This is a genomic window from Zunongwangia mangrovi, from assembly GCF_900112105.1.
Lineage (GTDB): Bacteria > Bacteroidota > Bacteroidia > Flavobacteriales > Flavobacteriaceae > Zunongwangia > Zunongwangia mangrovi.
In genome coordinates this window covers 346,030-461,372 of sequence record NZ_FOKV01000002.1, presented here as the reverse complement: position 1 = coordinate 461,372, position 115,343 = coordinate 346,030, and the positions used below count along the sequence as shown (strand labels likewise).

General features: G+C 35.8%; 101 protein-coding genes and 1 riboswitch (2 of these 102 only partly in view). Of the genes, 47 read left to right on the top strand and 54 right to left on the bottom strand.

Translation table 11 applies throughout. The annotated features are described in order from the left end of the window. The 4 genes from BM201_RS08240 to BM201_RS08225 all read left to right on the top strand — a co-directional run. Positions 1-465, top strand: the 3' end of a protein-coding gene (locus BM201_RS08240) for a SusC/RagA family TonB-linked outer membrane protein (RefSeq protein ID WP_092541479.1). Its footprint begins 2,562 nt before the window's first position; only the last 465 of its 3,027 coding nucleotides appear in the window; the start codon falls outside the window, past its left edge; its stop codon occupies positions 463-465. Positions 466-482: 17 nt separating this feature from the next. Beyond that, on the top strand, positions 483-2,291 hold the full coding sequence (locus BM201_RS08235) for a RagB/SusD family nutrient uptake outer membrane protein (protein WP_092541477.1): 1,809 nt from the start codon (positions 483-485) through the stop codon (positions 2,289-2,291). 168 nt (positions 2,292-2,459) lie between these two features. After that, positions 2,460-3,575: an alkaline phosphatase gene (locus BM201_RS08230; protein ID WP_092541558.1), complete on the top strand. Its 1,116-nt coding sequence runs from the start codon at positions 2,460-2,462 to the stop codon at positions 3,573-3,575. Further along, the gene (locus tag BM201_RS08225) at positions 3,565-5,334 is read left to right on the top strand and encodes an alkaline phosphatase (RefSeq protein ID WP_092541475.1); all 1,770 of its coding nucleotides are present in this window, start codon (positions 3,565-3,567) and stop codon (positions 5,332-5,334) included. The genes BM201_RS08230 and BM201_RS08225 overlap by 11 nt, the downstream gene beginning before the upstream one ends. A gap of 343 nt (positions 5,335-5,677) precedes the next feature. On the opposite strand, the gene BM201_RS08220 is transcribed toward BM201_RS08225, so the two are convergent. Both BM201_RS08220 and BM201_RS08215 read right to left on the bottom strand, forming a co-directional pair. Then, complete coding sequence (locus tag BM201_RS08220) at positions 5,678-7,438, bottom strand: metallophosphoesterase family protein (RefSeq protein WP_092541473.1); 1,761 nt, start codon at positions 7,436-7,438, stop codon at positions 5,678-5,680. Positions 7,439-7,512: 74 nt separating this feature from the next. Beyond that, the gene (locus BM201_RS08215; RefSeq protein WP_092541471.1) at positions 7,513-8,589 is read right to left on the bottom strand and encodes a glycosyltransferase; all 1,077 of its coding nucleotides are present in this window, start codon (positions 8,587-8,589) and stop codon (positions 7,513-7,515) included. Positions 8,590-8,896: 307 nt separating this feature from the next. On the opposite strand from BM201_RS08215, the gene BM201_RS08210 reads away from it, so the two are divergent. Together BM201_RS08210 and BM201_RS08205 are read left to right on the top strand one after the other, a co-directional pair. Continuing rightward, positions 8,897-9,919: a helix-turn-helix transcriptional regulator gene (locus BM201_RS08210; protein ID WP_092541469.1), complete on the top strand. Its 1,023-nt coding sequence runs from the start codon at positions 8,897-8,899 to the stop codon at positions 9,917-9,919. A gap of 67 nt (positions 9,920-9,986) precedes the next feature. After that, positions 9,987-10,838 (top strand): universal stress protein, encoded by an 852-nt coding sequence (locus BM201_RS08205; protein ID WP_092541467.1) that lies wholly within the window; start codon positions 9,987-9,989, stop codon positions 10,836-10,838. Here BM201_RS08205 and tenA read toward each other — a convergent pair whose 3' ends face one another. The 4 genes from tenA to thiM are packed head-to-tail and all read right to left on the bottom strand — an operon-like array spanning position 10,839 to position 13,734. Then, a complete protein-coding gene (tenA, locus tag BM201_RS08200) occupies positions 10,839-11,486 on the bottom strand; it encodes a thiaminase II (protein WP_092541465.1) in 648 nt (215 codons plus the stop codon). After that, a complete protein-coding gene (gene thiD / locus BM201_RS08195; protein ID WP_092541464.1) occupies positions 11,473-12,306 on the bottom strand; it encodes a bifunctional hydroxymethylpyrimidine kinase/phosphomethylpyrimidine kinase in 834 nt (277 codons plus the stop codon). The genes tenA and thiD overlap by 14 nt, the downstream gene beginning before the upstream one ends. Continuing rightward, positions 12,293-12,940: a thiamine phosphate synthase gene (thiE, locus tag BM201_RS08190; RefSeq protein ID WP_092541462.1), complete on the bottom strand. Its 648-nt coding sequence runs from the start codon at positions 12,938-12,940 to the stop codon at positions 12,293-12,295. Before thiE ends, thiD begins: the two co-directional genes overlap by 14 nt. Continuing rightward, entirely contained in the window at positions 12,940-13,734 is a 795-nt protein-coding gene (gene thiM, locus BM201_RS08185; protein ID WP_092541460.1) for a hydroxyethylthiazole kinase, read from the bottom strand. The genes thiE and thiM overlap by 1 nt, the downstream gene beginning before the upstream one ends. 63 nt (positions 13,735-13,797) lie before the next feature. Further along, positions 13,798-13,892: riboswitch (TPP riboswitch) on the bottom strand. Between the two features lie 205 nt (positions 13,893-14,097). Between thiM and BM201_RS08180 the strand changes: the two genes are divergently transcribed. Next, on the top strand, positions 14,098-14,982 hold the full coding sequence (locus BM201_RS08180; RefSeq protein ID WP_092541458.1) for a sugar phosphate isomerase/epimerase family protein: 885 nt from the start codon (positions 14,098-14,100) through the stop codon (positions 14,980-14,982). Positions 14,983-15,091: 109 nt separating this feature from the next. On the opposite strand, the gene BM201_RS08175 is transcribed toward BM201_RS08180, so the two are convergent. Beyond that, positions 15,092-15,739 carry a DUF2652 domain-containing protein gene (locus BM201_RS08175; protein WP_092541456.1) on the bottom strand — a complete coding sequence of 216 codons (648 nt, stop codon included), beginning with the start codon at positions 15,737-15,739 and terminating at the stop codon, positions 15,092-15,094. A 206-nt stretch (positions 15,740-15,945) separates the two neighbouring features. Between BM201_RS08175 and BM201_RS08170 the strand changes: the two genes are divergently transcribed. The 11 genes from BM201_RS08170 to BM201_RS08120 all read left to right on the top strand — a co-directional run bounded on the left by BM201_RS08170 (position 15,946) and on the right by BM201_RS08120 (position 27,537). After that, complete coding sequence (locus tag BM201_RS08170) at positions 15,946-16,296, top strand: winged helix-turn-helix transcriptional regulator (RefSeq protein ID WP_084841523.1); 351 nt, start codon at positions 15,946-15,948, stop codon at positions 16,294-16,296. Positions 16,297-16,786: 490 nt separating this feature from the next. After that, positions 16,787-18,508: an arylsulfatase gene (locus BM201_RS08165; RefSeq protein ID WP_245758604.1), complete on the top strand. Its 1,722-nt coding sequence runs from the start codon at positions 16,787-16,789 to the stop codon at positions 18,506-18,508. A 279-nt stretch (positions 18,509-18,787) separates the two neighbouring features. Next, positions 18,788-20,692, top strand: coding sequence for a glycoside hydrolase domain-containing protein (locus BM201_RS08160; RefSeq protein ID WP_245758603.1), 1,905 nt, complete (start codon positions 18,788-18,790; stop codon positions 20,690-20,692). A gap of 198 nt (positions 20,693-20,890) precedes the next feature. Then, entirely contained in the window at positions 20,891-21,535 is a 645-nt protein-coding gene (locus tag BM201_RS08155; protein WP_092541454.1) for an HD domain-containing protein, read from the top strand. A 71-nt stretch (positions 21,536-21,606) separates the two neighbouring features. Then, the gene (locus tag BM201_RS08150) at positions 21,607-22,239 is read left to right on the top strand and encodes a Crp/Fnr family transcriptional regulator (protein WP_092541452.1); all 633 of its coding nucleotides are present in this window, start codon (positions 21,607-21,609) and stop codon (positions 22,237-22,239) included. A 100-nt stretch (positions 22,240-22,339) separates the two neighbouring features. Then, on the top strand, positions 22,340-22,564 hold the full coding sequence (locus BM201_RS08145; protein WP_092541450.1) for a hypothetical protein: 225 nt from the start codon (positions 22,340-22,342) through the stop codon (positions 22,562-22,564). Further along, positions 22,565-22,882 (top strand): type II toxin-antitoxin system RelE/ParE family toxin, encoded by a 318-nt coding sequence (locus tag BM201_RS08140; protein WP_092541448.1) that lies wholly within the window; start codon positions 22,565-22,567, stop codon positions 22,880-22,882. Positions 22,883-23,029: 147 nt separating this feature from the next. Continuing rightward, entirely contained in the window at positions 23,030-23,845 is an 816-nt protein-coding gene (locus BM201_RS08135) for a sulfite exporter TauE/SafE family protein (protein WP_092541446.1), read from the top strand. A 210-nt stretch (positions 23,846-24,055) separates the two neighbouring features. After that, positions 24,056-25,357, top strand: a complete 1,302-nt coding sequence (locus BM201_RS08130; protein WP_092541444.1) for a cytochrome ubiquinol oxidase subunit I — start codon at positions 24,056-24,058, stop codon at positions 25,355-25,357. A 2-nt stretch (positions 25,358-25,359) separates the two neighbouring features. Continuing rightward, positions 25,360-26,400: a cytochrome d ubiquinol oxidase subunit II gene (locus BM201_RS08125; protein WP_092541441.1), complete on the top strand. Its 1,041-nt coding sequence runs from the start codon at positions 25,360-25,362 to the stop codon at positions 26,398-26,400. Positions 26,401-26,481: 81 nt separating this feature from the next. Further along, on the top strand, positions 26,482-27,537 hold the full coding sequence (locus BM201_RS08120) for a glycoside hydrolase family 43 protein (protein ID WP_092541439.1): 1,056 nt from the start codon (positions 26,482-26,484) through the stop codon (positions 27,535-27,537). 49 nt (positions 27,538-27,586) lie between these two features. Here BM201_RS08120 and BM201_RS08115 read toward each other — a convergent pair whose 3' ends face one another. Together BM201_RS08115 and BM201_RS08110 are read right to left on the bottom strand one after the other, a co-directional pair. Further along, positions 27,587-27,781: a helix-turn-helix transcriptional regulator gene (locus tag BM201_RS08115; RefSeq protein WP_084841532.1), complete on the bottom strand. Its 195-nt coding sequence runs from the start codon at positions 27,779-27,781 to the stop codon at positions 27,587-27,589. Beyond that, positions 27,778-28,191: a hypothetical protein gene (locus BM201_RS08110; RefSeq protein WP_092541437.1), complete on the bottom strand. Its 414-nt coding sequence runs from the start codon at positions 28,189-28,191 to the stop codon at positions 27,778-27,780. The genes BM201_RS08115 and BM201_RS08110 overlap by 4 nt, the downstream gene beginning before the upstream one ends. Before the next feature lie 174 nt (positions 28,192-28,365). Here BM201_RS08110 and BM201_RS08105 point away from each other — a divergent pair, with 174 nt between their 5' ends. From BM201_RS08105 to BM201_RS08095, 3 genes are read left to right on the top strand one after another with little or no spacing between them, the layout of a single operon-like run. Next, positions 28,366-29,397 (top strand): MBL fold metallo-hydrolase, encoded by a 1,032-nt coding sequence (locus BM201_RS08105; RefSeq protein ID WP_092541435.1) that lies wholly within the window; start codon positions 28,366-28,368, stop codon positions 29,395-29,397. A 39-nt stretch (positions 29,398-29,436) separates the two neighbouring features. Next, positions 29,437-32,844: a VIT domain-containing protein gene (locus BM201_RS08100; protein WP_092541433.1), complete on the top strand. Its 3,408-nt coding sequence runs from the start codon at positions 29,437-29,439 to the stop codon at positions 32,842-32,844. A 3-nt stretch (positions 32,845-32,847) separates the two neighbouring features. After that, complete coding sequence (locus tag BM201_RS08095; RefSeq protein ID WP_139219165.1) at positions 32,848-33,453, top strand: hypothetical protein; 606 nt, start codon at positions 32,848-32,850, stop codon at positions 33,451-33,453. Positions 33,454-33,456: 3 nt separating this feature from the next. Here the strand turns inward: BM201_RS08095 and BM201_RS08090 are convergent, their stop codons facing one another. Together BM201_RS08090 and BM201_RS08085 are read right to left on the bottom strand one after the other, a co-directional pair. Further along, complete coding sequence (locus BM201_RS08090) at positions 33,457-35,019, bottom strand: M1 family metallopeptidase (protein ID WP_092541429.1); 1,563 nt, start codon at positions 35,017-35,019, stop codon at positions 33,457-33,459. Between the two features lie 252 nt (positions 35,020-35,271). Beyond that, positions 35,272-36,264: an aldo/keto reductase gene (locus tag BM201_RS08085; protein ID WP_092541427.1), complete on the bottom strand. Its 993-nt coding sequence runs from the start codon at positions 36,262-36,264 to the stop codon at positions 35,272-35,274. A 222-nt stretch (positions 36,265-36,486) separates the two neighbouring features. On the opposite strand from BM201_RS08085, the gene BM201_RS08080 reads away from it, so the two are divergent. From BM201_RS08080 to BM201_RS08045, 8 genes are all read left to right on the top strand, one after another. After that, positions 36,487-37,371, top strand: coding sequence for a sterol desaturase family protein (locus BM201_RS08080; RefSeq protein ID WP_092541425.1), 885 nt, complete (start codon positions 36,487-36,489; stop codon positions 37,369-37,371). A 15-nt stretch (positions 37,372-37,386) separates the two neighbouring features. Then, positions 37,387-38,724 carry an MBL fold metallo-hydrolase gene (locus tag BM201_RS08075; RefSeq protein ID WP_092541423.1) on the top strand — a complete coding sequence of 446 codons (1,338 nt, stop codon included), beginning with the start codon at positions 37,387-37,389 and terminating at the stop codon, positions 38,722-38,724. 201 nt (positions 38,725-38,925) lie between these two features. Beyond that, entirely contained in the window at positions 38,926-39,411 is a 486-nt protein-coding gene (locus BM201_RS08070; RefSeq protein ID WP_092541421.1) for an acyl-CoA carboxylase biotin carboxyl carrier protein subunit, read from the top strand. A 27-nt stretch (positions 39,412-39,438) separates the two neighbouring features. Continuing rightward, positions 39,439-40,893, top strand: coding sequence for an acetyl-CoA carboxylase biotin carboxylase subunit (accC, locus tag BM201_RS08065; protein ID WP_092541419.1), 1,455 nt, complete (start codon positions 39,439-39,441; stop codon positions 40,891-40,893). 231 nt (positions 40,894-41,124) lie between these two features. Next, positions 41,125-42,669: an acyl-CoA carboxylase subunit beta gene (locus BM201_RS08060; RefSeq protein WP_092541417.1), complete on the top strand. Its 1,545-nt coding sequence runs from the start codon at positions 41,125-41,127 to the stop codon at positions 42,667-42,669. Between the two features lie 451 nt (positions 42,670-43,120). Continuing rightward, on the top strand, positions 43,121-44,023 hold the full coding sequence (locus tag BM201_RS08055) for an NAD(P)-dependent oxidoreductase (RefSeq protein ID WP_092541415.1): 903 nt from the start codon (positions 43,121-43,123) through the stop codon (positions 44,021-44,023). Between the two features lie 59 nt (positions 44,024-44,082). Further along, positions 44,083-44,643, top strand: coding sequence for a YeeE/YedE family protein (locus tag BM201_RS08050; RefSeq protein WP_092541413.1), 561 nt, complete (start codon positions 44,083-44,085; stop codon positions 44,641-44,643). Between the two features lie 3 nt (positions 44,644-44,646). After that, positions 44,647-45,060 carry a YeeE/YedE family protein gene (locus BM201_RS08045; protein WP_092541411.1) on the top strand — a complete coding sequence of 138 codons (414 nt, stop codon included), beginning with the start codon at positions 44,647-44,649 and terminating at the stop codon, positions 45,058-45,060. Between the two features lie 134 nt (positions 45,061-45,194). On the opposite strand, the gene BM201_RS08040 is transcribed toward BM201_RS08045, so the two are convergent. After that, positions 45,195-45,824 (bottom strand): trimeric intracellular cation channel family protein, encoded by a 630-nt coding sequence (locus tag BM201_RS08040; protein ID WP_175487002.1) that lies wholly within the window; start codon positions 45,822-45,824, stop codon positions 45,195-45,197. 184 nt (positions 45,825-46,008) lie between these two features. On the opposite strand from BM201_RS08040, the gene trxB reads away from it, so the two are divergent. After that, positions 46,009-46,989: a thioredoxin-disulfide reductase gene (gene trxB, locus BM201_RS08035; RefSeq protein ID WP_092541409.1), complete on the top strand. Its 981-nt coding sequence runs from the start codon at positions 46,009-46,011 to the stop codon at positions 46,987-46,989. An 86-nt stretch (positions 46,990-47,075) separates the two neighbouring features. Here the strand turns inward: trxB and BM201_RS08030 are convergent, their stop codons facing one another. From BM201_RS08030 to BM201_RS07995, 8 genes are all read right to left on the bottom strand, one after another. Further along, complete coding sequence (locus BM201_RS08030; protein WP_092541407.1) at positions 47,076-47,894, bottom strand: GIN domain-containing protein; 819 nt, start codon at positions 47,892-47,894, stop codon at positions 47,076-47,078. 95 nt (positions 47,895-47,989) lie between these two features. Next, entirely contained in the window at positions 47,990-48,430 is a 441-nt protein-coding gene (locus BM201_RS08025) for a hypothetical protein (RefSeq protein ID WP_139219163.1), read from the bottom strand. A 43-nt stretch (positions 48,431-48,473) separates the two neighbouring features. Continuing rightward, the gene (locus BM201_RS08020) at positions 48,474-49,751 is read right to left on the bottom strand and encodes a metallophosphoesterase (RefSeq protein WP_092541403.1); all 1,278 of its coding nucleotides are present in this window, start codon (positions 49,749-49,751) and stop codon (positions 48,474-48,476) included. A gap of 540 nt (positions 49,752-50,291) precedes the next feature. Continuing rightward, on the bottom strand, positions 50,292-52,028 hold the full coding sequence (locus tag BM201_RS08015) for a PspC domain-containing protein (RefSeq protein ID WP_092541401.1): 1,737 nt from the start codon (positions 52,026-52,028) through the stop codon (positions 50,292-50,294). Further along, the gene (locus BM201_RS08010; protein WP_013071826.1) at positions 52,021-52,365 is read right to left on the bottom strand and encodes a PadR family transcriptional regulator; all 345 of its coding nucleotides are present in this window, start codon (positions 52,363-52,365) and stop codon (positions 52,021-52,023) included. Before BM201_RS08010 ends, BM201_RS08015 begins: the two co-directional genes overlap by 8 nt. 70 nt (positions 52,366-52,435) lie before the next feature. Continuing rightward, a complete protein-coding gene (locus tag BM201_RS08005) occupies positions 52,436-53,308 on the bottom strand; it encodes a DUF5694 domain-containing protein (protein ID WP_092541399.1) in 873 nt (290 codons plus the stop codon). A 113-nt stretch (positions 53,309-53,421) separates the two neighbouring features. After that, complete coding sequence (locus BM201_RS08000) at positions 53,422-53,817, bottom strand: hypothetical protein (RefSeq protein WP_092541397.1); 396 nt, start codon at positions 53,815-53,817, stop codon at positions 53,422-53,424. A 10-nt stretch (positions 53,818-53,827) separates the two neighbouring features. Beyond that, positions 53,828-54,319, bottom strand: coding sequence for a DUF4870 domain-containing protein (locus tag BM201_RS07995; protein WP_092541395.1), 492 nt, complete (start codon positions 54,317-54,319; stop codon positions 53,828-53,830). A gap of 283 nt (positions 54,320-54,602) precedes the next feature. On the opposite strand from BM201_RS07995, the gene BM201_RS07990 reads away from it, so the two are divergent. The 3 genes from BM201_RS07990 to BM201_RS07980 all read left to right on the top strand — a co-directional run bounded on the left by BM201_RS07990 (position 54,603) and on the right by BM201_RS07980 (position 56,266). Continuing rightward, the gene (locus tag BM201_RS07990; protein WP_092541393.1) at positions 54,603-55,064 is read left to right on the top strand and encodes a DUF4442 domain-containing protein; all 462 of its coding nucleotides are present in this window, start codon (positions 54,603-54,605) and stop codon (positions 55,062-55,064) included. A gap of 69 nt (positions 55,065-55,133) precedes the next feature. After that, positions 55,134-55,934 (top strand): TIGR00266 family protein, encoded by an 801-nt coding sequence (locus BM201_RS07985; protein WP_092541391.1) that lies wholly within the window; start codon positions 55,134-55,136, stop codon positions 55,932-55,934. A gap of 134 nt (positions 55,935-56,068) precedes the next feature. Further along, positions 56,069-56,266, top strand: a complete 198-nt coding sequence (locus BM201_RS07980) for a hypothetical protein (protein WP_092541389.1) — start codon at positions 56,069-56,071, stop codon at positions 56,264-56,266. Positions 56,267-56,327: 61 nt separating this feature from the next. Here BM201_RS07980 and BM201_RS07975 read toward each other — a convergent pair whose 3' ends face one another. The 8 genes from BM201_RS07975 to BM201_RS07940 all read right to left on the bottom strand — a co-directional run bounded on the left by BM201_RS07975 (position 56,328) and on the right by BM201_RS07940 (position 64,598). Further along, complete coding sequence (locus BM201_RS07975) at positions 56,328-57,290, bottom strand: LysR substrate-binding domain-containing protein (RefSeq protein WP_092541387.1); 963 nt, start codon at positions 57,288-57,290, stop codon at positions 56,328-56,330. Between the two features lie 216 nt (positions 57,291-57,506). After that, positions 57,507-57,935, bottom strand: coding sequence for a DUF2141 domain-containing protein (locus BM201_RS07970; protein WP_092541385.1), 429 nt, complete (start codon positions 57,933-57,935; stop codon positions 57,507-57,509). Positions 57,936-58,259: 324 nt separating this feature from the next. Further along, positions 58,260-59,588, bottom strand: a complete 1,329-nt coding sequence (locus BM201_RS07965) for a DUF58 domain-containing protein (protein ID WP_175487008.1) — start codon at positions 59,586-59,588, stop codon at positions 58,260-58,262. Positions 59,589-59,590: 2 nt separating this feature from the next. Beyond that, complete coding sequence (locus tag BM201_RS07960) at positions 59,591-60,604, bottom strand: AAA family ATPase (RefSeq protein WP_092541383.1); 1,014 nt, start codon at positions 60,602-60,604, stop codon at positions 59,591-59,593. A gap of 135 nt (positions 60,605-60,739) precedes the next feature. Continuing rightward, positions 60,740-61,972: a DUF4350 domain-containing protein gene (locus tag BM201_RS07955; protein WP_092541381.1), complete on the bottom strand. Its 1,233-nt coding sequence runs from the start codon at positions 61,970-61,972 to the stop codon at positions 60,740-60,742. Further along, positions 61,965-62,783 carry a DUF4129 domain-containing protein gene (locus BM201_RS07950; RefSeq protein WP_092541379.1) on the bottom strand — a complete coding sequence of 273 codons (819 nt, stop codon included), beginning with the start codon at positions 62,781-62,783 and terminating at the stop codon, positions 61,965-61,967. The genes BM201_RS07955 and BM201_RS07950 overlap by 8 nt, the downstream gene beginning before the upstream one ends. After that, a complete protein-coding gene (locus tag BM201_RS07945; protein ID WP_092541377.1) occupies positions 62,780-63,643 on the bottom strand; it encodes a YciC family protein in 864 nt (287 codons plus the stop codon). Before BM201_RS07945 ends, BM201_RS07950 begins: the two co-directional genes overlap by 4 nt. Next, positions 63,633-64,598, bottom strand: coding sequence for a stage II sporulation protein M (locus BM201_RS07940; RefSeq protein WP_092541375.1), 966 nt, complete (start codon positions 64,596-64,598; stop codon positions 63,633-63,635). Before BM201_RS07940 ends, BM201_RS07945 begins: the two co-directional genes overlap by 11 nt. Before the next feature lie 38 nt (positions 64,599-64,636). Here BM201_RS07940 and BM201_RS07935 point away from each other — a divergent pair, with 38 nt between their 5' ends. Beyond that, positions 64,637-65,350, top strand: coding sequence for an RDD family protein (locus BM201_RS07935; protein ID WP_092541373.1), 714 nt, complete (start codon positions 64,637-64,639; stop codon positions 65,348-65,350). Between the two features lie 391 nt (positions 65,351-65,741). On the opposite strand, the gene BM201_RS07930 is transcribed toward BM201_RS07935, so the two are convergent. Beyond that, positions 65,742-66,500: a peptidylprolyl isomerase gene (locus tag BM201_RS07930; RefSeq protein ID WP_092541371.1), complete on the bottom strand. Its 759-nt coding sequence runs from the start codon at positions 66,498-66,500 to the stop codon at positions 65,742-65,744. Here BM201_RS07930 and BM201_RS07925 point away from each other — a divergent pair. Then, complete coding sequence (locus tag BM201_RS07925; RefSeq protein ID WP_092541369.1) at positions 66,499-67,137, top strand: NUDIX hydrolase; 639 nt, start codon at positions 66,499-66,501, stop codon at positions 67,135-67,137. The two genes, BM201_RS07930 and BM201_RS07925, sit on opposite strands and share 2 nt — an antisense overlap. A 169-nt stretch (positions 67,138-67,306) precedes the next feature. Beyond that, entirely contained in the window at positions 67,307-68,119 is an 813-nt protein-coding gene (locus BM201_RS07920) for a lysophospholipid acyltransferase family protein (RefSeq protein ID WP_092541367.1), read from the top strand. 35 nt (positions 68,120-68,154) lie between these two features. Here BM201_RS07920 and BM201_RS07915 read toward each other — a convergent pair whose 3' ends face one another. Both BM201_RS07915 and BM201_RS07910 read right to left on the bottom strand, forming a co-directional pair. After that, positions 68,155-68,796, bottom strand: coding sequence for a hypothetical protein (locus tag BM201_RS07915; RefSeq protein WP_092541365.1), 642 nt, complete (start codon positions 68,794-68,796; stop codon positions 68,155-68,157). Positions 68,797-68,798: 2 nt separating this feature from the next. Continuing rightward, positions 68,799-69,293, bottom strand: a complete 495-nt coding sequence (locus BM201_RS07910; protein ID WP_092541550.1) for an RNA polymerase sigma factor — start codon at positions 69,291-69,293, stop codon at positions 68,799-68,801. Positions 69,294-69,419: 126 nt separating this feature from the next. Between BM201_RS07910 and BM201_RS07905 the strand changes: the two genes are divergently transcribed. The 6 genes from BM201_RS07905 to BM201_RS07880 all read left to right on the top strand — a co-directional run bounded on the left by BM201_RS07905 (position 69,420) and on the right by BM201_RS07880 (position 76,316). Then, positions 69,420-70,727, top strand: coding sequence for an NAD(P)/FAD-dependent oxidoreductase (locus tag BM201_RS07905; protein ID WP_092541363.1), 1,308 nt, complete (start codon positions 69,420-69,422; stop codon positions 70,725-70,727). 154 nt (positions 70,728-70,881) lie between these two features. After that, the gene (locus BM201_RS07900) at positions 70,882-73,044 is read left to right on the top strand and encodes a TonB-dependent receptor (protein WP_092541361.1); all 2,163 of its coding nucleotides are present in this window, start codon (positions 70,882-70,884) and stop codon (positions 73,042-73,044) included. Between the two features lie 189 nt (positions 73,045-73,233). Further along, positions 73,234-73,854, top strand: coding sequence for a hypothetical protein (locus BM201_RS07895; protein ID WP_092541359.1), 621 nt, complete (start codon positions 73,234-73,236; stop codon positions 73,852-73,854). 54 nt (positions 73,855-73,908) lie between these two features. Beyond that, positions 73,909-75,246: a 2TM domain-containing protein gene (locus BM201_RS07890; RefSeq protein WP_092541357.1), complete on the top strand. Its 1,338-nt coding sequence runs from the start codon at positions 73,909-73,911 to the stop codon at positions 75,244-75,246. Positions 75,247-75,256: 10 nt separating this feature from the next. Next, positions 75,257-75,553: a 2TM domain-containing protein gene (locus BM201_RS07885; protein WP_092541355.1), complete on the top strand. Its 297-nt coding sequence runs from the start codon at positions 75,257-75,259 to the stop codon at positions 75,551-75,553. Positions 75,554-75,563: 10 nt separating this feature from the next. After that, positions 75,564-76,316 (top strand): LytR/AlgR family response regulator transcription factor, encoded by a 753-nt coding sequence (locus BM201_RS07880; RefSeq protein ID WP_092541353.1) that lies wholly within the window; start codon positions 75,564-75,566, stop codon positions 76,314-76,316. Between the two features lie 291 nt (positions 76,317-76,607). Here the strand turns inward: BM201_RS07880 and BM201_RS07875 are convergent, their stop codons facing one another. The 8 genes from BM201_RS07875 to BM201_RS07840 form a co-directional block, all read right to left on the bottom strand. Then, positions 76,608-77,414 (bottom strand): anti-sigma factor, encoded by an 807-nt coding sequence (locus BM201_RS07875; protein WP_092541351.1) that lies wholly within the window; start codon positions 77,412-77,414, stop codon positions 76,608-76,610. Next, positions 77,414-77,944, bottom strand: coding sequence for an RNA polymerase sigma factor (locus BM201_RS07870; RefSeq protein WP_092541349.1), 531 nt, complete (start codon positions 77,942-77,944; stop codon positions 77,414-77,416). The genes BM201_RS07875 and BM201_RS07870 overlap by 1 nt, the downstream gene beginning before the upstream one ends. Before the next feature lie 100 nt (positions 77,945-78,044). After that, positions 78,045-78,653 carry a superoxide dismutase family protein gene (locus BM201_RS07865; protein WP_092541347.1) on the bottom strand — a complete coding sequence of 203 codons (609 nt, stop codon included), beginning with the start codon at positions 78,651-78,653 and terminating at the stop codon, positions 78,045-78,047. Between the two features lie 268 nt (positions 78,654-78,921). After that, positions 78,922-79,680, bottom strand: coding sequence for a 3-keto-disaccharide hydrolase (locus tag BM201_RS07860; protein ID WP_092541345.1), 759 nt, complete (start codon positions 79,678-79,680; stop codon positions 78,922-78,924). A gap of 66 nt (positions 79,681-79,746) precedes the next feature. Further along, positions 79,747-80,802 carry a sugar phosphate isomerase/epimerase family protein gene (locus BM201_RS07855; RefSeq protein WP_092541343.1) on the bottom strand — a complete coding sequence of 352 codons (1,056 nt, stop codon included), beginning with the start codon at positions 80,800-80,802 and terminating at the stop codon, positions 79,747-79,749. A gap of 18 nt (positions 80,803-80,820) precedes the next feature. Further along, positions 80,821-81,960, bottom strand: coding sequence for a Gfo/Idh/MocA family protein (locus BM201_RS07850; RefSeq protein WP_092541341.1), 1,140 nt, complete (start codon positions 81,958-81,960; stop codon positions 80,821-80,823). Positions 81,961-81,976: 16 nt separating this feature from the next. Beyond that, the gene (locus BM201_RS07845; protein WP_092541339.1) at positions 81,977-83,203 is read right to left on the bottom strand and encodes a nucleoside permease; all 1,227 of its coding nucleotides are present in this window, start codon (positions 83,201-83,203) and stop codon (positions 81,977-81,979) included. Positions 83,204-83,218: 15 nt separating this feature from the next. Further along, positions 83,219-84,220 (bottom strand): sugar phosphate isomerase/epimerase family protein, encoded by a 1,002-nt coding sequence (locus BM201_RS07840; RefSeq protein ID WP_092541337.1) that lies wholly within the window; start codon positions 84,218-84,220, stop codon positions 83,219-83,221. 148 nt (positions 84,221-84,368) lie between these two features. On the opposite strand from BM201_RS07840, the gene BM201_RS07835 reads away from it, so the two are divergent. Continuing rightward, positions 84,369-86,075, top strand: coding sequence for a GMC oxidoreductase (locus tag BM201_RS07835; protein WP_092541335.1), 1,707 nt, complete (start codon positions 84,369-84,371; stop codon positions 86,073-86,075). 9 nt (positions 86,076-86,084) lie between these two features. Further along, entirely contained in the window at positions 86,085-86,738 is a 654-nt protein-coding gene (locus BM201_RS07830) for a gluconate 2-dehydrogenase subunit 3 family protein (protein ID WP_092541333.1), read from the top strand. A gap of 267 nt (positions 86,739-87,005) precedes the next feature. On the opposite strand, the gene BM201_RS07825 is transcribed toward BM201_RS07830, so the two are convergent. From BM201_RS07825 to BM201_RS07795, 7 genes are all read right to left on the bottom strand, one after another. After that, positions 87,006-87,899: a GyrI-like domain-containing protein gene (locus tag BM201_RS07825; RefSeq protein ID WP_092541331.1), complete on the bottom strand. Its 894-nt coding sequence runs from the start codon at positions 87,897-87,899 to the stop codon at positions 87,006-87,008. Between the two features lie 3 nt (positions 87,900-87,902). Continuing rightward, on the bottom strand, positions 87,903-89,243 hold the full coding sequence (locus tag BM201_RS07820) for a vanadium-dependent haloperoxidase (RefSeq protein ID WP_092541329.1): 1,341 nt from the start codon (positions 89,241-89,243) through the stop codon (positions 87,903-87,905). Positions 89,244-89,245: 2 nt separating this feature from the next. Continuing rightward, complete coding sequence (locus BM201_RS07815) at positions 89,246-92,515, bottom strand: VCBS repeat-containing protein (RefSeq protein ID WP_092541327.1); 3,270 nt, start codon at positions 92,513-92,515, stop codon at positions 89,246-89,248. Further along, positions 92,515-95,859 carry a VCBS repeat-containing protein gene (locus BM201_RS07810; RefSeq protein ID WP_092541325.1) on the bottom strand — a complete coding sequence of 1,115 codons (3,345 nt, stop codon included), beginning with the start codon at positions 95,857-95,859 and terminating at the stop codon, positions 92,515-92,517. The genes BM201_RS07815 and BM201_RS07810 overlap by 1 nt, the downstream gene beginning before the upstream one ends. Before the next feature lie 110 nt (positions 95,860-95,969). After that, entirely contained in the window at positions 95,970-97,511 is a 1,542-nt protein-coding gene (locus BM201_RS07805; RefSeq protein ID WP_092541323.1) for a RagB/SusD family nutrient uptake outer membrane protein, read from the bottom strand. Between the two features lie 9 nt (positions 97,512-97,520). Continuing rightward, a complete protein-coding gene (locus BM201_RS07800; RefSeq protein WP_092541321.1) occupies positions 97,521-100,604 on the bottom strand; it encodes a SusC/RagA family TonB-linked outer membrane protein in 3,084 nt (1,027 codons plus the stop codon). A gap of 287 nt (positions 100,605-100,891) precedes the next feature. Continuing rightward, positions 100,892-101,767 carry a diacylglycerol/lipid kinase family protein gene (locus BM201_RS07795; protein ID WP_092541319.1) on the bottom strand — a complete coding sequence of 292 codons (876 nt, stop codon included), beginning with the start codon at positions 101,765-101,767 and terminating at the stop codon, positions 100,892-100,894. 68 nt (positions 101,768-101,835) lie between these two features. Here BM201_RS07795 and BM201_RS07790 point away from each other — a divergent pair, with 68 nt between their 5' ends. Both BM201_RS07790 and BM201_RS07785 read left to right on the top strand, forming a co-directional pair. Beyond that, a complete protein-coding gene (locus BM201_RS07790) occupies positions 101,836-102,804 on the top strand; it encodes an App1 family protein (protein ID WP_092541316.1) in 969 nt (322 codons plus the stop codon). A 162-nt stretch (positions 102,805-102,966) separates the two neighbouring features. Then, on the top strand, positions 102,967-105,093 hold the full coding sequence (locus BM201_RS07785; RefSeq protein ID WP_245758602.1) for a Tex family protein: 2,127 nt from the start codon (positions 102,967-102,969) through the stop codon (positions 105,091-105,093). Between the two features lie 43 nt (positions 105,094-105,136). Here the strand turns inward: BM201_RS07785 and BM201_RS07780 are convergent, their stop codons facing one another. From BM201_RS07780 to BM201_RS07755, 6 genes are all read right to left on the bottom strand, one after another. Continuing rightward, a complete protein-coding gene (locus BM201_RS07780; RefSeq protein WP_092541312.1) occupies positions 105,137-106,015 on the bottom strand; it encodes a PRC-barrel domain-containing protein in 879 nt (292 codons plus the stop codon). A 28-nt stretch (positions 106,016-106,043) separates the two neighbouring features. Then, on the bottom strand, positions 106,044-106,247 hold the full coding sequence (locus BM201_RS07775) for a hypothetical protein (RefSeq protein WP_092541310.1): 204 nt from the start codon (positions 106,245-106,247) through the stop codon (positions 106,044-106,046). A gap of 175 nt (positions 106,248-106,422) precedes the next feature. Continuing rightward, positions 106,423-107,742 carry a M28 family metallopeptidase gene (locus tag BM201_RS07770; RefSeq protein ID WP_394333734.1) on the bottom strand — a complete coding sequence of 440 codons (1,320 nt, stop codon included), beginning with the start codon at positions 107,740-107,742 and terminating at the stop codon, positions 106,423-106,425. Positions 107,743-107,899: 157 nt separating this feature from the next. Beyond that, positions 107,900-108,454: a fasciclin domain-containing protein gene (locus BM201_RS07765; protein ID WP_092541306.1), complete on the bottom strand. Its 555-nt coding sequence runs from the start codon at positions 108,452-108,454 to the stop codon at positions 107,900-107,902. A 215-nt stretch (positions 108,455-108,669) separates the two neighbouring features. Further along, positions 108,670-108,960: a YtxH domain-containing protein gene (locus tag BM201_RS07760; RefSeq protein ID WP_092541304.1), complete on the bottom strand. Its 291-nt coding sequence runs from the start codon at positions 108,958-108,960 to the stop codon at positions 108,670-108,672. A gap of 193 nt (positions 108,961-109,153) precedes the next feature. Next, on the bottom strand, positions 109,154-111,361 hold the full coding sequence (locus tag BM201_RS07755; RefSeq protein ID WP_092541302.1) for a bifunctional alpha,alpha-trehalose-phosphate synthase (UDP-forming)/trehalose-phosphatase: 2,208 nt from the start codon (positions 111,359-111,361) through the stop codon (positions 109,154-109,156). Positions 111,362-111,456: 95 nt separating this feature from the next. Here BM201_RS07755 and BM201_RS07750 point away from each other — a divergent pair, with 95 nt between their 5' ends. Further along, on the top strand, positions 111,457-113,256 hold the full coding sequence (locus tag BM201_RS07750; protein WP_092541299.1) for a glycoside hydrolase family 15 protein: 1,800 nt from the start codon (positions 111,457-111,459) through the stop codon (positions 113,254-113,256). Between the two features lie 102 nt (positions 113,257-113,358). Here the strand turns inward: BM201_RS07750 and BM201_RS07745 are convergent, their stop codons facing one another. Next, the gene (locus tag BM201_RS07745) at positions 113,359-114,462 is read right to left on the bottom strand and encodes a mechanosensitive ion channel family protein (RefSeq protein ID WP_092541297.1); all 1,104 of its coding nucleotides are present in this window, start codon (positions 114,460-114,462) and stop codon (positions 113,359-113,361) included. Positions 114,463-114,561: 99 nt separating this feature from the next. Beyond that, positions 114,562-115,343, bottom strand: partial view of a mechanosensitive ion channel family protein gene (locus tag BM201_RS07740; protein WP_245758601.1) — the end only. The gene runs 940 nt beyond the window's last position; 782 of the gene's 1,722 nt are visible here — the last part of the coding sequence; its start codon lies beyond the right edge, outside the window — the gene reads right to left on this strand; its stop codon occupies positions 114,562-114,564.

Below are 115,343 nucleotides of genomic sequence, written 5' to 3'. Positions count from 1 at the left end.
TATGCGTTCTATACTAAATTCAATTATAAGAACTTTTACCTGGGACTTAATTTTAACGGGGTAAGTGGCAATAAGATCTACAACCATACAAGAATGAGTTTATTTAATATGACTCAGATCTCCAATTCATTAAACACCACAGATCAGGCGATCGAATTTCCTAACGAAGATCCAAGTAACAGTAACACCGTATCTACAAGATATCTTGAAGACGGAAGCTTTTTACGTTTAAACAATGCAACCTTAGCTTACGAGCTTGCACCTAATGCCATTGGTTTAGGAGATTGGTTAAATAGCTTAAGATTATCGGTTACAGGACAAAATTTATTTGTAATCACAGATTACACTGGTTTTGATCCCGAGTTAAATACCGGGAGCTCTAGCGATTCAAAATCTTATGGTATAGATCGCTTCACTTATCCAAGAGCGAGAACAATTGTTTTTGGTTTAAATGTATCATTCTAATTTTAATAGTAGTAAAGATGAAACATAGAATTCTAACTGTATTTGCCGGGCTAAGTGCATTGGTATTTACAAATTGTACAGATTTAGAAGAAGAAATATTAGACGAATCACTAACCGGATCTGATGGTCTTGTAGAGCCAGTTTCAGGTTCTATGGCTGCGGCTTATGGGATTCTTCCACAAACTTTTAGACACACAAGATATTTTGGTCTACAGGAAATTCCTTCAGACGAAGCAATTCTTCCTCCAAGAACTGGTTTAGGGGGCACGCAATGGGCAGATAACGACACGTACACCACTGCTCATAGACATTTAATGTCTTCAAACAATAGCTTGGTAACAGGAGCGTGGAGCTACCTAACCACTGCGTTATTTAGAACCATCGCTGCGATTGATGTTATCGCTCCACTTGCTGAAAATGGTGATGCTGAAGCGATTCAGGCTTTAGCTGAAATGAGAGCTTTAAGAGCTTACGAAAATATGTTGTTTTTAGATAGTTGGGGGCTGGCTTTTGGTAAAGAAACCACTTCACAAACTTCTGAAATTTTAAGAGGAGAAGAAGCTATTGCTTATATCGAAACCGAATTTTTAGCTGCGCTAGAAAATATTAATAACGATCGTGGACCTGGTAGAATGACTGAAGATGCGATCTATGGATTTTTAGCAAAACTTTATTTAAATGCAGCGGTATATAGAGATCCTTATGGAACTCCTAATTTTACTGATGCCGATATGCAAAGAGTGGTAGAGTATACCGATAATATTATTAATGATGGCGGTTACTCTTTATCTTCAGAATACTTTGATCTTTTTAGTGACGAAAATCACGATAATGCAGAGTTAATCTTTGCTTTGGATTTACGCGGAGTTTTAAACAACGACCACAACCGTTGGGCTTATTGGTCGATGTCTGGTTCACTATTCCCAAGACCGGGTGATTTCTATTTAAGTATGGATGGTACAGATGGTCCTGCAATGAATCCAGATTTTTACCAAACCTGGGTTGATGCTTATGGCGATACAGATCCTGCCGATGCAGATGCTAGATTTTATCAGAAAAATGCTCAGGTTCCGGCAGCGCTTGAAGATATCTCAAATCTTACTCCGTATGTAAATGATACGCTAGGTTTACAAAGTGATCGTGATCACTATTATATCGCAGATTCAGATTTTGAAATAGACCGCGGAATCATTCGTGGAACCATGTGGGCGCCTAGAAAAGAGAATTATAGATCTGGTAGCTTTATGACAGGTACAGATGCGAATGGAAATTCTGGGTACAGAATTTATCCTTTAGCTGAAGCTCGTGAAAATGGTTCAGATCCAGAAGATATCGTTTACTACGTAGATCATACTTTAGATATTAGTTTAGATGGAAGTGCTGGTTATGCAAGTGGTTACAGATTTGCAAAATGGCAGTTCAGTAAAACATCAGACGATGGTAACAATTACAGTAGTGTAGATCTTGTTTTACTTCGTTTGGCAGATGTTTATTTGATGAGAGCTGAAGCTAAGTTAAGAATGGGAGATAATGAAGGTGCGTTACAAGATGTAAATACCGTAAGAACTTCTCGTGATGCAAGACCAGATCAAACTCCGGCTGCTTTGGCATCTATCGATCTTGAAACTTTATACAGAGAATTAGGATTTGAATTTTACTGGGAAATGCATCGCCGTCAGGATCAAATTAGATTTGGAACTTACGAAAATTCATGGACCTCGAAGTCTGATAGTGATCCAAATCACAGACTTTTCCCAATTCCGCAAGAAGCGATCGATGGAGCGTCGAATGTAGAAGGTTACCTGGTACAGAATCCTGGATATTAATTTGAATTTAATTGTGTTGTAAGCGGTAGAGGATCTTCAGATCTTCTGCCGCTATTTTTATAAAATAGGATGACAAATTTTCCATAGAAATATTTTAAAAAGGCAACGCAAAGCATTCCGAAGATGAAAATACCTCAAAATCAAATAATTAATTCTGAATTTATTCTAATGAAAAATATAAAAAAGATCATCGCTTTTTCAGCAATTTCGATCGCGATGAGCTGCGGAAAAACTTCCGAAGAAAAAGAAAACAATACCACTGAAGTTACCGAGAACCAACCATTAAATATCATCTTTATGGTTGGCGACGGGATGGGAATTCCGCAGGTATCAAGTGCATTTTATTTTGGCGAAAACACCCCTAATTTTAAACAATTTGAAAGTATTGGTCTTAGCCGAACTAGCAGCACCAGCCATTTAATTACAGATTCTGCTGCTGGCGCAACGGCCTTTGCAACGGGCGAAAAAACTTATAAAAGAGCGATTGGTGTTTCTAAAGATTCGGTAGCGCTTCCAACAATTTTAGAGCAGTTAAAAGAGCAAGATTACCAAACCGGGCTAATTAGTTTAACTTCGATCACACATGCTACTCCGGCTGCTTATTATGCTCATGTAGAAGATCGTGATATGCACGAAGATATTGCCAAACAACTGGTAGAAGCTGAGGTTGATTTTTTTGCAGGTGGTGGTAAAAAATACTTCCAAAACAGGGAAGATGGTCTTAATCTATACGATAGTTTGACGGCTAAGAATTATAAGTTAGATACTTTAGAATTAAGTAAACCAGATTATTCACGCCGTAATGCGTATTTACTTTCTGAAGAAGGTTTACCATCTAAAACCGAAGGCCGTGGCGATTTTCTTGGTGATGCTGCTAAAACAGCATTCGATTATTTTGAAGCCAATGAAAAGCCATTTTTTGTAATGATCGAAGGATCATATATCGATTGGGGAGGCCATGCAAAAGACGATCAGATGATGATTCAGGAGGTTTTAGATTTCGATAAAACGATTGGTGTGGTACTCGATTTTGTGAAATCACATCCAAATACACTTTTGGTGATTACTGCAGATCATGAAACTGGAGGTGTGAGCATTGGTAAATCTTATGACGAGAACGGAAAAGAAATTCCGCAGCAGGTTCAGGTTTATTTTAATACAGATCAGCATAGTACAGAGCTGGTTCCTGTTTTTGCAAAAGGAAAAGGCGAAGAACTGTTTAGAGGAATTTACGAGAATAACGAAATTTATCATAAATTAATGCAGGCCATCAATGAAAACTAATTGTTATAAGCCAATATTCGTTGTTTTAGCGATACTTTTTTTCTGCGGAAATCTAAGCGCGCAAAGCAATTATAAATTACATTCTCATAATGATTATGCACAGGAATTTCCGTTTTGGAAAGCTTATATTCATGGTGCATCATCGATCGAAGCCGATATTTTTCTGAAAAATGACGAATTATTCGTCACACATGCTGAAGAAGAGATAAAAACTGATCTAACACTTGAAAATCTATATTTAAAACCACTTTCTGAATTGGCGAAAGCTGGAAAACTTAGAGAAATTCAGGTATTGATTGATCTAAAATCTGAAGCGAAACCAAGCCTAAAAAAACTGGTTGAAACTTTAAAATCTTATCCAGAATTAACCAATAACAGTAAAATTACATTCGTAATTTCTGGAAACAGACCAAAACCGGCAGATTATGCAAGTTTTCCAGATTTTATCGAATTTGATCATCAGGATGTATCAAATTTAGCCGAAGCAGATTTAAGCAAAATCGCACTTATTAGTCAGAATTTTAGGGATTATTCGGTTTGGAATGGATTGGGAAGAATTACAGCGCCTGAACTCGAAAAGGTGGAAGCTGTAATTAAAAAAGCGCACGATGCCGGGAAGTCTTTTAGATTTTGGGGAGCGCCAGATACCAAAACAACCTGGAGCCGTTTCGCCGCGATGGGTGTAGATTTTATTAATACCGATAAACCAGCTGAAGCAGCCACTTATTTAGAAACTTTAGATGCTAGAAAATTTGAGCTAAACTCTCCAATTTCGGTTTATAAACCAAAGTTTGATTTCGATAAAAATACGCGTCCAAAAAACATCATTTTAATGATTGGTGATGGAAATGGTTTAAGCCAGATTTCTTCTGCAGCTTTTGCCAATAGAGGAGAATTGACGATTACACAATTAAGAAATCTCGGACTGGTTAAAACCTCGAGTTTCGATGATTTGGTAACTGATTCTGCCGCCGGAGCAACGGCGATGGCAACGGGAGAAAAAACCAATAATCGTGCAATTGGAACCGATAAAAATGGACAAGATTTAAAGAATCTGACGGAAATTTTTGCTGAAAAAGCTTATTTAAACGGAATTATTACAACCGATTTTGTGACCGGTGCAACGCCATCTTCCTTTTTTTCGCATGTGGTAGAACGCGACGATAGTGAAGCGATTTTAGAGGATTTGAATAAAAGTAAAGTCGATTTTTTCCTATCGGCGGGAGCTTCAGATTATGCGAAAATTGAAAAGGAATTTGTTCAAAAAGATATTTCAGAATTTAATGATTTTGAAAAACGGACAGCCGTTTTCCTTTCTGAAAACGGATTAGCAGATGCATCGGTGCGTGGAGATCAATTTCCAGAGCATGTAAAAAAAGTACTTCAGAATTTAGAAAATCAGGATAAACCATATTTTTTAATGATCGAAGCAGCGAAAATCGATAAAAACGGGCATACTAATAACGCAAGCGGAATTGTTGAAGAAATGCTGGATTTTGATAAAACCATCGCTGAAGTTTTAAAAGTAGCCGATCAAAATAAAAATACGCTGGTAGTTATCACCGCAGATCACGAAACTTCAGGGTTTGCGATTATGAAGGGCGATCTTGAAAAAGGACAAATAGAAGGCGGATTTTTAACGCACGATCATACCGGGACAATGATTCCGTTATTTTCCTACGGTCCAGGATCTGAATTATTCAACGGGGTTTACGAAAATACAGCCGTTTTTCATCGAATTTTAAAAGCAGTAGAGTAGGTGTTAGATTTTAGATCGCTTTGCTTTTAGAAGTTAGACTAGAAATGTTGAATTTTGAATGCTGAATTTTGAATTAACAAAGAATGTCAGTTCGAGTGATTTTGATGTAGCGTTAGCGGAATTAAAATTGTATCGAGAACTTTTGGACTGTAAATTGAGACTGTTCACTGCTTACTGAAAAAGACTTCTCGATACAACAAATTTCTCCGTTCCACTCCAAAATTTGCTACTCGAAGTGACAAAAACTGGTAATTGAGAAATGCCAATCCAAATAGATTTCTCGACTACATTTCATTTCGCTCGAAATGACAATTTAGAAAAGAAAACTGATAATTGTTTACTGTTAATTATTAATTGAAATAATCTCCCCGGTTTCAAGGTTGATCTTAAAATGATTGGCAGGTAAACCATTTAAAAACTTATCGAAAATGCTCAAAAACTGACTTAGTTTTTGAGCATTTTTATTTTCACTTTTTGAAAGCTGATTTGTTTTCGAGGCTTCGATAATTAGTCTATATTCTTCTAATCGTTTAGAAGGAATATCTGCAAAAGCAAGTTTATCGGCATTTCTGATCTTGTAGAAATCCAGGATCATATCTTTACCTCTCCATTCTGAAAATTCTGTTTCATTTTGTCGATTTTCAGCCACAGTTTTACATAGATCTTCGGCGCTAAGATTCGATAAAAAATCGTAGAAATCTGCGTTCCAGTCATTCGGGATAAATCGGAGATTTACCAGGTTTTCAAGATGATATTCGGTAAAGTCGTGATAATTTTTACTGTTTAGAATATCGATATTCCAGGTTTCTAGATTCGATTTTGTAAGATAATCGTGCTCCATTTTATAAAGCGGAAATAATTCATCGAATCTTGGTACTTCATCGATCGCAATTGTTTTAACTTCTGCAGAATTTTTATTCAATTTTAGAATTTTATAACCGGGAATGTAAGCGGCCAAAGATGGCGTTTGGATATTTACGAGGAAATTTCCGTTTCCGTAGTCACGTTTTCCGGTATCATTAATATGCATGTGGCCGGCAAAATGTAGTTTCACTCCGGCTTCTGCCAAAGTTTTGGCGATGCGTTCTTCTGGAACACGTTCTAATTGCCATTTATTTTTTCCGAGGAAATCTTCTAATTCGGGAGAGGCATCTTCATTGAAATCTACTGCCGGATAATGACTAAAAGCGACCAGTTGTTTATTTTGATTTTGTGCATTTTGCGCCACTTTTTTTATCCAATCGAACAAGTGAGTTTTATGATCTATCGTTTGATTGTAACCAATACTTGCACTGCTAAACCCACCATTATTTCTTGGTAAATAAGAATTTCCATCGATCGCTAAAAGCCATAAGCCTTCAATGGGTTCAACTAAATAGGAAGCATCGGGAATTTTTATACTATCATTTACAGCGTACAGTCGGTTAGATAATTCGGCTTCTTTTTCAGATTTTTTAAAAGTGTAATCGGAATAATTATAAGTTGAAAATGGCGATTCCCAGTATATATTTTTCTGCTTCGGAAAGAACCCAAAATCGGCTAAATTATTCAGTATAAAATCATAGCCTGCTTTTTCTAATTTTGGTTCGGTTAAAACTTCATTTTGTTTTTCAGAAGATAAAAAAGAGACATCACTAAAAATAGCCTGCTCTTTACCGTATTCGCCTAAAAAATCACGTTTACCACCAGGCGTATTAAAAGGAGCAACGGGATCATGATTTCCGGTGGTGATAAAGAATGAGATTCCGTATTTCTGCTCGTATTTTTTTAGAATGTTAGTCAGTCCTTCGATATTTAATGGTTGGCCATCATCGGTATAATCGCCGGGAAAAGCGACCAGTTTAATTCCGCGTTCAGCTATATCATCCAGCACCGCTTTCAGCACAAAATAGTTTTCATTAAATAATCGGGTAGAATGCAACTGGGCATTCATGCTTCTTATCTTAGCTTTTTTGTCTTGGCCGGGAACTGGTAAGCCTTCAAAGTTTTCATATTCGGCATAAATATCCAATAAATGAATATCTGCAACAAAGGCAATTTTAGTATTTTCCTGAGCATTTAAAAGACTGCACATCAAAATCAATAGTAGCGAAATTCGCTTCATTTTCGTTGAATTTTAATGCGAGTATACAACCAAAAATTGAGCTGAATATTACCTACAGGTTAATTTGAACTTGATTAATAAACTTCAGCATTTTCCTCGATCAGGCTTTCGTAAAATTGGATATATTCTTCAATCATATTATCGATATTGCAGTTTTCTTCAGCATATTTTCTACAGGCCTTTCGATCGAATTTATCGATATTCTTAAGAGCCTCGGCCATTGCGTTGGTGTCTATGGGTTCGCAAATTTGCCCAACTTCTTCGGTTATTATTTCTGAAGCTACACCTTTATCCCAGCTTAAAACCGGAGTTCCTGAAGCCAGACTTTCTGAAATGGCCAATGCAGATGGCTCGTCCCAAACACTGGTAAATAATAATGCAGATGCATTTCTTAATAATCGATTAATTTGCGAGCGATCTTGTTCGCCAACATAAGATACTAATGGATTTTTAAGTAACGGCGCGACAAAACGCTCAAAATACTCACTATTTTTACCACGACCGGCTAAAATGATAGGTTTGTTGGCTTTGATCGCAACTTCGATAGCTAAATGCGGAGCTTTCTCTTTGCAGATAGAGCCAAACCACATGCAATATTCGTTATTGGTTTCAAAGTTTGGTTTCCAGTCGTTGAGATCGATCGCATTTCTAATTACTTTAGGGAAATTTAAAAACTTAGAATATTGATCACGTAAAGACTCGCTTACGACTATAAATTCCTGGTGAGATTCCTCCTTGATATAATCCAGGGCAAATTTTATTTCAGGAAAAGCCATAGTGTGTAGTGTGGTTACAAACCGAGTTTTAAGTCTATTTCCTAAAATGATTGGTAGGTAATTTAAAGAATGATTGTGTACTATATCGTATTCGTTACGCTCCAAATCCTGAAAAATTTCAGCATAAATAATAGCATTTTTGATCTCTATGGGATTGTAATTCTCTGAACGTATGCAGGAAAAGGGGCTGCCCTCTGCGAAATGATCGTCTAAAGCATGAAGGTTTTGGCATTCAGATCCAGATTTTGCGTACACATCTACCTGAATTCCTTTTTCAGATAACTTTTGTACGATCTTATGGGTAACCATGGCAAGACCGCCACCGTATGGTTTTTTTAGTGCATGGCGATGATCGGCGATAATTGCGATTTTCATAATTGGTAGGTTTAGGTTAAGTCGTAAAACTATCGATTTATCGATAGTTTTTGGTCAATGATCATGAAAAATGATCAACCTGTCGAAAGCTCAAAAATTTGATTTCTTAAGTTAATTAATTTTCGCGAAACTTTTCACTCTAATTTGATAAATTTAAAAGTGAAAATGTGCTGTATCGATAAGACTATGATCTCAATTAAATTTTTTAATAAAAGTTTAACCAATTTTTTTCTCTGAATGCATTAATTTTTTAGAGTAATTCGAAAAATTTAGTGTTTTTAGTATGTTTTAAAAATCAAGCATAGCAATGAATACGTATCATTTAAGGTTGAATGATGTCGAAGATTTCGTGCCGCAGCTTGCTGAGAAGCTGGGGATAGGATTTAAGAGTAATTTAGGAGAGTTTACAGTAAATATTCCTTTAGATCTGGGAAGTGGTAAAGTAAGCTGTATAAATTTTCCGAATGGAATAGGTTTATATGGTTTTAATCTAAAATTTGATGAAGATACCTGTCTTCGAATTTATCATCCAAGCGTAAACCCAATACGTTTTATCTATTGTGTAGAAGGAACCTTAAACGCTTACTTTAAGGATGAAAAAGGCTGTGAACTTAAAAATCACCAGCATTTAATTGCGGCAACTTTAGCTAATGGCACCCAATGTTTTCAGTTTAATGCTGGGGAAAGAGTTAAGATTTGTTATCTGGAAATTGATCGTAAGAAATTTCAGAACTATCTTTCTTTCGACCTCAATGAGATCGAGGAAAATTATTTTAGACTCTTTGGGGATATTAATGCTGAAAATGAAATCTTCCAAACCGGTAGTTATGGTTTAAGAACTATGGACACGATTCGAGAGATCGAAGATTGTGGCGTAGAAGGTTTTCCTCGTATAAACTATTTGGGCGGTAAGGCTTTAGAGGTGCTTTCTCATATGTTACTTCAGTTTAGAGAAGGTCCAGAAATGCATGAACCACGTCTTAAAAAGCGTGATCTACGAGCAATAGAAAGAGCGGTTACCCACATCAACGAGAATATTTCTAACACAGGAACAGTTCAGCAACTTGCCAAAATAGGAGGTATTAATGTGAATAAACTTCAGGATGGTTTTCAGGAAGTTTATGGAAAAACCGTAAATAATTATATTCGCGACGTACGTTTAACGCGGGCAATGAACATGCTTTTAAGCGGCGAAAAAGGGGTAGGAGAAGTAGTTTACGAACTAGGCTTATCTAGCAGAAGTTATTTTTCGAAGATATTTAAGCGGCGCTACGGTGTACTACCTAAGGATGTATTGAACAATAAAAATTTAACCGAAGCTTCAGAATAAATAAAGCTTTTTAACTAATATCTTATTGAAATTCTTCTTTGTAAATTGGTCATAAAATTCTGAATCTATGGAAAAGCAGATTTTGGTGCCTACCAATTTTTCAAAACACGCATGGAATGCTTTAGTATTTGGTTTAAAACTTTACAAAAGCATTCCGTGTAATTTTATTTTGCTGAATGTTTACGATGATGGTCGTGGAATTAGCGATCGTATTCCAGGTATTAAAATTGAAGAAGATGTTGACGCAAAAGAAACGTCCAAGAATGGCCTGGAAAGAATGCTGCAAGGATTAAGTTTTAGAAAAGAGAACCAGAATCACGAATTTGAGACTTTGTCTTTAGAAGGAGATTTTGAAGATATGGTACAGGAGATCGTAAATACTAGGTCTATAGATCTTGTTCTTTTAGGTGCTGAAGGTGCTAACGTAAATATTCACAGCTCCTATAAGTCGAAATTATCAAAAATAGCCGATTCTTTACAAAATTGTGCCATGCTTTTTATCCCTGCAGATTTTGAACTTACCGAGCAATCGGTAAACGAAATTGTATTTCCTACAACACTTAGATTCTCATTTCAGGAAAAAGAACTGGTGCCATTAAAAGATCTGGCTTCAAATTCTGTTTCGCCAATTCGTATTCTCTACATCGATAGTGATAGCAAAGGATTAAGCGAGGAGCAGCAAAACCTTCAACAAGACTTAAAAGAACACTTTTCAGCAATAAAAAATACCTTCCACAGGCTTACTAAAACAACGGCCTCTACCGGGATTCATTTATTTATTGAGAGCAGGCAAAGCACCATGCTAGCCTTGTATAAAAGAAAGCAGGGATTTTTCTCTAAACTGTTTTTACAGTCTAAAAGTGATGATATTGAATTCGATCCAGCTGTCCCTGTTCTATTATTAAAAGAGCTTGATTAACTACCAGGTTCGCAAAGTATATCCCGCATCCCAAAAGTGATATTCTAAATGTGAGGCGCTAATAAATGCTTCAGTCATTTTTGTGCGGACTTGCGGTGTTGTTTTAGCCGCATGCTCGTCACAAATTGCAATAGCTTTTTCTACTGCTTCACCAAATTCTTCGCCGGCGTAAGTATCTATCCATGCCTGATAAGGATTTTCTCCAGATTGCTGATTCTCGTAAATATAATCTCCAACTTCTTTATAGATCCAAAAACATGGCAGCACTGCAGCCATAGCCACTTCAAGATTCTCTAAAGCAGCCGTACTTTTTAGAAAATTGATGTAATGGTGGCAGGCCGGTTGAATGATCGCTTTTTCTGAAACCCCAAATTCTTTAAAATAAGATTCGTGCAAAGCATTTTCTACAATAATTGCATTTTCTGCGAATTGAAGAAAGGCCAATGTATTTTCGGTATCATAAGCTCTGGCGGCGATTAACGCAAGGGCTCTTCCAAAATTTTCAAGATAAGCCGAATCCTGACTCATATAAAACTGAAATTTCTCTAATGGCAAACTACCATCCATCAATTCAGTAATAAAAGGCATTTTTATGATTCGGTCGTAAATTGGGCTTATCGTTTGCCAGGTTTCTTTACTCCAGCTCATTTTTTATTAATTTTTGTGGGTTAAAAAAGTGATTTAAAGGACCATTTCCTTCTCCTGTTTTTACGTCTTTTCCGTAGTTAATGGCGTTATGCGCAAAATCCTGTCCCAATTTTACGGCTTCCAGCAGGTTTTTTCCTCTTGCCAAAAAAGAAGCAATAGCAGAGGATAAGGTACAACCAGAGCCATGTGTATTATTAGTGCTGAATTTCTCAAATTCATAAGAATGAACCTGCCCATCTTCAGCAAAATAAAGTGAGGTGATTTTATCGGTTTTTAGGTGTCCGCCTTTCATCAAAACAGATTTGCAGCCAAGATTCATTATTTTTTCGCCTGCTTTTTTCATATCGTCCAAACTTTCTACTTTCATTTTTGCAAGAACAGCGGCCTCATCCATATTTGGTGTGATCACATCTGCTAACGGAAATAACTTTTCGACAATCGTTTTTATAGTTTCGTCTTCGATTAATTTATGTCCGCTGGTGGCCACCATCACGGGATCAAAAACCAATGGTGTTTTTGGATATTTCTGTAGTCCGCTAACGATCGTTTCTACCAATTCTGGTGTATGAACCATTCCAATTTTCACCGCATCAGGAAAAATGTCCTCAAAAATGCTATCAATTTGTTCTGAAACTGCTTGGTAGGGAATAGGAAAAATATTTTTTACACCGGTAGTATTTTGTACGGGAAGTGCCGTTAAGACTGAAGTTGCGTAACAACCCAAAGCCGAAAAAGTTTTAATATCGGCCTGTATTCCTGCGCCACCACTGCCATCAAATCCTGCGATGGTTAGTGCTGAAGGATATTTATAAGTTTTCATGTTGATTTTGGTGAATTTGAGATTTGATTTTTTTCGCTGCTTTTTTAGGATCTTCTGAAGCACAAATCGCTGAAACTACCGCAATACAATCGGCTCCCGCTTTTATGACTTCCGCAGCATTACCGGCATCCATTCGCCCAATCGCCACAAGTGGTTTTGGGGTTAAAGCACGTATTTTTTTGATGCCTTCGATTCCCCATTCGGTTACCGTATCGGTTTTGGTTGCAGTGCTGTAAACTGGGCTAATTCCCAAATGATTGGCAACCTTAGTTTGTTCGTTTTCCAGCTGTTCGAGGTATTCTATAGAATAGCCGATAGCTTTATTTCTATCCCATTTTTGCTGAATCTCAGTCGGAGGTATATCACTATTTCCCACATGAATTCCGAAGGAATCTACCGCTTTAGCCACGTCAAGATTATCATTGATGATAAGCGGAATTCGATATTTATCGGTTATCTTTTTAAGCGCTTCTGCTTTTTTTATAAAGGCTGAAGTATCTAAATTTTTCTCTCGAAGTTGAATAATATCTACGCCACCTTCAATAGCCATTTCAGCGACTTGAATTAATGGGAAATGCATACAACTTTCTTCAGCGATCACCAGATACAACTGGTAAGGAAAATCGGGATGCATTATTCGCTAATTTTAAAATGAGAAAGAAATTCCTCTTCGCTAATATTGTATAATTTATCGAGTAAATTTAATTGAAGACTACCCGGCCCGGCAGAATTCTTTGCGGCAATCTCGCCACAAACACCCATTAGCACCATTGCTGCGGCAGTAGCTTCAAATTTGTTTTCTATGATAGCAGCAAAAGCAGCCGTAATAGCAGAAGCAGAGCATCCAAGACCGGTAACTTTTGCCATTAGCGCATCACCATTTTTTAGGGAAAGCTTTTGGTCTTTATCGATAATTATATCGGTCTCTCCAGAAATACAAACTGTTGCGTTAAATTCTTTATTTAAAGATTTAGCCGCTTCGATAGCTTCGGTACTTTCAGCAGTGCTATCTACGCCTTTAGTTGGAAGATTGGAAGCTTTTGCCAAAGCCATAATTTCTGAAGCATTTGCTCTTATGATTGTTGGTTTCAGCTGTAAAAGTTCAGCAATAATTTCATTACGATAAGGTGTTGCTCCGGCACCAACAGGATCTAAAATCCAGGGTTTACCAAGTTCATTTGCCTTTTTTGCGGCTTTCATCATGCTAATGCTCCAGTATTCATCTAAGGTTCCAATATTAATTACTAGTGCCTGGCAGATTTTAACCATGTCTTCAACTTCAGATTGTGCATGAGACATTATAGGTGAAGCGCCCGCCGCCAGTAAGGCATTTGCGGTATTATTCATCACCACATAATTGGTGATATTGTGAATTAATGGCACCGATTTTTTTACTTTCTGGATATGTTGCCAAAGGATATTTTTCATAATTAGGTCAGTTTTTGGCTTTAGGGGAAACTGCTTAGAAAAATAAAGGCAAGTGCACGAATTTAAACTATGCAAACTTTTTCCTACGACGGTTTAAACCGCATCAGGTTCAAAGGGACTCTCTCAATTCTTCTTTCAGAATACCCCTAAAGCGAGATAAATGTAATGTAAATTTTAAGGCTGCTAAAATTTTTTGCCGATGTTAAATAATTAAGTCGGCATTTTTTTTACGAATGATTCTCTTTGAAACATTAATTATTGTATATTTAGCAAAATTATATCTAAATATTAAGAATATTGGAGTGTTAGTTGTGTATTGTTTGCATACTGTTAAAATAATCTCCAAATAGAATTACAAAAGAAATGACAGGTTTAAAGAATTTAAGTAAAGCAGGAGCATTTTTTCTAATGCTTACATCATTTTCAATGTTTGGCCAACGCCAGTACGGAGCGGCAACTTTATACACCGTTAGAGACGAGATGGCTGCGGCGCCAGAAGAGACGATAGACGAAGTTTCAGAAATTGGTTATTTATACATTGAAGCAGCGGGTTATAGCGATGGTAAATTCTACGGAATGGAGCCAAAGAAATTTAAAAAACTACTGGCTAAATATCATACAAAACCATTAAGTACACACCAGGGTGGCGTAACTATGGAAAATGTAGATCAAATGATCGCCGATGTAAAAAAAGCCGGTTTTAAATATTTTGTGATCCCTGTGCCGCCTATGGGCCGTTTTACTTTTGATGCCGAAACCCAAACGATGGGAATGGACAATGATCTGGATTTTTTAGTTGAAACTTTTAACACTATAGGAGAAAAATGTAAAAAAGCAGGCTTAGAGCTTTTATATCATAATCACGATTTCGAATTTAAAGAAAATGAAAATGGGATCGTACCTATCGAATATTTTCTGGAAAATACAGATCCAGAGTTTGTGAATTTTCAAATGGATCTATTTTGGGTAACCAAGGCGGGAGCAGACCCTGTTGCATACTTCGATAAATATCCTGGCCGTTTTAAATTATGGCATGTTAAGGACATGGACGAAGAAGGAAAATTTGCTCCTGTTGGCGAAGGAAAAATAGACTTTGGAAGAATCCTAAAAGAAAGAAAAGCTTCTGGAATGAAATATTATATCGTAGAGCAAGATATGACTTTTGAATTAGAACCTCTTGAAGCGATTAAGATCAGCCACGATAATCTTAAAGATTTTGGCTTCGATAAAGTGAAATACAAGAAATAAACCTTAGAAAGCAAAGGTTTCAAAATCCTCCATATGTAATAAAAAAACCCTCTAAAGTTTCGACTAAAGAGGGTTTTTCGATATATAACTAATCTAAAGAATTAAAATCTTAAGCAATGCATTTTTTACATAGATCATTTTCAAAATCGAAGAATGTATAGCATATCTTTTTAATGTCGTCATAAACTTCACAAATCGTATTTTCAACAAATTTGTTGAGTTTTTTTAATTCTGAATTTTCTTCAGAATCTAGTAACGCATCTGAAAGTAGCACGTAAGTATTACTATTAACCGAATTCTTTAAAAGCTGATGTGCTTCAATTACCGTTTGTCCATAAAGCTTTTCGAACTTACCAATATTGTATTGCGCTAAAGGGCCGTAATGTGCGATAAGCTTTAATGAGAGATCAATATTTAACTGAAACTCTTCTTCCAGAAATTTTACTTCCTGATTAAATACTTCTTTCATCAAACAAAATTGATGCAAAATATCGTTAGCTGAAATTCTTTTTCCGTATTTAAAGAACAACACAGCATCACCTTCAATTTCAGAAATCTGAAGGTCTAGTACATTACTTTTAATAATGGCGTTAAGTAATTTAGAAGTGATTAATTTACCAGTTTCTACATCTGTAGTTTCAACAAAGCGGCTAAAACCACTAATATCTGGCATAATGATCGTTCCTTCAACTACTTTAGATTCGTATACATTTTTATTAATAAGATAGGGGAGTTGTCTGGTAATAGTTCTATTCATAGCAATTTTTTATTTGATTAGTATACCAGATCATCGTAGAAACTGCGATGAATCCAAGTAGTGCAATTTTTTATTGTTAGTCTTTATTAAAAGCCTTTGCTTACACGCTTTTTGAAAATTCTTTTTCAAATTTATGTATATTTGATATACAAAAGTTAGTAATAAACTAAATGTAAGTGATATACATTTTGTTAGTATAATTTAAAATGGGAGAATTATTAGATAAAAAGGTTTGCGAAAGCAAATTGGGTGCTATCGATGATGCACTTTATGCCATTGGCGGTAAATGGAAACTTAAGATCATCATTGCACTTAAAGAAGGAAATAAACGTTTTAATGAACTGCAAAGAGCCTTGGATATTTCGGCCAGAATGTTATCTAGAGAATTAAAAGATCTTGAACTTAATGGCTTTGTAGATCGCAAAGTATATACCGATACTCCTGTAGTTATAGAGTACGAACTTACCGATTATAGCAATTCTTTATCTGAAATTTTAGAAGCCTTAAGTTCGTGGGGAATTAAACACCGTGAAAAATTAATCGAGGAACGATCTTAAAAATGAAGTCTACTAAAATCGAAAATCGATAAAAATAACTTCAACTTTAGAAAATAAAGCATACAGCTAAGCGTTATTATTTGGACGAATCTTTTAAGAGAGATTTTCGTTATTTCGATAAAACTGCATTAATCTAACCTAATGTAGCTTGGAAAGCCTTTCTTAATTGAAAGGCTTTTTTAATACCTTATTTAAAATTTTATTGGCACCGCCAAAGGGTATAATACCTAGAGGCTTGCCTCGAAATTAAAAATTTGTTTCCAACGAATGCCTTGAGGGCTTGCCCCAAGGTAGTTTACTCCTCAGTACTAATGTATAGTTAGAATTGGCTCTCCTGTATACCTTACCAACTAGTCTCGTATATTATGCATGTTTTGCTAAGGTTTAAAGATCCAATTTTATAGATAACTCGTTTTCAAAGCATTTCTTTTATTGTTTTTAAGATTTTTTTTCTACTTTTAACAAATCCGAAATTATATTAAATCAAAACATGAGTTATTCGACCTATTTTTTGCCTAAAAAGCTAAATCGATTTATGTCTATTGGGCTTTGCGGGGCACTTGCTTTAAATCTAAGTTGTAAAAATGCTGCTGAAACTAACGAAGATCAGGAAGATGAACGTCCAAATATCGTGGTGATCATGGCCGATGATCTTGGGTTTTCAGATCTTGGAAGTTATGGTGGCGAAATTAATACACCCAGTTTAGATCGTTTAGCTGAAAACGGACTCCGTTTCAACTCCTTCTATAATACTTCTCGTTGTTGCCCAAGTAGAGCAGCTTTATTAACGGGGCAATATCCACATCAGGCAGGGATTGGTAGAATGACAATGGATATGGGAAAACCTGGTTATCGTGGAACCTTAGATTCTAACACAGTAACGATTGCTGAAGCTCTAAAACTTGCGGGATATCAAACGGCAATGACGGGGAAATGGCATGTTTCAGAAACAAATACATTAAATAACGAAGCTCAGTTAAAATGGTTGAGTCATCAGGAAGAGCATGATGCATTCTCAGATACACTAACTTATCCAACCTCAAGAGGTTTTGATAAATACTACGGAAATATTTGGGGCGTGGTAGATTACTTTGATCCATTCAGTTTAGTAAATGGAACAGAGCAGGTAAAAGAAGTTCCTAAAGATTTCTATTACACCGATGCTATTGGTGATACTGCAGTGGCTTATGTAGACGATTTTGTACAAAAAAAGGATCCATTTTTTCTTTATGTAGCCCATTGTGCGCCGCACTGGCCACTTATGGCTCCAGAAGAGGAGATTGCAAAATATAAAGATACTTTCACCAAAGGTTGGCGCCAAACCCGTGAAGATCGTTATAAAAGACTGGTAGAGAAAGGTATTTTACAGGGCGATATCGCAAAACTTTCAGAATTTATGTTTAAGGACCTTAACTGGGAAGAAAATGTAAATGAAAAATGGGATAGTCAGGCAATGGCCGTTCATGCGGCAATGGTAGATCGTATGGATCAAAATATTGGGAAGCTTATCGATAAGTTAGAAGAAACAGGAGAATTAGATAATACGGTAATCTTTTTTATGTCTGATAACGGAGCAAGCTCTGAGCGCCCATCACAATACGGTCCAGGTTTCGATCGTGCCGGCCAGACAAGAGATGGCAGAGAAGTTGCTTTTCCGGTAGATAAAAGTGAAGAAGCCTTGCCAGGATCGCAGGTGGTACATTCGGGTATTGGTCCGCAATGGGCAAATACGGCAAACACGCCGTTTAGATATTGGAAAGCCAGGGTTTACGAAGGTGGAATCACCTCTCCTTTCATTGTTCACTGGCCAAAAGGAATTAAAGAAAAAGGAATTGTAAAAACTCAGGCAGCTCATATTATCGATATTATGCCTACGATTTTAGATCTCGCGAAGGTGGATTATCCTGAAAAATTTGAAGGTAGAAATATTACTGCTACTGAAGGTAAATCTATGCTTCCTGTAATTACAGGAGCCTCTGAAGAAAATGTAAACGACGTTCTTTTCTGGGAACATTTTGGATCCAGAGCCTTAAGAAAAGGAGACTGGAAAGCCGTAAAACTTGACGGAAATTCTAACTGGGAATTATACAATCTTGCTGAAGATCGCACCGAACTTAATGATCTTGCTGCAACAAACCCTGAAATGTTAGAAGAATTAAAAGCAGAATGGGATAAACTCGCCAAAAAGACCGATGTTTTCCCTATGCCTTAAAATAAGGATTTGTATAGTTTGATTGATTATAGTTAATTTTTAGGAAACCTTGCTTTGCGAGGTTTCCTTTAATTTTATCACCAATTTCGAAAATCTAAATAACCCTAAGCATGAAAAGATTTATTGCTGCAATTACTGTAGCATTATGTGTGGCATGCCAGCCAAAATCTGAAAAAAAAGAATCAAAATCGGCTAATATTACCAATAAGGTAAACGTTTTTTTTAGGATCTTCTGGAGATCACGGGCAAATGTCTCCGTCAGCTTCAACTCCTTTTAATATGATGAGCATCGGGCCGCAAACTAATCCGCATAACCATACAGGATACGAGCATTATGCTAAAGAATTCGATGGTTTTACGCATACACATTTAGAAGGTGTAGGATGTACCGGTAGTGGCGGTAACATTTTGATCAAGCCAATTTTAGATGAAAATAATGAAACCGAGTTACTTAAAGCTTCAGAGCAAGCAAGACCGGGATTTTACGAAGTCAGTTTCGAAAATGGGATCGATGCTGTAATGAGCGTAACACATAATTTTGGGATTCATCAATATAATTTTAATGGTGAAAAAGGAGGTTTGTATATCGATCTTTCATTCGCACTTTCTAATAGATTTGTTTCCGAAGAACACGAAATTCAGAATAACAAAATAAACGGAGTTATAGATACTAAAACTACCTGCCACGCCGGCACCTATCGTTTTTATTATGAAATTCAGCTTAAAAATATTGCTGAAATTTCTGAAACTTCAGATCATACTTTAATCGCAACAGCAAAAGATAATTCTAGAGAAGTACAGGTTTTAATAGGATTTTCTTCGGTTTCTAAAGAATATGCGTCGCAAAAAATTGAAGACACTTCTTACGAAAATCTAAAAAAGAAAGCTAATGCCGAATGGGAAAAAGCCTTAAGCCGAATTACTGTTGAAGGGGAAGAGGATCGCGAGGATCTTTTCTATTCATTATTATATCGTGGTTTGCAATCGCCATATATCGTTTCTGAAGAAGATGGTACTTATCCTCCCATAGATGGAACGCTTCAAAAAACTGAAGGAACCATTTACAGTGGTTGGGCGATTTGGGATAATTATCGCGAGCAGTTACCAATGTTGTCTATGGCTTATCCAGATCGTTATGGCGATATTGTAAAATCTATAGAGAATTTATATGCCTTCGGAAAGAAAAACTGGGCAACAGCGCATGAACCTGCACCAACAGTAAGAACAGAACATGCAATGGTGGTTTTACTGGATGCTTATAACAAAGGTTACGAAGTAGATATTAAAAGAATTAAAGACTCTTTAGTTAAAGATGCTGAACGTTTAGATTATGGCGCACCAGATAAAGCTTTAGAATCTTCTTACGATAATTGGGCAATGGCGCAATTAATGAAGATCGATGGCGATACCGCCTTGCACAACAAATACCTAAAAAAGGCACTGAATTATAAGGAATATTGGAATAAAGATTTTAAAGATATTACGCGTAATGATGTAGATCGTATGCAGGCTAGAGGTTTGTACCAGGGAACGATCTGGCAATATCGCTGGTTTGTGCCTTTCGATTTAAACGGACTTAAACAATTAGCGGGTGGCGAAGGTCAGTTCCTGAAAGAATTAGATATGTTTTTCAGTAGTCATAATTACAACCATGCGAACCAGCCAGATTTGCAGGTTCCGGGGATGTATAATGCCACCAAAAACCCTTGGAAATCTCAGGAATTATATCGCAAAATAATGCTGGATACCATGGTGCAGGCTTATTTTAATGATAATAGCAAAGGAATAGATCCTTATGTTGGCAGGATTTATCAAAACAAACCAAAAGGATATATAAGAACTATGGATGATGATGCGGGTACAATGTCATCCTGGTTTGTAATGCGAAGTTTAGGGTTTTCTCCGGCTAATATTGGAAATCCTGTTTATTATTTAACGGCACCAATATTTAAGGAAATGTCCATAAACTATTCCGAAGGAAAAACCTTTAAAATTAGCGTAGCGAATTACGATAAAGATCATTTTTATGTTGAAAGCGCTACATTAAATGGTGAAGGTTTAAACCGAAATTGGTTAACACAGCAGGAAATTTTAGAAGGAGGAGAATTGGTAATTAAAACTTCTGCAACTTCTAATAAAGAATGGGGAGTTAACGAAAGCTGGGTTTCTTCAATTAAAGATTAAAATTATTTAAGAAAAATGTAAAGGCTGATAGTATTATCAGCCTTTTTTTATGATTTTTCCTTAAAGTATTGTTCAAATTTGCAGTTAGAGTTTTGTGTTTTCCCGATTTTATTTAATTTAAACCCAAAAATTGACTTTTGTGGTCTTTGCTACAATATAATGGCAAAATACTTGTTATAAATAAGCCCAAAAAGTACGATGATGTTGGTAGAAATGCTGAATTATAGATATCAAGAACATACATCTGTGATAAGATTGGCTATGGATCATTGCCATAACCTGCTTAATAACAGTAGGTGTGGTAAACTACCATATCATAATATCCAGCATACTTTTGAGGTTTATCAATACGTACAAAAAATAGCAGATTACGAGAATCTAACTACAGAAGAGAAAGAAATCGTTGTTTTAGCTTCACTTTTTCACGATACCGGGAATAGCAATACTTATAAAGGGCACGAAAAAATTAGTGCAGATAATGCCTATGCTTTTTTATATAATATTGGTTATCCTGAAGAAAACATTAAAAAAGTATGCAACTGTATAAGAGCCACACAAATGCCGCAGGCGCCAAAAACCAAGATCGAGGAGATTCTTTGCGATGCAGATCTAGCCCATTTAGGAACTAATGCCTTTAGATCTAAAAATAAGTTATTACGATCTGAATGGTTTAAGTGCTTCAATAAAAATTATACCGATAAAGAGTGGTTAGAAAATAATATCTGCTTTCTAGAATCCCATTCTTATTTTACCAGTTATGGTAAAGACATTTTACTTCCGAAGAAACAAAAAAACTTGCAATTACTTAAACAGGCTTATAACAGGTTGTTAGCAAAACAATAGCCTTTATTTCATCGAAAATCGAAATTAAGTCGGTTGCTTTTTTTAATTTAGAAGCTTAATCTTTTATCCCAATGCTCGAGAAATTAAAAGAAGCTTATCATTTTGTTTTTGAAGATGAATTGCTAAATGAGATCGATAGATCTGGACAGCTTAAAGAATTTCAAGCTGGAGAAATGATCATCGATTTTGGCGATTATCTTAAATCGATGCCTTTACTCTTAGATGGCGCGATTAAGGTGTTAAGGGAAGATAGCGATGGGGACGAATTGCTACTTTATTTTTTGGAACGTGGCGACACCTGCGCCATGACCTTAAGTTGCTGCCTGGGTACCACGAAAAGTGAAATTAGAGCAGTTGCAGAAAGGGATACCACGCTAATTATGATTCCTATTGAAAAAATGGAAGAGTGGACGGCCCAATATAAAACCTGGAGAAACTTTGTTTTTGAAAGTTATCATACGCGTTTAACTGAAATGCTAGATACCATAGATACCATTGCATTTTTAAATATGGACGAGCGTATTATGAAGTATCTTCAGGACAAAGCCAAGGTCAATCAGGATGAGGTGGTAAGCAGCACACACCAACAAATTGCTTACGATCTACATACTTCTAGAGTGGTGGTTTCCAGGATTCTTAAAAAATTAGAGATCGAGGGTAAAATAAAACTTAACCGTAACCAGATCGAAGTTTTAGATCTTTAAATAGAACTTTTATTTCCTAGGATTTGGTTTCAATATCAAGCACAACAAGAAAGATTTACTGAGTATTAATTTTCACTATCTTTGATTAAAGAGAAATTATATGGATCTGCAAACTAGAAAACTAGAATTTATTCAGGAGTTTCTGAAAATTCAGAAAGAGGAAACTTTGGATCTTCTAGAAAAGGTTTTAAGAAAAGAACGATTTGATGATCAAGTAGATGCTATGCCTGCTGAGGAACTGAGTCAAAGAATTGAGAAATCTGAATTGGATTTTGAAAAAGGCCATTATAAGTCAACTTCTGATTTACTTTCAAAATACGAATAAATGTTTTCTAGAGTAATTTGGTCTTCTTTTGCAGAAAATCAACTTGATGAAATATTTGAGTATTATAAAGCTAATGCAGGCAAAAACGTAGCGACTAAACTAGTTCGTAAAATTATCCTTGAATCTGAGAAATTAAAAAATTCGCCATTTATTGGTCAGAAGGAAAGCCGACTTGCAAACAAAAAAATTGTTTACAGATATTTAGTTTATAAAAGCTATAAGATAATTTATTCTGTTAGTGAGAAAGAGGATTTGATTAAAATAGCAGATATTTTTGATACCCGGCAGTATCCATCAAAAATTAAACGTAAGAAATAATCCACAACTGCATAAACTGCTAATTGTGAGATATTAAATAATATTTACAAGAAGCAAATAATTATACCCCCCAAAAAATAACCTTTGTAACACAAGTTACTGTGGTCTTTATCTAAGCCCAATATTTTTGCCCCAGAAATTAAAAGAATGGAGATAACGCAGATTTTAGGTTTTATAGGAGCATTAATTATTGGCCTGGTGTTGGGTTTAACCGGTGGAGGTGGATCTATTTTAACCGTTCCTGTATTTGTTTATATTCTGCATATTAATCCGGTAACCGCAACGGCATATTCTCTTTTCGTAGTTGGATCGAGTTCGGCTGTAGGCGCGATCGATAATTTTAATAAAGGCCGAATCGATTTTAAAAGTTCACTAATCTTTGCGCTTCCGGCAGTGATCGCTATTTTCTCTACCCGTAAATATTTGTTACCTGCAATTCCGCATCATATCACAAATGTTGGGAGTTTCGAGCTCACCAAAGATCTTATGATCATGAGTTTCTTTGCTGTGCTAATGCTTATTGCTTCAGCATCGATGATCTTAAAAAAGAAAAAAGAATGCATCGATTGTGATAATAAACCTACCGAAACTAAAAACGGACTAATGATCTTTTTAGGAGCTTTAACCGGACTGGTAACTGGTTTGGTGGGTGCTGGTGGCGGATTTATTATTGTTCCCATATTAGTTTTTCTGGCAGGTTTAAATATGAAAGAAGCGGTAGGAACTTCACTTTTCATTATAGCTATCAATTCAATTATTGGGTTTTTGGGTGATCTGGGTCACATGGAAATCGATTGGGTTTTTCTTATTCTGTTTACCATTATCTCTGTAGTTGGAATTTTCTTCGGAATTTACCTTAGCCGATTTATCAATTCGCATAAGCTTAAAAAGGCTTTTGGCTGGATGGTTTTGGTAATGGGAATCTATATTTTATGGATGGAATTATCTGGAAGCGGAATTTGATATCTTCATCCTAAGATTGGTTATTTTGGCGAAGGATTCTTAAAATTTTCAGATTAGAAGATACAATATCATAATTAACAAAAGTTCGGTTTAAAATTCTGGATTTTACTGGGTTTAAAAGACCGAGATTCCTTAAATTTAAAGGTAATTATAAAGTTTTTCCTCAAAAAGATAATGCGCTTAAAAACAGCGTATTTCAAAACCAAATAAATGGAAAATTTAGATTACGCCCGCCTTCAAATGGCCTTTACACTAGGCTTTCATATTATTTTTGCATGTATTGGTATGGTAATGCCATTTTTTATGGTCGTTTCCCATCACAAATGGTTAAAAACCAGAAATCCTGTTTATTTAAAACTTACAAAAGCCTGGCTTAAAGGAGTTGCAATTTTCTTTGTTACAGGAGCAGTTTCAGGAACTGCACTTTCGTTTGAATTAGGTATGCTATGGCCAGAGTTTATGAAACATGCCGGCCCAATTATAGGAATGCCATTTTCGTTAGAAGGAGCAGCCTTTTTTGTAGAGGCAATTGCCTTAGGATTTTATCTTTATGGTTGGAATAAACTTCCAGAGAAATTTCACTGGTTTACCGGGGTGATTATTGGTATTTCCGGAGTGCTTTCCGGGATTCTGGTGGTCGCAGCTAACGGTTGGATGAATGCTCCAAGCGGTTTCGAATATATAAATGGAGAATTTACCAATGTAGATCCTGTACAGGCATTTTTAAATCCCGCCTGGTTTTCACAAGCATTACACATGACGCTTGCTGCCTTTGTGGCTACAAGTTTTGGAGTAGCCGGCATTCATGCCTTTCAGATCTTAAGAGGAAAATCTGTAGAAGTGCATAAAAGTGCTTTTAAGATTGCAATTTCTTTTGGTGCTATTGCCGCACTTTTACAACCCATAAGTGGAGATATTTCGGCTAAAGATGTTGCTGAACGCCAACCGGCCAAATTAGCTGCAATGGAAGCCCACTTTGAAACCGAAGAAGGTGCGCCGCTATTTTTAGGCGGAATAGTTGATGAAGAAAATAAAGAAGTGAATTATAAATTTGAGATTCCAAATGCACTTTCTTTCCTGGCTTTTGGCGATTTTGAAGCTGAAGTAAAAGGCTTAAATGAATTTCCTGAAGATGAAATTCCTCCCGTAGCCATCGTGCATTATGCCTTTCAGGTAATGGTGGGGATAGGGACTTTACTCGCTTTGGCCGGATTGCTGTTTTTTGTAAGCCTTAAAAAGAAATCCTGGATGAATAATAAAAAATACTGGTGGTTTTTTATGCTTTTGGCTCCGCTTGGATTTTTAGCGCTAGAAGCAGGCTGGGTGGTAACCGAAGTTGGTCGACAGCCCTGGATCATTTATCAAATCATGCGTACCAGTGATGCCGTGACGCCAATGCCGGGAATGAAGTTTAGTTTCTTTATGTATGTCGCGGTTTATATTTTATTGGCGATTACTGTTACCTGGCTAATGCAACGACAAATAAAAGCCCTAAATACTCAAAAAGATTAAGTATGTTATACGTAGTTTTATTTTTCTTACTGTTTTCGTTATTACTGTATGTTCTTTTGGGCGGAGCCGATTTTGGTGCCGGGATCGTTGAACTTTTCTCTTCCAGAGAAAATAAAAAAGTCAATAGAGATACTATTTACCGGGTAATGGGACCAATTTGGGAAGCCAATCATATTTGGTTAATTATTCTTATCGTTATTTTATGGATTGCATTTCCAGTCTATTTTAATATCATAATTATTTATTTACACGTGCCGCTAACTTTGGTGCTGTTAGGCATAACCATGCGTGGCGTTTCCTTTGTTTTTAGACATTATGATGCTTTTCAGGATAAATCGCAATTAATTTATAATGGTTTATTTCGATTTTCGAGTTTTGTAACACCAATTTTCCTGGGAATGTGTTTTGCTGCCCTTGTTGGTGGAGAATTAATAGTTACTGAAAATTATACCAATTACGGCTTTTACGATCTTTTTATGCAGCCATGGTTTAATGGTTTCAGTATTTTGATGGGATTATTCTATGCTTCACTTTGTGCATTTCTAGCTTCAACTTTATTAATAGGGGAGAGTGAAGGTGATATTAGAAATATGTATATCCGAAAATCGAAGATTTCAACAGGAATTTTAGTGCTTCTTGGATTTGTATTAATTGCTTACGGATTTTTTAATGAGATCGCTTTTATCAGGGATTTTGTAACCAATCCAATTTCAATTGTATGTATCATCCTTTCAGGAATTCTATTATTCCCATTGTGGAAATTTATACGTGCCGGCCGCCGAATATTAAGCAGATATTTTGCCGGTCTTCAGGTGGTTTTAGTGCTTTTTGCAGCTCTGGTAGCGCATTTCCCTCATGTGATTATTACTTCAGAAGAAGAAATTAGCCTTTTAGAAAATATATCTCCAGATAGCGTGATTATGGTTTTAGGGATATCTTTATTGATTGGAGGCGGAGTAATATTGCCGGGATTATTTCATTTAATGAAGTCTTTTAAAATGATAAAGATATTTGATAGGGACGAGCAGCAATTTCAGAAATAATTTTTAAGTGTAAATTTCGCACTTATCTTTTATTTTTTGTCAAAATGTTAGATATTAGACAATAAATTTATAATCTCTCAAATGACGACAAAATTGCAACGCTTAAATCATCTATTTCTTTTAGCGATAACGATTTCTATTTTTAGCTGTGACACTGCTGAAAAAAAAGATCAGGAAACCACGAATTCCGAAGAGACTTCTAAAGAAATCACTTATCACAATCCAATTGTAGCGCAGCGAGCAGATCCATGGGTTCATAAAGCTGAAGATGGCACCTATTATTTTATTGCGACAGCGCCAGAGTATGATCGCGTAGAAATGCGCCAGGCAAAGACAATTAATGGTCTTGGTACGGCCGAACCAAAAGTGATTTGGAACAAGCACGAAAACGGAGTGATGAGTCACCATATCTGGGCGCCAGAATTACACAAGATCGACGGAAAATGGTATGTTTATTTTGCAGCAGGACAAGCTGAAGATGTTTGGAAAATAAGAATGTTCGTGCTTTCTAACGATGCTGAAGATCCAATGACGGGTGAATGGAAAGAGGAAGGACAAATGGAAACCAGTAGAGATTCTTTTTCTTTAGATGCTACAACTTTTGAGCATGATGGAGAACTTTATTACGCGTGGGCACAATCGGTTAGAGAGGAGGGCGGAACTTCGATTTTGCTTTCTCAAATGGAATCTCCCACAAAACTTAAAGGAGAAGAAATTGAAATTACCAATCCAGAATATGATTGGGAGCGCATTGGTTATTTTGTAAATGAAGGCCCGGCGGTGATCAAAAGAAATGGTAAGATATTTATGACGTATTCGGCTAGTGCAACAGATGCTAATTATGCAATCGGGTTATTATGGGCAGAAGAAGATGCCGATCTTATGAATCCGGATTCTTGGCATAAATCTGAAAAGCCAGTATTCTCTACAAATGCCGAGCTTAGAAGGTTTGGACCGGGACATAGTTCTTTTACGGTAGCAGAGGATGGAGAAACCGATGTTTTAATTTATCACGCTCGAGTTTACGAAAAGATAAGAGGTAATTCTCTTTACGACTTTAACCGTCATACCAGAGCGAAAACCTTTAGCTGGGATGATAAAGGTTTCCCAGATTTTGGACAGGATGTTGAAGATTAGATTTTATCTAAGTTCATATAAATTGAAAAAGCGCCGATTGGCGCTTTTTTTATTCTTCATCCTGAAAAATATCTTCAATTTTCAGATTAAATAATCGGGCAATTTTAAATGCCAGCGGTAAACTGGGATCAAATTTTCCTTTTTCAATGGCATTTATGGTTTGCCTGGAAACTTCAACACGATTGGCCAATTCTGCCTGTGTGATGTTTTGCTCGGCTCGTAATACTTTTATTCTATTTTTCATTTGTAACGAGAATTTCCAATTAGCATTGCGATTAGATACGTGATTCCCATTACGAAAACCAAATGCGAGATTTCAGCATTAAAAGAGATCAGGTTAGTGATATCCAACATCGAGTAACTAATTCCAACGATCAATGTAATTCCTAAAGTTATAGCCATAGCATCCATACTTATTTTACGTTGTAGGGGATCCTGGCTGTTAAGATGTTTTCGATTAATCCATATCATGCCAACCCCTACAAGAGTGTTTATAATGATCATCACAATGGTGATAATTTTGTTTTCGTTCCAGATAAATTTTGGGCCAAAAGCAACAAATGCTAAGGTGAAAACCCATAAAAATGTCCAAACCGCCAAGGCTTTTGTGTTCTTTTTTAGTTCACTGTGCCAGTTATTTTGTTTTGCTTTCATAAGTAAAATGTATTTAACTAAAAGTAAAGTTTGTTTTACAAATATAGATCAGTTTTTTAAAATGTCAAGTTTTATTTACATTTTTATTTTTTCTGAAATAATTAATAAGTGAATTCAGTCTTAATAAATACCTTTACACAACAACATCAGATTCATTATTATACCCCATAAATTATGATCAAGCAATTTGGAAAAGCCCCATCTGGTAAACGATTAGAAAGAATACAGGAATGTGAAAATTTTAAAGATGGAAGCTTCCATAACATAGAAGAAACCTCGGTAAACCCCAATAATGTATCGATGTTTAAAATGATGAAGGATATGCGAAATCGTCCAAAATCTGTAAATCCGTCAAAAAAAATTCCGTCTGTAAAGACCAATCTTAGTGAAATAAATGCTGAAGAACCTGCTTTTGTGTGGTTTGGACATTCTTCTTATTTGCTGAAAATAAAAGACTATACCATATTGGTAGATCCTGTGTTTAGCGGAAATGCTTCGCCGGTTTCTTTCTTCGGAAAAGCTTACGATGGCGCTAATGAATATGGAGTAGAGGATATGCCTAAAATTGATATTTTACTGCTTACACACGATCATTACGATCACTTAGATTATCCCACAATAGAAAAATTAAGGCCCAAAGTTAAACGAGTAGTTTGCTCTTTAGGTATTGGCGCGCATTTAGAATATTGGGGCTATCAAAGTATGATCATAACCGAATTAAACTGGTGGGAATCTGTAAAGATCATCGATAATCTACAAATTACCGCAACGCCTTCAAGACATTTTTCCGGACGCTTGTTTAAGCGTGGTAATACGTTGTGGTCGTCTTTTGTTTTTGAAGCTTTTGGATACAAATTATATTTAGGTGGCGATTCGGGTTATAGTCCGCAGTTTAAAGATATAGGTGATAAATTTGGCCAATTTGACCTTGCAATTTTAGAATGTGGCCAATACGGTGAAAACTGGCCGCAAATTCATAATTTCCCAGAAGAGATTGTGAAGGCTGCAAACGATCTACAAGCCAAAAAAGTGATTCCTGTTCACTGGGCAAAATTTACACTTGCCATGCATCCTTGGAACGAGCCTATTAAACGTTTTACAAAGGCCGCTGATGCGGATAAATTAAGCTATGTGAGTCCTAAAATTGGAGAGCTATATCAACTAAATCAGGAATTTAAGCAGGAAAATTGGTGGGATTTTGAATAATTTCGATTAAATTCATAGGGTAGTTCATACTTCTTACCTATGAAAAAATCGATAGTATTTTGTTTCCTGATGTTTCAGGCAAGCCTGACATTGTTTTCTCAGAACTCACCAGAAATTAAGGTGGGCAATAAAAAACTGGATCTTGCCAAGTTAGATGTAGATGTGAAAATTGCCGGAAACCTGGCCACCACAACATTCGAATTATTTTTCTACAATCCAAACGATGAAAGGCTGGAAGGCGAATTAAGTTTTCCGTTGGGCGAAGGCCGTGAAGTAAGCCGGTTCGCCTTAGATATTAACGGAAAGCTAAGGGAAGCGGTAATTGTTGAAAAAGAAAAAGCTCGCGTTGCTTTCGAAAGTACGGTAAGACGACGTATCGATCCTGCATTGCTCGAGAAAACGCAGGGAAATAATTACAAAGCTCGAATTTTTCCTATCGAAGCAAAATCTTATAAACGTGTAGTTTTGGCTTATGACGAAGAATTGATTCTGAATAAAGGTGAGTTATTTTATCAATTACCGTTAGAATATGATGTAAAACTTGAGAATTTCAACTTGAAAATTAGCGTTGCAGGAATCGATGATGCTTCAGCTTTAAAATCAAACTTGAAATTCGAGAATTCCGATGGAAAATTAATTTCAGAAATTAAGAAAGAGAACTTTAAGTTAGATCAGGATTTTATTTTCAGAATTGATAAAAATGATGCAAAACCAACATTTGTAGCTCAGGATGACTTTTTTTATTGGTATAATTCGGTTGAAGCCAAGGAGCGCATCAGGCCAGAACCATCAAAAATCAGCATCTTTTGGGATGTTTCGTATTCAGAAAAAGACAGACAAATTCAAAAGGAAATCGATCTTCTAGAGTGCTATTTTGAGGATTTAAAAAATGTTGAAGTCGAATTGATCACATTCGACTATAAAGAGCGAAAAAAATCATCTTTTAAAGTCCAAAATGGAGATTCTAAAGCACTTTTTGAATTTTTAAAATCTCAGGTTTATGATGGAGGAACGGCTTATAATCAATTAAATTTTAATTCTGAAGATAGTGAGGTAATTTTATTATTTAGCGATGGCTTAGACAATTTTGGAGGTTTTAAGGAGGAATTTAATCGTCCTATTTTCGCTATAAACAGCAAAACTTCAGCAGATCACAAAGAGCTTCAACAAGTTTCTCTGCAATCTGGTGGGAATTATATCAATCTTAAAAATTTAGGCTTAGAAGGAGCAATTTCAAAACTGAAAAATCAGCCTTTGTTATTTTTAGGAGCAACTTCAGAAGATAATTCCCTTGAAATTTATCCAAAAGAGAAAAAGATACTCAATAAGGCTTTTACACTTACCGGGAAAGGTTTTGAAAATACAACAATCACTTTAAAATTTGGATTTGGCAACGAAGTGGTGAATACGATCGAGATTAATCCGGTAAATGCGATCGATGTTAAAGATTGGGGAATCGATAAGAAATGGGCAAATCAAAAAATTGACTTCCTAAATGCCCAAAGTGGGGATGTAGAAGCTAAAATTATTGAAGTAAGCGAAGATCATCAGGTACTTTCAGACTACACGTCCCTGTTGGTTTTAGACCGACTTTCAGATTATATCCAGTATGAGATTACCCCGCCAGAAGAGATGTTAGAGGAGTATCAGGATGCCATGAGACGTAAAAAATCCAGTTTAGCAAATCACAAAAATAACCTCGAAGCGAAACGCTTATTGATTATCGATGGATATAATGATATTGAAAAATGGTACGGGAAAACGCCCAAAGTCGATATTTCAAAAGATACTATTTCTCAAAGAACCAACAATCCTGTTACGAGCGTAGTAGATTCTGGAGAGGAAGCTTCAGAGGGTGAACCGACTTCAAATACAACATCAAATTCAACATCAAATTCAGGAGAAGATATTCCCGGCAATGAAAATTTAAATCATTTGGTAAAAGGAAATGTGAAGGCGGCAGGAGACGATCTTGTTTTACCGGGTGTGAATGTTATTATCGAAGGAAGTTCAAACGGAGCTCAAACCGATTTTGATGGGAATTATCAGATTTACGTAAACGAAGGTGAAAAATTGATCTTCAGCTATATTGGCTTTAAAACCAAGGAAATTTTGGTTACTGGTGATAAAATTGATGTAGCATTAGAAGAAGATACTGCAGCTCTAGACGAAGTGGTGGTGATGGGTTATGAAAGCGAATCGTCTAATGCGAGGACGAGTGCAGTAACTGCTTTACAGGGAAGAGCAGCCGGAATACAGATAGAGGAAGATAATGAAAACAGTGTAAATATAAGAGGTGCTGCTAGTTTATCTAATGAAAACCCAATTTATATTGTAAATGGAAATTTAGTTAGTGAAATGCCCAATTTGGATGCTGATGATATAGACGAGTTTTACAATATAAATGCAGAAAATGCCACTAAACTCTATGGTGCTCAAGCAGCGGGCGGTGTGGTTGTAATTAAAACCAAAGAGCTTTCAGAAAAAGAAAAAAAGAAAATAGCGGAGCTGGAATTGAAAATTGAAGACGAACTGGAATTAAAAGGATGGGATCCAAATTCAGCATATATCAGGCAACTTAAAAGAACAGATTCTGCGGAAGAAGCGTATCAATTATACCTGGAATTAAGAGAAGATTATAATAATATGCCTTCTTTCTATATGGATGTTGCCGATTATTTTCTGAAACAAAATGAAGCTGAAAAAGCCTTCAGAATTATTTCTAATATTGCTGAAATTGAGCTTGATAATTATGAGCTGAGTCGGGCGTTGGCTTATAAATTAGAAGCCGAAGGAAAAACTGAAATGGCCGAGTATATTTACGCGAAAGTTTTAGAATTACGTCCTGAAGATATCCAATCTTATCGTGATCTGGCTTTAATTAAGATCGAAAATGGGCATTTTCAGGAAGCTTTAAAATTGCTTTACAAAATTGTAAGTGGAGAATTAGTAGAAAAAGATGAAGCACGCAGATTTTCTGGAATCGAGGATATTTCTTTTGTAGAAATGAATAACCTAATTGCACTTCATAAAAATGAACTGGATTTATCGAATATTGATAAAAGATTCATCAGCCCTATGAATATGGATCTTCGCGTGGTGGTCGACTGGAATCACAACGACACCGATATCGATCTTTGGGTGATCGATCCTAAAGACGAAAAATGCTGGTATCAAAATAAGAGAACAAAAATAGGCGGAATACTGTCTGATGATATGACCGAAGGTTTTGGGCCTGAATCTTTTAAATTGAAAGAAGCAATAAGCGGTAATTACGAGATGTTTATTGATTATTATAGCGATAATGTTCAGAAAATATCTGGACCAACATTTTTAAAAGTCACAGTTTTCAAAAATTACGGAACTAAAGACCAGCAAAAAACATTAAAAGTTTATAGATTAGAAAATAATGACGACGAGCTAAAAGTTGGCGAAATAAAATTCTAAGATTTGCTAAAAACAAGACATTTTATAGGATTATTGGTTTTAGGCATAGGATTTTTAATCAAAATGCTATTTACGCACCTGGTAGAATATTATGCGTTGGTTAAAGGTATTAGCCTCTTCTTTATTTTTGTTGGCTTAGCTGTCTTGTTGGTGGGAGTAATAATTAGATCTGAAGAAGTAGATAAAGGTTCCTTTAAAAAAGACCCAATCACTTATATTTTGGTGAGTTTGATGCAAATAATCCTTGTGATTGGAATTACTGGTTTTGCCATTGTTTTAGAACATTTTGCTGAAGGAGCAAATCATCAACTAGCCAAAGTAATTATTCAAAATTCATATAATGAAACCATTGCCGTCGTTAGTGAAGAACGGCGTGTCACTAAAGTGTTTACCACTAATGGCTACGAAGATTTTGCGATCTTTAATTACCAAAATAATTTTGGAACTTTAGAACAACAAGGCAAAAAAGTTGACGGCTATTCGCGTGAAAAATTACTCCGAAAATCGATTAATTACGACGGAAAAAGAATGATCCCAAGACTCGACGGACAGCAATTTAAAATCAGATATTCTACTCGCTTCCCATCAATGTTTATAGTTGTTAAATAGGATTTATAAAGCTTCCTCGAACAACAAATTAGTATTTGGATCTAAATCTATTGAAATTGGTTTTTCTGAAACTTCAACTTCAAAAGATTCTTTCTTTTTCGAGATATCAAATTCGATAATTTTAGACTCTTGTGTAGCAAAATTTAGTTGAAGCGCTAATGGAAATTCAAATTGATTTTTCTGAAGTTGACGAATTGTAAGCTTTAATTTTCCGTTGTTGAAAGATTGATCGATCTTTATTTTTGGTTGTCCATATTGAGTGGTCCACTGCTTAAAAAATTGATCTAAATCTTCTCCATAAGCAGCTTCGAATTCGGCTTGTAGATCTGCTGAAGTTGCATTGCTAAATTTATATTTCTGGTAATAGTGCTGAATTGCCTTCCAGAAATCTTCGTTACCCACTTTTCTGCGAAGCATGTGCAATACCCATGCTCCTTTTTGATAAGAATTTGGATTTAAAAGTTCCATTAAATCGGTGCGAGAACTATCGATTACCGCTGTTTTTGTAGTCTGACTAAAACCAATCACCTGGCGGCGCTCTTCCTGCAATTTCTCGTCTAATTTTGATTTTCCGTATTTATGCTCGGCATAAAGATCGGTGAAATACGTAGCAAAACCTTCGCTTAACCAAAGATGCGACCAGTCAGTTTCAGATGCTGAATCTCCAAACCATTGATGTGCAATTTCGTGCGCCAAAAGAAATTCTGATGAACGTTTTCCATCAACCGAATTTTCAAAATAGAAAATATTTCCGGCATTTTCCATTCCGCCATAACGCGTGGTCGATTGTACGTTTGCTAATTTTGTAAAAGGAAAAGGCGCTATTTTTTCAGTAAAATAATTTAGGATTCTTTCTGCCTGCGCATAATCGAAAAAGCCAGCCTCTTTATTTTCTGGATATACCCAGGTTGAAAGCGGAATTTCTGCAATTTCACCTAAATGTTGTACGGCAAATTCTGCCACACCAATCACCATTACTTTTGTAGGTAATTCTAGCGGAGAAGCGTAGACATAAAGTGAATTATCATCATCGATATTGGTCACTTCCTGAAGTGTTCCTGTGGCCACCACCTGGTATTTTGAAGGGGCAGTTACATGAAAAGAAACTTTTGCTTTATCTGAAGGATGATCGATTAGTGGTAACCAAAGATGTGCTCTATTTGGCCAATTATCACCAAAAAATGTACGGTCTCCGTATTTATTTTCGCTAATTATGAGTCCGTCTTCCGGAATTCCATGATAATAGATCGTAACCTCACCTTCAGCAGTAGTGCTAATATTTAATTTTTCTTCGGAATGTTTAAAATCTAAGCTTTTTCCATTTTGAAGAATACTGTCCACCTGCATGCCTTTGCCATTTTCTTCCGCAGCAAAATCTAATTCAAGAACATCAGATTCTTCAACATATTTAAAATCGATAAGTGTTTTTCCTTCAATATTATCGGTTTCATCATTCAGTTTTAGATGAAATTCATATTCCAGGATATCTACTTTTGGATTTTGCGCTAGTAATAAAGCAGGAGCGAGAGTATTCAGAATAGAGAGAAGAAAAAAATTGCGTTTCATTTTATCGATTTTGAGCTTTAAAATTACTGTTTTCAATTCAGCTAGAAAATAAAAAAGCCGCTTCTATGTAAAAAGCAGCTTTTTTAATTATCAACTATTCGTCATTCCGGACTTGATCCGGAATCTCATAAAGATTGTAAAATAAAAATTATAGAGTGAGAACCTGAATCAAGCCTGCCAGCCGGCGAAGCAGGTTCAGGGTGACTATAATTCCATCTTGACTTTTAGCTCACATTTAATTCATTTAAAAAATTAGAATTGCGGAGTTTCGCAGCGCTCATCGATTAATCCTTCGTTTTTTAGTTCGACCCAAAAGTCTTTTGGGATCTTCACATCAAAAGCTTTTACATTTTCGACGTTTTGATAAGGTTTGCTGGCACCGGCTAAAACAGTATCGACTACTTTTGGCGCGTAAGAAAACTGTATGGCTGCTTTTGCAAGATCTACATCATATTTATCGGCAATTTTGATCATCTTTTTATAGCGAGAATCTACATCTTCGGGCATTTCACCTGCATAATTATATCGCTTTTGGCCGCTTAGCAAACCAGCATTAAAAGGCGCAGCAACAATTAATCCAACACCACTTTCTTCAACCTTTGGGAAAAGACGATCTAAAGAATCTTTATGATCGATCATCGAGTATTGAATTGCAGAAACAAATAAATCTGGATCGGCATAATCAATCGTTCTTATAATTGGTTCTACGGTATTCACACCAAGTCCCCAACCTTTAATTAAACCTTCTTCACGCATTTTGGTAAGCTCTGGCATCGCGCCTTTTTTAGCGATTTCAAAATGTTCTTCCCAATCACCAAGATCGGCATTATTGTCTGGCGAAAGATCGTGGATAAAAGCATAATCGATACTTTCTACGCCCAATCGCTGCAAACTGTCTTCTACAGATCTTCTAACACCGTCGGCAGTATAATCATAACGATAATCGAAAGGAGAAGGATCTACCCATTGCGTTTCAGGAATATTGTTTGTCGGAGTAAAAAGTCGACCAACTTTGGTTGAGAGGATATAATCTTCGCGTTTTTTATTTTTTAGGAAATGGCCCATTCTTCGCTCACTTAAACCTAAACCGTACCATGGCGAAGTATCATATTGTCTTATACCGCTTTCCCAGGCAGATTCTAGCACCTGGCCAGATTGTTTATCATCTATTTTTTCAAAACCGGTACCAATAGCCACACCGCCAAAAGCCAGTTTTTCTAATTTTAAATTTTTCTTCGTGCTCATATTTTCTTTTTCTGATTTTAGCCTGAAAATAATAAAGTATTTAATTACTCATGCTTAGTTTAACGCCTTATAACATTTATATTTATACTTAAAGGTTTGCGATTGTTAAAGGATATTCAAGATTCTTTAATCATTTAGTAAGACTTTGAATGGGAAGACTGTAACAAAAGTTACTGGCCTTGCTTTAGCTTTTGGTTACTTTTGCTGCGGAATAATTTAAAAATGGACAAATATTTAATAATAATTCAGGATTCATTTATCGGGTATTTTAATTACCTGGTGCAGGAGATTACCAATCCTTCCTGGACCAATTATTTTTACTGGCTTATAGCGATTTCGTTATTTGTCTGGATTTTAGAAATTGTATTACCCTGGCGTAAAGATCAGCCGATCTTTAGAAAAGGTTTTTGGCTGGATGGTTTTTATATTTTATTCAATTTTTTCCTGTTTTCGTTGATTGGTTACAATGCCTTATCGAATATTGGTGTAGCGCTTTTCAATGATTTCTTGGGACTTTTTGGGATCGAAAATATAGTAGCCATAAATATCCAAAATCTGCCAGTTTGGGGGCAATTGCTAATCATGTTCGTTATAGCCGATTTTATTCAGTGGAATGTTCATCGGCAGCTACATAAACGTCCCTGGTTATGGCAATTTCATAAAGTGCATCATAGCGTAAAAGAAATGGGATTTGCGGCGCAGTTTAGGTTTCATTTTATGGAAACTATTGTTTACAAAACCGCACAGTATATCCCATTGGCGATGATAGGTTTTGGGATTCAGGAGTTTTTTATCGTTCATATGTTTAGTGTATTAATTGGGCATTTAAACCACGCAAACGTGGGCTGGAATTATGGATTTTTAGGTTATATTTTCAATAATCCAAAAATGCATATCTGGCATCACTCCAAAGCATTACCCGATTCGCATCCCTACGGAATGAATTTCGGCTTAAGTTTAAGTATTTGGGATTATATTTTTAGAACAGCATATATTCCGAAGAGCGGAAAAAGTATAGAACTTGGTTTTGAAGGAGACGAAGATTTTCCTAGAAGCTTTAAAGAACAAATGACTTTTCCGTTTAAAATTAAAAGAGAAACAAACTAATAAAAGAAAAGAGAAATGATCATAGAACAGTTTAATGACGAGGCTTTAGCCCATTATTCGTATGCAATTGTAAGTGAAGGTGAAATGGCGCTGGTAGATCCATCTAGAAATCCTATGCCGTATTATAAGTTTGCTGAAGAAAATAATGCAAAGATCGTAGCGGTTTTCGAAACACATCCTCATGCCGATTTTATAAGCAGTCATTTACAAATTCATGAAGAAACTGCTGCAACTATTTTTGTGAGCAAATTGGTAGGCGCAGATTATGATCATAAAAGTTTTGATGAAGGTGATACTTTCGAATTAGGAAAGGTAACTTTTAGCGCTTTAAACACCCCGGGGCACAGTCCAGATAGTATCACGGTAGTAGCAAAAGAAGAAAACGAAACAGCTCTTTTTACCGGTGATACTTTATTTATTGGAAATGTTGGTCGGCCAGATTTACGTGAAAAAGCCGGGAACATGAAAGCCAAGCGTATCGATCTTGCCAAGCAAATGTATAACACCATGCAAACCAAATTTAACGATCTGCCAGATGATTCTTTGGTGTATCCGGCGCATGGAGCAGGTTCGTTATGTGGTAAAAATATGAGCAGCGATTCTTCCAGTACTTTAGGAAATGAACGTATGGGAAATTGGGCTTTTAAAGAGCAAACCGAGGATGAGTTTGTAGATGAGATTTTAAAAGATCAGCCGTTTATACCATCTTATTTTGGGTTTGATGTAGATATCAACAAAGCTGGAGCTTTAAACGTTCAGAAAGCAAAATATAATGTTCCGGTTTTTCTAAATGTAGATGAAGTTGAAGAAGGTCTAACGATCGTAGATACAAGAGGCGGAGACGATTTTAAAAAGTCACATTTGCCGGGAAGCATTAATATTATGGCGACATCGCCTAAGCAAAAGTTCGAAACCTGGTTAGGAGCGATCATTCAGCCAGAAGAAGCTTTTTATTTAGTGGCGCCTTCAGTAGAAGATATTGATGCTTTGTTGGAGCGTGTTGCAAAAATTGGTTACGAAAAACATCTAAAAGCGATCATTACTGTTGCTGAAGATCTTGAAGGTTCTACCGAATTTTTAGAGGTAGATCATTTTAAAGAAAATCCTTCAGCATATACAATTGTGGATATTAGAAATACTTCTGAAGTTGAAGAAGGGAAGTTTTTTGAAAGTGCGATTGCCATTCCACTAAATGAATTAAGAGATCGTACAGACGAAATCCCAACAGATAAACCAGTCGTTGTGCATTGTGCCGGCGGCTATCGATCTGCAGCCGGAAGTAGCATTGTAGATAAGCAGTTAAACGGAATTAAAGTTTTTGATTTAAGTGATGCCGTGAACGATTTTAAATAGATATTTAAAGATTTTCTTTTATAAAATTTTGAGTCAATCCCAATTTCCAAGTGAAGTTGGGATTTTTCTTTATGCTGAAATTCGATGTTTCGGAGCATAATTTTTAGAATATTAATAAATTATTAATCCTTCAGTAAAAGCCTTATTAATTTTCTATATTTACAAAGCTTGTTGCTTAAAATGAGCAAAAATTGATCAAATATGGAGAAAAAGTTTAAGGTTAAAGTGAATGATACATCAGAATTTGAGTTCACTGAAGACCAAATCTTAGATTTAGATATTCAAGCCATTGGAAATGCCGATTTTCATATACTTCACGAGCATAAATCCTTTAAAGCTTCCGTAGAAAAGAGTGATTTTCTAAAAAGGCAATATTCGATAAAAATCAACTCCAATATTTACAATATTAATATCGCAAACGATTTAGATCTTTTGATTGAAAAGATGGGACTTTCCCTAGGCTCTGCGCAATTGATCAACGATATTAAAGCACCAATGCCAGGATTAATTCTGGAAGTGAATGTCGAAGAAGGCACAGCGGTAAAAGAAGGCGATTATTTACTGGTTTTAGAAGCCATGAAAATGGAGAATACGATTACCGCACCACGAGACGGAGTGGTAAAAAGTATCCAGATCAAAAAAGGCGAAACCGTAGAGAAAAACCAGTTGCTTATTGAAATGGAATAATCCTTATTCCGCTAAAATTTGTAAAAAATGAAGAAAATATTAGTAGCTAACCGTGGTGAAATTGCCCTGCGAGTACTAAAAACTATTCAGAAAATGGGCATTAAAACCGTTGCTATTTTTTCTGAAGCCGATAGAAATGCACCGAACGTAAAATTTGCTGATGAAGCGGTTTGCGTTGGGCCGGCACCGTCTAATCAATCCTATTTGTTAGGAGATAAGATCATTGAAATTTGTATAGAATTAAATGTCGACGGAATTCATCCCGGATACGGATTTCTAAGCGAAAATGCTGGTTTTGCTGAAGCTGTTGAGAAAGCTGGAATAACGTTTATTGGTCCGCGTAGTAAAGCCATCCGCATCATGGGAAGTAAGCTCGCTGCCAAAGATGCGGTGAAGAAATATGATATTCCTATGGTTCCCGGGATTGACGAAGCGATTACAGATACCGCAGAAGCTAAAAAGATCGCTACAGAGATTGGTTATCCTATTTTAATAAAAGCTTCTGCCGGTGGTGGAGGAAAAGGAATGCGAGTGGTAGAGCAGGAAAAAGATCTGGAAGACCAGATGAAACGTGCCATTAGTGAAGCCGAATCTGCCTTTGGAGATGGATCAGTTTTTATTGAAAAATATGTGGCTTCTCCGCGTCATATCGAGATTCAGGTTTTAGCCGATGCGCACGGAAATACACTTCATTTATTTGAGCGTGAATGCTCGGTACAACGTCGTCACCAAAAAGTGATCGAGGAAGCGCCATCGATAGTTTTAGACGAAAAATTAAGGGACGAAATGGGAAAAGCAGCCGTTCGGGTTGCTGAAGCCTGCGATTATGTAGGCGCCGGTACGGTGGAGTTCTTATTCGATGAAAATCGAAACTTTTATTTTTTAGAAATGAATACAAGACTTCAGGTAGAGCATCCCGTAACCGAATATATCACGGGAATCGATCTTGTTGAAGAACAAATTAAAATTGCAAAGGGAGAGGAGCTCAGTATTAAACAGGATGATTTAAAAATTACCGGTCATGCACTGGAGTTGCGGGTTTATGCTGAAGATCCTATGGATAATTTTCTGCCAAGCGTTGGGAAATTGGAGAAATATAAAATTCCTTCAGGAGAGAAAATTCGGGTAGACAATGGATTTGAAGAAGGGATGGACGTGCCGATCTATTACGATCCTATGCTGGCAAAGTTAATTACCTACGGAAAGAATAGAGAAGAAGCGATACAGTTAATGATCAAAGCGATCGATGATTACCATGTAGAAGGTGTTTCTACAACGCTGACTTTCGGGAAGTTCGTTTTTGAACATGAAGCCTTTACTTCAGGAAATTTTGATACCCATTTTGTGAAGAAATATTATTCCCCAGAAAAGCTGCAAAATGAAATTGAAGAAGAATCGAAGTTGGCCGCTTTGGTTGCCTTGAAGCAATATTTAAAAGATAAGAAAAAACTAAGATTACCGATTACTGAAGCAAGAGAGTAAGATCAGTGGGCAGTAACAGTTTTCAGTAAAGGTTGATTTGAATTTGTGCTGATTAGTCGATTTGAAAATTCTAAGAATTCGAAATTGAGTAGCAGAGTATTGTCATTTCCACCCAGCCTCGCTGGCAGGTGAGACAAATTGAAACGGAGAAATCTTAAACCAAGATCAATTTAAATTTAAAAGCGAAAGCAGGTCAGAAAGCTAAAAGCTGACGGCTAAAAATTAAAACCAATGAGTAAGAAAAATATAGAGCAATTAAATCAAAAAATAGAACAGGCGCATCTTGGCGGTGGTGAAAAGCGTATTGCAAAGCAGCACGAAAAGAAAAAGCTTACCGCAAGAGAACGAATTGATTATTTATTGGACGAAGGATCTTTTGAAGAAATAGGGATTTTGGTAACGCATCGTACTACCGATTTTGGAATGCAGGATCAGAAATTTTATGGCGATGGCGTTGTTACAGGTTATGGAACGATAAACGGAAGATTGGTCTATGTTTTTGCTCAGGATTTTACGGTTTTTGGTGGCGCACTTTCAGAAACGCATGCCGAAAAGATTTGTAAAGTAATGGATCTCGCGGTAAAAACCGGCGCCCCGATGATCGGTTTAAATGATTCTGGCGGAGCACGGATTCAGGAAGGTGTAAAATCGCTTGGTGGTTATGCCGATATTTTTCATCGCAATGTCAAAGCTTCAGGAGTGATTCCGCAGATTTCAGCAATTATGGGGCCTTGTGCTGGTGGAGCGGTTTATTCTCCTGCAATGACCGATTTTACGATCATGGTAGAAGATACCAGTTATATGTTCGTGACAGGTCCAAATGTGGTTAAAACGGTAACAAATGAAACAGTAACTTCAGAAGAATTGGGCGGTGCGAGCACGCATTCTACAAAATCTGGCGTAACTCATTTAACAGCCAACAACGATATTAGCTGTTTAGAGGATATAAAAAAGCTGATTAGCTATATGCCTCAAAACAATAAACAGAAAACCGAAAAATTAGCTTTCGAGCCACAGGATGAGATTCGTGAAAAATTGGACACAATTATTCCAGATACTTCCAATAAACCTTACGATATGCATTCGGTTATTGAGGGAATTATCGATGCCGATTCTTTCTTTGAAATTCATAAGAATTATGCCGACAATATCATCGTTGGTTTTGCACGATTGGGCGGGAGAAGTATTGGTATTGTTGCCAATCAGCCAATGAGTTTAGCCGGAGTTTTAGATGTAGATAGTTCTAAAAAAGCGGCTCGATTTACACGTTTTTGCGATTGTTTTAATATTCCGCTATTGGTTTTAGTCGATGTACCTGGATTCTTGCCGGGAACAGATCAGGAATGGAACGGGATCATTCTTCACGGTGCGAAGTTATTGTATGCGCTGAGTGAAGCTACGGTGCCAAAGGTGACGGTGATTACCCGAAAAGCTTATGGTGGTGCGTACGATGTTATGAATAGTAAGCATATTGGAGCTGATATGAATTTTGCCTGGCCAAGTGCGGAAATTGCTGTTATGGGAGCCAAAGGAGCAAGTGAAATTATATTTAGAAAAGAAATTAAAGAAGCTGATGATCCTGAACAAAAACTAGCTGAGAAAGAAGCGGAGTATGCCGAAAAGTTTGCCAATCCTTTTGAAGCCGCACAACGCGGATTTATTGATGAGGTAATTATGCCGAAAGACACTCGTAGAAAATTACTGAAAGCTTTTAGTATGCTCGAAAATAAAAGTGTGCTAAGACCAGACCGAAAACATGGGAATATTCCTTTGTAGACTTTAGACCGCTACTTTTTAGATTTTAGAGATTAGAGCGCTGCGCTTTTAGAATATAGATTTTTTTATTTTGAATGCTGTATGCTGTATGCTGTATGCTGAATGCTGAATTCTAAATGTGGAATGTGCAAAGGTTATGTGTCATCTCGACCTTGTGGAGAGATCTCTTTTCAAATTATGTTGAATCTTCAATTCGAGTGATTTTATAGCGGTAGCGTTGAAATAGTATCGATAAATGCTTTTAAAAAGAACAGTCATCCTGAACTTGATTCAGGATCTCACACTAATAAGCTTGGATATTCAATAAGATATGAGATTCCGGATCAAGTCCGGAATGACGAAAGCTTAATTAACAAAAATCGCGTATAATTAATTCCATACTATTCCCCAAAAGCTGAGTGCTAATGGCTAAAATTCTTCGATTTTTTCTTATGTTTCCCAAAAATTAAAGATGAAATTCAACAAAATCGCCTGTGTCGATTATACAAAAATGAATGATGAAGCTATTGCGCAGCTTCAGGAATATTCCGAAGAAAAAATAATTCATCCTGATGATTTCCCGGAAACCAAAGAGGAAATTTTAAATAGAATTGGTGATGCTGAGGTGATCTTTGTTTCCTGGAAAACGCAGATCACAGAAGAAATTATTCAAGAATGTCCTAATCTTAAGTATATCGGGATGTGCTGTAGTTTGTTTGATGATGCTTCAGCCAATGTAGCGGTAAATTATGCACGCGAAAAGGGAATTACAGTCACCGGAATTTTTGATTATGGCGATCCCGGAGTGGCAGAATTTGTGATTTCAGAATTGATCATGCTTATCCACGGTTATGCTGAAAAACAGTGGAAGGAAATTCCGCATGAACTTACCGATCTTAAAATTGGGATCATTGGTTTGGGTGTTACCGGGCAGCTTTTAGCCGATTGTTTATTGCCTTTTGGAGCCGATCTTTATTACTTCAGCAGAAGCAGAAAACTTCAATACGAGCAAAAAGGACTGGACTATTTAGAGCTTGATGAACTTTTGGAAACGGTAGATGTGATCTCGATTCATCTTCCCAAAAACCTGGAAATTCTTCAGCCAGAACATTTTGAGAAATTCGGTAACGGGAAAATTTTTATCAATACTTCGCTGGGAATGCCATTCGATTTAAAAGCTTTTCGAAATTGGATAAAATCGACCTCAAATTTTGCGATTTTCGATGGGGACGCCAAAAAAGATGTTCCGCAGGATATTCATGAAAGAAAGAATGTGGTGATTGGGAAGAAAAGTGCCGGCTGGACGCTTAAAACTCAGGAAAGATTATCAGAAAAAGTAGTAAAAAACTTTAAAGAATACCTTCAGGAAAATTAATGTAACCATTGTTACAGGCCGTTTTCTTAATTTCTGGTTTATTTGCACAAAAGAAGACTATGAATTGGATATTAGAACCCTGGCCGTGGTATGTTTCCGGGCCATTGATCGCATTTACCATGTTTTTACTCATTTTTATGGGGCGTCAGTTTGGAATGTCTTCCAACCTGCGAACCATGTGTAGCATGTGTGGTGCAGATAAAAAAGCAGATTTTTTTAATTTCGATTGGAGAGCACAGCAATGGAATTTACTGGTATTGCTAGGTGCCGTAATTGGTGGTTTTATCGCACAATTTTATTTGAGCGAAGATCCAACTACCGTTGCAATTTCTTCAGAAACGATTCAGGATCTAAACAATCTTGGGTTTGAAAGTGCAGGGAAAGCCTATTTGCCAACCGAATTATTTTCGACAAATGTTTTTTCTGAACCGCTTACGCTTTTAGTGCTTTTAATAGGCGGGATTTTAATTGGATTTGGAGCAAGATACGCCGGTGGATGTACTTCTGGGCATGCAATTTCAGGATTAAGTAACCTACAATTACCATCATTAATTGCCGTAATTGGCTTTTTTATTGGTGGATTGTTAATGATTCATTTTTTATACCCATTAATATTTTAAACAATGAGACAAATAGGATTTTTAGTGATAGGAATATTTTTTGGGATCGTAATGTTTAAGTCTGAAGCTGCTTCGTGGTTTAGAATCTACGAGATGTTTAAATTCCAATCGTTCCATATGTACGGGATCATTGGTTCAGCTTTATTTTTAGGAGTGATTGGGGTTCAGGTTATCAAAAAAAAGAATTTAAAGTCCTTTTTTGGGCAACCTATAAATTTTGTTCCGAAGGATAAAAGCTTTAGCCGCTACATGTTTGGAGGAATCATTTTTGGATTAGGTTGGGCATTAGCAGGAGCTTGCCCGGGACCAATCTATGTTTTAGCAGGCGCAGGTTATTGGCCAATATTAGTGGTTTTTGCCGGTGCCATGTTGGGAACTTTTATATATGGATTACTTCGTAAGAAACTACCACATTAGAAAATTCTATTAATGTGATTTTTAGCAGCAATTAGTTCCCTACAGCTAATTGCTGTTTTTTTTGGCTGAAATTTGATGTTTTAATGATAAATTTTAGTTGAAGATTTAATTGATTCTTCAACCAAACGTACAATTTACTTTTGCTCTTTTTCAGGATAAAAGTCAGGGAGTGTGATGTGATATTTTACTGCAAGTAATCTTAAGATTATTACAGTTAGAGACGTTACTAAATAAGTAATATCAGTATTGATATTTTGATCGTGCATGATTACGAAAATGAGTCCGCCTACCAGACAAGCCGTTGCATAAATCTCTTCTTTTCTAAAAATTACAGGAATTTCATTACATAAAATATCCCGAATCACACCACCAAATGCACCGGTCATTCCACCTAAAGCGATAGAAATTATAGGATCCAGTTCATTTCTTATTCCAATTTCTACACCGGTGATCGTAAATACACCAAGGCCTATCGTATCGAATAAGAATAATGATTTCCGAAGATGATTTAAATAATTTCTGAATAAAATAGCCAATATCGTCACTACGCTTATAAGATAAATATAAATCGTGTTTTCCATCCAGGTGACAGGAGTATTACCAATTAAAACATCGCGTAATGTGCCACCACCAATAGCAGTTACAAAGGCAATGATAAAAATACCGAAGAGATCTAACCTGCGGTTCATGGCAGATAATGCACCAGAAATCGCAAAAGCTGCGGTACCAAGAATATCCAGTATATTAAACAGGCTAAACTCCATAATTGGCAAAGGTAATTTTATTGTTTTAAATTTGTAGAAACGCAGTAAGTAATTATTAGTCAGTTAAACAGACTAATATGCTGCAACTATCGATATATAGTAAATCTATATGTGATTTACTGTAAGTTTTTAATTGAAGTTACTACTTTTACAATCTAAATTAAGAATAAGATTTAAAGAACATATGAGCGAGACAATCGAAAGAATTAAGTGTTTGATCATTGGATCTGGTCCTGCCGGATATACTGCAGCAATTTATGCTTCCAGAGCAGATCTAAAACCAATTATGTATACCGGAATGGAGCCTGGTGGGCAGTTAACTACAACTACTGAAGTTGATAACTTTCCTGGTTATCCTGAAGGTATCGATGGCCCGGCTATGATGATGGATCTACAAAAGCAAGCTGAACGTTTTGGTACAGAAGTTCGTATGGGAATGGTTACTGAAGTTGAGTTTAGTAAAGAAGCTGGAGGAATTCACAAAGCTTGTATCGATAATTCTAAATGGGTAGAAGCCGAAACAGTAATTATTTCTACAGGTGCCACTGCAAAATATTTAGGATTGCCTAGTGAACAGAAATTAAGAGGAGGCGGAGTTTCAGCCTGTGCGGTTTGTGATGGATTTTTCTATAAAAATCAGGATGTAGCTATCGTTGGCGGTGGAGATACTGCTGCTGAAGAAGCAACTTATTTAGCGAACATTTGTAAGAAAGTTACCATGTTGGTTAGAAAAGACGAGATGAGAGCTTCTAAAGCTATGCAGCACCGTGTAAATAATACTAAGAATCTTGAAGTTCGTTACAATACTGAAGTGGATGAGGTTATTGGTGATCAGGTTGTAGATGGATTACGCATGGTAAATAATAAGACTGGTGAGAAAGAAGAAATTGCAATTACCGGATTATTTATCGCTATTGGACATAAACCAAATACAGATATTTTTAAAGGCCATTTAGATATGGACGAAACAGGATATCTAATCACTCAGGGAAAATCTACAAAAACGAATATTCCTGGAGTTTTTGCATCGGGAGATGTTCAGGATAAAGAATATCGCCAGGCAATTACCGCTGCAGGTACAGGTTGTATGGCCGCGATGGACGCTGAGCGTTATTTAGCTGAAATCGAAACTACCGAAGAAGAGGAAAAAGAAGTTACTGCCTAAGTATAATCTAAGCAGTAATTTACTCATAACTATTAGAAAGGCTGGATTGCAAAATCCGGCCTTTCTATTTTGTATTAAAACTAATTTTAAAACTCAGCTTTCTTTAAAACTGCTTCTCCTGTAAATTTTTCGATCTTGATCTTTGGAGTGTTAAAAATTGTAGTTTCACTGCGATCTTCGGCAATGATGTTTAAATTTTCTACTACAGAAATTTCATTTTTAGAACGTCCTTCAGCAATAAGTTTTGCATTGGTTGCAGTTAGGTTTTTACCTTCAAAAGTACTGGAATGTTCTGTTCTAAGTTCAAAATCTTCAACAGTTCCTTCAAGTTCAGCATCAGCACGTTCATAGTTATCTAACTTAAGAATAGGGGAGTTGACTAAAGCCTTTATTTTACTGCTTCCATTAAACTGAAAATAAACATCTTTAGCTTCCAGATTTAACTCTATTTGGGCATCTTCGCCGTTTTTAAGCTTAAAGTTAGTTGTGTTTAAGGTTAAAAATAGCTTCGACTTATCCGTAGTTTCAATTTCGATATCAGATAAATTAAGTCCTTTAGAAGCATCTAATTCGGCATTTTCTTCTAGTTTTATTTTGGTTATGGTTTCTGGGAATTCCACTTTTATTTCCTGTCGTTTAGAGCGTTTAATTTCTTTTGCAGGTTTGATAAAAAGTACGCCATCAACCACATCTGTTCGTATAATATCGTGAAGATTCTCGTCGGCCTCAACTTCAGCAAAGGCGGAATTTCCGCGGGTAAGACTAACTTCAAAATCTCCTGTAATGTGGATTTCGGTAAAATTATCAAGATTTCTTTTTTTGTTCACTACATTTCGATTTCCTACCACCTGCGCCTGTGAAGCAAGCGTCACTAAAAATAGTAGGAGACAAAGACCTTTTTTCATATTTCTATTTTTGATTCAGTTAGCTATATCAAAAAGAACGCCATAAACTGAATGTTTTCAATCTAAAATACGAAATATAGGCAGTAACTTAAAGATTATTGTGTATGGATAATATAACCCTGCTTGGTAAGCTCTTTATTTAAATATTCTTTGCAATAATCTCTAATTAAAAAAGCCTGTGACTCATTTAGTTCACTTTTATAAGAAATTTCTATTTGAACTTTTACGAATTGCGCTTTGGATGATGTAGTGGTCACATTATTTACATTTTTTGTAATGCTAGTTTCTACCTTCATGGTATTTAAACGAAGGTCAAAAGAATCAGGGTAAATAGAATCAAAAGTTAATGAGATATCATTTTTAAGAGCTTGTCGATCGATATCGAAAATAAAACATTGTATTTTCTTATAATTTGAATCTAAATTTTCAGCATTGAAATTTATGATTAGTTCTTCTGAAACATGCTGAGTCATGTTGTCACAGCCTATTAAGCTTATTGAAAGGAATAGTAGAAATACTTTTGTTAATTTTTTCATTTCAGGCTTAAAATTAGATTAGAGATAGCGGCATTTTCATAATTTAAGACAACAATCTTTTCTTTTCTCCTAAACTATTTATGATAAAGATTTTATTGTTTTCAATTAAGATACCCTTAGTTTTAGGGCTATTTTTCGTTAAACCATGTTTTACATCAATCTTAATAAGCTTGGTATTATAATCTGTACTAACATCATTTACTACAGAGTGACCTATTATAAGTTTCTTTGCATCATAAAAATTTAAAATTGAATCTAATTCCGTTTGAGATGTCTCAATTAAAGAATCTCCGTTGAGCATGAATGCTAGTTTGTAAGAAGTTTTTGTGGCTAAGCTCCTGTCCCAATAAGGACTATTTTGAGAATTTATTATCAATTTTTCCTTAGAACCAGAAAGTGTCTTTGCTACAGTCTTTCCATAATATTTTCTAGCAATTTTATTGATCTCATCGATTTTTAAATCTTCTTGAATATATCTTTTAGTTAGCCCGGCATGAACAAACAAGTACGGGCCAATTTTTTCGATAACATTTTTTGTTCTAAGCCATTTCCCTAATTCTGATTTTTCAGAATACATAAATTTTGCTGCCTTTTCCCAATTTGTTTTCTGGCTAACTTGTTTAGCGACTTCAATGTATTGATGCTGAGAATAGGAGATATCACCCTCCAAATTCATTATCTCATGATTGCCATTAATAAAATGTACTTTTCCATGCTTCTCTTCCGCTTTTTTCTCTAAAGTATAAATAAGCCACAAACACTGTGTAACGTTTTTTCCGCGATCAAAAAAATCACCATTTAATACTAAATGTCCATCGCCAAAGATCCAGTTATAATTCTTATCCATTACCTTATTATTAATAAGGAAGCTGTAAAGGGCATTGAAGTTTCCCTCGATATCAGAAATCGCAATTAATCTAGATGGGAGGTCATAATTAGCCACCTCATTTTCGTAAGAATTTTTAAGGATAATTTCAAATTTATCCTCATCTTGATTCCTCACGTGAACTTTTATTGGTTTTCTTCTATCAAACGTATTTTTTTTAAGTTCATTTTTTTGATTGACCTCGTACTTAATATTATCGAAAATATAAGGTCCATCAACTCCCTTCAATTTAGTTTTGTAGGGTTCGTTTATAAAAAGACCGAATGCTTGATCTGAAAATAACGCATCTAGTCCAGACCATCCAAAGCTCTGAACTCCAGTTCTTGTATCTAAATTAGTATGTCCAAATATTAGCGTTGTTAAGAATAAGTATCCGAATATACAAATGGCGCCCCATTTTAAGGTTTTGATAATTATGTGGCGTTTTTGTTTCATATAGAAATTGAGGTTTTTTTAATGGAAGGAATAGGTTAAAGTAGAGTTTTTCAAAAATTAAGGAGACACGAGTGCATTTTATTTGAATGGATACATTCTCTGGACCTTGAATAGGGGAAGAAAATATTCTAACACGAAGCCTTTAAGCCTAAAAAGAGCGATGCCAAAATTCGATAAATCTACTTAAGATGATACGCTATGACAGTTTGCTTTCCAACAGCAACCCATTTTTTAAAGTTCTGGCTATTAATTATTCACTCTACATGTCAGGCTACGAAAGAGATAAGCTTTATTAAGTAATATTTAGTTTCTAAATCTTATTCAAAAATTCGTTTTCAGCATAGCTGCACTCGATCTTATGAGAAATTTCAAGCATTTTTTCCTTTTGTCGTGCAATCTCCAAGTGAGGAGAAAGCACGAGCATAAGAAAACTGATGATTACATTTAAAAGACTAATCATAATTGGTTGGTTTTTGATTGATGGTTAAGTTTTAGCTGTGTGCTATTTATACACTTTTATTTGTGTTAGAAACTGGCGCATCAAAAATCGTCTGATGCGTCAGTAGGTTCATCTATAGCTGTGGTATCTTCCTCAAATCTCTTTTTTTGTTCCTCTAAATATTTTTCTTCTTCTGCAGAGGTATTAAAAGTATCATCGTCTGAATCAAAAACATCTTCATCTTCATCTTCAATTTCTTCGATGGGACAATCTAAACATACCGCATGATCGTCTTCAACTCTTAGCAAATAACCTTCCTGGTCGTTTTGTAAGATATCATTAGATCTATAACCATTTCTATGAAAATAATTTACATTATCGTCTGCAATAAAGTGACTACCTTCAGGAAGCCATAGGGTAACATAAAGTTCCTGATCTCTGGCTTTTAATTGTTCCTTTACTAAAAAGTAGCTGTCCAAATAAAGTGTATTGCCTTTTAGATCAAAGCCATATTCGATGTTTTCAGCTCTTCTTTTTGCATCTAATACACTTTTACCATCTGCCTCTTTATTGACTTCTATTTTCGCAATTGAGTCTTTTGTGGAACGAATGATTACTCTGATATTTTCAGAATACAATACGCCATTCTCGTTCTCGTCATATTTTAATTGAACGTTATGATTTCTATACCCCACGTACGATTTATACTGATTGTTATTTCTCATTTCGATCGTTAGCGTATCTTGTTTAGTAGTAGGAATAGAAAATGTTTCAACCACATTTTCACTAATCGCTCTACTTGTAGCTTCTTTTACAGAAATAACCGCTAGACCAATTGCTGAAATGATCCAAATACCCAGTAATACTAGTTTTGCAGTATTTCCTATCGATTTTAAATTCTTAACCAGAATCTTTAATCCAAGGACGAACAAGAAGAATAAAAGGATTCCAAAAACAAAGAAACTGAAGATCACTCCCAACCATAAAGAGGTTTCAGAAATATGCATCATTAAATAATCGTTCCAGGGAGCGTCGATGATTCCAAAAGTTCCAAAAGTGAACAAGCTAATGAACAATGCGATCAAACCACCACCGGCAACAAGTAGAATTATGATTCCTACAAAACCAACGATAATTCTTAAAAATACATTGATAATACTTGCGAAGGCTGATGCTGCACTTCCTGCACCTGCTTTTGCGCGATTACCGTATTTTTGGTAATCTACATTTTTTACTTTTTCTGAAACATTATCAAATCCTTCTCTAATTTTTTTTTCGATGTTTGATATCGTTACTTCTTCCCCGCGCATAGAAAGTTTCTCTGCAGTGGTTTTAGCTTCAGGAGTAAAAATCCAAAAGGCAACATAGATCAAAAGAAAAATACCGCTAGAGGCCAGTGTAAGAACAACCCAAAGTAGGCGTATCCAAATGGCATCTATTTCTAAGTAATGACCTAAACCACTGCTTACACCGCCAACATAAGAGTTTTCAGTATCACGGTAAAGACGCTTATTAGAAGATTTTTTGGTCTTTTTAGAAGTTGTGGTTTCGGGCTCGTCCTCAAAGATATCTTCATCTACCATATAATCTTCAGGTTGCCCCATAATGGCGATTACTTCATCGACATCTTTCATACTTATTACCTGACTCTTATCGGCTCTTTTTTCAGCAAAAAGTTCAGCAATACGGGCTTCAATATCCAGGATAATCTCGTCACGTCCCTGTTTATCGGTAAACGAACGTTTTATGGCATCCAGATAATGCTGTAATTTTTTAAAGGCATCCTCGTCGATATGAAAGAACATGCCCGCAAGATTTATGTTTATCGTCTTATTCATGATTTTTCTTTTTTTGAGTAGTTACAATGTTTACTGCGGTTTGCAGCTCATCCCAGGTCGAGGAAAGTTCGGTTAAGAACAATCTGCCAGTTTCTGTTAATCCATAATATTTTCTTGGTGGCCCACTGGTAGACTCTTCCCATCTGTAAGAGAGCAGTCCTGCGTTTTTAAGTCGGGTTAACAAAGGATATATCGTTCCTTCTACTACCAGTAATTTGGCATCTTTAAGGGTGTCTAAGATTTCAGCTACGTAAGCATCTTCATCTTTTAAAACCGAAAGTATACAATACTCCAGTACACCTTTACGCATTTGTGCTTTGGTGTTCTCTATCTTCATAGCGTTTGGTTTTGAATGTTGTTAAAATGTTCATTTTTTGATTGATGATTATGTTTGATAAATTGAATGACTAATCTAAATATGCAAGAGCGTCTACAATCTCATAATTTGGGTTGTCTTCTAAAAGATCTTTTAAAATCCCAATATGAGCCTGTCCCATCATTACATAAATTCTCTTGCTTCCTGTTTTTAATTGTGTGTTTAAAATGTTTGAATAAATCTTAATGTTTCTATCGAAAAACAGACTAATATACTCGGCGCCTGCATATCTTTTTTCTTCGGAATTTAATTCTCTGTAATTAATACTATCCTTATTAAAATCGCCATTTTGCACATAAGCCGGATAGTTGAAAACTGCTCTATACGAAAGGTTAAGCATTTCTGGCTCGTTGATCTTTTTTGTGAAATCGTATAATGAAAGTGAATTTTCCATCACCTGTTTCCCTAAAGGTCTTGAGGTTTGCTGAAGCTTTTTTAATTGCTCTTGGAAATACTCAAAATGATTACCTTCTTTCAGTAAATTTTGGGATGTAGAAGACTTGAAGTCGATTCCGTAAACATGATCTAAATTCAGTTTATTAGCTAGCCTAAAACCTATCTGGTAAGTCTCACCTGCACCATATTCAAACTTCTTAAGATCTAGTTTATCGTTTTGGTATAACTCGTAAAGGCTATCTGCCCATTGTTGTTCCTGCGGAGTTAATTCAACCATAATGGCATCGGGTTGAAACTGTGCAATTTTAGCCGTTATTTTTTCAAGCTCCTGTTGTTTTTTTGGATTAAACATACTTGCAGCCTCAGTGCCATTTTGCATTTGGCTTAAGTGCGCAAAACCTACAAGCAAGATCTCTACTTTTTCATTTTGCTGCGCTAAACCAAAACTGGTATATAAAGCACACAAAATGGCGATGATGATTTGTGATATTTTGATTGATGGATTCATATTCGATAAATTGATGATTATTTTATTGGCACCGCCAAAGGATAAAATACTCCGAGGCTTGCCTTGAAATTAAAAATTTGTTTCCAATGAATGCCTTGAGGGCTTGCCCCAAGTTATTTTACTTTTTGATAAACGTCGTCATTTAAAGTGATAAAATACTCGTCGTCCAGGCTTTCATAATAAATAGGGATTTCTATTTTTTTATCACTATTGTAATATTCTATAGATGGTACTTTCTTGTTTTTTACCGTAGAGAAAATAAATAAATCTATAGATGAAGTGCTTGTAATGAAAGTCCCTAATTTGCCTTGGATAGTTTGATCTTTAGAACTAAGAACTACATTCTTATCTTCGAAATCGATTCTTTTGATGTCGTTTTTACCCTCGTATAATTCCCAGCTTCCGTCAAGATCATAATTTTTGGAATCGGAGATTTCATTTTCAATTTTTACACAAGAATTGTTGAGTAAAACGACTAATATTAGACTGATGTTGATTAATTTTTTCATGATGGATGTTTTAAGAAGCTTCGTTTAGAGTAGTGTCTTCTTTGATAAAGTTGATGCATAATGGATATTTGTATTCTTTTGCTTCGCTTGCATCCTTAGCTGCACTAATTACAGCGTAAAGTTCAAAGACAATTAGGCCAAGTAGAAATATTCCTCCTGTAAATAGAACGATAACAAAGGGCAAAATAGCTTCTTCGTTAACGCGGTCTATCCTGAAGTTGTAAGCGTTATATTCAAAAAATTCAAAAGGGATTCTAGCACCCATAATAATTATCGTGGCAATAAGAATACAGGCAATGATGATGTAATAAAGTAATAAACTTAACTGAAAGTTTACCGCATTTCGACCGTGATGGTTAACAAATTTTTTCTCTTTACTTACCAGCCAGATGATCACCGGGAAAATAAAATTGCCAAAAGGGATAAATAATTTTGAAAAAACCGAAAGGTGGATGATCGTGGCCAGGGTTTGATCTTGTTGTTTGATTGCTGATGATTCCATTGCGTTTTCTTTTTTAATAAACCGGACTTAAAATGATGGTTTTGATGTTTTTAAGTCCGGTTTGTAATGTCCTGATAAAGACGTTTTTTTGATTGATAAAATATGATAATTCTTATCTAATTAAATGTAGAAATTCTTATACCAGTTAATTTCTTATACAAATATATGGTTAAAAGAAGGTATTTTGCAAAGCATAGTACTTAAATTTAACATTTAATTAAGATTTGAAGTATTTATACTAATTGAAATAAATTAAATATCTTTAAAAGAAATATTGAAGATTATGCCAATAACGCCTAAGAAACTCAATCAATTTTTAATGCTGAAATTACCAAGCGCATGGCTTTGTGGTGTTAGGGTTAAAGCGATTTCAGATACTAATTGCAGTGTAGGAGTAAAACATAAATGGATTAATCAAAATCCTTTTAAAAGTATGTATTTCGCAGTGCAGGCAATGGCAGCCGAGTTAAGTACAGGAGCTTTGGTTATTTCAAAAATAAGAGCGCAAAAACAATCAATATCAATGTTAGTGGCTCAAAATAGATCGGTTTTTACCAAAAAGGCTACAGGAAAGATCATCTTTAAATGTGAAGACGGAGCTTTGATTGATAATGCAATTTCAGAAACTTTAAAAACAGGAGAAGGCCAGACCTTTTGGATGAAATCTATAGGCATCAATGAAGAGGGAATACCGGTTTCTACATTCGAATTTGAATGGACGGTAAAAGTAAAGACAAGAAAATAAACTTTTAAACCGCCTGTAACATTTCAATAATTTTCTCTTCTAATAGATAAAACCACTAAAACTTAAATTATGAATGCTCACGAAATAGATTACGAAATATTTGGCGAAGAAATGCAGTATGTAGAGTTGGAGTTAGATCCACAGGAAGCTGCGATTGCAGAAGCTGGTAACTTTATGATGATGGATAATGGTATTAAAATGGATACCATTTTTGGAGACGGGAGTAAAGAAAACGAAGGCTTTTTAGGAAAAGTGCTGGGTGCCGGGAAGCGATTACTTACAGGAGAAAGTTTATTTATGACGATCTTTTCGAATATGGGGCAGGGAAAAAAGAAAATAAGTTTTGCCTCACCATATCCGGGAAAGATCATTCCTATCGATCTTACACAATTTGGAGGTAAATTTATTTGCCAGAAAGATGCATTTCTATGTGCAGCGAAAGGTGTTTCTATAGGAATAGAATTTAGCCGAAAGCTAGGTCGTGGTTTCTTTGGAGGTGAAGGATTTATTATGCAAAAAGTAGAAGGTGACGGGATGGCTTTTGTGCATGCCGGCGGAACAATGGCCAGAAAAGAATTAGCTATTGGCGAAACTTTAAAAGTCGACACAGGATGCATTATTGGTTTCACACAAACTGTTAATTATGATATCGAGTTTGTAGGCGGAATTCGTAATACTTTCTTTGGAGGTGAAGGACTTTTCTTTGCCACTTTAACTGGCCCGGGCGTTGTTTACGTACAATCTTTACCATTTAGCAGATTAGCAAACAGAGTTTTACAGGCTGCTCCGCAAGCTGGAGGAAAAGATAAAGGTGAAGGAAGTATTTTAGGAGGAATTGGTGATATTTTAAGCGGCGATAACCGATTTTAAAATGTTAAAGATTTGTTTATATGTGGTTTAAGTGTGAAAATTTTCTATATTTAAGACGTTAAAATCGCAGCTTATAGAGAAATTTTTACATTTTTTTAAATTAACCTAACTAATAATTAAATCAGTATCAAATTATGGCGAGAGCGATGTTTGAATACACCAAAACGATCCTTGATAAGGTGAGTTTTGATGCAACATTATTCTGTAAGGAAGTAAAAAAAGCGATTTCTAGATTATTGCCTCACGAAATAGAGGAACTTAAAATTTGGATTGAAGCACTTACGAAACAGAATCCGGAACTAAATCAATGCTTAATTTATTTAAATTCTTGACATGATAAAAAATTAAAAAAGCGGCTAAAAGCCGCTTTTTCTTTTTTATAAGATCAGATTTTTAATACTGAAGTTCTTTTTTATTCTTCTGCTGCGCAGGACTAATAATTTCTACATTTTGGAAGGTAATCGCTCCTTTCACTACAGAGGCGATAACTTTACGCATCGCATCGATAATCTGCATTTTCAATTCGCTACGATTATAGATCAAACTTACTTCTCTCGCTGGCACAGGATCCTTAAACATTTTTAAGTTGTTCTTATCTTTTTCAGCAATATCTAAAGTATGCAGGTAAGGTAAAAGCGTCATTCCTAAACCTTCATTAGCAAGCTTGATCAAGGTTTCAAAACTACCGCTTTGTAGTCTAAAATGTTCGTCTTCGCTAGATTTTACCGTTTTACATAAGTTGATGATACCGTCTTTAAAACAATGGCCATCTTGCAAAAGTAAAATGTCATCGATATCCAGGTCATTTACATCAATTTTATACTCGTTGTGTAAACGGTGACTTGGCGGAATATATCCTACAAAAGGCTCGTAATATAATGCATTTTCCTTAATGCCTTCTATATTTAGCGGAGTTGCCGCGATTGCTGCGTCTAAATGTCCCTCTTTTAGTTTTTCAATAATAGCCTCGGTATGCAATTCTTCGATCTGAAGTTTTACTTTTGGATATTTTTTGATGAAATTATTGATGAACATCGGTAATAGCGTAGGCATAACCGTAGGAATAATCCCTAAACGAAAGGCACCGCCAATAAATCCTTTTTGTTGATCTACGATATCCTGAATTCGATCACTCTCGTTTACAATATTTCTAGCCTGAGTAACAATTTTCTTCCCAGTTTCAGTAAGTTCGATAGGCTTTTTACTGCGGTCGAAAATAAGCACATCCAGCTCTTCTTCAAGCTTTTGTATTTGCATACTTAAAGTAGGCTGAGTAACAAATACTTTTTGAGCTGCTCTTGTAAAGTTTTTATGTTCTGCTACTGCCAGAACATAATGTAGTTGGGTAATGGTCATAATCTATAGCGATATTTAATCGATAATCATAATTAAATGCTCTAAGCCTCGCCCTGAGGCCGTTTTCTCAAAAAAATGAAATAGTTTTTCATCTTTTCTGAAGTACAAATATATTAGTTTTTTCTATTGAAAACGAATAAAACCTAAAGATTATCTATACTAGAAAGCCGCAATTAATCAAGACTAATTGCGGCTTTAAAACTTATAATGTAACGCTTAAAATCGAATGCTAATTTTTTCTTCATCACCGTCAAAATTAAATTTACCATCGTTCCATACCGGTGGGCCAAAAGGATTAAGCTTGTTATTTGAAACCCCATAATCTTCCTGAGGCATTCCGTTAGTTTCAAAATCCATTTTGTCGTTATCATTTTTGTCATGAAAGCAGATCACAGCATATTCACCTGCTGGAATATCTGTAAAAGTTACAACAGATTTTCCATCTTCTATTTTAGCAGTTTTAGAGAAATTTGGTTTTTTCATAAAACTGTCTTTGGTATAAATACCGTAAACGATTTTTCCGTTATCGCTGGTCACGTTTAGTATTTCTACGGAAATAGTTCCGGTAGAATCTTTTGCGGTTTCTTGTGCTTTTGCAGCAAGTCCTGAAATAAATAATGCGAAAATAATGGCTAAAGTTCTCATATTGATTGGTTTTATTTAGTTGAACACTATAAAAGTAGGGAATAGGTTCAATTGATTAGAAATCAACTTACTGAACTGTAATTTTTTACTACTGAATTGTATTTTGGAGTTAACTAGATAACTGTTTACGGTTCACAGCGAAGCGTTCTTGGTTTAGGGTTTTTAAGAATTAATTAACACTTGTATTAGTATACTTTAAAGTCTTTTCTGTCAAGAGAATTCAAAAAGAATAGAAGGATCTATATTTTCAGAAAAATTTTCTAAAATACCAACATACCAAAAATCTAACTATCTAGAATACTAACAATCCAATATTTTAAACTTCTAAATCAAGCCTCTTGCTTTAATTTCAAGATACTTATTAATGGCATTGATGCTTAGATCTTTTGGTTTGGTAAGTACGGTTTGGATGCCGTGTCTTTGTAATTCTTTAGCCATTTTTACTTTATTCTGGCTAAACTCTTCGGCGATTCCCTGGTGAGCACTTTCACTAAGATTCTCAGGAGTAGAATGGAGTAGTTTGGTAATTTCAGTATTTTCAAAAAAGATCACCACTAAAACATGTCGTTTATTGATGGCTTTTAGATAAGGTAATTGTCTTTCTAAAGCCGATGGATGCTCAAAATTGGTATAAAGCATCAATAAGCTGCGATGTGTAATAAATCTATTGATCCCGGCATATAAACTACCAAAATCAGATTCTTTAAAATCTGTGCTAATATTATACAAACTCTCCATGATGCGTTGAAGCTGACTCATCCTTGAAGAATCTTTCAGGATTTTTTCAATTTTCGCAGAAAAACTAATCATCCCTGTTTTGTCCTTTTTCCGCAGAGCGATATTCGAAAAAGCAAGACTACTGTTTATCGCGTAATCCAGTAAACTAAGACCTTCAAAAGGCATTTTCATTACGCGACCTGTATCAATAATCGAATAAACCGGCTGTGCTTTTTCATCCTGAAATTGATTCACCATCAAACTTCGATGTTTTGCCGTAGCTTTCCAGTTAATGGTTCTTACATCGTCGCCAGTTACGTATTCTTTTATCTGCTCGAACTCCATGGTATGACCAAGTCGGCGTATTTTTTTGAGTCCGGCTTGCGAAATTCGGTTATCGATTGCCAGGAAATCCAGTTTTTTCATCTGGATGAACGACGGATAAACCTTCACCATTTGTTCAGCATTAAAAACCTTCCTGATTTTGGCCAATTTCAGGATGCTTTGTGCGTAAATATTTAATCTTCCGAAGATATATTCACCACGTTCTAATGGCGTCACTTCATACTCAAATTCGAAGTTTTCAGCAGGTTTTATTTCAGCAGTATATAAAAAATCTCTTTTCTGAAACTGAATGGGAAGCTCGTCAATAACTTCAGCAAAAACCTTAAATGAATAGTCATTTTTAATCTGAATTTTTACCGAATTAGCATCTGAATTACTGAATTTCTCTGGTAAAATTCTTTGAGCATTTAAACCTTTACTTTGATAAAGCGCGATAATATCTATAATTAAAGCAATGCTTAAAATCACCAATATCACCCAAATAATAGGGTAAATGGCCGTGATCCAGAACGAAAAAAGGAACAGCACTGTGATTGCAGCGATACTATAAAAGAAGCGCTTAGTTAAGTATAAAGATTTAAGGAATTTGATCACTATCGTGGGATTTCTACAGATTGGCTAATCATTTGAATAACATCACGAGTTTTCATGCCTTCCATTTCGCGATCTGGAGAAAGAATGATACGATGCCCTAACACAGGATTCAGTGACCTTTTAATATCTTCTGGAATCACAAAATCACGACCATCAATAGCCGCAAAAGCCTTTGCCGCATTCATAATTGCGATCGAAGCTCTTGGAGAAGCTCCCAAATAAAGATGCGCGTGCTGGCGAGTTTTACTCACCAGTTCAGCGATATAATGCAACAATTTTTCTTCAATCTTAATATCGAAAATGTGCGTTTTAAGCTCATTTAATTTTTCAGGAGAAAGTGTTGGGATGATGTTCGTTTCGGGTTTTGCTCCTTTTCGTTCGTTGTGACCTTTTAAGATATCAATTTCTTCCTCTAATTTTGGATAATCTACCTCGATCTTAAATAGAAAACGGTCTAATTGTGCTTCGGGTAAGGCGTAAGTTCCTTCTTGTTCTACCGGGTTTTGAGTTGCCAATACCATAAAAGGATCTTGTAACTGGTGACGAGTCCCGTCGATGGTTACCTGGCGTTCCTCCATCACCTCAAAAAGGGCAGCCTGGGTTTTTGCCGGTGCGCGGTTAATCTCGTCAATTAGAACGATATTCGAGAAAACAGGACCGGGTTTAAATTCAAAATCTGAAGTTTTCATGTTTAGAACTGATGTTCCCAAGACATCACTAGGCATAAGATCTGGTGTAAACTGAATTCGGCTAAAATCGGTTTGCAGGCATTTGGCAAAAAGCTTTGCCGTTACTGTTTTTGCCACACCGGGAACACCTTCGATTAGCACGTGACCGTTAGAAAGTAAGCCCACGATCAATAATTCTACAAATTCGGTTTGCCCAACGATGATTTTCGAAAGCTGAGATTTTAGATCGTCAACTGAAGTTTTTAATTCTTCTAGCGGAATACGGGTATCAAAATTAAGCTCGCTATTTTCTTCGTTTTCGGGTTGTATGTTTGGTTCTTCCATGGTTCTAGTTTTACTCGATTATCGAGATTAATTGCTATGAAGTTTTTTCTCATTAAAGATCTAATATCAATAATAACTTCATTAGCTTTAATTTAATTCAATCAATATTTTAAGCCGATTTTATCGAAAATCGAACTAAATTTTTTCTTTTGGCGCATTGGCATATTTAAATTTATGGATGCCTTTGCTAATATTCTCAAAATCTTGGGCGGTCGCTTTTTTATTGCTCACGGCTTCGATATTTTTAAATAATTCTTTTACAAATTCTATAGAATTCCCTGATTTATCAGCCAATATTGTATAAAAATGATCTTGTTTTTTATCAGGATCGAGCTTTAAGTCTGTACGGATATATTCTTTAAAATGCTGAATTCGCTTTTGGGTTAATTCATCGATCTTTTTTTGTTCTAAGTAAAGATCTGCAATGGTTTGCGTGTATTCGTACGACTGATTTTTAAGTGGTTTTACTACCGGAATTGCTCGTTGTTTACGCTTCCCTTCAAAAATAATAAATAACAGCGAGGCTAATATCATTAAATAATAGGCCCATTTTAGCGCTTTATTTTGCATGATCACATACAACAGATTCGTTGGTTGCGCTTTGCCGGTTTTGTAATAATTATCCCAGTAAATTGGAGCATCCTGATCGATATAAGCTAAAATATTTTCAGCATATTTAAAATTGTTGTTTTTCAGCATAAAATAATTGCCAAAAGCTTCAGGTGTGCTGTGCATAAAGATCTTCCCATCACCAAATTCAGTTTCAATAAAATTAATCTGTGGTTCACTTAAGGTATCGTCGTCGTATCTTACCGTACCTAAAATAGTGGTTTTTAGCGTATCGATCTTGCTAAAATAAATAGAGCTGAATTCATGCGGAACTTCAAAAGGACCATCTTGCTTAAAATTTGGATTCACCAAATCTAATTCGGTCTTTGGGATAAAACTTATCTGGTTTTCAATCTTTTTGTTGTAGGGTTTGGTATCCAGATTTAATGTGTCTAAAACATTGTCGCCAAACACATCTGAAGCTATAAATGCGGTATTTCCTTTCTCGACCCAGGCAAGCAGTTTATTAAGCTCATCTTCGTCGAAACTCACATAATTATTTAGGAAAAAATAAGATCCATCAGTGATGCTTAAACTATCGCTAAGAAATTCGAATGGCGGAATATTAACCTCCTCAAAATGTTCTAAATTAGTTTCTTTCCAGTTCTCATAGAAAATATAGCTGCCAAGCGGAATCTTATCGAGTTTCGAATAGCTGGGATACCAGTTAATTGGTGTAGGTTCGATCGCCTCGAGGTAGGTTAAAAAAGCTACCAAAAGGATAAAAACACCAAGCGCAATTTTATAAAACCTACTCATTTTTGGTGTTTTTGATCGTTGAATTTAATTCTGAAAAGCCCTTTTCTGCCAATAAAAAGTCTTCTTTTGAAACCTGAAAATCACCATACCAGATAAAATTGTAGATGCGGGTTACTTTTTTGAATATATTATTTAGCGAGGTATTTTGAATTTCTGAAATATAATCGTTGTTGGTCTTTTGAGCTTCAAAATCAATAATTTTTTTGAGATCGAGTTCTTTTAAAGCCTGAAGATAATAGTATCGCACTGCCATGCGATATTCGCCATTTTCGATCGCATTTTTTATTAAAGCCGGGATATCTGCATTTTGGATAATTTCTTCTTCATCATCTAAATGCATTTTTGATGTTTGTGGTTCCTGAAGAATGTTTTTTCCGGGATTCATTCGGGTAAATAGCCAGATCACTAAACAAATGATCCCTATCAAAAGCAGATAAGGCAATATTTTCAGAATAAATCCAAAGAAACTACCAGCATCGTAATCGCCAAATAACCAGTTTAAAAATTGCTGGTATTTTTGATTGATCCACTCTTTAAATTGTTGCCACCAGGTTTTTTCCTGCTTTTCTTCTAAATAATTAAAATCTTCGTCTTTTTTAAGCTCTTCAATTTTTGTTTCACTAAACTGAACAGGATTAAGATCGCTGGTATTGTCGAATTGCACTTCAGCTTCAGCTTGAGAAGTATTTTTAGATTCTACTTCAGCATTAGGATCAAGCTTAGTATCAGCTTCAGTTTGGACAATAGTATCCTGCTGCGCAAGCGCAAAATTAAAATTCAGAATTAAAAGAAAGGAAATTAAGATTCTCATTCGTGGTCTTCACCTAACTTATCGATACTGTCGTAAGTACCGGTAAAGTTTTTTTCTTCGTTTAAATTAAAATATATAAGGCTTATTAAAATTGGAGTGATAATATAAAGCAGGTATTGTGCGATCGAAGCCAAAATTGTTAGTACGATTAAAACCGGATCTTTGGTTTGCATATTTTGAGCCATCGTTTCTATACCAGCGTCTAGTCCAGAGAACATAGACATCATCATATAAATGATCATTGGCATTTGGAAAACAACATTAATAATGTACATAATGATTCCAAAAACGATAAGAATCCCAAAAGTAAGCCACCAGTTATCTTTTATTAATTCGAAAGCACTGGAAATTGTATCACCAACACCTTTTTGATCAAAAACCAATATTGGTAATGCTAAAGTTAATACAACCCCAAGATAGATACCGGGAATAAATAAAAACAAAAATCCTACAACGGTCAATAGACCAACAATAAAGTTTAATAGAAGTCCGTTTCCAAGGTCATTTTTTAAACCATTTTTTACGTCTTCTATATTTACATTTCCATCCTTGGCAATGTAAGCTTTGATGTAATTAAATACACTTAGATATAGCGCAGTAAAGTAAACGAAAAGTGCCAGCGTATTGATAAGCGCCGGAATTATAAAGCCGGTAAGATTCGAATAACCTTCAAATCCAACCCCAAGAGTAGCATAAGTATAATATGCATTTGTAATAATCAGGGTGATTAAAAAAGGAGCACAAACTTTAAAATTGATACTTAAAAAACTTTTTGCATTTTCCCGCAAAAACTTAAAGGTATCACTTAATAGCTCTCCAAAATCCCTGGTTTTTCTAAACCTGAAAATCTTATTTTCCATCAATGAATTTTTTATGTAAACGTTGTGGTAAGATCACATAATACCACAAAATTAGAATTAATGATAAGCTTATGATTAAAATGGCCAGAACATCTGGCATCTCTGTATGTCGCGTTACAAAACCTTCCAAAAAACCTGCGATAATAAAGAAGGGAACGGTAGAAATTACAATTTTGAGTCCGTCTTTAACTCCTGTCACAAAAGAATGTAATCTGCTATAGGTTTTAGGAAATAAAATACTGCGCCCAACAACCAGCCCGGCACAGGCTGCAATAATAATTACTGAAATTTCTATGGTACCATGAATCCAAATCGTTCTGGCAGATTCCCACAATAAACCTTTATCATAAAAGAAATACTGAAATGATCCCAGCATAATTGCATTTTGCATAAGTACGATAAGCGTTCCTAAACCTGCCAGAACTCCAAATGAAAATGCCATTAAACCAACTCTAACATTGTTTATGGTAATCCCCAAAAACATATCGGTTTCTGATGCCTGTTTATAAACAGCCATAGGATCGTCGTTTTCAATATTATTTAGCGTAGCATTTACATAGGCGTCACCAAGAACGGCTCTTACAAAACTATCTTCGTTAGCGGCCGAATATGCCCCAACGATCGCAAAAATAGCGAAGACCAAAAAACTGAATAATAATTGCTTTTGATACTGGTAAAAGAACAGCGGAAACTCTTTGGTATAAAATAAAATGAATTTATTTTTTGATTCTTTTTTATTTCGATACACTTTTTGATGCGCCTGTGAAGCAAGATCGTTAAGATATCTGGCCGTATTACTGCCTGTGTAAAAGGTGTTTGCGTAGCTTAAATGGTCTGTAATTTCAACATAAGCCGCAGAAAGTTGATCTGGAGAAATGTTGCTATTATTTTTCAGGAGACTTTCAAACTTTAGCCATTTATCTTTATTTTGCTTCACAAAAGCAGCCTCGCGCATATTCAGGATTAAATTAGATCCTCAAAGAAACATATTTAATGGATAATTTTCAAATTGAAACCGCTCAAAATATCGGAATTCAGCAAAATTCGGCCTCAATTGGTGATCGGGTTTTAGCTTTTCTAATAGATTTTTTTATTATGATCATTTATTCGATCATTTCTGCGCTATTACTAGCGGGTTTTGAAGCCGATCGATTTGGTGAAATGGTCTACTATATGGTGATTGGTTTGCCTATTTTTCTTTACTATCTAATGTTCGAAACTTTTTGGGATGGCAAAACACCGGGAAAATCTGCCATGAAAATTAAAGTCGTAAAATTAGATGGATCTCGCCCGGCTTTCGTAAACTATCTAATACGATGGTTGCTGCGAATTATTGATATAAGTTTAGGTAGCGGAAGTATTGCCGTAGTTACTATTTTATTGAATGGTAAAGGGCAGCGTTTAGGAGATATGGCGGCAAAAACAACGGTAATTTCTGAAAAACGAAAACTAAGCTTAGCTAATACTTTAGCTGTTGAAATTCCTGAAGATTACGTGCCAAAATATCCTCAGGTTACCATTTTAAAAGATCGCGACGTTCAGGAAGTCAAAGAGATCTATAGAAATGCCCGAATAAAGGGAAATCATAAGGTGATCATCGCTTTAGCTGAAAAATTATCTAATCTACTCGGGGTGAAATTCGATGAAAAACCTATGGTTTTTGTAAAACGAGTGATCGAAGATTATAATTATTTCACACAGCAATAGGTTAGAAGTTAGATTTGAGATCTTAGACTCTAGATTTTAGAAGTTAGAGGCTAGAAAGGAGACCTGTTTAATTAAAAATAGTGCTCTAAAACTTAGATTATTAGATTTGAGATCATAGCATTTAGAAATCTGACTTTTTCCCGAAAAAGAAAACTTCAAAACTTAGAATATTGATAATTGCTAACTGTTAATTGATTGTTGCTCACTGCCTACTGAGACTGCTCACTTAGACTGCTTACTGAAACTGTCAATTGAACAAAACATTCGAATTGAAAGTCTGGATTTTAGAAGTTGGAGCCTAGAAATTAGATCTGTTTAATTAAAAATGCTGCTCCAAAACCTAGATTATTGATAATTGCTAACTGTTAATTGTCCACTGCCTACAGAAAAGCTACTCAATAATCTCTACCTGCATTTCGATGTTATCGATTGGCCATTCAGATTGGCCGGTTTTTACTTTAGAAATCTCGTCGACCACATCCATTCCTTTAGAAACATAACCGTAAACCGTATGTTCGTCGTCCAGGTGATGCGCTCCATTAGGATTCAACACCACGAAAAATTCAAACGGACTAGAAGCTTTACTCGTATTTTGCTCGGCATATTTTGCTGCTGAAAAAGCTCCGCGTACATGGCGGTGACCAGCATCTAATTCATTCGGAATTAAATAATCACCAATATCGTGTCTTTTGATATTTGTAGATGCGTTATCTGAATTTCCTCCCTGGATCACAAAATTTGGTGCTACACGATGAAAATAGGTGTTATCAAAATAATCGTTTTTAATAAGCATGATAAAATTTGCACGGTGAAGTGGCGTATCTCTATATAAAGTCACCTCGAAAGAACCAAAACTGGTTGTGATACGGACTTTATTCTCTGGATTTTTCTTTCCGTATTCCATTAAGAAAGGAATTAATTTTTCCTGCGGAATAGGAAATGCGGTATCTTTCTCGGTAAGTGCTTTTGCCTGCTCTTTTTTGATTTTAGCCGAATCTACTTCGCTTTTTACAGAATCCTCATTTTTTGTGCTATTTTTAACGGCTTTAGAGGTGTTTTCTGAATTATTTTCCTTTGAAGTTTTCTTATCTTCACAACTTGCAAAAATACTAACAACCAAAATTGCGATTACTGATACACGTTTAAACATGGATTTCTTCGAGTTTAAAAATAGAATTTCAAATTTAAAAAAAATAGAATTACCCGGCGAAGCGGCTCACAATAAATTAGCGCCGTCTATTAGGGTGCAGGAACTTAAAAAGATAGATTTTTCGGCAAAAAAAACAAATAAAGCCGGAGTAATGGCGGTGTTCTATCCTAAAAACGACCAAACTTACTTTGTGCTTATACTTCGTAAAACCTACAAAGGCGTCCATTCAAATCAAATTGGTTTCCCCGGCGGACGGGTAGAAGCAGAGGATCGTGATCTAGAAGATACAGCGTTACGGGAGACCGAAGAGGAAGTTGGTATTCCGCAGGAAAAAATAGAAGTGATTCGTGGATTATCGAAATTGTACATTCCGCCAAGTAATTTTTGGGTACATCCTTATGTTGGAGTGATGACTGAAACTCCGCAGCTTATTCCGCAGGAAAGTGAAGTCGAAGATATTTTGGAAGTAAAACTCGAGGATTTTTTAAATGAATCGAATTTTGTCACTAGGAATTTAAGTACCTCGTACATGGAAAATATCGATGTGCCTGCTTTTTTACTCAATGACCAAATCGTTTGGGGAGCAACAGGAATGATGCTGGGAGAATTGCGAGAAATGCTTCGCGAGATTCTATAAAATTGAATTACTTATATTTGTGGGTTTTTCAGCAGAAAAAAGAGAGATTTTGATGATGTTCTAAGAAATGCTGAAGTAGGTAGCAAAATGTTTTAGTCTAAGTTTTTCCTTTTAAGAATTACGACTGTAGCGGCATTTTAATTATCGATTAAATAGCGTAAAAGAAACTATGGGATTATTAAAGAAAAATCCATTTGGACATATATTAATTATTAAAAAATGGCTTATTCGTGTTTTTGGCTTAATGACGCATAGGCGTTATCGCGGCTTTAATGAATTAAGTATAGAAGGTTCAGAAATTATTAAAAATTTACCGGATACGGGCGTATTGTTCGTGTCTAATCACCAAACCTATTTTGCAGATGTAGTGGCTATGTTTCACGTTTTTAATGCGAGTCTTAGCGGTAGGGTAGATAGTATAAAAAATGTAGGATATATTTGGCATCCCAAACTCAATATTTATTATGTAGCGGCAAAGGAAACCATGAAGGCTGGTTTGCTTGCCAGAATTATGGCTTATGCCGGTGCTATTAAAGTTGAAAGAACCTGGCGCTCTAAAGGTCAGGACGTAAAGCGAAAAGTGAATCCAGATGATTCTAAAAATGTAGGCGTTGCTTTAGATGATGGTTGGGTAATTACATTTCCGCAGGGAACCACAACGCCTTTTAAACCCATAAGAAAAGGAACGGCGCATATTATTAAGCAATACAAACCTATTGTTGTACCTATCGTTATTGATGGTTTTAGACGTTCTTTTGATAAAAAAGGACTAAGAATTAAAAAACGCGGAATTTTACAATCCTTTCAGGTAAAGGAACCTTTAAAGATCGACTACGAAAATGATAGCGTTGATGCCATTGTAGGCAAAATTGAATATGCTATCGAGCAGCATTCTTCTTTCTTAAAAGTGATCCCGATGGAAGAGCTGGAAGAAATAGAACATCTAAACGAAAAACGCCGTTACTCTTACAAAGAAGAATAACAGCGCTTTTGATTCAGAATTATAGTATGAAGGTGTTAATCGCAGTCTAAATTCTCCAGCTGTGTATAATTTTTCTTTAGTCGTTTTAAAAGAATGCCATATAATAGTTGATAGAAGAACCAAATTACTCCTAGAAATATTCCTAAGCCAATTATGGTTATCCCAGTAAATTTTAGCCAATCTAAGGCATCAAAAACATACGCGCTACTATCTGCTACTTGGGTATTTTCAATATGATGATAGGCTATAAGATAGAAAAGAGATAAGGTTACTACAGCTAATGATATTAAGACATATAGGATATAAGATTTAACCGTTTTACGAGTTTTTATAATATCTTTCATTAATCTCTTTGCTGAACTAGTTGAGTTTATCTGCCTATAATTCATGTAAAATCGAAACATAAAGTAGATAGTGATCAAGTAATTGATGCCATATGCCCATATAGTTATTTCTTTAATTTGGAGTTGTTCTAGTGAATTCCAGTATTCTTCATCTGCCAATCCAACATTTAATATAACACCAAATAGAAACTCACATATACTTATAATAAAGATCCACTTTACGATAGACGAAGATCGCTTCCAGATCATCTTGTAGATCTCGTCATAGGAAACCTGCGGAAGCGTTGCTTCCTGGCTTTTCCAGTTCTTTTTTAATAATTCTAATCCATCCATAGTTACGGATTTAAAACGCTTTTAAGTTTAGTTTTTATTCTATTCATTTTCACTCTGGCATTCACCTCACTTATTCCTAAAGTTTCAGATATTTCTTTGTAATTTTTGTCTTCCAGATATAAAAAAACTAAGGCTTTTTCAATATCATTTAATTCTTTTATCGCATTATACATTAAACCTAATTGCTGTTCGGTTTCGTCATCATACTCTTCGGCTTTAATTTTAAAATGAACAGTATCGAAATCCTGGGTTCTAATCCCTCTTTTTTTCTTTCTGTATAAAGTAATTGCGGTGTTTAGTGCTACTCGATACATCCAGGTGCTAAATTTTGCCTCACCTCTAAATTTTGGGTAGGCTTTCCAAAGCTGTATCGTAATTTCCTGAAACAGATCGTTATGCGACTCCCTGTCGTGCGTATACAATCTACAGATCTTATGCGCAATGTTTTGGTGTCGCTCTAATTTGGAAACAAACTGGTGCTCTAATTCTTTTTCCACAATCACTGGTTAGCTACTAATATGTAGTAATAATATATAAAATGTTACAAATTATTTTAAATTCAAGTTAATGAGCCCACTATTTATGCTATAAGCTGTAACTTTACGATAAACCAATCAATAGTTATGAATATACCCAGAACCGAATTGCCCAGGGTGGTTATCATTGGTGGCGGTTTTGCCGGAATTTCTTTGGCAAGAAAGTTATTAAACGAAGAAGTACAAATGGTCTTACTAGACCGTAACAATTATCACACCTTTCAACCCCTTTTATATCAAGTATCAACCTCTGGATTAGAGCCAGATTCAATTGCATATCCCTTAAGGAAAGTTACGAGGAACTCGAAGAAATGTTTTTTCAGAAATGCCGAAGTACAATCTATCGATGCAGATAATAACATCATACACTCTAATATTGGAGAACTTATTTACGATTACCTGGTGATAGCCACAGGATCTAAAACAAATTTCTTTGGGAACGATAGTGTAGAAAAAAATGCGATGTGGATGAAAACGATTCCACAAGCCTTAAATATTAGAAGTCTTATCTTAGAGAATTTAGAGCAAGCTGTCATTGAAACAGATCCAGAAAAGCGTAAAGCTTTACTTAATTTTGTTTTAGTTGGTGCAGGTCCTACAGGAGTGGAATTGAGTGGAGCTATAGCCGGACTTCGAAATCAAATTGTACCTAAAGATTACCCCGATCTTAATCCAGCGGAAATGAATATTCACTTATTAGAAGGTTTAGGGCGTGTACTGCCGCCTATGAGTGAAAAATCTTCTGAAAAATCTCATAAATTCTTAGAAGATTTGGGAGTGAAAATTCATTTAAATACCATGGTAGAAAGTTATGATGGTCACTTGGTTACCACCAATACAGATCTGGCTTTAAAGACTGAAACTCTAATATGGTCTGCCGGAGTTACCGGTGCTCCTGTAAAAGGTTTAAACGCTTCGGCAATGATCGAAAAAGCAAATCGCTACGAGGTAAATGCGTTTAATCAGGTTAATGGTTACGAAAATATATTTGCTATTGGAGATATTGCTGTTATGCAAACTGAAGAATATCCAAAAGGACACCCAATGGTTGCACAACCGGCTATTCAGCAAGGGAAACATTTGGCAAAGAATCTAAAGAAATTAATTAAGGGTGAAAAATTAGAACCTTTTGATTATTTCGACAAAGGAAGTATGGCTACCATTGGAAGAAATAAAGCTGTTGTAGATCTTGGAAAATCAACTTTTGGAGGCTTTTTCGCCTGGTTTATCTGGATGTTTGTACACCTTTTCTTTTTGATAGGTTTTAGAAACCGTTTGGTGACATTTTGTAACTGGGTGTACAACTATATTAATTTCGATCGCGCAGCTCGGTTAATTATAAGACCTTATAAGTCGAATAGAGAAAATCTGGAAGCCGACCAGAAAAAAGTATAGCATTTTAAGACAGAATAAAAAGATAGAGAAAACCCGAATCGAACGATTCGGGTTTTGTTTTTTCAATTGGTCCTGAAAAAATTACAGTTCGGTTTTCTTTTTTGTTGAAGCCTGAATATCTGAAGCATTTTTGAAGTATAAAATCAATCAAAAAATGAACTTCAACTACTATCTTTTTCTATTCGTTTTTATTTTTATTGGAAGATCATCATTCGCACAACAGGAGATTCATGGGGTGATAACCGATAAAAAAGAGCAGCCCATTGCCGGAGCTAATATTTACCTTAAAGGAACTTACGATGGCGCCATTTCAGATGAAAATGGTCGTTTTAATTTCACTTCAGAAGAAACAGGAACAAAAACGCTAGTTATTTCATTTCTTTCTTTTGAAACTAAAGAGATTTCAGGAGAAATAAGTAGCTTCAAAAACCTACAAATTCAGCTTACAGAAAAGTTCGATGCTTTGGATGCCGTGGTGATCAATGCAGGTAATTTTGAAGCTGGAACAACTTCAGAAGCTTCAGTATTAAAACCTTTGGATATCGTGACCACAGCCGGAAGTGTGGGAAATATCATTACTGCTCTAGAAACTTTACCTGGGACACAAAGTGTAGGAGAAGACGGCCGGTTGTTTGTTCGCGGCGGCGATGCTAGTGAAACCCAAACTTTTGTAGACGGTTTGCGTGTGGCGCAACCCTATAATGCCTCGGTTAGAAATATCCCTTCCAGAGGTCGGTTTTCGCCTTATTTATTTAAAGGAATGTCGTTTTCTACGGGTGGTTACAGCGCTGAATACGGTAATGCTTTATCTAGTGTTTTGGTAATGGATACCCAGGATGAAGCTGAAGAAGATAATACAGAGCTTAGTTTTATGAGTCTGGGATTTGGGATTGGAAAAACCAAGAACTGGGAGAAAAGCTCGATTACACTAAACACTAGTTATGCGAATCTTGGACCATATCAATCATTGATCGATCAAAATATATCTTTTAATAAGCCTTTCCAGTCAATCGCGGGCGAAGCGGTTTTTAGAAATCAATTCGAAAACGGACTTTTAAAGGTATATACCGCTTACGATCATTCTTCTTTTAATGTCGAGCAGCCTATCTACGGAAGCACCCAAACGGTAGATCTAAAAAACAATAATTTTTATCTGAATTCTTCGTATGTACATTCTTTAGGGAATAAATGGCATTTATTTGGTGGAATTAGCTACGGAAACAGCCAAAATGATATCAATTTAATTGCTGAAGAATCTGAAGAGTTAATCGATGATACAGAAAATAGTTTTCATCTAAAGACCAAACTGAGCAAAAGATTTACTGATAAGATAAAACTGAATTTTGGAGCTGAATATTTTAATACCGATTTTAAACAATCTTACCAATCTGAAGCGGGGAACTTTAACCCCAACTATAATTCGGGTTTATTTTCGGTATTTACAGAAACCGATATTTTCTTTAGTCAAAACCTGGCGGCGAAAGTTGGCGTAAGAGCAACCCAGGATGCCTTGTTGAGTGAGGTTTATGTGAGTCCGCGTTTATCTTTAGCCTATAAAATTGATGAAAATCAACAAATTTCGACAGCTTTTGGGAACTTCAGGCAGCAGGCAGGCCAAGATTATTTAAAATTCAGCGAGCATTTAGTTCAGCAAAAAGCAACGCATTACATCTTAAATTATCAATACAAAAAAGCATCTACGACTTTAAGAGCCGAGGCATATTTTAAAGAATATCGAGATTTATTAACCTATTCAGGAGATGAAATTACTTTCGATTCTAATTTCGATAATTCAGGTTCTGGTTATGCAAAAGGGATTGATATTTTTTGGCGCGATGGCCACTTTAAAAACTTAGATTATTGGATTTCGTATTCGTTTATAGATTCAGAAAGAAAATACCAGAATTATCCAGAGCAGGTAACGCCAAATTTTGTGGCAAATCATAATTTATCTGTGGTTAGTAAATATTGGATCCAATCCTTACGAAGCCAGGCAGGATTCACTTATAATTTTAATTCTGGTCGCCCCTACAACGATCCCAATACTCCTAATTTTATGGCTGAAAAGGTAAAATCTTATCATAGTTTGAATTTTAACTGGGCGTATTTATTAAATAAACAGCAAATTCTTTATGTATCTGTTTCTAATGTTTTGGGAACTCAAAATGTATTTGGATACGACTATTCTAACACACCAGATGCTTCAGGAACGTATACCGCAAGAGCGATAAGGCCAACGGCAGATAGGTTTTTCTTTGTTGGATTCTTTTGGACGATAAGTGATAATAAAAATCGAAATCAACTAGATCAACTTTAAAAAACAGTTGGGTATCGAAATTTGACAATTCAGCAACCTATTATTTTAAAGAAGCTTCAAATCATTCAATTTTACATTAACAAATCAAAAAGCTCGGCAAGTCCACGAGAATTGAATATGGACATTTTAAATTTTCGAGATACGTCTCGGGTAATCAAAACCTTAATAAGGAATTAAAACAATCAAAAAATGAAAACAGTTATTATTCTATTTTTACTTAGTGTATCGCAATTAGTTTCAGGACAAAATTACAAGGATGCCATGCAAAAAGCAATGCAAAACTGGCAGGAAGGAAATGTTGAAACAGCCAGCGCTATTTTTGAGCGTGTTGCAGCTGTTGAGCAGGAAAAATGGTTACCAGATTATTATTTAGGTTTGGTGAATACCACTGCAGCCTTCAGTACAAAAGATAATAAAGTTTTGGAGGCTCAACTTAAAAAAGCCGAAGCAGCCTTACAATCTGCTTTATTAAAAACTGAAGAAAATGCCGAGCTTTTAGTTTTAGAGGCTTTAATTTATACGGTGAAGATCACGCAAAATCCAATGACAAACGGACAAAAATATATGCCGAAAGTAAATGAAATCTACGCAAAAGCTGAAAAACTGGATCCAAAAAATCCAAGAGTGAAATTCGAAAAAGCACAATTTGAGCTTGGTGGTGCAAAGTTTTTTGGAAGTGATCTAACACCAATTTGCAAGGAGATCGAAGCTTCGATCGCGCTATTCGATGAATTTGAAAATGATACGCCATTTTATCCAAACTGGGGAAAAGATCAGGCAGTAGAAGCTTTAAAAAGTTGTAAAAACTAAGCTAGTCTCAATTTAGATGAAATTATAGTATTTTTAGAAAGCAATAATATTCTTATGAAAACGATCTTAAAAGTTATAAAAATAGGCTTTATAGTTTCAGTACTTGTTATTTTACTGGATGCCGCGGCAAATAATTTCGAGATTCGCGAAATGAAAAGCTTTGGTACTATAGGGATTTACCTTTTTTATTGCTTTGCCCTAACTATTGTAAACGTATTGTTTTCGATGGCATTCGAAAAGTTTGTTGGCTGGGAAAATACTGGCATTCGTAAATTATTGCTTTCTACCGGAGGGTCGATATTGGTAACTTTGATTGCCTATTTTTTTTGCCGTATGGTGCATTTAACACTAATCGATCCTGTTTATAATGTATCAGAATTTCTTGCTAACGAAGATCTTAGCAATTATTTATTTCCATTACTTTTTAGCACCTGTATTTCCCTTTTCTTTCATCTGGTTTACTTTTTTAAAGCTTCCCAGGAAGAAAAGGTTAAAGAACAAAAGATCATTGCAGGAACAGCGACATCCAGGTTCGATGCGCTTAAAAATCAATTAGACCCCCATTTTCTTTTTAATAGTTTAAATGTTTTAAGCTCTTTGATCGATGAAGATCCAGATATGGCTCAAAAATTTACCGGCTCACTTTCTAAAGTCTATCGGTATGTTTTAGAGCAAAAAAGCAAAGAATTGGTAACGGTAGAAGAGGAGTTAAAATTCGCCAAAGTGTATATGAATCTTTTAAAAATGCGTTTTGAAGATTCTATTATTTACAATTTTCCTGAAAAATTAACAAATCCCGATGCTAAGGTGGTTCCGCTTTCGCTTCAGTTATTGTTAGAAAATACTGTAAAACATAATAAGATTACGTCAGATTCTCCTTTAGTGATCACTATTTACGAAGCAGATAAAGTTTTGGTAGTTAAGAATAACCTTCAGCCAAAAGAAATTTTAAGAAGTGGTAGCGGTGTAGGTCTTGTAAACATCAAGGAGCGTTATAATTTGCTTACCAATAGAACAATGGAGATCATTAAAACTGAAGATGAATTTATGGTGCGTCTTCCGTTATTAACCAAACAAACTAACCAGATCAAACCAATTAATACTGAAAAAATGAAAACTTTAGAATTAGAAAATAAAAGCTACCTAAATGCAAAAGAACGGGTGAAAAAAGAAAAAGAGTTTTATGGAAACTTAACTTCTTATTGTATTGTAATCCCGGTTTTAGCAGTGTTTAATTATCTAACAACGGGTTTTTTATGGGTTATCTTCCCGGCTTTAGGTTGGGGAATAGGGCTTTTATTTCACGGTCTTGCAGCTTTCAATTATAGTCCGTTTTTAGGAAGAGACTGGGAAGAGCGCAAGATCAAAGAAATAATGAACAAAGAAGACTAAATCATCGATCATGAAAAATTCAGAAGAAAAATATATAGAAGCACGTAAAAAAGTGCAAAAAATGAAGGATTTTTATACGCACTTAATGGTGTTCATCGTAGTAAATCTCTTTTTATTCGGAATAAACTGGTACACTATCGATCTACAATATCCCTGGTTTTTATGGGTTCTATTTGGCTGGGGAATAGGATTGGCTTTCGATTATTTAAAAGCTTTTGATAAAAACCCAATGTTCAACAAAGATTGGGAAGAGCGAAAGATCAACGAATACATGAATAAAGAACAGGATCAGCAACGCTGGGAATAATAAGGAGTAGATGAAAATAGTAATTATCGAGGACGAAAAGCCCGCTGCAAGGCGCTTAAATCGTTTACTGAATAAAAAAGGATTAGAAGTAGAAACCATGTTACATTCGGTTGCTGAAGGGATTTCATGGTTTTCTGAAAATGAACATCCAGATCTTATATTTTTAGATATTCAGCTTAGTGACGGACTATCTTTCGAGATCTTTGAAGCGGTAAAAGTGAAAAGTGCTATCATCTTCACAACTGCTTATGATGAATATGCTTTAAAAGCTTTTAAGCTGAATAGTGTAGATTATTTACTGAAGCCTATCGATGACGAAGAACTGGATGAAGCCATCGCAAAGTTTGAAGAAACCCATCAGTCAAAATCGGTTAAATTAAATGTAGATGATTTTAGAAGTCTGCTTAATTTTTCTAGTTCAAATAATTACAAATCTCGATTTACCATCCAGGTAGGGCAGCATTTAAAAATTATTGATGTCGACGATATTGTATGTTTTTATTCTGAAAATAAAGCAACGTACATTCAAAATAATGAAGGTAGAGGATATTTAATGGATGTTTCCTTGGAACAATTGGAAAAAGAATTGGATCCAGAAAAGTTTTTCAGAATAAATAGAAAATGTATCGTTCATCTAAAAGCCATTAAAGATATTATTTCTTACACCAATTCGAGGTTAGAATTAAAACTCTTTAATTTCAACGAATTTCAGGTTATTGTAAGTCGTGAACGCGTAAAGGATTTCAAGAACTGGATTTCCTAGCGATATACCAATCGTTAAAAAATGTTAAAATTGAATCTTTTTAAAACCGAAGAAAACTTCTTCACGTATGTATAAGTGAAAGGCAGCAAAAAAGCCTTTTTACTTGAATCGTTTTTTTGGTCGAATTTCTGATTTGAGTTTTTGATTTTTTTTGGTTGGTTAGAGTGAAAGGCTTGTTTTTACAAGCCTTTCAGTTTGCTCAAACTATTGAGTTTTACTACTAACACCTATGAAAAAAACGCCCTGCATTTGCGGGGCGTTTTTGATTATTATAGGTTTTAATTTTTATGATTAGGGAGCAGCTACTGTACCAAGTACATAAAGTTGTTCCATTGTAGGAGATTCGCTTCCACCTTCAGGTTCTAAGGTAATACCAAAAGCTTCAGATTCGTTTGCGTTCTGCAGTGCGAAAATTTTGTTGTCATCATCAACAAAATCGTCTAGCAAACCAATACTTGTAGGCGTTAATGGTTGCATTGTTAAAGACCAAACCTGGTAAACCTGGCCTCTTGGTGGCTCTGGTAAACCTTGCGCATCGATATAAGCGGTGTTGTCTTCATTATTCCAGTACACCGTAGCATAAGCATCTGGAGCGACACCTTGTCCTTGTAGCGGAATTCTAGAAATATTATTATCTCTAATGGCCGCCAGGATTTGTTTAGTATTTTCTGCATCCTCACGAATGTCTGCAATTTGTTGCTCCATAATGCTGTTTTTGGTTTCAGCTTCAGTTAATGAATTTCTAAGTGCACTGTTTTGCTGGAATAAAAAGAACAATCCAATTAACAGCACCAAACTTGCTGCCCATCCAATATAGGCCACCCATTTAGTACGTCGAGTACTTTCTGGCGTGATCGATCTAACCGGTGTTCGTGGTGTGAGCTTGGATTTAAGTGAAGCCAGTAAAGCTTCAGGATTGTAGGGAGCTACTCCAACTGCCAGTTTTTGGAGCGCATCTTCAATTTCTTCTACTTCCTTTTCAACTTCAGGATATTCTCTAAGCATATTGGTAACTTCCCGACTTTCGGTTTCGCTAAGTGCGCCGTAAACATAGAGCTCCAGAATCCCAGACGATATGTATTCTTCTATTTCAGCCATTAGTTTCCTACGATTTCTCTTAATTTATTGATACAAGCTCTGTTTCTGGTTTTAACCGTTCCCAGAGGCATTTCTAATTCTTCAGCAGTCTCTTTTTGAGTATAGCCTTTGAAAAATAATAGGTCGATTAACTTTTTACAAACGGGCTTTAGAATTTCGATATATTTCTTTAATCCTATAGCGTCTGAAGAAGCACTAAAATTCGTTTTTGATTCTAATATATCTACGAAATTATCTGCCGCAAGGTTTTGCTTTTTGTTTTTAAAGCTTTTAGATCGAATTTTATCTATTGAAGCATTTCGAGCAATATTTAGAATCCAGGTGAAAAAACGCCCTTTGCTGGAATCATAGGAATCTGCATTATCCCATATTTTCATAAAAACGTCTTGTAAAACCTCTTCTGCGATATCCTTTTCGCCAATGATACTAAAAATAATGCCATACGTACTTTCTGAATAAAGCTGGTAGATACGTTCAAAGGCTTTTTGATTTCCTTTTTGAAGCTCCAGAATTAGGCCATCCTGCTGCATAAAATAAATGGTTAGTTTCTTTAAAAATAGATAAAAAAATAAAAGCAGCTAAATAATTAGCTGCTTTTATTTCGATTTTGAAGGTATTTCACCTAAAAAATTATTTCATTTCAATAACTCCACATCCTACACGAGTACCAGCAGCACCAGAAGGTTGAGAAGTAAAGTCGTCTACACCATCGTGTACGATAATAGCTTTACCAACGATATCTTTCGTATCATCGCCACATCCTATACACCATTCGTCTGTAGTTACAGTAATAGTTCCTTTTCCTGAAGCATCAACCTCAAAGTTTCCTATGTCACCTTTGTGATAACCTTCTTCAGATCCCCATTTACCGTGAGGCTCGTTAGTTGGATTCCAGTGTCCACCTGCTGAAGTTCCATCTGCTGCAGAACAATCTGCTTTTTGATGAATATGGATAGCATGTTTACCTTCAGAAAGCCCCATAATTGTTGCTTCCATAGTAACTTCACCATTTTCTTCAGTAAAGATTACTTCACCAGAAAGATTACTATCACTTTTAGGTTCTAATGTTACTTTTAGTTCTTTAACTTCAGAAGATTCAGACTCCATTTCGCTAGATTCAGCGTTCATTTCTGTAGTCTCTTCTTCTAATTCTGTGTTTTCACTTTCTTTATTCTCGTTTTTACAACTTGTAATAAAAAGCGTAGCACAAAAAAGCAGAGATAAGCTTATACGTTTCATAAAATTTAGTGATTGGTTTTACAATTAATTGGAACGAATGTACTACGATTATAAAAACAATGCAAGCATTTAAGGCAAGCTTAACACAAGCCAGGCCAATAAATACAATAGTTTAGCGTTTTTTAGATACTTATTAAGTTATACTAATTACAGGAAAAAACTATTATAGAATTATCGATTTTCGTCTAACTATTAGGACTGAACTCTATTCTAAGAAAACAAAAAAAGCCGCACATAACTGAGCGGCTTTTTTAAAATTCAATTTATTTTATTCGTTTAATCTTTTGATCGTGATATTGCGGAACCAAACTTCATGACCGTGATCCTGTAAAGCAATATGGCCAGATTTAGACTTACCAAATCGTTCCCAATCTGCAAACTTTGAGTTTTTTACAAGCTTTTCCCATCCATCTCCTTCTACCGGAAATTCTACAATTGTAACTCCGTTTTGAGTTACAGATCCTTCGTTGGCTTCATGGTCTATTTTTAGAACTACATTATTCCATTCACCAACTGGTTTTGTTGTGTTTTCTGATGGTTCAACCATATCGTATAATGCACCGGAGTGACGATTAGGACCATTTTTACCATCAGGATGTTTTTCATTATCCAAAACCTGAATTTCAGGACCGGTTAAATAAGGTTCACCAAGATTTGGATCTTCTTCGACAGCCCACATAAATCCACTATTACCACCTTCAGAAATTTTCCATTCCATAGAAAGTTCAAAATCGGTATAGGTTTCTTTAGTAATAAGATTTTCACTTTGATTTCTTCCATCTTTCGGTACAAAATGCAAGTTGCCATCACTTAAAGTCCATTGAGTTATTGAATCGCGATTATAGCCTTTCCAGTTTTCATTAATATCTCCTTTTGTAAGGTCTTTCCAATCACTGTTTGCGGTTGGTTTACCGGTAACGACCACTTCTTCGTTATCGGCTTTATTTTCTGAAGTTTCAGATTCCTGATTTTTGCAGCTTATTGTTGTTACAGCAGCTGCCATTAAAACTAATCCTAATTTTTTCATTTGCGGTTAGGTTTAGGTTAAAAATTAAACGAGATGGTTAATCTCGATATTACTGGTCTTGAATATTTATTTTAACCCTAGAATTCGCTTAAGACGATCTTCATTAATTTCGGATCCTGCAAAATCGTCAAACTTTTTCTGAGTAGCTTCAATAATATGGCCTTGAATAAAAGGCGCACCTTCTTTAGCTCCCTGTTCTGGTGATTTTATACAACATTCCCATTCCATAACTGCCCAAACATCACAACCATATTGTGTAAGTTTAGAGAAAATGGTTTTAAAATCTACCTGACCATCACCTGGGTGGCGATATCTACCTGCGCGGTCTACCCAATCATTATAGCCACCAAAGCTTCCTTTTTTTCCGGTAGGATTAAATTCGGCATCTTTTACATGAAACATTTTTATGAATTCATGATAGTGATCGATATATGTTAAATAATCTAATTGCTGAAGCACAAAATGACTTGGATCGTAAAGAAGATTAACTCTTTTATGATTATTAGTTTCCGCTAAAAAGCGTTCGAACGTATCACCATCATGAAGATCCTCACCGGGATGAATTTCATAGCAAAGGTCAACTCCGTTTTCATCAAAAACATCTAAAATAGGTAACCAGCGATTTGCTAGTTCTTTAAAGCCAAGTTCTACAAGACCATCTGGTCGTTGCGGCCATGGGTGAGCGGTATGCCATAAAAGAGAACCACTAAATGTACCATGAACATCTAAGCCAAAATGTCTACTGGCTTTAGCTGCGCTTTTTAGTTGTTCTATAGCCCATTCCGTTCTGGCTTTTGGATTTCCTTTGTATTCATCTGGAGCAAAATTATCGAACATGATATCGTAAGCGGGATGTACAGCTACTAATTGCCCCTGTAAGTGCGTACAAAGTTCTGTGATTTCTAAACCGTAAGATTCAACTTTTCCTTTAAGCTCATCGCAGTAGGTTTTACTTTCTCCGGCTTTTTCCAGATCGATCAAAGCCGTTTCCCAGGTAGGGATCTGTATTCCTTTATATCCTAAATCTGCAGCCCATTGGCAAAGTCCGTCTAAACTATTAAACGGAGCTTTAGAATCCATAAACTGAGCTAAATAAACTGCAGGTCCTTTTATCGTTTTCATTAGTTGGTATTTTTCAGGTTAATCGTCTATGCTTGTCCAAACATTACCATTTTTATGGCTTTCTACGGCTTTTTCAATAAAGTTCATTCCGCGTAAACCATCTGTGATCGTTGGATATTCGCCATCAAAAGCTTCTTCTCCCAGGATTGCTTTTGCAACTCCGTGATAAATATTTCCCATAGAATCGAAAATTCCTTCCGGATGTCCCGGTGGTAATTTTGTTCCGCTTAAAGAAAAATCGCTATTGTAAGCATGTCCCGGTTTTAAGACCTGCAAAGGTTTATCTTCTTCTAATAAATAAAGATAATTAGGATTTTCCTGCTCCCATTTTATTCCGGCTTTATCGCCATAAACTTTTACAGTAAAGTTATTTTCTTCTCCGGTAGCAATCTGGCTTGCTCTAAGCACTCCCTTAATTTGATCTTCAAAGCGTAATAGTACTGTACCATCGATGTCCATGGCGTTATCTTCATATAGATAATTAAGATCTGCAAGGATCTTTTTAACCTCCATACCAGTAACATACTCGATCATATCGTAAGCATGTGTACCAATATCACCAATACAACAGCTAATTCCAGATTTTTCTGGATCTAAACGCCAGATGGTATTACGTTGTTCTTTATCATGGATAATAGGATTGATCCAACCCTGATAATACTGCACATCGATCTTCTGAATTTTACCTAATTTTCCTGAAGTGATCATTTCACGCATTTGGCGCACCATTGGATAGCCTGTGTATGTGTATGTCACCGCAAAAACTTTTCCTGCTTTATCTGAAGCTTCCTTTAGAATTTTAGCTTCTTCTAAAGTAGTGGTCATTGGTTTTTCGCAGATCACGTGAAAGCCACCTTCTACAAGCTGTTTCGCCATAGGAAAATGAAGGAAGTTTGGGGTAAGTACAGATACGACCTGAATCCTATCTTCTTCTGGTAGTCTATTTTCCTGTTCTATAAGGTCATCAAGATTGGCATAAATGCGATCTGTGCCAATACCAAGTTCTTCAGCAAATTTTAAACTTTCATTGATGTCGGTATTAAATACCCCACCTACAACTTCAAATTTATCGAACATCGAGGAAGCAACTCGGTGTAATACACCTATTAACGAATCACCGCCACCACCAAGGATGCCGAGTTTAATTTTCTTTCCCATTATATTTTTTTAATTTTTATTCTGAATATTCAACTTTTTCATTGCGGAAGAAGATAGCAAAAACAATCATCACCACAAAAGCAAAACCAGCTGGCACGATCCATATATTAGACCAATCGTGAGTGCCATCTGCATTAAGATACATATCGCTAATTTGTCCTGCTACCCAGAAGCCTATTAGCATCCCAACTCCATAAGTAGCCAGTGTAATTAATCCCTGTGCAGCACTTTTAATTTTTGGTCCTGCTTTAGAATCGGTATAGATCTGCCCGGATACAAAGAAGAAGTCGTAGCAGATACCATGTAAAGCAATTCCTAAGTAAAGCATTAGCACTAATTCGTCTGCATTTCCATAGGCGAATAATAGGTATCGTATGGTCCATGCAAGCATTCCGGCGATAAGTGTAATTTTAAATCCGTATCTCTTAAAGAAGAAAGGAATAAGCAATAAAAATAAAGCTTCAGAAACCTGACCAATAGCCATTTTAACTGTTGGAGCCCCCATACCAACTTCGGCTAAAAATGGGTTGGCATTTTGATAATAAAAGGCAAGCGGAATACAGATCAATATTGAAGATAAAAAGAACATAAAAAAGTTTCTGTTCTTTAATAATCCTATTGCTTCTAATCCTAAAATATCTTTGATCGTTATTTTTTCACCTTTTCCTGAAGGTGGAGTTTTAGGTAGGCTAAAACTAAATAAGCCTAAAAAGGCTGAAGCGATTGCTACCATTAAAAACGTGTTTTTAAGCATACCTTCCGCTCTGGCTTCGGGTGAATCCCAAGCAAACACAGTACTAATTACCACTCCAGAAATAATCCAGCCAATGGTACCAAATACCCTAATATTAGAAAATTCTTTTGAAGGATCTTTCATTTGTGCAAAAGAAATTGAATTAACCAAAGCCAGTGTTGGCATATAAAGGATCATATAACTAAGCACGTAAGGATAAAAACTTCCGAAGTCGACAGAGCTGTACATCATGTACATTAAAATAGCACCAATTAAATGAAGTACTCCTAAAATTCGTTCAGCATTAAAAAATCTATCGGCAATTAGCCCAATAATAAAAGGAGCAATAATAGCGCCCCAGGATTGTGTAGAAAAAGCCATTGCGGTTTCTGCTCCAGTCGCCTGCAAATTATCTGCTAAAAATGTTCCCAGAGTTACAAACCAACCACCCCAGATGAAAAATTCTAAGAACATCATTAAGGATAATTGAAATCTTACCAGTTTCTTCATAGTGTGTAGTAATGTTTAAAGCTGCTTAGCTTCGTTAAGTAATAATTCTTTAGTTTTTAAAATTCCTTCTTCAGGTTCTAAACCAGAACCTTCATATTCGACACCAATCCAACCTTCGTAACCAGAGTCTTTTACGATCTTCAAAATTCGACCAATATCTAATGTTGTTTCTTTACCGTTTTCGTCGAATTCGTAAGTTTTTGCGCTCACTGCTTTTGCATAAGGGATCATTTCTTCGATTCCCTGGTAAGTAGGATATTCTTCGATACATTCTGTTCCCCACATTTTTCCGTCTTTTCTGCGTAAACAGAAATTCCCAAAATCGGGTAGGGTACCACAGTTTGGTAGATCTACTTCTTCCATTACTTCAGCTAACAGTTTACCATTGCTGGATAAACCACCATGATTTTCTACAAGTACGTTAATCTTTTTTGAAGCAGCGTATTTGGATAATTCTGTAAGTCCTTTTACTGCATTAGATTTCCATTCGGCTTCATCATTACTTCCAAATAAATTTACACGAATAGCATGGCAGCCCAAAAATTTTGCAGCATCTACCCATCTTTTGTGTTTTTCTACAGCATCTGTTCTTTCCTTATCCTTGATAGCAGCTAGATCACCTTCGCCATCAACCATGATTAACACGTTTTTAACATTAAATTCGGTACTTTTTGCTTTTAAAGTATCTAAAAGTAGCGAAAAAGCAGCTTCAGGATCTTCAGCATCTCGATATTTATCGAAATAAAGTTGATTCACATATTCAATACCATCAAAGCCAAGTTCTTTAGCTTTCTCTGCAAAATCTACTGGATCTAATTCACCTTCGTGAATTGGTTTTTCTAAAGACCATTGTGCTAAGCTTAATTTGAAGAAAGGCTCATTGCTTACAGTAGAATCAATGGCTGCAGAGCTATCGTCTTTATTTTCAGCTTCCTTATTTTTACAGGAAAGCAATGATAAATTAAAGACAATTAACCCTAAAATTACGATACGGAATCGGGAAAAATTGCTATTCATATAATTTGTTAATATGTTATAAAAAAATGTAAGATTGATTTTTTTTGAGTTCTAAATGTATAGTTTTTTTCAAAGATGTGAAATTATACGCAATAATTTATATATTTGAGAAGATTCGATTATCAAATTATTAACCAATAACATTACCGTGAGCAAAAGTTATTACGAAAACGATACCTATGATGCCATTGTGGTTGGAACAGGTATTAGCGGAGGTTGGGCCGCAAAAGAATTATGTGAGAAGGGATTTAAGACCCTTGTTTTAGAAAGAGGTCGTATGATAGAGCATGTGAAAGACTATCCTACGATGAATGATGATCCTTGGGATTATAAATTTAAAGGAGAGCAAACCCGCGAGGAAGCTGCTCGCCAGCAAAAACAAGCACGTACAGGTTATACTACAAATAAGGCCAGTGCGCACTGGTTTGTAGATGACGTAGATCATCCATATAACGAGACTAAAAGGTTTGATTGGATGCGTGGATACCATGTTGGTGGACGTTCTATTATGTGGGGTCGCCATAGTTATCGTTTAAGTGATCTGGACTTTGCAGCGAATAAGAAAGATGGTATTGCAGTAGATTGGCCTATTCGATATAAAGATATTGCGCCTTGGTACGATTATGTAGAATCTTATATAGGAGTAAGTGGTCGTAAAGAAGGACTTACACAATTACCCGATGGTAACTTTTTACCACCAATGGATCTTAATTGTGTAGAAGAACATGTAAGAGAAAGAATTGCAGAGAGCTTTGATGGACGGGTGTTAACCGCTGGTCGTGTAGCACATATTACTGGAGATAAAAAATTTGAAGGACGCTCTAATTGTCAGTTTAGAAATCGTTGTATTAGAGGATGTCCTTATGGAGGATACTTTAGTAGTCCATCTTCAACTTTACCTGCAGCTAGTAGAACGGACAATATGACCTTAAGACCTTACTCTATTGTAAGCGAGGTTTTATACGATCCAGATACTAAAGAAGCTACCGGGGTTAAGGTAATAGATACTGAAACTAAAGAAGAAATGGAGTTTAAAGCCAACGTGATATTCCTTTGTGCTTCTGCCATGGCTTCTACAAGTATTTTAATGCAATCTAAATCTGATAGATTTCCTGAAGGATTAGGAAATGATAGTGGAGAGTTAGGACATAACGTAATGGATCACCATTTTCAGGTTGGAGCCTCCGGAAAATTTGATGGATTTGAAGATTCTTATTATAAAGGAAGAAAACCAAACGGAATTTACCTTCCAAGATTTAGAAACCTTACAGATAACGAAGGATTAGACTTTATTAGAGGTTATGGTTACCAGGGTGGTGCTAGCCGTGGAGATTGGCAGGAAGCTGTAGCCGAGCTTGGTTATGGTAAAGAACTAAAAGAAGCGATCGTTAAGCCAGGAGGTTGGACGATGGGACTTTTAGCTTTTGGAGAATGTCTTCCTTACCACGAAAATAAGATGACTTTAAATTATGATAAGTTAGATAAGTGGGGATTACCAACTATAACTTTTGATGCTGAATTTAAAGAAAATGAACTTAAAATGCGTAAGGATATGAAAGAACAGGCGATCGCCATGCTAGAAAAAGCAGGTTGTCGTGAAATTTCTTCTTACGATAATCTTGGAGCTCCCGGTCTTGGAATTCACGAGATGGGAACTGCACGAATGGGTCGTGATCCTAAAACTTCGGTTTTAAATGGTAACAACCAGGTTCATTCAGTTAAAAACGTATATGTTACAGATGGTGCTTTTATGACGTCTTCTGGATGTCAAAACCCTTCATTAACGTACATGGCAATGACTGCCAGAGCTGCAGATCATGCTTCTAAGAACTTTAAAAATTCGTCTAACGCATAAACCAAAATCATGAATAGAAGACAGGCCTTAAGAAATATAGGATTAGGAGCTGGAGTGATGGTCGTTGGGCCAAGTACTTTAAGCTTATTGCAAAGTTGTAAAAGCGAACCTTCTTACGACTGGCAGCCTTCATATTTAACTGCATCTAATGGATTTATTCTGAAAGAAGTGCTGGATATTATTCTGCCTAAGACAGATACTGCCGGTGCAAGTGAATTAAATATAGCTGAATTTATCGATTCTTATATGACTGAAGTAGCACCAGAATCTCAGCAGGAGGATTTCAAAAAATCTGCTGATGCTTTTGCAAGTGCTTTCGAAAAAGAATTTGATAAAGATCCAGGTAATGGAACAGCCGAAGAATACGATAAAATAATAGCAAAATATTTAAAAGCCACTCCTGAAGAAAAAGAAAGCTTCAGGCCAAAGCGAACTACTGAAACTCAGGATCCGCAAGACAAGACTCCAGATGATGAAGATTTAATGAATCATGATGCTGGTGCGCTTGCTTACTTAGAAACAGTAAGAGATATGGGAATTTGGGCTTGGAAAACAAGCGAACAAATTGGAGAAAACGTACTTTGGTACGATCCAATTCCTGGTGAATATGTTCCTTGCGGCAGCGTAGAAGAATTTGGTGGCGGTAAAGCAATGTCGCTTTAAAATTCAAATAACTTCAGTTTTTATGGGTTTTTAAGCAAAAATTGAAGTATATTGTGAGGAGTTAATTTATCAAAGAAATTGACTTAAAAATTACTAATTATCCGGAAAAAAGCTGTCTTCTAAAAAAAGACAGCTTTTTTTATTGAATCTTGGTATTTTACTTTTTTGAAAAATAATCGATTTTAGAACTTCAGGTAAATCGAAAAAAATGGAAATAAACACTTAGCTGAAATTCGATATTTTCAGCAATAATTTTTTCTGAAAATTTTATCTAACTAAAGTATAAATATCAGTTTTCCAGTCTATAGAATTTCCTCCCATTTCAGGATTATTATTAAAGACCTCTAAAACCTGTTCGCTAAGATTTAGATCATGCCTTTTCGCGTAATCTTGCAATTTATACCAGCCGTAATGCGTAAAAAGGTAATTTCCGTTAAATACAACGTGCATCGCACTAAACGATGGTAAGGTTTTTAATTTGATTTTTTCCGTTTCTGGCAGGCCTTCTTTTTTAATGATAGGAAAGCAAAAATCGAACTTAATTTCATTGGTTTCTTTATCCCAACTTTTAACTAAAACTCGTGGTTTTGCAGGCATTTCTAAATCATGTTCTAAAACATAGTCTGATAAATAACCAATATTGGTCATCATAAGCATGGCTTTTTGTTGTAGCTGCCCTTTTAAGCTCATACAAGCGCAATCTGTTTTTGGCGCTTTTGTTTCGCCTAAGATTTCGATATTATAATTGCCTTTATCGTCTTCAAGCGATTTTCTAAGAATTTCGAGCTCCGCTTTAAGACTGTCTTGTTCTTCACTTTCTCCGGTTAATAAAGAAATACGATTAGAAATAAGGTTTTCGGGATGATTTACTACTGCTTTTACTTGATTTACAGAATCATTTATTGGTGAAATATTCCAATCGATAACCAAGGATTTGTCACTAAAATCGAGCTCGTGGGTTACGCTTTTATTGAGTTCTTGGTCAAGGATTTCAGCATCATTAAAATGATCATATTTCCAATATTGTATTTTTTCATAAATAATACCACTTGGAGTATTGGTGGTAAAGGCGATGCTATAATCGTAGGGTTTAACAGCAAGATACCAAATAGAAATACCAACTAAGCCTACGATCAATAGTCCCAAAAGTAATTTCTTCATCGATTAAAGTGCTTTTACATTTAAGGTGTTAACTACATGTTTTCCCAGGTCGATTCCCTGGTCTAGACCATTTTCGATAGCTGCACGATAGTGGATACCACCATAAAGTCTGCTTAAAGCCGCTTCTTGCGCTGCATTTCTAAAAGAGGTGTATTCCCTTTCTGGTAATCCATAACGGACTTCAGTGTCATCTAAGAACTGAAATTGATCACCAAATAGTTGCGTTAATATTTCTGCTGAAGCTCCACTTACCACAGAATGTCCACTGGTGTACTCTGGAAATGGTGGTGTTTGTAAAACCGGCTTCCACTGGTCGTCGATATACTTATTGATTAGCGTTTCCGGGCGTACCAAATTACTACGGTATTTTTCGTCCCAACAACTAATAAAAGCATCGGCAATTCCCATACTTGTTGTCGTATAAGCGTAAACGGTTTTATCGAAATCGAGATTAGCTCTTCTACCGGCAATTTTTGTAATACCAATCCAGTGACCACCAGGAGTGATCTTTTTTGTTGCAAACATTAAATGCCCACGTTGGGTAGAAACATAAGGATTACAATCCCAAAATTTGGCGATAGACATTTCTTCAGATTTGTTACCGCTTATATCCATTTCGTTTCGTACTTCATATACCTCCATCAATTCTTTGTAAAAATCAGATCCTTCTTCCATGGAAAATTCGGGATGAGGTTCTGGCTTAAATTGTGAAGCTGAATCTAAAGTGAAAGGCCTAATCTTCATCCAATGTGGTTCTATTCCATCCATATAGGTTGGGGGAGTAGGTTGCCATCGCGAAACATCTTCAGTATATACCGAAAATTTAGGCATCGTACGCGTTTCTTTGTAATTGTCTTTATCGATCCATTTTTTAAATGCATCTGCAACCTGCATTCCGTAGGCTTCAGAATTTGTAAAGATCTCTTCATTATTTTCTTTCCAGCTTACAAATAAGCTATCCCTGTAATTGGTAATTTCAACTTCAGAAAAAATAAGCGTTTTACCAATTTCCAACTGCGCGATCAAGGCCGCCATTTTGTAATCGATAGCTTTGGTCGTATCTAATGCAGGGATAGAAATATCTGCATTTATCCTTTTTGTGAGTGATTCGAATTCGGGATTATGCTGTGCTACGATCTCGTAAGCAGCAAGATTGGAATACGAATAAATTCGGCTTGCTACCGGTGGCGAGAAAATATCGTGCACCATGATATTGGTGATCTGGTCTAAAGAGGCATGATAATCTGCCGCACTTATGTTTATCGCTTCAACATTAGTGTTCTTATCATCTGCACAGCTGCTAAAAATTGCAATACTTAAAAGTAATACTAGAGCTTTTCTCATGCTTAGTTGAGTTTATAAACCTGTGGTTTATGGTTGTTATAGGTTACTAGTAAATAATCCTGATCTTCAAAATTTAAAATATCAAGACTAATTACTGCTTTTTGCGTAAAATTAATACCAAGATCTTTGGCTTCGATATAAGTGTCGACAGATTGCAAGATACTGCCGGCGAGTTGATCAAATTTGCCGTGGTATGGTATTGTTCCAAAATAATTACCGCCAATTAGCATCTCGGTTTTACCGTCTTTATTAAAATCGTGTTCTAAAAATGCTGTTATTGGCGAAATTTGCAATGAATTTTTAAAAGCTTTAAAACTGAAGTTTCCATCGTCATTTAAAAGATATCCTGAAGCTAATGTTTCAACCTCTAAGATTTCAGATTTTTCCAGCTGTTCCTTATCGAAAATTTCTTCTATGCTTTTGCCAGCAAAACTTTTATAATTGGGGAATTTTTTGCGCAGATAAGACAATTGTCCTACCAGCATATCTAAACCATTTACGGGATAATATTTGCCGTTTTTCTCCTGGGCGAGAATGGTTTCTGTGCTTCCATTGTTATCAAAATCAAGATAATACATTTTTAGGGGATTTTCCCGGTTTGCGACTAATTTTGTATTTAATCCCCAGTTTCCTAACAGGTAATCTTTATCGCCATCGCCATCAATATCAAATTCAGCGATACTTTGCCATAAACCTTTTAAACCAGCTTCAATTTTGTAAGGTTTAAGCTTTCCATTTTGATTTTCGAAGAATTTTGGCGCCATCCATTCGCCAACAACAATAAGATCTATTTGGTCATCATTATTAAAATCTGTCCAAATCGCATCGGTAATCATTCCTATCTCACCGAGTTCATTTTCCTTATCGATACTGAAATTTCCATTCTCATTTTTCAATAAAAATGACTGCGGAATTTTACCAAAATCGTTAGAAACCGCTGCACCGCCAATAAACAAATCTAAATCACCGTCATTATCATAATCGGCCGCCTTTACTGCACTTCCGTTTTCAAAATATTTCGGGAAATCAGTTTTGCTGAAGTATTTTTCCTTTTGAAGATACAAACGATCTAATAAAGCTTTGTTCTCACCATAATATTCGCCGCCGCCAGAGACTACCAACAGATCATTTTCACCATTATTGTCAAAATCTTCAATAACTGCGGAAACATCTTCGGAACGCATGTCTTCCTCTAAAGCCGAAATTGTTTGTTTTTCGAAGGCATTTTTGGTTTGAAAATAGATGGCAGAATTAGCGAATTTCGCACTTCCGAAGAAAATATCATCTTTCCCATCGCCATTAATATCTTTAACCACCACCGCAGGACCACGATCTGAAATTTGATACGGAATTAGTTTTTGGCGATCAAAATCCTGGTATCGATTTTCCTTGTGCTCATAATCTAAACCGGGTAAAGAATCGATCTTTGTAAACCAGGCTTTTTTCTTCGTAAACAAATTGGCATAATTTACTTTTTCAAGACTTTCTGCCAGTTTTATGTAAAGCCTTTGCCCTAAATCGATATTCGATAATTTCTGAATAGAATTATCTGGCCAGATCACCAAAAGCGAATCGATTTTTGAAGCATCCTGAAAACCAAAATGTAACACTGCTTCAGAAGCCGATTGAAATCCGCGTGTGGTAAATAATTGTTTTACCTGTCGATTACCATTTTGATAAACAATTGCTTTACTACCAATCGCTTGGATATTCGGGTTTTTATATTCCAGTTTTATTTTCAAGTAATTTTGATTGTTTTTAGCAATTCGGTTTTCATAAATTCTTGCCGGTGCATTGATATTATTGGTAACAATATCCAAATCACCATCATTATCGAGATCTGCATAAGCAGAACCGGTACTCATAATACTATCTTTCGAGATCCAGGCACCAGAAAGATCTTGAAAGTTTAAGTTTTTATTTCCTTTAAAAATTCGGTTAGCAACCGCGCCAGAAGGCATCATTTCGATCGCTTTTTTATCGATTTTGTTTCCCTGGCTTAGTTCTTTCTGAATCTGATTATTTGAGACATATTTTATATAATCGTAGTCGTTTGGGCGTTTCGGAATTCCGGTAGAAATAAAAACATCCTGATGTCCATCCAGATCGTAATCTGCAAACAGCGCACTCCAGCTCCAATCTGTTGCGGCCAATCCGCTAATTAATCCCAGATCCTGAAAGTACTCACCACCCTGATTTATTTGCAGCATATTTCGGCTAAACTGCTCATGATAATGCAGGCGTTCACTTTTCATTTTATGGATATCTGGCGAGTCGTCACCCATGCTCGCTTTGATCACTTTTTCATCATCGGGGAGCATATCTAAAGTGAGAATATCTAAAAAACCGTCATTATTCACATCGGCCACATCGCTTCCCATAGAGAACCTGCTGGTATGCCCAAATTTAGATTTCAGGCTTTCAGTAAACGTGCCGTCACCATTATTCAGGTAATAAAAATCGTCTTCATGAAAGTCGTTACTAATATAAATATCAGTAAAACCATCGTTATTAAAATCGGCTGTAGTAATGCCAAGTCCGTATCCGTTAGGGCCACCGTAAATTCCGGCTTCTTCACTAACATCAATAAAGTGACCGTTATCGTTTCTTAACAATTTATCGCCACTTTTTTCGCTTCGTTTTTCCCTAATTTCAGCAGGGCCGTAGGTGTTTACGGTATGCACGGCATGATTCAATAAATACATGTCTAGATCGCCGTCGTTATCATAATTAAAAAAAGCAATATTGGTACTATAATTCTGAAAATCTAAACCAAAATCAGCCGCTTTTTCGGTAAAAGTTCCGTCGCCATTATTGATAAAAAGCTCATTTTTTCCTTTTAATCCATTTATGCCCACAACGGCACAAACATAAATATCTAAAAGTCCGTCGCCATTAATATCGATAATCGCTGTACCTGTATTCCAATCTGAATTTCCTGCAACTCCAGCGGTTTCAGTAATATCTTCAAATTGCAGGTTTCCTTTGTTCAGAAATAATTTATTAGGAACCTGGTTTCCTGTAAGAAAAATATCGGGCAGACTATCGTTATTGATATCGGCAATCGCCACGCCGCCACCATTATAATAATACAGGTAATCTAAAATATTTAGACTATCAGTTTCTGTTAAGTTGTTGCTGAAATCAATATTGGTGATTTTAGCATCTAATTCTTTAAAAAGGGGAGGAGTGGCAGGTTCCTGAACTTCCTTTTCGTTCTTAGAACAGGCCGCTAAAACAGCAAAAATGAATATGTAGCAAATCTTTTTCATTACTGAAGTTTGTACAATTGCGGTTTCTCGTCGTTAATTCCTACTAATAAGCACTTTTCGCCTTTTTTATTCTGAATTATTTTTAAGTCACGAACCTGACCTTTAAAAAATAAGCCTGTTTTTTCTGAAGTTTCAGCTTTAAAATTACCATTGCCGTCGTTGATTAATACAAGACCATAATTTGCATCTAATCTTGAAAATTGAGGTTTTAGATCGTAATCATTTCCTGCAATTATAATATCCAGATTGCCATCATAATTAATATCCATGGTTTCTATGGCATGAATAGAACTAAATTGTGCCTGCGCCGGCATTTCCTGAACTTCAAAATTTCCATCACCTTTATTTATCGCGATAATACTTTTAAAACTGCTAATTTCTTTAACCAGGGCCTTGTCTAAAACCTCCTTAGAAAATAACTGATCTATAGATTTTGTCGCGTATTCAGCGAATTTCAGGTTTTGTTTCTTGACCGAGGAAATCTGGCCAGAAAGTTCTCTTCGTAAATGAATAGGCACATCTTTTCCGTTTATGGTACGGGTAAAAATTTGCTCGGTTGTACCGTTATTATCAAAATCGCTGATGTAAACTTTCACCGGATCTTCTTTACTGGCGTTATAAAAAGAATTAGTACCACGATTACCCAAAATTAGATCTGGTAGCCCGTCTTTATTAAGATCTGCGACTTTCATGCTATTCCACGCTCCAGAATATTCGCTAAGATTAGAGGTTTTTGGGCTTAATTTTTTATCCTGAATTTTAAAAATGTTAGGAGCCATCCAATCGCCGGTAAGGATAAGTTCTGGCGTTCCATTATTGTCGATATCTACCCAACTTGCATCGGTGATCATACCAAGATCGTCTAAAATAGAAGTATCTAAAGCGTTGAATTTCCCATTTCCAGCGTTTTTTAATAATTGATGAGTTGGATTTACACCATAAACTCCCGGAATGCTTCGATAACCGATAAATAGATCGGTTTTTCCATCTTTATCGAAATCATTTGCCGCAATAACCGCCGCATTTTGATCATTTATAGGTAAAGCAGAATCAGTTTTGCTGAAATTTCCTTTTCCATCATTTAAATAAATTCTGGTTTCATATTGCCCTTTTTCAGCATAAATATTATTTCCGCCAGAAATTAAGATTAGATCTTTAGAATCATCATTATTAATATCTGTAAAAATCGCGCCGGTTTCTTCAAAAACCTTGGATTCTTCAGTTTCGTCTAAAATGCGTTGTGAAAATTTCCCGTTAGATTGCTGAATATAAACTACGCCCGACTGGTTTCGTGCTCCGGCCACGTAAAAATCATCATTTCCGTCGTTATCTATATCACCAACTGCGATTGCAGGACCTTCCCGAGAAAGCATCTTATTTATCAAGCCTTCATAATCGTAATCTATATAGTTATCTTCTTTATGCGCGTTAAAATTGTTATCGATTTCTTTAAAATATTGGCTGGATTTAAGCTCTGGGAAGTTAAATTCTTCAGCTTCCTCCTGGTTGAAAACTACAAGCTTATTAATGCCAATATTGGTTTTTAAAGAAGCGGTTTTATTTGGCCAGATTACACGAATGGAATCAATTTTTTTAGTTGTTCCCAAGCCAAAAGTTAAGTTATAATCTGCGGAAGACTGAAAACCACGAGTAGGAATAAGCTGTTGTGTTAATTGATGATCTTCAGTATAAACCGTTACTTTACTGCCAATGGCGAAGGTGTTTTTACCGTTCCCTTTAAGCTGAACCTTTGTGTAATTATGATCTCGTTTTTTATTGGTTTCGTTACGGTAAACAAATAATTCCATATTTACATTGTTCACGATAAGATCTAAATCACCATCATTATCCATATCGCCATAAGCTGAACCATTAGAAAAACTAGGCGTATCAAATCCCCAATCTTCTGTCGCATTGATAAAGCTTAAATCGGCATTATTTTTAAATGCATAATTAGGAATAGGAGTGCTGGGCATTTCGTTTAATATAGAGTCGAATTCTTTCTTTTGCCCGGTAATTACCATATCCTGTAGAATATCGTTGGCGAAGAAATCCATAAAATCCTGGTTGGTAAGATCGTGATAGATGCCGTTGCTTACATAAATATCTTTAAATCCATCGTTATCCATATCGAAAATTAGTGCGCCCCAGCTCCAATCTGTTTGTGCTACACCGCTATAAAAAGCAATTTCAGAAAAGCTGTTATTTCCATTATTTAACTGAAGACTGTTTTGCATGTACTGATGAAAGAAATCACGATCTTCCTTTAATTTGTGTAGGTCATAACGTTCAAATTCACTGGTGTTTTTTAAACGTTCATCACTTTCAGGAAGCATATCCGTTACGAAGATTTCTGGTAAACCATCGTTATTTATATCGGCCATATCGGCTCCCATCGAAGACATACTAAGGTGAGCCACCTGATTTTTGATGTCTTCCCTAAAAGTCCCATCGCCATTATTGATGTATAAATAGTCGCGCTCGTAAAAGTCGTTCGAAACGTAAATATCTGGCAACATATCATTGTTTACATCACCAAGGGTAACCCCAAGTCCAAAGCCAATTAGGCTACCAAAAATACCGGCTTCTTCGCTAACATCGGTAAATTTGCCATCGTCGTTTCGTAAGAGTTTATCGCCACCACCTTTAAAAACATCAGGTAAATCCCAATCCTTACCGCGTAATTCTCTTTTGTTATTATAACCTAAGCTTGATACCGGGATAAAACTGTTATTTAGGATGTAGACATCTAAATCGCCATCAAGATCGTAGTCAAAAAATGCAGCGTGGGTTGTAAAACCATCTTCATCTAAATTGTATTCTGAAGCAGCCTCGGTAAATGTTAGATCGCCATTATTGATAAAAAGTTCGTTGCGACGATCGTCACCTTCTATATTTCCTGCATTTGAAACATAAATATCCAATAAACCATCGTTGTTGATGTCTACCATAGTAACTCCGGTAGACCAGGACCTGTTTCCCTGAGTTCCTGAAGATTTGGATATGTCTTTAAATTTAAAGTCTCCCTGATTAAGATAAAGCTTGTTTTTTCCCATGTTTGAAGTAAGATACACATCGGGAAGACCATCGTTATTGATATCGCCAATACCAACACCGGCACCGTTATAGAAATTTCGATACCTAAAAATATTAAATTCTTTTTCGTTTTTTACATGATTGATGAAAGAGATGCCAGTAGAATCTGCAGGCATTTGGGTAAAAAGAACATCTTTAGGTTCTTCTTTTTGATCTTCTGAAGTGTTGTTACAGGAATAAAATAAAGGAAAGAGCAATACTAACCCAAGTACCTTTGTGAAGTTTGAAAGTGATGATAATTTGTTCATAGTGGGGTACGCTGATTAAAAAACCTTCAAGTAAAGAAAAATAATTAAAAGAAAAGAGACCTAAGTGACGGAAGGCCGCCTCTTAAGTCTCTTAAAAAGCATGACTAATCCTAATATCCCGGATTCTGCGTCAGATTCGGATTTGAAGTTAGAGCCACAGAAGGAATTGGGAATAGTACTCTAAATTCTTCTGTATTATCTTTGAATTCCCAGGTAGAAGTAAAGGTTCCAAATCTAATTTGGTCTTGTCTTCTCCAGTACTCAGTGTATAATTCACGTCCACGTTCGTCTAGCATATCTTGTTCAGATAAAGAAGATAAAGGACTAGCTTCTCTAAGTTCACGTAGGTCGTTAACCATAGTTAAAGCATCTTCAGAACTAGAACCACCTCTCATAATAGCTTCAGCTTTCATTAAATAAGCATCTGCAAATCTAAAGACTACAACATGCCCAGTGTAAGCTCCGTTTGATGGATGGTATTTAAGTACACGAATTCCGTTTCTTTCGTTGTTACCTAAAAGTCCTGGGAAATCTCTGGTAAATACCAGTGGATTACCAGCTCTATCGGTTAATTGAGAACCATCTGCACCATATTGCTGATTTATAAGGAAACCTTTACCGATATAAGTTCCGCTTGAATTACCATCAAGAGGTACATAACCACGTCTTTCTTCCTGTCCAGATCCTGGTGTATTTACATTTGGATCTCCTTCGAAAAGGTCATAGAATTCAGCTAAAGTAGAGAAACCATTCCATCCACCAGCTGCGTTATCGTCTGTTCCTTGTGCATAGTGTAGGGTAGACCACATTCTGTTACCAGCACTAGAAGTTGTATACAGAATTGTCTCTGTATCATCTGAAGGTTCAAAAATTTCGAAGAAACCTTCCTGAAGCTGAAAACCTTCACCCATAATCGCATCAACATGATCTACAACCGCAGTCATATCTGCAGCCGCAGCAGATCCTGTTCCTAAATAAATATGCTTGTTAAGGTATAATTTCGCTAATAGATAATGAGCAGCAGCTTTAGAAGCCTGCACTGTACCATCACCAGGTCCTATGCTTGGTAAATTTGCCATCGCATCGTTAAGATCCTGCATAACAAATTCAAAAGCTTCACTTCTTGTCATTACTCTAGGATTTACATCTGGTCCTTCGTCAACTTCTCTAAAAGGAACCTGCCCGTAAAGATCCATTACCCAAAACATATGGAAGGCTCTTAAGAACTTTGCTTCAGCCACTTGCTGTGCGCTGGCATTACTCTCTGGCGCAATGATCTCGGTCAAGTTAAAGATAGCCGAGTTAAATGCATTCCACGTATTTAAAACAAAATTGTGGTTTGCATCCCAGGTATGCTGGTGTAAGGTTCTCCAAACTCCGTTATCACCCCAGTCTGTACCTCTAGTAGGGATTAAAAGCTCGTCTGAAGTACCTTCATTAAGTCCGTATAAATTTTCGTGAGTTTCTACATTTCCTCTAAGGCTGTTGTAGGCGTTACTTAAAGATCCTGCAACATCAGAAACACCTGTAAAGTCTCCAGTAGTCTGCACACGCGATACAGAATCTGTATCTTCTAGCTCCAGGTCTGTACACGCTGTGAAAGAACCCAGCGCTCCTAAGAGTATTGAAAGTTTTATAAATCTATTTTTCATAATAATTTTTTAAAATGATACGTTCAACCCAAAAGTGAATGTTCTTGGCTTAGGATAAGCAGTATAATCGATACCTGCAGATGGAATTCCATTTAAAGCTTTGTTGGTATCAACCTCAGGATCTAAACCAGAATAATCTGTAATTACAAATAAATTCTGCCCGTTTAGGTATAATCTCAAGGTGTTGAACATGCTACCTTCGTTAAGATCGAAGTTGTATCCTAAAGTTGCATTTTGCATTCTTAAGAAATCTCCTTTTTCCAGGAATCTTGTAGATACATCTGGAGCATTAGAAGCAGCTTCACCGTTATCAACTACATTACGTGTCACATTACGACCATTATTTAAAGCACCTTTAGTAAAGAATGCGTTTTCAGTATTATTATAGATATAGTGACCATACTGTCCTGCCATGAAGATAGATAGATCCCAGTTTTTATACTCTGCTCTAGTAGAGATACCAACATTGGTTGTTGGAAGTGCACTCTTACCTATAAAGCTTTGTACATCACCGGCAGGATAGATACTTTGTCCTGTTTCATCAAATCCACCAAACTCTCTTAGGTAGTAAGAAAATAATGGCTGTCCACCAGCAAGTAACTGAGCAAATGCACCAGTAAGCCCTTGTCCATTAATTTCACCAGTTCTGTTTTGCCCGGCATAATCTTCAACCATGTTATCATTATAAGCAATGTTGAACCCAAAGTTCCAGAACCAATCATCGTTATCTACAATGTTGTAGTCGATAGCAAATTCAACCCCCTTGTTAATTACATGCGCATCTAAGTTTTGATACACGAAAGGCTGTGGTGAAGGTTGTGCAGAGAATACCTGAATAAGAAGATCTGTTGTATTCTTATAGTAGAAATCTAAAGATCCGCTTAATCTATCCTGCATAAATCCAAAGTCTAAACCAAGATTGGTTTGGCTTGTTTCTTCCCACTGTAAATCTGGGTTTGCAAAAGAAACCTGAGTCACACCAGGACGGTTAATATTTCCGTTATCCTGAATTCCGAATCCTGCATATCGCTCTCTAACCGTGTACTGGTTGTAAGGAATTTCCTGGTTACCCGTAATACCATAACCTAATCTAAGTTTAAGAGTAGAGAAAGTTTCTGGAATAAAATCTTCTTCTGCTAATTGCCATGCAAAAGCTCCAGAAGGGAATACCCCATATTTATTGTTTCCTCCAAATCTTGTAGAACCATCAGCTCTTACTGTTGCAGTGAATAAGTATTTTCCTGCAAGCTCATAATTTACACGAGCAAAATAAGACTGTAATTCATCTGTAGTGTTAAAACTATCGTAAGCTACAGAAGTTGGCCCAATTCCAGATGGAGAAGTTAAATCTTCTGTTGCAATATTTGGGAATAATCTGGTTACAAAGAAACCGTTAGGATCGTAACCATATTGCTGATAAGAACCTGAAATATTATTTCTTAAAATGTTATTTGCAGCACTTAAGCTACTAGTCATAGCTCCTAAATCTTCGCTCTGGAAACCAAAACCGCTAACATTATATCCTTTTCTTTCAAAATCCTGGAAAGAGTAACCAACTAATGCTTCAAACTTCGAGTTTTCGAACATTTTTTGGTAATTCAATGTGAATTCCATTAAACGGTTAATAGACTCTACCTGGTTTAAATTTCCACGACCATTTCCTGGTACACCAGATTGGATTCCTGTTAATCCTCCAGAAATTGCAGCTTCTCTATTAGATTCAGAAGTGTCGTATCCTAAATTTAATTTAGCGTCTAATCCTTCGAAGATCTCATAATCTGCAGAGAAATTTAAAAGAACACGATCTGTTTCAGATTGATCTGAAGTAAATTTTAATAGAGCCAAAGGATTGATAATACTTCCCAGTGGCTGAAAATCTGGATCTGCTGGGAAAGTTGGATTTGCCTGATAAGCAGATCCTAAAAGATCTCCCTGGAAACCTGCATTATTAGATATTGGCGCTCTGGTATCATTTACTCTGGATAATGTAGACTGTAAATTCAGTTTTAATTTATCATTGAATAAACGCTGAGTAATATTGAATCTTCCTGAAAGACGCTCTAAAGCAGAGTTTTCTACAATACCTTCCTGATCTGCATAACTTAAAGAAGCTCTATAGTTACCAGTATTGTAAGAATCTGCATAAGAGAGATTGTGAATCTGTGAGAACGCTGTTCTAGTGATCTCATCCTGGAAGTCTGTGTTACCGCCTTGATCCAAAACAGCAAGATCTCCACCTAATTCTTCTACTGCAGATAGATATTCATCTCTATCCAATAGATCGTATTCATTTGCTGGAGAAGCTAAACTTAAAGTAGTACCATAATCCAGTCTACCTTTGCTACCTCGACCAGATTTTGTAGTAATAATTACTACACCGTTCGCACCACGAGACCCATAAATTGCAGTTGCAGAAGCATCTTTTAATACACTCATGCTTTCGATATCTGCAGGGTTTAAGAAGTTAAGCGGGTTTTTTGCTGAACTTGATCCAAATCCAACATCGTCTCCACCAGAAGAAACCTCGTTTCCTGCTAATGGAACACCGTCTACAACAAATAATGGATTGTTACCACCTCTTACAGAAGATGTACCACGAATTCTAATGTTTACGCCACCTCCAGGCTCACCACTAGTTGTAGTGATCTGTAAACCTGCAGTTTTACCCTGAATCAATTCTTCAGGAGAAGAAATAACTCCCTGGTTAAAATCTTCAGCAGAAACAGTTGCTACCGCACCGGTCGCATCTTTTACTGTAGTAGATCCATAACCAATTACAACTACTTCGCTTAATGCAGCTGCATCTTCAGATAGTGTGACGTTAATAGTAGAACGTCCATTAACCGGTACCTCTTGTTGTGAAAAACCAACAAAGCTAAAAACGAGTACTGCGTCATTTGCAACATCGTTTAGCGTAAAGTTACCGTCAAAATCTGTTGTGGTACCATTTGAAGTACCTTTTACCAGAATGTTAACCCCTGGAATAGGCATTGAGCCATCTGTTACTGTTCCCGAAACCGTTTGCGCTTTTGCAAATGAAAAACTTAAAACGGCAAGCAGAAACAAACTGATCCTTAATAATCCTTGTTTCATAAAAATAATTTTACAGTTTGATTAACTAAACCTTATAATTTCCAGGTGTAAATTTAATAAAAATTCACACTAAAAATCAATAATTATGAAATTGAAAAGGTTATCGTTTAAGGAAAAAACAAAATTCAATGCTTAATTTTTACAATATGATAATTGTGTGTTTTTAACACTTATTTGAAGCATCTCAATACTGGTGCGGTTTCAGCAGATTTTAACAGAAAATAAGCGTATTTCCAACGTTTATGAGTAGAATTGTTGAAAACTCTGAAAAAAAAATCTAACAAATCTTATTTTACGGCTATTTTCAGGCTTTTTTCGGCAATTTTGACTTCAATTTTCTGCGTATTTTCGATAAATTCACCGTCAATTTGGAAAGCAATAGGCTTTTTACAACGAATCTTTGCTGCTTTGGTAGAAATGGTTTCAGCAAAGTTTGGATCAAATTTTACATCTTCTCGTAAGGTGCCCAAAATTTCTGTAATATCGATGTTTTTAAAGATGATGATTTCAAACTTTCCGTCGTCGTGTTTTCCTTCAGGATTAATATTAGCGCCGGTACCATATTTCTTGCAGTTGGCAATGGCAAGCATAATGCCTTTGTGATTATAAATCTCTCCATCTATTTCTACCTCATATTCATAAGGATATTTGCTTTTTATCAACGTAGGAATAGATTGCATTAAATATCCAAACTTGCCACGAACAGAAGACGATTCGTAGTTTCTAATCAACTCAGCATTTAAACCAATATCACTTAAATGTAGACATAGCTCGTCGTTTACCTGTAAAACATCCAGATCGGTGAAATTATCACTTAAAGCAATTTCGATTTGTTGTTCTCTATTATCAGGAATACCAAGATTAAGCGCTAAGCCATTTGCCGATCCTGCCGGAAAAATGGCAATAGGCAAATCTTTATGAAATAGAGCTTCAGCAACAATCTTTACCGTACCATCACCACCAACTACGAGTACACGGTCTGGCTCAAATTGCTCGATTTCATCCTTTATTTTTTGGATGTCGTTTTCTCCGGTTGTTTTAAAGAGTTGAAACCTGCAGTTTTGTTGCTCTACTGCGCGTTGTACTTCTGTAATTAGGTCGTCTTTTTCTTCTCCTCCTGAAATTGGGTTCACGACCATTAAAATATTCCTAAAGTCTGCCATATCGATATAATTGCGATTAAAATTAACTAATTTGGAGCTAGCCTATTCTTTATAAAAAATTAAAAAATTTGAAACTTGACTTAAAACTTTATCGCGGCTATGTAAATGATCAGGAATTAGTAGTTTTTGGTCATCTTTTTAAAAGCTGGGCGCCAGATAAATATCGTTTAGATCGCAAAGGCATAAAACATACTTCTGCCATAATCCATAAATTCAGGATCAAACCATTATCTAATTACGAGCTACATCTTTGTTTTAAAGGAAAAGAATGGAAAACAAAAACCATGGAAGATGGCTATTTTAGGTTTACGGTTCCTTTTGAAGAAGAATTAGAAAGTGGTTGGCACGAATACGAAGTTGTTGCCAAAATGGAAGATCAATTTGGAATCATCGAAAAAGGAGAACTATTAAAACCTTATGATAGTCAGCTTGGCATTATTTCAGATATCGATGATACATTTTTAATTTCCCACAGCAACAGCTTTTTTAAGAAGCTTTATGTAATGCTTTCTAAAAATGTAAATCGCCGTAAGATCTTCGAAGATGTTGTAGACCATTACAAAGCTTTAAGTAAAGCAGGGCAGGACAGCGAACAAGCTTCAAATTCTTTCTTTTATGTATCTAGTAGCGAATGGAATTTATACGATTTTATTGTTGAATTTGCCGAAATGCACGATCTACCTAAAGCGGTTATCAAACTGAAGAAAATAAAAACCGGAATTTCAGATTTTGTAAAAACGGGTAGGGGAAGTCATGATCATAAATTTCAGAAAGTAAAAGATATTATCTCATTTTATCCAAATTTAGAGTATGTTTTACTTGGAGACGATTCGCAACAGGACGTGCATATTTACGAGCGAATTTGTAAGACTTATCCAGAAAATGTAAAATCGATCTATATTCGACAAACCGGGAAAAAACAAAAAGAAGAGATCACAGAAGTTTTAACAAATATCGAAAGTTTGAATGTTGGCACCTGCTATTTTAAAAACAGCGAGCAGGCGATTGCACATTCTAAAAAAATGGAAATTATTTAGACTGAAATTGGCCATTTTGAAGCGTGATTTTTCAATCTGATCTTTAATTGCTATAAGATTCTTCTGACCTTTTAATTTGAAACTTAGCAATTCAGTTTCTATATTTTAAGACACTTTTTTTAAAGCGGAATCTTATCTTCGCAATCCGCTAAAATTTTTATTGTGAATTTAGATCAATTTGTAATCAAAAAGCTTGGCCTACCGGCTAAAAGTGTTCAAAATACCATCAAATTACTTCAAGAAGATGCCACGGTGCCCTTTATTGCGCGTTACCGAAAGGAGCAAACCGGTAATTTAGATGAAACCCAAATTCAGCAAATATCAGAAGAGCTTCAATATTTCAACAATCTTGAAAAAAGAAAGCAATCTATTCTGGAAGCCATTGAAAATCAGGATGCACTTACCGATCAATTAAAATCGAAGATAGAAAATGCTGAAAATCTTACGATTCTTGAAGATCTATACCTTCCATTCAAAAAGAAACGTAAAACCAAGGCTGATACCGCAAGGGAAAACGGATTAGAACCGCTGGCAAAAATAATTATGGCGCAAAACTCGCCAGATATTTATTCCGCAGCATCGAAATTCGTTAAAAATGCGGTTAATTCTGAAGATGAAGCGCTGGAAGGAGCAAAACATATAATTGCTGAATGGATTAACGAAAATCAATTTGTAAGAAAACGAATCAGACAGTTATATTCAAGACGAGCTGAGATTTCCTCTAAAGTGGTTAAAGCAAAATCTGCTGAAGAAGATGCGCAAAAATTTCAGCAATATTTTGAGTGGGACGAACCTTTAAAAAGAATTCCGTCGCATCGATTTTTAGCCATCTACCGCGGAGATAAAGAAGGGATTTTAAAATTGAAGATCGAAGTCGACAAAGCGGAAGCCTTAAAAATAATTACCGATGCAATTATCAAAAATCGACAATCGGCATCGGCAGATTTAATTGAAGAAGCAGCGAGTGATGCGTATTCCAGATTGTTAAAACCATCTTTCTTTACTGAATTTTTAAATGAAACCAAGCTAAAAGCAGATGAAGAAGCAATTAAGGTTTTTTCGCTGAATTTAGAGCAGTTGCTAATGGCACCGCCTTTGGGTGAAAAACGAATTTTAGCAATCGATCCTGGATTTAAATCGGGCTGTAAAGTGGTTTGTTTAGATGAAAACGGAAAGTTAGAGCATAACGAAAATATCTATCCGCATCCTCCACAAAAAGAACGTAGTCTTGCTGCGAAGAAAATAAAATCGCTGGTAAATGCTCATAAAATTGAAGCGATTTCTATAGGAAACGGTACGGCAAGCAGGGAAACCGAGCAGTTTGTAAAATCGATTCCGTTTGATCGTGATCTGGAAGTTTATGTCGTAAACGAAGCGGGAGCTTCAGTATATTCAGCTTCAAAAGTGGCTAGAGACGAGTTTCCTAATTACGATATTACGGTACGTGGTGCTGTTTCTATTGGTAGACGATTAAGTGATCCTTTGGCAGAATTGGTAAAAATAGATCCAAAATCTATTGGAGTAGGGCAGTATCAGCACGAAGTAGATCAAAATCTCCTGAAACAGCGTTTGGATACCACAGTAATGAGTACTGTAAATAAAATTGGGATCAACCTGAATACCGCGAGTAAAGAATTACTTTCTTATGTGAGTGGTTTAGGCCCTTCTTTAGCTGAAAATATTATAAAATTACGTACCGAAAATGGTGGTTTTCAATCTAGAAAAGAATTACTTAAAGTTCCGCGTTTAGGGGCCAAAGCCTTTGAACAGTCGGCTGGATTTTTAAGAATTAGAAATGCTAAGAATCCTTTGGATAATTCTGCCGTGCATCCAGAAAGTTATAAGATCGTTGAGAATATGGCGAAAGATCTTTCTGTGAAAATTTCAGAGATGGTAGGAAATAAAAAGAAACTTCAGGAATTAAAATTAGAGAATTATATCACAGAGAATACGGGATTGCCGACTTTAAAAGATATTTTGGCAGAATTGGAAAAGCCGGGCGTAGATCCCAGAGAGAAAATTAGCATGTTTTCTTTTGATGAAAATATACGTGAAATTACCGATCTTAAGAAGGGAATGAAATTACCGGGATTGGTTAATAACATTACCAATTTTGGTTGTTTTGTAGATATTGGTTTAAAACAAAGCGGCTTGGTACATATCTCTAAATTATCGAACACTTATGTTAGCGATGTGACCCAAATTGTGCGATTAAATCAGGAAGTAGAAGTTACGGTCTTAGATGTAGATCTGGATCGGAAAAGGATTCAGCTTTCTATGATAGATTAAAAAAAATCCCTGCAAATTGCAGGGATTTTTTTGTTAGGCGTTTTTAGTATCTTCTTCTTGGCCTAAATTCTTCCTGATTATAAAAATCTTCATCATTTCTAATTCGGCCTTTTCGTCTGGACTCGATCTCTGCGTCAGTTAAATATTCCTTTTCTCTAACCCAATTTCCATCGTCATCGTAGGTTCTGGATGGTTTAAAATTAGGATCTGGTTGACCAGAAGTTGCTCGTAGATGAGCTCTTTCTCTTTCCATTCGCTCTTCATCAGTTTCTTCTCGATCGTGATGAACTTCAGATTTGTATTTTAGATTTGCTCTTTCTCTTTCAATGCGATCCTGAGTTGTTTCTTTAGTTGTTTCTTTTTCTGAATATCCTTCATTTGAATACTTTGGTCGGCTTTCCCTTTTTCTTGCGCTGTACTCACTTTCAATATATTCATCCTCTTTTAAAGGATCATGTTTTCCTTTAATTTCGTTAGGACGATAATTGGCCTTATAAGAAGATAGAATTTGTTTTTCGTAGTTCCTGGAGATAGGCTCACCGGTTTTATAACGCTTGGTAGCTGCGAACGTGTTATAATCTAAAGAATTGGTGTGCACGTACTTTTCTTCTGGATGAATATCGATCAATCCAATGGGGATAATGATATGATTCTCTCCATCTTTGTTTATAAATTCTTTAAATCCCGAATCGTTATTTGCTGAAAAAGGATCGTGATTTTTATCGATTATCGATTGGTTTACTTCAACATCAACATAAACCACTTTTCCTAGATCTTTATTGGCAAGTAAATTATCTACTCTACCAATACTTTTTGCATCACGATCTCTTACTTCCCAACCGCGAATATCATGATCGTTTTTAGCTATTTTATAATCGCCTAATTCATTTAGACTATATAAATGTTTCTCTTTGGTTTTCATAACATTTTGATTTAGTAGGTTAACTGGTTTAAAACTGGAAGATTACTTTGTTTGAGGATGCCGAAGATGCTTGTGTTTCGCTTTGGCCAATTTCTTCAAGGGAGCTATTATCCTCGGTATTATCGCTTTGCGCACTTCCGTAGAAATATAAGAAAGCCAATACGCCAACAACGATAATAACAATGATCCATGGCCATATTTGTTTCTTTTTCTCAATTCTTATTTCTGCCATAATAGATTTTATTTGGTTGATTGCTTTATAAAATTAGACAGGTAGCTTGCTAAATAGCATTAAGGAAAAAGTAAACTATTGTTAATTAACGAAGTATATAGAGCAGTTGCAAAAAAGTCATAAAAAAAGCGAAACCAGGATTACCGATTTCGCTTTATATAAAAATAGTCTGTTATTATCTAAAAGTACCGGATGGAAATACAACAACACTTTCGTGGGCATTTTCTCCAACGGCAGCTACCCCGAAGAAGAAATTATCGATCACTATTCCGTCTAAAGTGAACTCGCTAACATTTTTCACAAAACGAGAATGTTGCCATTGTGGAGCGGTAGTATCACGCCAGTAAATTTTGTAACCGACAGCACCTTCTACAGATTCCCATCTTAGTTTGGTATCTGCTTCTACAATTCCGCCAATTTCAACTTTTTCTGGAGCCGGTGGAGACCAGGCCAGGCTTGCCAGGTTTATAGCATTTACTGAAGTCAGTTTCTTTGCGTAATCAAAATTAACACCTTCGATCACGTCGCCATATTCGATTCCGTTTTCAGTTCTAATATCCTGGTGTTGGCGGTTATAATTTTCATGCGCTTCCATAATACGAACTCCGGCGAAACCAAGATCGTTAAATGGGCGGTGATGACCACCACGGCCAAACCGGTCTAAACGATAGATCATCATAGGATTCATTTCTGGCATATAGGTTTTGGTCGTTTTATGAATGTAGCGCGCTAATTGTCTTGAAATACCGTCAACTTCACCGCCATAGAATCTACGCATGGTACGTTCTCTTTCAGTTTCGGTAGGAGGAACCGGTTCAGAAAATATTCTGAAATCACGATTACTAATCACACCGTCTACGCCTTCAATATTACCGATCATATCGTTATTTAAGATCCCGATGATATCCCAGTTATTCTTTTTAGCATATTCGGCTAAGCCTTTACCGCCAAAAAGTCCCTGTTCTTCACCACTAAGACCAACATAAACAATGCTGTTTTCGAATTTGTAGTTAGATAAAACACGAGCAGCTTCCATAGTACCGGCCATTCCGCTTGCATTATCATTAGCTCCCGGTGCGTCAATTTTAAAATTCATTGTATTGCTAGCTCGAGAATCTATATCACCACTCATAATGATATAGCGATTTGGATACTTTGTTCCCTTCTGAATAGCAACAACATTTACAACCCAGGCATCTTTGGGAATTCTACTGCCATCTTCTTTTTTTACAAAGTCCTTTTGGTAAAAAACATCCATGCAGTTACAATCTGAAGCAATATTGTCGAACTCAGATTTAATCCAACGACGAGCAGCGCCAATTCCGCGTGTATCAGAAACGGTATCGCTAAAAGTATTTCGAGTACCAAAGCTTACCAGCTTTCTTATATCAGCTTCGATACTATCTGCTGATATTGAAGAAATAATATCATAAATTTTAGGGTCTGTGTCCTGTGCAGAAACAGTTTTGCCGGTAAGTAATATTACAGACAACATCAAAATGCTAATAGGTAATTTTTTTAACATAAATAAGGTGGTTTTTGGATTTGTAATTTACGTAAACTTTAAGCCTTCTTGCAAATTAGGATTTCTCAAAATAAAAAAAGCTGCTCTTTTTCCCAGAGCAGCCTCAAATCTTTTATTAGTGAAAACTCTACATTTTCGGTAAAAACACTGTATCTACAACATGTACAACTCCGTTTGATTGGTGAACATCTGCAATTGATACGGTAGAAATATTACCACTTGCATCCTTAATTTTTAGCATATTACCATCCATCATTGCAGTAATTTTTTGACCATTTACTGTTTCGAAAGAAGCCATTCCGTTACCTTTTTTAATAGCTTTCATAATTTTAGAAGCGTCATATTTTCCGGCGATCACATGATAAGTTAAAACTCCTTGCAACGACGGTTTATTTTCTGGCTTAAGCAAAGTTTCAACAGTTCCTGCCGGTAAATTTTCAAAAGCATTGTTTGTAGGAGCAAAAACGGTAAAAGGACCATCACTACTTAGGGTGGCTACGAGATCTGCTGCTTTTACGGCTGCAACCAAAGTAGTGTGATCTTTAGATTGTGATGCATTTTCTACGATCGTTTTGGATGGATACATTTCAGCGCCACCAACCATTTTAGTTTTTTGCGCACTTAAATTGGCACTAACAAAAAGTACAAATGTGAAGCTGAATAAAAATGATAATTTTTTCATGATAATAAGTTTTAGTTATATCATATAAACGAAAAGATATTGCCCTTTGGATTTTTAAATTATCATAATAAATGGTTAAAATATATTGATTTTTAAAGTATTGATGTTTTTGGATGGTTTTTTCGAAGATTTTAATAAGATATAAGTTTAGAAAATATGCATAAAAAAAGCCCCGAAACTAATTCGGGGCTTTCTTGAGTTCAAAATTATAATCTTTAGCTAGCTTTCATTTCGTGAATTTCAGCTTTAGCTTCATTTATTTTTTCTTCAGATTTTGAATTAGAAAAACTTGCCTTTGTTTTAGCTTTAAGAGCATCGATCTTATGACCTACAGAATCTGAAAAATCTGTAACTTTTCCTCTTGCTCCTTTATAATAGTTATCACTGGTATCAGCAATTGCTTTTCTGGTATCTTTACCTTTTTTTGGGGCAAATAATAAACCTGCCGCAACACCTGCTGCAGCTCCAGATAATAATCCTATTAAAATTTTTCCTCCTGATCTCATAGTTTAGTTTTTATCGGTTCGTAAATTATTGTACTGTAAAATTACTTATTAACAGGCTTGTAGCCATATTTACCGAGTTAATCTTGATATAAACTTTATTAGAATTTGTCAATAATTTTAACAATTAGAGGTTTTAAGTTGTTCTAGAGCACTTCATCATTCCTAATTTGTCGTTCTTTTAATAAGACTTAGATCAATCCAAAAACGATTTTAATATTTCACGAACTCTTTTGGTATCGTTTACATAATAATTGGCACTTGTTTTTTTGATGCCTACTTTTACGGTATAGGATTTTCTAGGTAGCTCTTCGAACATATATTCATCTGTCCAGTCGTCCCCAATCGCAAAGATGAAATCGTAATTTTCGCCCACTAATTTTTTAGAGGAAGCTTTTCCTTTGTTTACTCCGCTACTTTTAATTTCTAAAACTTTGTTCCCGGCCAATACACTTAAGCCACGATTAGAAACCAATCCTTTTAAAGTATTAGAAAGTTCGTTCGCTCTAATATCACCAAGTTCTGGATCGGCTTTACGATAATGCCATGCTAGTGAATAGTTTTTTTCTTCTAGAAATGTACCCGGCGTACGATCTACAAAACTTTCGATCACGGGACGAACGGCATCCATCCATTCATTTTTAACATTTTCAGACAACTCCCATTCACAATTTTTTTGGCGCATCCAGGCGCCGTGTTCAGAAATTAGTTCTATAGAAGTTCCTTTCCACCAATCGCCAAGTGTTTCTTTATCGCGACCACTAATAATTACTACATCGGTATTCTCCTGTGAATTAAGCTGAGTAACAAGATCGATAAGCTCCTGGTCTGGGCGAGCATCTTCAGGTTTGTCTACAAAATCAACTAAGGTTCCGTCGTAATCTAGAAACAGAATTCTTTTTTCTGAAGTTTTGTAATCCTCAACTAGTTTTTCTGAAACGGTAGGCGTAATCCTAATGGATTCAAAAGACCTTCGGTTATCTTCCGTATTCTTAAGGGCGCCCATAAAGTCTTTGGCCCATTTTTCTACGTTGTATCTTTTTAATCTTTTCTGAAGTGTTTTATTCCGTTCAATCTGTTCCTCTTTGGGCATTTCTATAGCTTGTTTTAAAGTTAAAGCTATTTGCTCAAAGTTATTTGGATTAATAATTAGCGCTTCGTTCATCTCGTGAGCAGCACCTGCCATTTCACTCAAAATTAATACTCCGGTATGATCTGTTCTGGTAGCGATATATTCTTTAGCAACTAGATTCATCCCATCACGAATTGGTGTAAGCAATGCAATATCGCAGGAAGTATACAGGTCAATTAAATTATCAAAAGGCATAGAGCGGTAAAAGTACCAGATTGGTGTCCAACTTACCGTAGAGAATTTACCGTTTATACGTCCAACCAATTCATCGATTTCACGCTTTAATCTTTGATATTGTGGTACATTAGATCGAGAAGGAACTGCCAGCATGACTAATCTTACCTTTTCGATAAATTCAGGATATTTATCTAAGAAATATTCAAAAGCTCTAATTCTATTGGCGATTCCTTTAGTATAATCTAACCTGTCGATACTAAGGATCAATTTGGCATCTGGAGTAGCTTCTAGGTGAAGGTCCAGTCTGCGTTGTAATTCAGATTGTTCATCTTCGGTACCCCTGAAATGATTAAGTGCAGCATCTTCAAATTTCTTATAGTCTATTCCCATAGGAAAAGAATCTACCTTCACAATTCTTTCTGGCAGGGTTACTTCGTTGAAATCAACTTTATGGCGTAAAATCCTAGTAACCGAACTTAAAAAGTGTCTTTCGTAATCGTAGGTATGAAATCCTATAAGATCTGCTCCCAGCATTCCTTCTAAAACCGATTCACGCCACGGTAATGTTCTAAAAACTTCATAGGAAGGAAAAGGTATATGATTAAAGAAACCAATAATGGCTTCTGGTTCTTCGTCTCTAATTAATTTTGGAACTAATAGCAATTGGTAATCATGAACCCAAACCCTGTCACCAGCTTCATAATGTTTAAGAACTTCTTTCGCATATTTAATATTTACCTGCTTGTAAATTTCCCACGACGAATGTTCTGCTTCAGTGAATTCCATAAAGTAATGAAACAGCGGCCAGATCGTTCGATTACTAAAGCCATAATAAAAGCCGTCAACTTCTTCTTCCGTTAAGTTTACGGCTATACAGTCTTCAGCTTTTGCTTTTTCCTTTACTTCGTCTTCCAGATGATCTGGAATTTCTTTTTCGGTTAAACCACTCCAACCAATCCAGATACTATCGCCATCTTTATGAAAAGATTTAAGGCCAGTAGCTAAACCACCAACACTTGGGGTGACTCGTAGTTTATCGTCTTCTAAAGCGATTTTCAGGGGTAGACGGTTAGAAATAATAATAGTTTTACTCATAATTATATGCTAATGCTGTTGTTGCCAATTTGAATTTTACTAAATTTCGGGAATTCATTTTAGAATACCATTCTTTTAAAAGAAATTTAAGATATATGGACAATTTAGATTACGGAATAATCGGGAATTGTAAGAGTTGTGCGCTTGTTTCAAAAACGGGATCATTAGATTGGTGCTGTTTACCAGCATTTGATTCGGCTGCTGTTTTTGCCAAAATTCTTGATGAGAAAAAAGGCGGTAGCTTCGAGTTTAAAGTTAGTGAGGATTACAATATCTCGCAAGAATATCTTTGGGAGACCAATATATTATCTACAGAATTCGATAATGGAGAAGATGCTTTTCAACTTATCGATTTTATGCCACGTTATCCTAGAGATGACGGTTCTTATTATTCTCCACCAGATATTATTCGGTTTTTAAGAGTATTAAAAGGAAAGCCAAAATTTAAGGTAATCTATAATCCAAGATTGGATTTTGCCAGGGAAGAAACCCATAATGAGAATAAGGGAAACTATATAAAAAGTTATACTGTAGAAGGTAAATACGATTCCCTGTTCTTCTATTCTAATTTAGATTTAGATGATATTCTTCAGCAAAGAGAGATCACGTTAACCGGTAATGCGTATTGTTTAGTAGGTTATCACGAAAAATTAATTACACAGTCTCTAGATCGCTCCTATCTAAAATTCCAGAGAACTAAGACTTACTGGATGAACTGGAGTGAGAAAACCACACGTTATTCGCATTACACTAACGAAATTATGCGTAGTGCTCTGGTTTTAAAACTACTTAGCTATAAAAAATCTGGAGCGGTACTTGCTGCTGCGACCACTTCGTTACCAGAAACCATAGGAGAGGAGCGAAACTGGGATTATCGTTTCTGCTGGATTCGTGATGCTTCGATGGTGATAAAAGTAATGGCAGGGCTTGGACACGTAAAATCTGCACGTGAATTTTTACAATTTATCATCGATATCATCCCTGATAAAGATGAGAAAATTCAGATTATGTACGGTATCGATGGCCAAAAAGAGCTTACCGAACATATTTTAGATCATTTAAGTGGTTATAAAGATTCTTATCCTGTTAGAACGGGAAATGCCGCTTATATCCAAAAGCAAAATGATATCTACGGAATTTTGATGGAAGTGATCTATCAGCAATTTCTACAATTTGAGACTTCACTAGAAAATAGTGAGGAACTCTGGACGGTAGTTCGTGGTATCGTGATGATTGTTGAAGAAAACTGGCAGAAACCAGATAAAGGAATTTGGGAACTAAGAACTGAAGATCGTCATTTCGTATTCTCTAAGTTACTTTGTTGGGTAGCGGTAGATCGTGCGATAAAAATTGGTGAGGTTTTACGAATGGGTATTAATGATACACATTGGAAAACTTTAAGAGCCGAAATTTACGATGATATCTATAACAATGGATGGAACGAGGAAAAACAGGCTTATACACAATCTTATGGATCTGCAGATCTTGATGCCAGTACTTTATTGATGGAATCTTACGGATTTATAGATGCTAAGGATCCGCGTTTTATAAGCACAGTAAGAGCAACCGAAAAAGAATTGTGTAACGACGGATTGATGTATCGCTATAAAAACAAAGATGATTTTGGATTACCATCTTCTTCTTTTACGATTTGTACATTTTGGCTAATTAATAGCCTTTATAAAATTGGCGAAGAAGAAAAATCAAAAGCTTTGTTCGAACAATTACTTTCTTACAGTAATCACTTAGGATTGTTTAGTGAAGACATCGATTTTGAAACTAAAAGATTGCTTGGTAATTTCCCGCAGGCCTATTCACATTTAGCCTTAATTGAAACTGCTGCAAACTTTAGTAAAGGACATGCTTCAGAAGAAAATGCCTTTAGCGGCTTTTAATTCTGACCTATAATATTTTCTTCTGAAGAAAATACTTCGAATCAAAAAAATCCCCAACTTAATATTGGGGATTTTTTATTGCTATTTTTTTAAGTTCTATTCTTATTTTGCTGAAGGATCTTTAGGTTTGGGACTAACACTTTCTGAAGGGTTTTGATCCTGCTGTGGTAATTCAACTCTTGTTCTTGGTAAACTCTGAGGATAATTTTGGTGAATAAAATCGATCAATTTTTCTCGAATATACACTCTAAGATCCCAGGCCGTTGGCGAATCTTTAGCACTTACCAATATTCTTATTTGTACAGATTTTTCAGTCGCATCGGTAACCTGCAAAACATTTACCTGCTTATCCCAAAGTGGTGAACCTTCTAAAAGTCGGGTTAATTCAGCTCTAATAGCATCAAAAGAAACATTATAATCAGTATAAAGAAAAACCGTCCCCATGATATCGGCCGATTTTCGCGTCCAGTTCTGGAATGTATTTTCAATAAAATAAGTAGAAGGAACCACTAATCTTCGCTTATCCCAAACCTTAACCACAACATAAGTAAGTGTAATCTCTTCGATCCATCCCCATTCGCCTTCGACAATAACGGCATCCTGTAATCGTATTGGCTGAGTAATGGCGATCTGTATACCCGCAAGCAAAGTTCCAATAGCTTTTTGCGCAGCCAAACCTACGATGATACCAGCAATACCGGCCGAAGTAAGTAAACTTAGACCGACTTCTCTAATACTTTCAAAACTCATAAGAGAAATCCCAATAGCCAGTAATATCAAAATAAAGATGACAATATTTTCAAGAATCGTAAATTGCGTATAAACTTTTCTTGCCTTTAGGTTATTATCAGTATTAAAGTCATATTTCTTTAGCAATCGTTCTTTAAAGACTTTCAGAAAAACAATTAAGAACCACGTAAAACTTATAATAATTCCTATCGTACTAGCATGTTTTACAAGGTCGATCAATTCAGCATTAGAAAATACATCTTGAAAAAGACAAACCTTAAGAAATAAGGAAAGCAGAAATATTAAAAGCGGAATGCGAATCCGTCCCGCCAGATTTATGGGCAAAACATTTTTTGGATCCTTTCCTATTTTTTTGATGATAAAAAATGCAATAGCAAAAACTACTACTACAGCAAGGATTCCCCCAATAAGATAAGTGGTATTTAGTGCTTCGTCTGTAAGTACATCTTGGGTCATTTTGGTCGAATTTGACCATAATTTATATAAAATGAATGAATATGCTATTCTAGTTAAAATTACTTTAACTGAAAAGGTTTTCGTACTGCAAATGCTTCTTTACGAATTATCTTTACTATTATTAGAAGGAAATTCCTGAACTCGTACTCTTGAAGTTGCTAAGTAAGATCCATCTTCCAAACTACTTATATAACTTACAAGTTCCTCGCGCAGCTCACAATGCAGATCCCATGCTTCAACCGCATCTTTAGAACTACAAAGAAACCTAATTTGAATCGACTTTTCTGTTGTATCTACAACCTGAACAACAGGTGGTTTATTTTCATCCCAGCTTTCTTTAGTTTTTAAGATCTCCTCGAATTTTTTTCTAACTTTCTTTACATCGATCCTATAATCTGCGTATATACTAATTGGTCGTATTTGATGTGCCGAGGTCATCGACCAGTTTTCAAAAGTATTGGATATTACGTATCTTAACGGAACAACAATACGGCGCCAATCCCAGGTTCTAACCACCATATAGGTAAACCGAATATCTTCTACGTATCCCCAATCGTCATCGATAATTACGGTGTCTCCAATTCGGGCTGGTTTTGTAAGCGCTATTTGGACACCGGCTATAATATTCCCTAGCGTACTTTGTGCCGCAATACCAAGGATCACGGTAGCAACTCCTGCAGATGCCATCAATGAAATCCCTAATTTTTCTAAAGATCTAAATTGAGATAGAATTACAGAAATACCAAAGATGATCACGATAAAGGTAACTATTCTCCTTGCTACAGAAATGTAGGTAAGCATTTTCCTGGCTTCAGAATTTTCTTCTACACTGGTGTCGCCAATTTTATTTTCAGCAACATAAAGCATAAAATAGTCTACCA

Bases quoted from the DNA above. Each gene is read 5' to 3' on its own strand.
- BM201_RS08055 (WP_092541415.1), top strand. From the start codon at position 43,121: ATGAAATTCAACAAAATCGCCTGTGTCGATTATACAAAAATGAATGAT.
- BM201_RS08075 (WP_092541423.1), top strand. From the start codon at position 37,387: ATGATCATAGAACAGTTTAATGACGAGGCTTTAGCCCATTATTCGTAT.
- accC (WP_092541419.1), top strand. From the start codon at position 39,439: ATGAAGAAAATATTAGTAGCTAACCGTGGTGAAATTGCCCTGCGAGTA.
- thiM (WP_092541460.1), bottom strand. From the start codon at position 13,734: ATGAAAAATATCCTTTGGCAACATATCCAGAAAGTAAAAAAATCGGTG.
- BM201_RS07830 (WP_092541333.1), top strand. From the start codon at position 86,085: ATGAATAGAAGACAGGCCTTAAGAAATATAGGATTAGGAGCTGGAGTG.
- BM201_RS07990 (WP_092541393.1), top strand. From the start codon at position 54,603: ATGCCAATAACGCCTAAGAAACTCAATCAATTTTTAATGCTGAAATTA.
- thiE (WP_092541462.1), bottom strand. From the start codon at position 12,940: ATGCATCCCGATTTTCCTTACCAGTTGTATCTGGTGATCGCTGAAGAA.
- BM201_RS07960 (WP_092541383.1), bottom strand. From the start codon at position 60,604: ATGGAAGAACCAAACATACAACCCGAAAACGAAGAAAATAGCGAGCTT.
- BM201_RS07930 (WP_092541371.1), bottom strand. From the start codon at position 66,500: ATGTTTAAACGTGTATCAGTAATCGCAATTTTGGTTGTTAGTATTTTT.
- BM201_RS08210 (WP_092541469.1), top strand. From the start codon at position 8,897: ATGAATACGTATCATTTAAGGTTGAATGATGTCGAAGATTTCGTGCCG.
- BM201_RS08000 (WP_092541397.1), bottom strand. From the start codon at position 53,817: ATGAAAAAATTAATCAACATCAGTCTAATATTAGTCGTTTTACTCAAC.
- BM201_RS08050 (WP_092541413.1), top strand. From the start codon at position 44,083: ATGAATTGGATATTAGAACCCTGGCCGTGGTATGTTTCCGGGCCATTG.
- BM201_RS08090 (WP_092541429.1), bottom strand. From the start codon at position 35,019: ATGAAACGCAATTTTTTTCTTCTCTCTATTCTGAATACTCTCGCTCCT.
- BM201_RS07780 (WP_092541312.1), bottom strand. From the start codon at position 106,015: ATGAAAACCAAAGAGAAACATTTATATAGTCTAAATGAATTAGGCGAT.
- thiD (WP_092541464.1), bottom strand. From the start codon at position 12,306: ATGAAAACTTATAAATATCCTTCAGCACTAACCATCGCAGGATTTGAT.
- BM201_RS07760 (WP_092541304.1), bottom strand. From the start codon at position 108,960: ATGAGATCAGGAGGAAAAATTTTAATAGGATTATTATCTGGAGCTGCA.
- BM201_RS08115 (WP_084841532.1), bottom strand. From the start codon at position 27,781: ATGAAAAATAGAATAAAAGTATTACGAGCCGAGCAAAACATCACACAG.
- tenA (WP_092541465.1), bottom strand. From the start codon at position 11,486: ATGAGCTGGAGTAAAGAAACCTGGCAAACGATAAGCCCAATTTACGAC.
- BM201_RS08005 (WP_092541399.1), bottom strand. From the start codon at position 53,308: ATGAATCCATCAATCAAAATATCACAAATCATCATCGCCATTTTGTGT.
- BM201_RS07860 (WP_092541345.1), bottom strand. From the start codon at position 79,680: ATGAAAAAATTAGGATTAGTTTTAATGGCAGCTGCTGTAACAACAATA.
- BM201_RS07950 (WP_092541379.1), bottom strand. From the start codon at position 62,783: ATGAGAATCTTAATTTCCTTTCTTTTAATTCTGAATTTTAATTTTGCG.
- BM201_RS08160 (WP_245758603.1), top strand. From the start codon at position 18,788: ATGATGAGCATCGGGCCGCAAACTAATCCGCATAACCATACAGGATAC.
- BM201_RS08175 (WP_092541456.1), bottom strand. From the start codon at position 15,739: ATGAATAGAACTATTACCAGACAACTCCCCTATCTTATTAATAAAAAT.
- BM201_RS07885 (WP_092541355.1), top strand. From the start codon at position 75,257: ATGAAAAATTCAGAAGAAAAATATATAGAAGCACGTAAAAAAGTGCAA.
- BM201_RS08045 (WP_092541411.1), top strand. From the start codon at position 44,647: ATGAGACAAATAGGATTTTTAGTGATAGGAATATTTTTTGGGATCGTA.
- BM201_RS08230 (WP_092541558.1), top strand. From the start codon at position 2,460: ATGAAAAATATAAAAAAGATCATCGCTTTTTCAGCAATTTCGATCGCG.
- BM201_RS08140 (WP_092541448.1), top strand. From the start codon at position 22,565: ATGTTTTCTAGAGTAATTTGGTCTTCTTTTGCAGAAAATCAACTTGAT.
- BM201_RS08165 (WP_245758604.1), top strand. From the start codon at position 16,787: ATGAGTTATTCGACCTATTTTTTGCCTAAAAAGCTAAATCGATTTATG.
- BM201_RS08070 (WP_092541421.1), top strand. From the start codon at position 38,926: ATGGAGAAAAAGTTTAAGGTTAAAGTGAATGATACATCAGAATTTGAG.
- BM201_RS07825 (WP_092541331.1), bottom strand. From the start codon at position 87,899: ATGAAGAAATTACTTTTGGGACTATTGATCGTAGGCTTAGTTGGTATT.
- BM201_RS08010 (WP_013071826.1), bottom strand. From the start codon at position 52,365: ATGAAGATAGAGAACACCAAAGCACAAATGCGTAAAGGTGTACTGGAG.
- BM201_RS07840 (WP_092541337.1), bottom strand. From the start codon at position 84,220: ATGAATAGCAATTTTTCCCGATTCCGTATCGTAATTTTAGGGTTAATT.
- BM201_RS08025 (WP_139219163.1), bottom strand. From the start codon at position 48,430: ATGAAAAAATTAACAAAAGTATTTCTACTATTCCTTTCAATAAGCTTA.
- BM201_RS07900 (WP_092541361.1), top strand. From the start codon at position 70,882: ATGAACTTCAACTACTATCTTTTTCTATTCGTTTTTATTTTTATTGGA.
- BM201_RS07905 (WP_092541363.1), top strand. From the start codon at position 69,420: ATGAATATACCCAGAACCGAATTGCCCAGGGTGGTTATCATTGGTGGC.
- BM201_RS07955 (WP_092541381.1), bottom strand. From the start codon at position 61,972: ATGAGTAGGTTTTATAAAATTGCGCTTGGTGTTTTTATCCTTTTGGTA.
- BM201_RS07795 (WP_092541319.1), bottom strand. From the start codon at position 101,767: ATGGCAGACTTTAGGAATATTTTAATGGTCGTGAACCCAATTTCAGGA.
- BM201_RS07805 (WP_092541323.1), bottom strand. From the start codon at position 97,511: ATGAAAAATAGATTTATAAAACTTTCAATACTCTTAGGAGCGCTGGGT.
- BM201_RS07895 (WP_092541359.1), top strand. From the start codon at position 73,234: ATGAAAACAGTTATTATTCTATTTTTACTTAGTGTATCGCAATTAGTT.
- BM201_RS07925 (WP_092541369.1), top strand. From the start codon at position 66,499: ATGGATTTCTTCGAGTTTAAAAATAGAATTTCAAATTTAAAAAAAATA.
- BM201_RS08020 (WP_092541403.1), bottom strand. From the start codon at position 49,751: ATGAAACAAAAACGCCACATAATTATCAAAACCTTAAAATGGGGCGCC.
- BM201_RS07975 (WP_092541387.1), bottom strand. From the start codon at position 57,290: ATGACCATTACCCAACTACATTATGTTCTGGCAGTAGCAGAACATAAA.
- BM201_RS08125 (WP_092541441.1), top strand. From the start codon at position 25,360: ATGTTATACGTAGTTTTATTTTTCTTACTGTTTTCGTTATTACTGTAT.
- BM201_RS07875 (WP_092541351.1), bottom strand. From the start codon at position 77,414: ATGGCTGAAATAGAAGAATACATATCGTCTGGGATTCTGGAGCTCTAT.
- trxB (WP_092541409.1), top strand. From the start codon at position 46,009: ATGAGCGAGACAATCGAAAGAATTAAGTGTTTGATCATTGGATCTGGT.
- BM201_RS08155 (WP_092541454.1), top strand. From the start codon at position 20,891: ATGATGTTGGTAGAAATGCTGAATTATAGATATCAAGAACATACATCT.
- BM201_RS07865 (WP_092541347.1), bottom strand. From the start codon at position 78,653: ATGAAACGTATAAGCTTATCTCTGCTTTTTTGTGCTACGCTTTTTATT.
- BM201_RS07765 (WP_092541306.1), bottom strand. From the start codon at position 108,454: ATGAAAAAATTATCATTTTTATTCAGCTTCACATTTGTACTTTTTGTT.
- BM201_RS07855 (WP_092541343.1), bottom strand. From the start codon at position 80,802: ATGAAAACGATAAAAGGACCTGCAGTTTATTTAGCTCAGTTTATGGAT.
- BM201_RS07880 (WP_092541353.1), top strand. From the start codon at position 75,564: ATGAAAATAGTAATTATCGAGGACGAAAAGCCCGCTGCAAGGCGCTTA.
- BM201_RS07810 (WP_092541325.1), bottom strand. From the start codon at position 95,859: ATGAACAAATTATCATCACTTTCAAACTTCACAAAGGTACTTGGGTTA.
- BM201_RS08015 (WP_092541401.1), bottom strand. From the start codon at position 52,028: ATGAATAAGACGATAAACATAAATCTTGCGGGCATGTTCTTTCATATC.
- BM201_RS07800 (WP_092541321.1), bottom strand. From the start codon at position 100,604: ATGAAACAAGGATTATTAAGGATCAGTTTGTTTCTGCTTGCCGTTTTA.
- BM201_RS08040 (WP_175487002.1), bottom strand. From the start codon at position 45,824: ATGGAGTTTAGCCTGTTTAATATACTGGATATTCTTGGTACCGCAGCT.
- BM201_RS07770 (WP_394333734.1), bottom strand. From the start codon at position 107,742: ATGTTGTCTGTAATATTACTTACCGGCAAAACTGTTTCTGCACAGGAC.
- BM201_RS08100 (WP_092541433.1), top strand. From the start codon at position 29,437: ATGAAAAAATCGATAGTATTTTGTTTCCTGATGTTTCAGGCAAGCCTG.
- BM201_RS07935 (WP_092541373.1), top strand. From the start codon at position 64,637: ATGGATAATTTTCAAATTGAAACCGCTCAAAATATCGGAATTCAGCAA.
- BM201_RS08150 (WP_092541452.1), top strand. From the start codon at position 21,607: ATGCTCGAGAAATTAAAAGAAGCTTATCATTTTGTTTTTGAAGATGAA.
- BM201_RS08110 (WP_092541437.1), bottom strand. From the start codon at position 28,191: ATGAAAGCAAAACAAAATAACTGGCACAGTGAACTAAAAAAGAACACA.
- BM201_RS08235 (WP_092541477.1), top strand. From the start codon at position 483: ATGAAACATAGAATTCTAACTGTATTTGCCGGGCTAAGTGCATTGGTA.
- BM201_RS07970 (WP_092541385.1), bottom strand. From the start codon at position 57,935: ATGAGAACTTTAGCCATTATTTTCGCATTATTTATTTCAGGACTTGCT.
- BM201_RS08145 (WP_092541450.1), top strand. From the start codon at position 22,340: ATGGATCTGCAAACTAGAAAACTAGAATTTATTCAGGAGTTTCTGAAA.
- BM201_RS07850 (WP_092541341.1), bottom strand. From the start codon at position 81,960: ATGGGAAAGAAAATTAAACTCGGCATCCTTGGTGGTGGCGGTGATTCG.
- BM201_RS08030 (WP_092541407.1), bottom strand. From the start codon at position 47,894: ATGAAAAAAGGTCTTTGTCTCCTACTATTTTTAGTGACGCTTGCTTCA.
- BM201_RS08180 (WP_092541458.1), top strand. From the start codon at position 14,098: ATGACAGGTTTAAAGAATTTAAGTAAAGCAGGAGCATTTTTTCTAATG.
- BM201_RS08215 (WP_092541471.1), bottom strand. From the start codon at position 8,589: ATGAAAATCGCAATTATCGCCGATCATCGCCATGCACTAAAAAAACCA.
- BM201_RS07915 (WP_092541365.1), bottom strand. From the start codon at position 68,796: ATGGATGGATTAGAATTATTAAAAAAGAACTGGAAAAGCCAGGAAGCA.
- BM201_RS07820 (WP_092541329.1), bottom strand. From the start codon at position 89,243: ATGAGAAAAGCTCTAGTATTACTTTTAAGTATTGCAATTTTTAGCAGC.
- BM201_RS08135 (WP_092541446.1), top strand. From the start codon at position 23,030: ATGGAGATAACGCAGATTTTAGGTTTTATAGGAGCATTAATTATTGGC.
- BM201_RS07920 (WP_092541367.1), top strand. From the start codon at position 67,307: ATGGGATTATTAAAGAAAAATCCATTTGGACATATATTAATTATTAAA.
- BM201_RS07870 (WP_092541349.1), bottom strand. From the start codon at position 77,944: ATGCAGCAGGATGGCCTAATTCTGGAGCTTCAAAAAGGAAATCAAAAA.
- BM201_RS07815 (WP_092541327.1), bottom strand. From the start codon at position 92,515: ATGAAAAAGATTTGCTACATATTCATTTTTGCTGTTTTAGCGGCCTGT.
- BM201_RS07985 (WP_092541391.1), top strand. From the start codon at position 55,134: ATGAATGCTCACGAAATAGATTACGAAATATTTGGCGAAGAAATGCAG.
- BM201_RS08120 (WP_092541439.1), top strand. From the start codon at position 26,482: ATGACGACAAAATTGCAACGCTTAAATCATCTATTTCTTTTAGCGATA.
- BM201_RS07940 (WP_092541375.1), bottom strand. From the start codon at position 64,598: ATGCGCGAGGCTGCTTTTGTGAAGCAAAATAAAGATAAATGGCTAAAG.
- BM201_RS07890 (WP_092541357.1), top strand. From the start codon at position 73,909: ATGAAAACGATCTTAAAAGTTATAAAAATAGGCTTTATAGTTTCAGTA.
- BM201_RS08220 (WP_092541473.1), bottom strand. From the start codon at position 7,438: ATGAAGCGAATTTCGCTACTATTGATTTTGATGTGCAGTCTTTTAAAT.
- BM201_RS07980 (WP_092541389.1), top strand. From the start codon at position 56,069: ATGGCGAGAGCGATGTTTGAATACACCAAAACGATCCTTGATAAGGTG.
- BM201_RS07775 (WP_092541310.1), bottom strand. From the start codon at position 106,247: ATGGCAGAAATAAGAATTGAGAAAAAGAAACAAATATGGCCATGGATC.
- BM201_RS07995 (WP_092541395.1), bottom strand. From the start codon at position 54,319: ATGGAATCATCAGCAATCAAACAACAAGATCAAACCCTGGCCACGATC.
- BM201_RS08080 (WP_092541425.1), top strand. From the start codon at position 36,487: ATGGACAAATATTTAATAATAATTCAGGATTCATTTATCGGGTATTTT.
- BM201_RS07945 (WP_092541377.1), bottom strand. From the start codon at position 63,643: ATGGAAAATAAGATTTTCAGGTTTAGAAAAACCAGGGATTTTGGAGAG.
- BM201_RS08205 (WP_092541467.1), top strand. From the start codon at position 9,987: ATGGAAAAGCAGATTTTGGTGCCTACCAATTTTTCAAAACACGCATGG.
- BM201_RS08130 (WP_092541444.1), top strand. From the start codon at position 24,056: ATGGAAAATTTAGATTACGCCCGCCTTCAAATGGCCTTTACACTAGGC.
- BM201_RS07750 (WP_092541299.1), top strand. From the start codon at position 111,457: ATGGACAATTTAGATTACGGAATAATCGGGAATTGTAAGAGTTGTGCG.
- BM201_RS07845 (WP_092541339.1), bottom strand. From the start codon at position 83,203: ATGAAGAAACTGGTAAGATTTCAATTATCCTTAATGATGTTCTTAGAA.
- BM201_RS08085 (WP_092541427.1), bottom strand. From the start codon at position 36,264: ATGAGCACGAAGAAAAATTTAAAATTAGAAAAACTGGCTTTTGGCGGT.
- BM201_RS07745 (WP_092541297.1), bottom strand. From the start codon at position 114,462: ATGACCCAAGATGTACTTACAGACGAAGCACTAAATACCACTTATCTT.
- BM201_RS07755 (WP_092541302.1), bottom strand. From the start codon at position 111,361: ATGAGTAAAACTATTATTATTTCTAACCGTCTACCCCTGAAAATCGCT.
- BM201_RS08060 (WP_092541417.1), top strand. From the start codon at position 41,125: ATGAGTAAGAAAAATATAGAGCAATTAAATCAAAAAATAGAACAGGCG.
- BM201_RS08170 (WP_084841523.1), top strand. From the start codon at position 15,946: ATGGGAGAATTATTAGATAAAAAGGTTTGCGAAAGCAAATTGGGTGCT.
- BM201_RS08225 (WP_092541475.1), top strand. From the start codon at position 3,565: ATGAAAACTAATTGTTATAAGCCAATATTCGTTGTTTTAGCGATACTT.
- BM201_RS08105 (WP_092541435.1), top strand. From the start codon at position 28,366: ATGATCAAGCAATTTGGAAAAGCCCCATCTGGTAAACGATTAGAAAGA.